Here is a 115,343-nt window from a genome sequence, read left to right as displayed (position 1 = left end):
TGAGGGACTCACTGGAGGCGAAGGCGCGCGAGGCGCTCTCGCCGGACATCGTCATGCCGGGGGATGACCGCTCGGGCGTGTACGACGTGCTGGTGCAGGCCCGCTCGGAGGCGAAGGACGAGGCCGGGGCGAAGGCACTCGCCGGGCAGTGGCTCACCTTCCTCGAGGGCGAGGCGGCCAGGGCTCCGACGCCCGAGCAGCGCACGGTGTTCGACTCGCACCGCATCGGCGCCGCGATGGTGCTGGGAGACCTGATGCGGGTGGTGCCGGCCATCGAGCAGAGTGAGAAGGACCTGCCGGACGACTACAACCCGCCCGCGCGGCTGGCCAACCTCTACCGGCGGCTGGGACGGCTGGACGATGCACTGGCCGCGAGCACCCGGGCGCTGTCGAAGGTGCGGGGCAGCCGGCGGTTGCGCGTCCCCTCGGAGCGGGCGGACATCTACGTCGCCCGGGGGGAGAAGGACGAGGCAGTGCGCACCCTGGAGGAGGCGATCGCCTATGCGAAGACGCTCTCCGGGGCCCAGGCCTCGCCGCGCATGGTGGACGCCCTGGAGAAGAAGCTGGCGGCCACGAAGGCGAAGTGAGGGGACGGGCCCGTGCTCAGGGCCCGTCCTCGTCGAACAGGTCGCCCGGGTCGTTCTGCCACCGGGCGAGCTGTTCCCGGGTGGGGAAGCCCTTCACCTGGTAGCGCTCGGGGTAGAGCCCCTCCACCGGCGCGAGCAGCTGTCCGGCCACCCGCGACACATCTTCCCATCGGGCAATGCCCACCGGTGGGGCCTCGGGGCCGAGCGCCGGATCCATGAAGAAGATGACCTCGGCGCGAGGAAGCACGGCGTCCACGCCCTTGAGCCAGACGGCGTAGCTGAGGCTGCGCCCGCGCTCGTCCTGGTACGGGGTGTAGGCGGCCACGAAGAGGTCCACGCCCTTCTCCTCGTAGAACTTCTCCAACTGCTGCGTCTGCTCGTCGTAGTCGCGCGCCCGGGTGAAGAGCTCCAGCTTGCGGAAGTCCCTCCAGGCGTTGCTGAGCCGCTCGGGCATGAAGGGCACCCAGCCCTCGGGCGCGAGGCGCATGGCCCGGCCGTCCAGCGCGCGCGGCGCCATCATCGCCCCCAGGGCCCGGGTGGCCACCTGATTCAGCCCGTCCTCGTCCTCGGAGCCGGTGATGAGGAGCAGGTCGCGATGGGGCACGAGCACCACTGGCGTCCCCTTCACCTCGCAGCGCCGCACCACCTCGTCGAGCAGCATGCGTGAGGCCGCGTAGCTGTCCTCCCAGGGGGCCTTGCAGGTGCCGGGGGCGAGCTGCTCGAGGGGCTCGGTGCTGCGCGGGCGCAGGTTCTCCACCGCCATGCCGAGCGCCTGCTCGAAGGAGACGCCCCAGCGCGTCAGCTCCTCGGGCCCGAGGTAGCGCAGCGTGTCCGGCCCGTCGAAGGCCAGGCCCACGCCGAGGAAACCTCCCAGGGGCTTCCATGCGATGGGCAGCGGCTTGCCCGGCGGGCCCTTCATCACCAGCCGGAGCTGCTCGAAGAAGGTGCGGCTGCGCACCACCGGCAGCAGGTTCGGCCGGGCCTCGGCGAGCGTCGCCGGCAGGTCTGGCAGGTTCTGCACGCGGGCGAGCCGGGCGAGGACCTCGTCCCGTTTCTCCGGTGGCACGGCGTGGTACTCGTCGAAGAAGTTGGCCAGGAACACCAGCGTCCCATCCGGGCCCCCGAGCCGCAGCACGAAGCCCTCTTCGTCGTAGTGGATGGGGCGAGTCTCGCCCGAAGCACGCAAGGCCTCCATGGCTCGCCGGGCGAAGGCATCCCGCTCCGCCTGCTCCTGCTCGGGGGACGTCTCCTCCTGGCCCTCGGAATGCTCCGAGAGCTGCGCCTCCGTGGCCCGCGCCTCCCGGGTGGTCGCGCGCAGGGGGGCCGCACACCCGCCCAGTCCCATGCTGCCCACGAGCGCCAGCCCCACGAGTCTCCGTGTCGTGCTCATCATCCCTGTCCTTCCTGGTGCCCGTTGAGGTCGAAGAGCTCGAAAGCCTCCACGGGCGACTCGCGCATGCCGCCGTCGGTGAAGATGAGCACCGCCTCGCCGGGGCCGGTGGGCGGAGGGGTGCCGAGGCTGTACTGGAGCGTGGTGCCGTCGGTGACGAGGTAGCGCAGCACGCCGTCCCGGTAGCCCTCGCGCGGCATCGCGAGCAGCTCACGGGTGCGCTTGTCGCGCGTGTGGCCCACCACCTGGGTGAGGCCGGGCGGGAGCCGGTGCGGGTCGAAGCGGCGCCGGGGCGTGGCGGCGCGGTGGGCGGCGTCCTGGGGGAGCAGGCTGGGGCGGTGGTAGAAGATGCCGCGGCCCTCGCCGTACGTGGCGCTGCCGGGTTGGTGCAGCCCGGGCATGGAGAAGGGCCCCTCCTTCCAGTGGGCCACCGCGGTGGCGAGCGCCTGGTTCAGCGCGTCCGCCACCGTGGGCGCGTGGGCCTGGTGGGACTCGGGCAGGCCCACCACGCGCAGGTCCTCTCGCGTGACACCCGCGTGCAGCACGAGCAGGTGCTCCGCCGCGGCGTGGGCCACCCGGAAGCGCCCGGCGCGCAGCAGGTACGCCACCCAGTCCCGCTGCACCTCGCGGAAGTTGCCGAAGTCACGGGCCGCCAGCTCCACGTTGGGCAGCTCCGGGTAGCGGGTGAGGAAGTCGCGCTCGCGGGCCTCGTCGGTGTCCTCTCCCCGGTAGATGCCATCCGCCTCCGCCTGGGCGGCGGCGAAGCGCGCGTCGGTGAAGCCGGCGAGCTCTCCCACGCGGCCGAGGTCGTGGTTGCCCAGCAGCAGCACCGCCTGGTCCGCCGGGTGCGCGGCCATCCACGCCACCAGGTGCAGCGCGCTCGTGGCCGCCTCCTCGCGCTCGGCGGGCCTGCCCCAGTCGAAGTGGTCCCCCACCGAGAGCAGCTGTACCTCGGGCCGCAGCCACCCGTCCGGGCCGAGCAGGCCCTGGTGGTCGAGGATGGCGAGGAAGCGGGTGAAGTCCGCCTGCGGGTCGCCAATGGCGAGGCGCCGGGTGCGGCGCTGGCCGTCGGGCGGGGTGGAGTGGGGGCCACGGCGGACGGCGTCGGCGGCGCGGGCGAGGGCGGACGGGAGACGGGAGGAGCTCACGAGGCCCCATCCTAGTCCCGCCCGCGAGCCGGTGCCCGGTTGCCCGCCCCGCTCAGGAGGCCAGGAAGCACTTGGCGATGAGCGCCGAGCGGCTCTCCACCTGCGCCTTGGCGAGGATGCGGGTGACGTGCACCTCCACGGTGCGCTCCGCGCAGCCCAGGTGCAGGGCAATGGCCTTGTTGGACTCCCCGCGCACGAGCCGGCCGAGCACCTCCATCTCCCGGGCGGTGAGCCCCCAGCCGGAGCTGAGCGTGTGCACACGGGCGAGGGCCTGCTGGGGCTCGCCCTGGACGATGGCCAGGTAGTGCGCGGGCGCGCCGTTGAGGCGCAGGGGGGTGAAGGTCAGCTCCGCGCCTGGCGGTTCGCCCTTCAGGTGCTTCTTCAGGGCCTCCGCCACCAGTCCGGCGTCCTGCTCGAGCCGGGCCCGCCCCATGCTGTTGGCGAACGCCACCCGGCCGGTGGACGTCACCACGTACGCCGCGTGGCCGAGCGACTCCAGCGACGCCTCCAGGGCCGCCTGGAGCATCCCCGCCTCGCGCAGGCGCGCCTCCAGCGCCAGCCTGCGCTGCATCGAGGGGATGAGCTCGCGCAGCAGTTGCACCTCCCGCGGATTGAAGGGCTCCGAGCGCATCGCGCCCACCCACCCCAGCAGGGCCGGGCCGTCGCAGACGAGCACACGCAGGAACGTCATCCGCTCCAGTCCGCACTCCTGGAGGAAGCCGCCGATGGAGGCGCGCACCTGCGTCTGGATCCGCGCCTGCTCCTCCGAGGGGATTCCGAGCGACTTCCAGAGGGTGAACCGGTCATCCCGTGGCGCGGCCGGGTGCGCGGAATCCGGCCCGGGCGCCTGGAACTGCAGCTCCCGGTTACGCTGGGAGGGTTGGGGGTTGGCGGGGTTGAAGTACCCCCAGGGGTCGCGCCGGGTGCCCACGAAGCCGTCCAGGGACGCGTAGGCCGCCTCCGGCGTGATGGGGAAGCCGGAGAAGTGCAGGTAGCTCACCTGGTAGCGCTCGGGCCCCACGTCCACGCCATACGCGAGGCTACGCTCCGCGCGCAGGGCTTCCCGCAGGGCTTCCACCAGGGCGGGCAGGACATTCACTCCCGGCTCCACGAGGTCGAGCCGGGCCCGCAGGTCCTCCAACAGTCGTTGATCCTGCGAATCCAATGGTTCCAAGCTAAATCCGACTATCTATAGGCGTGTTGACGGTATTGCCAAGGAGCACCTTCAAGGATGCGAAGGACTGACACCCACGGTGGAGTGTCTAAGTATTTCCCCGCATGGAATGAGGACATGCAGTCGCAGGCCGCGTGACCCGGTTCCCAGGAGTGCCCGGGCCGGGTCACATGACGCAATTGGCTAACCCGCGGTGATTTCGCGCTGGATGAAGCGCCGCCGGTCCGCCTCGGGGCGCGAGTACACGCCCGACGCCGCGCCAATGAACATGCCGAGCACGTGGAGCGCGGTCCACCGCCAGAAGCCAAGGCCATACATGAAATAGAGCAGGTCCGGCGTGTCGAAGCCGTAGAAGAAGGCGATGGTCGCCGGCACCGCCACGGAGGCGAGGGCCGCGGCCACGAACGCGCGCTTCCACCGCCGGGCGAAGAATCCGCCGAAGACGCCGCCCAGCATGCCGTTGAGGAACGGCATCCAGAAGGTGATGAGGCTCACGAACACCATGGTGAGGGTGCCGATGACGAGGCCCCGGTTGTGGAACACGAGGCCCTCGGTGGGCACCTCGCGCACGAGCACCTCGTGGTAGCCGCTTTCCTCGATGTCGGGCATGGGCTCGGAGGCGGTGGTGCGCACCTCGCGGCCTCCCAGCAGGCCCCGCTGGCACTGGCCGTCCTCGAGGACCTCGCGGCGCGTCTTCGGTTTGGGATTCTGGGGATCGATGAAGTCGGACATGCGTGCTCTCCCGGTGGGTGGAGGCGGAAGGCTCCGCCGCTGGTGATGCCGTTGAAGATGCGACATCCCGGTGCGGGCGACAGGGGGGGCCGCCCCAGGGGAGGGCAGGCGTGGGGGCGGGCGTCACGGGGCTTGGCGGCCGGGTGCTGGCCGGTATGCTGCGCCTCCCTCGTGCCCTTGTCTGGCCGGATGGAGTCCCCCATGCGTTCGATGCGTCCCCTGCTGTGCGTTGCCCTGATGTCCCTCGGCGTGCTGTCGGCCTGCGCGCTGCGCCCGTACTACCGGCAGGTCCTGCCGCCCGACATGTCCGCGATGAAGCCCGCGGCGGCCCAGGGCAAGGGCGAGACGGTGCTGCTGCGGGTGGTGGAGCCGGGGACGGGGCGGCCCATTCCGGGCGCGCGCATCCTGCTGAGCATGCACCTGGGACGCGTGTCGCTGGTGAGTGACCAGGAGGGCCTGGTGCGGATGCCGGTGACGCCGGAGCTGCTCGCGGAGAATCCCCTGGTGGAGGTGGTGCTGCCCGCGGGCGTACAGGGCTACACGTTCCAGCCGGTGAAGCAGGAGCCCGAGGCCGCACCGGCCGGCGAGTTGGCGCCGCAGCAGTCCCAGGATTGAGGTAGGCTCCGCGTCCATGCGTCACGCATGGATTGCCGGATGCCTGCTGCTGCTCACCGCCTGTTCGAACAAGGTGACGGACAGCGCGGTGGCCCTCACGGTCAAGTACCCGGGCTACACCCCCCTGTGCCTTCGAGTGACCGCCTCGGATGCGGCGGCCTCGGAGCGCCGGAGCGAGGAGCTCATCTCCCAGTCCAAACTGGCCACGGACGAGGACCGGACGCTCATCCTCGCCGTGTACCGGGAGAAGAGCTGGAGCCAGCAGTTGCAGGTGGCGGTGGCCTCCTACGCCACGGCGGACTGCACGGGCTCGGCCATCGAGACGCGCCAGCTGGACACGGCGGTGACGCTGCCCGAGAAGGGCTCCGTGCCGGCGGAGCTCGCGCTGCTGGCCCAGGACGCGGACAAGGACGGCCATGCCGCCCGCGCTCCGGGGGTCGAGGGCACGGACTGCGACGATTCCCGGGACACCGTGCACCCTGGCGCCACGGCGGTGTGTGACGGGCCGGCCAACCTCGGCACGGACTTCAACTGCGACGGCAAGCTGGACTGCAACGGCGGGACCTGCACGAGCGCGGCCATGTGCGGCTCGGGTTTCTGCGTGGGAGGCGTCTGCTGCGACAGTGCCTGCGATGAGCCGGCGTCGCAGTGCCGGGGCGCGGGGACGTGTGGTACGGGCACCTGTTCCTACCCGGTCAATGCCGGCGCCTCCTGTGACGACGGGAGCAAGTGCACCAGCGGCGATACGTGCAACGCCAGCGGGACGTGCACGGGCTCGACGACGAAGACGTGCAACACGCCGCCGGGCCAGTGCTTCGATGCGGCGGGCACCTGCGAGCCCTCGACGGGCGATTGCAAGTACGCGCCCCGCCCCACCACGGCGTCCTGTGACGATGGGAAGAAGTGCACCGTCGATGACAGGTGCGATGGCAGCGGGGCGTGCGTGGCGGGCTCGCCGAAGACGTGCAACACGCCGCCGAACACGTGCCGCGAGGCGACGGGCACCTGCGAGGAGGCGACAGGCGATTGCACGTACGCTGCCCGCGCCACCACGGAGTCGTGCGACGACAAGAACAAGTGCACCGACAACGACAAGTGCGATGGCCTCGGAACGTGCATGGGCACGGAGAAGACGTGCGATTCGCCGCCGAGTCAGTGTCACGCGGGCACGTGCGATCCCTCCTCGGGCTCGTGCAACTACGCGCCCAAGCCTGTGGCTGCGACGTGTAACGACGGCCAGGTCTGCACGAAGTCGGACCAGTGCGATGGCGCGGGGAACTGCGGCGGCACGCTCGACTGCTCTCCGCCGAGCACCTGCGAGAAGGCCCGCGCGCTCTGTGCCGCCGATGGCACGTGCCAGTTCGAGGTGGACTCCGCGCAGGTGGGGAAGATCTGCAGCCGCCTGGATGGGAAGAAGGGGACGTGCCAGGTGGATGGGGAGTGCAAGCCGTTCCAGTTCAGCTACACCGTCACGAGCAACTTCGATCCGGTGGCCATCGCGTCCGAGACCATCAATGACCTGGACATCTCGTGTGGTGCCACCTTCGACTCCTCGGGCACGCCGGCGTGGACGTTCGCGCCGGGCTGCAGCTTCACGCCGCCCACGCACGTGGTGACGGCGGACGACGTCGTGGTGATTGCGGTCCGGAACCTCACCGTGAATCAACCCCTGCGGGTGGTGGGCTCGCGGCCGGTCGTCCTGGCGGTGTATGGCGATGCCACGCTGAACGACGAGATCCTGGCCCACTCGGCGCGTGCGGAGTCGCGGGGCGGCGCCGGGAGCGGCGTGGGGTGCACGGGACGGACGGGGGGGGCCGGCAATGTCAGCGGGAATGATGGAAGTGGTGGTGGAGGAGGTGGCCTCGCGACGGAGAGTGGCACCGGTGGCGCCAATGATGACGGCTCCGCGGCAGGAGGTTCGAAGGGGGGCGCCCTGCTGACGAGCGGTTTCTCTCCGCTGGTGGGCGGCTGCCAGGGGGGCGCGGGAGGCGGCATCACGGGCACGACTCCGGGGGCGGGAGGCCGGGGAGGTGGGTCGCTGCAGCTCTCCGTGGCGGGCACGCTGACGCTGGCGAGCGTGGTGAGCGTGAGTGGCGCCGGAGGCGGAGGGGGTGATTCCACCGTCAACAACGCGGCGGGAGGTGGCGGAGGCGGTAGCGGCGGAATGCTGGTGCTCGAGGCCAGGAATCTCGTGGTCGAGGCCTCCGCCCGGGTCACCGCGAATGGCGGCGCGGGCGGTGAAGGCTCCGACGCGCAGGGCGGGACGCAATCCCCGGGAGTCGCGGGAGCGGATGGAAGTCTCGTGACCGCCACTCCGGTGGCGGGAGCTGACGGCGGTGCGGTGAATGGAGGCGCGGGAGGCGCGGGTGCGGCGGGGAGCGCCGGTCCTGGCGATGGTCTCGCGGGAACGGGCTCGGGTGGCGTCCATGGTGCTGGAGGCGGTGGAGGTGGTGCCGCCGGTCGCATCCTCCTGCGAGGCGCGTCGAGCTGCTCCGCCATTCCCGCGGGGGCCGTCATCAGCCCGGATACTTCGCCCAACTGCCCTTGAGCGGCATATGGTGTGGAGCGTCTCCCCAGGGAACGGAACGCTCCACATGAAGAAGTTTCTCCTCTCCGCGTTGTTGGTGGTGCCCGGCGTGGCGTCGGCGCAGTTCGACGAGGCCTCGCTCGCGAAGGTGCAGGTGAAGTCCACGCCGGTGGCGGGCAACGTGCACATCGTCGAGGGCGCGGGCGGCAACATCGGCGTCTCGGCGGGTCCGGACGGCATCCTCATCGTGGATGACCAGTTCGCCCCGCTCGTGCCGAAGATTCGCGTGGCGCTCGGCAAGCTGACCAAGGGCAAGGCCAAGGCGCCCGAGTACGTGCTGAACACGCACTGGCACTTCGACCACACGGGCGGCAACGCCCTCTTCGGCCGCGAGGGCACCATCGTGGCGCACAAGCACGTGCGCACGCGGCTGATGAACGGGCTGGAGAGCGCGGCCATGGGCATCAAGATTCCGCCCGCGCCCAAGGAGGCACTGCCGGTCATCACCTACGACCAGGGCATCTCCCTCTTCTTCAACGGCGAGGAGATCCAGGTGACGCACCTGCCCACGGGCCACACGGATGGCGACAGCATCGTGTACTTCACCCACTCCAACGTGCTGCACATGGGAGACCAGTTCACCGGGGACAAGTACCCGTTCATCGACCTGGAGAGTGGCGGCTCGATGGAGGGCTACCTGCGCAACGTGGAGCGGGTGCTGCAGACGCTGCCGGCCGGGGTGAAGATCATCCCGGGGCACGGTGCGGTGTCGGGGCGGCAGGAGCTCGAGACCTTCGCGCAGATGCTGCGCGACACGGTGGACCTGGTGAAGGGCAAGCTGGCCGCGGGCAAGACGCTCGAGCAGGTGAAGGCCGAGGGCATGCCCGAGAAGTACAAGAGCTGGGGGGACGGCTTCCTGAAGCCGGAGCAGTGGCTCACGATCGCGTACCAGGGCCTGAGCGGGCAGAAGCCGGAGTCGGCGAAGAAGCCGGAGGAGCCGAAGAAGTAGGGCGTCCCTCGCGCCGGGCACGTCCGGGCCCCGGATTGAATCAATCGGGAGGGGCCCCGTCTGAAGGAGCAGGAACGATTGGGAGGATAAGACGATGATGCTCCGGCACGGACTCTTCACCCTGGCTCTCTCCACACTGCTCCTGGCTCCGGTGGCCGCTCGGGCCGATGACTGGGGCCGGCACGACGCCTCGCCGGTGGGCCAGCCCGGGCAACGGATGCACACCGGAGGCCACTACCGCCCGGCGCCCCCGCCTCCTCCGGTCCAGCCTCCGCGCTCGCACCGGCCGCGCCAGTCGGGCCGCTATGAGCTCCAAACGGTCCAGAAGTTCGTGCCGGGCCACTACGAGCAGGTCTGGGTCGAGCAGAACTGCAGGTACCGCCCGCGCCGCCACGTGACGAAGTGCGAGGGGGGCCATTACGAGCAGCGCTGGGTGGAGGGCTACTACCAGTCCGTGCAGGAGTGGGTCTGGGTCCCCGTGTACCGGGGCCCCTATGGCCGCGGCTGAGACGCACGCCCGGTGGAAAAGCCACCGGGTTGCGAAGACGCGGCGGACGCGCGGTCCGGCACCGGACAGGGAAGTCCGGGTCACGGACTGCCCCTGAGGCCGGAGCCGGGTTAGACTCGGGGCGTGTCTTCCCACGAGCCATCCCTCGGCGTCGTCCTGGTGCCCGCGGCCTCGGCCGCACGCGAGCCACTCGCTCGCGCCGCGGCGCAGGCCGGCCTGCGGGTGGTGGAGACGCCCGAGCAGGCCACGCTCGGCCTGGTGGACCTCACCACACCGGAGGGCGCCTCCGCCCTCTCCACGCTGCTCGCCACGCCCGCGGGAGCCCGGCTCTCGCTGGTGGCCCTGGTGGAGCCGGGAGAGGCGTCCTTCACCTTCCTGGAAACGCTCAAGCCCGCGGAGGTGATGTCCGCGGGGGGCCTGCCCCACGAGCTCGCCTGGAGGCTGCGGCGCGTGGCCGAGCGTCACCGCGAGCGCCAGGAGCTCATGCGGCGGCAGCAGGACCTGTCCCTGCTGGTCGAGCTCACCGCGGACTACGCCGAGAGCTTCGACGTGGAGGCGCTGCTCCATGACGTGACGCGCCGGCTCGCTGATCGGCTCGGGGTCAGCCGCGCGGCGCTGGTGATGCTGGACAAGAACGGGGAGGGGGCGCGCGTGGTGGCCGCCAGTGATGCTCCCAACCTGGAGGACATGCGCATCGACCTGGACCGCTACCCGGAGGTGCGCGAGGCGGGGCGCACGGGCAAGCCCGTCGTCGTGGAGGATGCCTCGCACCACCCGCTGCTGGAGGGCGTGCAGAACGAGGTGGCCGCGCGGGGCATCCAGGCGCTCGCGGCGCTGCCCCTGCACATCCGGGGCGAGGTGCGCGGGGTGCTGTTGCTGCGGGCCTCGGGGGGGAGCCGGCGCACCTTCGCGCCGGATGAGATCGACTTCCTCAACACGGTGGCGCACGCCACGGCGGTGGCCCTGCGCAACGCCTCGCTGCTGCTGACGGTGCGCGGGCAGACCGAGCGCGAGATGTCGGCGCGCATCGCCGCGGAGGCCAAGGCCGCCTCGCTCGAGACGTACCACCTCTTCTTCGCCAACGTGCGCGAGGGCGTGGCCATCCTCGACGACAAGGCGTGCGTGCTCAGCCTCAACCCCGCGGGCGAGGCCATCCTGGCGACGCCCTCCGAGAGCGCGTATGGCCGCCACCTGGTGGACGTGACGCAGCCGCTGGACGAGTCGGTGCTGATGGAGCTGGTGACGGCGGCCCGTCGCGGCGAGTCCCGCTCGGACGTGGACCTGATGGTGCGCGCGCCCAATGGCCAGCGCCTGACGCTGAGCTTCTCGGCGGCGCCGCTGGAGGACGGCCGCCGGGCCATCATCCTGTCCTTCCGGGACGTGACGCAGGCGCGCCAGCTGGCGGACGAGCTGCGCCACACCAAGGACTTCCTGGAGCGGCTCATCGACTCCTCGGTGGACGCCATCGTCGCCGCGGACATGCAGGGCCGCATCATCCTGTTCAACAAGGGGGCCGAGGCCCTCTTCGGCTACGGCGCTCCCCAGGCGCTCAGCGGCATGCACGTCAACCAGCTCTACCCGAACGGGGTGGCCCAGCGCATCATGACGCAGCTGCGCAGCCCGGAGTACGGCGGGCGGGGCCGGCTGTCGGTGTGCCGCCAGGACGTCGTCAACCGCACCGGGCATCTGGTGCCGGTGAACATGACGGCCTCCATCGTCTACGAGGGCGGCCGCGAGGTGGCCAGCGTGGGCATCTTCACGGACCTGCGCGACCGGATGGAGCTGGAGCGCAAGCTGTCGGACGTGGAGACGCGCCTGGAGGAGAGCGAGAAGAACGCGGTCATCGTCGCCCTGGCCGGCACCGCCGCCCACGAGCTCAACCAGCCCCTCACCTCGGTGATGGGCTACGCGGAGCTGCTCAAGCGCCGGCTGAAGGAGGAGGACACCTCCTACAAGCCGGTGGACATCATCTACCGCGAGGCCGAGCGCATGGCGGAGATCGTCCGGAAGATTGGCCGCATCACCCGTTACGAGACGAAAGCCTACATGGGGTCCCAGCAGATACTGGACCTCGACAAAGCCAGCTCCCATGACGACTGAGTCGCGTCGCCTGCCCGTGCCGGAGGGCCCCTCCGCCGAGGCCTTTCGAGCCTTCTTCGAGACGGTGGAGCTGCCCGCGGCGCTCTGCGACCCGCGGTTGCGCCTGAAGCTGTGCAACAACGCGTTCGCGCGCTTCTGCTTCGACCATGGGCTGACGGTGGAGCAGATGATGGAGGGCCTGGCGGAGGCGCGGGTGCCCGAGGACGGGGCGGCGTGCGTGGTGGAGGTGCCGCTGCCGCAGGGGGGCGTGGTGGTGATGGAGCTGGCGCGGCGGGGCGAGTCCGTGTCGGTGGTGGGGCGGCGCGAGTCGGAGCTGATGCGGGGCCAGCTGGTGGTGGTGGAGCAGGCGCTGCTGGAGCAGGCGCGCACGGAGGGGGTGCTGCTGGACCTGGGGCGCAGCGTGGCCGAGGCGGGCAGCGAGGAGGAGCTGGTGGCCTCGGTGGCGCGCGGGGTGAAGGAGCTGTTCCCCGGGCGCACCTTCTGCATCCGCATCATCGACGCGCGCACCGGTGGGCTGACGAGCCTGTACGCCGAGGGCCGGTTGAAGGAGGGCTCCCGCGAGCCGCTGGTGCTCAAGCGCACGGCGGTGGAGAAGATGCACCTGACGGCGGAGTCCATGCCGGTGGGCAAGGTGGTGGTGGCCGCGCTGGTGCCGTTGCTCTTCGAGAGCAGCACGGGTGGGGTGAGCGCGCCGCTGGTGGCCAGCGGGCAGCTCTACGGCGTCATCAACCTGGAGTACCCGTCCTCGCTGCGCGAGGAGCCGGATCCGCCGCAGGACGAGCGGGTGCTGGTGCAGCTGGCCAACCAGGTGGCGGTGGCGGTGAAGAACGCCAAGCTCATCGACGAGCTGACGTTCGTGCGCAAGTACCTGGAGGAGCTGCTGGAGAAGGCGAACGCGCTCATCCTGGTGGCCAACCGGGACAAGAAGGTGGTCGTCTTCAACCAGGCCATCAGCCGGCTCACGGGCTTCAGCAAGGAGGAGGTGCTGGGGCAGGACGTCTTCGCGCTGGTGCCGGAGGACGAGCACCTGCGGCTGGCCTCGGTGCTGGCGGCGGCGATGCGGGGCGAGGCGGTGCCCAACTTCGAGCTGCGGTTGCGCACGCGCACGGGGGAGGCACGGGCCTCGTTCGCGACGTCCTCGGCGCTCACCTCCCAGGGCGAGGTGGAGGGGGTGATGGCCATCGGTCAGGACGTGACGGTGGTGGCGCAGCTGGAGCAGCGGGTCATCCACGCGGAGAAGCTGGCGTCCATGGGGCAGCTGGCCGCGAGCGTGGCGCATGAAATCAACAACCCGATGACGGCGGTGGTGGCGTACTCGGAGTCGCTGCTGCAGCGGTCGATGATGATGGGGAGCGCGGGGGCGGCGGACTCGGAGAAGCTGCGGAAGATATTGGAGAGCGGGCAGCGGATTCTGCGCTTCACGAAGGACCTGACGTCGTACGCGAGGCCGGCGAAGGACAAGGTGGAGCGGGTGCAGCTCAACGCGCTGTTGGACAAGGCGGTGGGCTACTGCGAGCACGTGGTGGCGCAGGCGAGGGTGAAGGTGGAGCGCGACTATGGGGAGCTGCCGCCGTTGCATGCGGTGCCGGCGAACCTGGAGCAGGTGTTCGTGAACCTCATCACGAACGCGTGCCACGCGATGGAGGCGGGGGGGCAGGTGTGGCTGCGGACGAGGCGGGAGGGGCGCGAGGCGGTGGTCTGGGTGAAGGACACGGGAAGCGGCATCGCGCCGGGGAACCTGTCGCGCATCTTCGACCCCTTCTTCACGACGAAGACGGAGGGGAACGGGACGGGGCTGGGGCTGTCCATCGTGCAGCGCATCGTGGAGAAGCACGGGGGCAAGCTGAGCGTGGACAGCGAGCTGGGGCAGGGCACCACCTTCACCGTGCGCCTGCCGCTCGCGGATTGACCCCTACCACCCCAACAACCCCCGCCGCCCAAGAACCCCCGCCGCCCAACAACCCCTCTCCCCTCGGGCTCATACTTACCCAAAAAATAGGGCAGGGGATAGGACGGGAGAAGTAGGCTGTTGGGCCATGATGGAGAGTGGACAGCAGCTGGAGGGAGTACTGGAGAGGGAGCTGGCAGGCTCCGGCCTGGGCCACAAGGCACGGCATAAGAGGCTACTGCGGATAGGACAGGCCATGAGCAGGGCCGCGTCGGCGAGCTTTCCGCGACAGTTCGCCAAGGATGAGGCGGGGTTGAAGGGGGCCTATCGGTTCTTCGCCAACCCGGAAGTGACGCCGGAGGCAATCCTGCAGGGGCACGTCGCGGCGACGCGAGAGCGGTGTAGGGCCAGGGGCAAAGTGCTGTGCATCCAGGACACCACCGACCTCATTTTCAAGCATCAGGTGGAGGGCGCGGGCCGAATCAATCAGCTGCCCAGGGTACGAGGCTTGTGGGTGCACACGACGTTGGCGGTGGATGCGGGGACGCATGAGGTAATGGGCGTGCTGGGGCAGATGGTGTGGGCGCGCCCGGACAAGCCCAAGAGGAAGAAGAGGAAGAAGGAGGAGACGGCCGCCCAGCGCAAGAAGCGCCCCCGGGAAAGCCAGCGCTGGGGCGAGGCGGCCTACCGGGTGTCGGATGTGCTGGAGCCGTTGCCCGCCCAGGAGCGTCCCTGCGTGGTGCACGTGCTGGATGCCGAGGGCGACGTCTTCGAGACGCTGGAGGTGATAGAGGCGCTGGGAGATTCCTTCGTCATCCGAGTCACGCGCAACCGGTTGTTGGCCTCCGGCCAGAGGCAGCAAGCAGAGGAGGCAGAGCGCGAATACCTGCTGGACAAAGTGGCCCAAGCGCCGGTGCTCGGGCACAAGGTGGTACAGGTGCCTGGGCGCCCCGGCCAGCAGGAGCGCCAGGCCGAGCTGGAGATTCGCGCCTGCCGCGTGAGCGTGAGACCACCGCGCAACCGAGGACGTGCCGGCCAGCCGCTCGAGCTCAACGTGGTGCTGGCGCGTGAAACCCGGCCCCCCGAGGGGCAGAAGCCTCTGTACTGGTGCCTGGTAACGGGCGAGCCCATCGAGACGCTGCAGCAATGCCTGCAGGTAGTAGAGGCCTACGAGGGCCGCTGGTTGGTGGAGGAGTTGCACATGGGCTTCAAGAGCGGCTGCGGCACCGAGACACGCCGTCTCCAGCACGGCGCGCGCCTGAGCAACTTCCTGGCCCTGGCTACTGTCGTGGCCTTCAGCATGCTCTCGCTACGCGATGCCGCACGCCGCCCTGAGCCTCCCCCAGCCTCTGAGCACCTGTCCGAGATTCAGCTCCAACTGCTGGGCGACCTGTGTCCCGAACTGCCGCCCAACCCCAACGCCTATGACGCGTTGCGCGCCATGGCGATGCTGGGCGGCTTCATCGGCCGTAAGGGCGACGGCGAGCCCGGTTGGCGCACGCTCTGGCGTGGCTGGGAGAAGCTTCAGCATGCGGAAACCATCTACCGCATGCATCTCCACCGCCTCTCCTCTCCCAAGGCTGATTCTGGGTAAGTATGAGCCCCTCGGGAGAGGGACGGGGTGAGGGTGCCAGGACCCCGGGTTCCCCCCCGTGGCTCCACTCAGCTCCCGTCCTCGTCATCCAGCTCGCGGGTGAACTCCTCGTTGGTCAGGAGACCCTTGCGGGCCATGATGCGCATGAGGGCCCAGAACTTGCGTTCCAGCTCCTCCACGCGGTCCACGGGCTCGGAGGGAGCCGACTCCCCGAAGAGCGAGTCCAGCGCGGCGCTGACGTCCCCGGTGGAGGGCCTGGCGGCGGTGGCCTTGCTCTGACCGCGCTTGAGCCGGCGCTGCTGTTCGCGCTCCTGGATGAGCTGCTCGAGCGAGACGCGGCGTGTCGTCTCCCCGGGAGGGAGCTCCTCGCCGACGATGATCTCCTCGACGTCGTCCTCCAGCGCATCGGGGATGGGCTCTGGAGCCTGGGTGGGCTCCGGAGCGGTGGCGGGAGGGGGCCGGTGGTAGTAGCGCTGGATGGCGGTGCGCACGGCGGACAGGGGCGCGACGCGGGGGCTCACCTTGAGGCCGGTGGTGAACTCCAGCTCCTGGAGGCCGGCGGTGTCGAGCGGGTCGGCCATGGCCACCACCAGCAGCCGGCGCCCGCCCACGTTCTCCAGGGCCACGGGGAACAGGTCATGCTGCTCGCAGAAGCGCGAGCGCAGCAGGTGGATGGCGCCCCAGTCCGGGGGCCGGTTGGCCAGGTCGATGACGGGCACGCCCAGGGCCTCGCTCAGCGCGTGGGCCAGGGTCTTCTCGGTGATGGCGCCCAGGGACACGAGCGCGGCCCCCAGCCGCTGCCGGGTCCGCTGTTGCGCCTGGAGCGCCGCTTCCAATTGGGCCGAGGTGATGGCCCCCCTCTCCAGGAGCAGCTCGCCGATCCGCTTTCGGGCCATGATCGGCCGCCCTTAGCCCCACCCCCCTGGCCCGTCAAGCAGGCGACGCAGCGCGACAAACACCGTCCGTCCGCCACCAGACCAGCCGTCCTGCCGGTGTCCGATCGCAAAATTCCCGTGGGATTTCAGCAACTAAGAGCACGGGGCGTGCCTTGACACTCCAGGACCGCCGTTCCTAAAGTCCGGCTCCAATTCCATGCCATTCCCGGTAAGGGACCCGTGTGGGTGTCCGTACGGGAACCAACCGGCTGGCTAGGCCCGCCATGTCGGGCAGCCCCTCTCTGGAGGCCATAAGCGATGAACCTGGGGTTTTTGACGAATCTGACCATCCTCGCCAACGCCGGCGGTCACGGTGCCGAGCGCAGCCTGTTCGAGGAGATCGCCAAGCGCTGGGAGGCGGGTCAGTGGGGTATGTATCCCATCGCCGTCTGCCTGGTGTTCGCGCTGGCCATCATGATCGAGCGCGGCATCATGCTGTTCGGCAAGGCCTCCATCAACAAGGACGCCTTCCTGCGTGGGCTCAAGAAGCACATCTACGCCGGTGACCTGGACAAGGCCATCAACTACGTGGCCGGCCAGAAGCAGACGCCGCTCACCCAGGTCATCAAGGCCGGCCTGATGAACGTTCCCAAGGGCGAGGAGGAGGTCCAGGCCGCCCTCGACGAGGCCAGCCTGCGCGAGACGCCGAAGATCGAGGCCCGCACCGGTTACCTCGCCATGCTCGGCAACGCGGCGATGCTCGCGGGTCTGCTCGGGACGGTGTCCGGTCTGATCGCCTGCTTCGAGGCCGTGGCCAACGTGAACCCGGCCGACAAGGCGACCATTCTCGCCAACGGTATTTCCGAAGCCATGAACTGCACCGGCTTCGGTCTGCTCACGGCCATCCCGGCCGTCGTGGCCTTCTCCATCCTCTCGGGCCGCGCCACCTCCATCGTCAACGACATCAACGAGACCAGCGTGGCCGTGCTGAACCTGATCGTGAACAACCGCGACAAGTTCAAGAACGCCACCGTGTCGGCCTCCGCGCGGGATTCCGAGGAGTAGAAGTTCACTCCTGCGGGGAACCTGGAATCCGGGCGCGTTGTCGGTGGGGATGACGCGCGCCCTTCATCGTTGAACGTCGTAGCGCGGGCGGAAGGAGAGTGCCATGGCCGGTGGAATGGATCTCGGGGGAGGTAAAGGCAAGAAGTCACTCGACGTTGCCATCAACCTCACCCCCTTCATCGACCTGATGGCGGTGACCATCAGCTTCCTCATCATGACGGCCGTCTGGACCCAGATTGGCCGTCTGCAGGTGGCGCAGGCCGGAGGGCCCGCCACCGAGGAAGAGCAGAAGCAGGAAGAGCAGACCAAGACGGTCCAGCTCACGCTGTTCGTCACGCCCACCGAGCTGCGGCTCGCGGCGGACCAGAGCGAGTTCCCGCCCATCGAGGCCAAGCGTGGTGAGAACGGCAAGCTGGACCTGGCGCCGTTGATCGCCCGCTTCAAGGAGCTCAAGGCGCAGTTCCCGGATCAGTCGGCCATCACGCTGCAGACCGAGGACAAGGTCCGGTACGAGGACCTGGTGCGCATCATCGATCAGTGCATCGGCGCCGGCCTGCCCCAGGTCTCGGTGTCCGCCATCATGGGTTAGGGAAGGCAGCCACCATGGCCATCAAGGTTCCCGGCAAGCGTTACGGCAAGCGGCTGCAACACTCCAAGGTGTTCGGCCACGGTGCCCACCACGGCAAGCACGGCGGCAACGCGGACGTGCTGATCACGCCGCTGGTCGACATGTTCGTCATCATCGTGCTCTTCCTCATCGCCAACTTCTCGGCGACGGGCGAGGTGCTGATGATGACCAAGGACATCCAGCTGCCCGAGGCGGTCAACGTCAAGGAAGTGGAGATGCACCCGGTGGTGATGGTCTCCGGCGAGGAGGTCTCCATCTCCGGCAACGTGGTGGGCCGGGTGCAGGACCTGGTCAAGGAGGAGTACCTCAACATTCCCGCGCTCGAGGAGAAGCTGCGGGACATGAAGAAGCAGTTCGAGGATCTCCACGCCATGGCCGAGGGCAACACCAACGCCTTCAAGGGTGACGTGAACATCCAGGCCCACAAGGACGTGGAGTTCTCCATCATCAAGCGGGTGATGTTCAGCTGCGCCAGCGCCGGCTACAACAACATCAACTTCGCCACCCTGCAGAAGGGCGAGGCCGGCGCCGAGCCGCCCACGGCCGCCGCCACCCCGTAATCGGCCCTCGCGCCCGAAGTGACCACGCCCCGCGCTCCGGACTTGTCCGGGCCGGGGCGTTGGTGTTTCCAGGGGGCATGCCCATGTACCCGCGCGCCGCGCTCTTCGACCTGGATGGCACCCTGCTGGACTCGCTGCATGACATCGGCGCGGCGATGAACCACGCGCTCGTCACCCACGGCCTGCCCGTCCACCCGCTGGCCGACTACCGCCGCTTCGTGGGCGAGGGCGTCCGGGTGCTGGTGGCCCGCGCCGTCCCCCCGGGCCATGAAGACATCCACGAGGCGGTGATGGCCGCCTACAAGGCCTTCTACGCCGAGCACCTCCTGGACCACACCCGGCCCTACCCCGGGGTGCGTGAGGTGCTCGCCCGGCTGCGGGGCGAGGGGGTGAAGCTGGCGGTGTTGAGCAACAAGCCCGACGCGGCCACCCGTCAGCTGGTCGCGGCCCTGCTGCCGGACGTGCGCTTCGGCGCCATCTACGGCGAGCGGGTGGGCGTGCCGCGGAAGCCGGACCCCACGTCGGCGCTCGGGATTGCCTCCGAGCTGGGCGTGGCGCCCGGGGACTGCGCCTTCATCGGCGACACGGCGGTGGACATGGAGACCGCGCGCGCCGCCGGCATGTACAGCGTGGGCGTGACGTGGGGCTTCCGCGGCGTGGAGGAGCTCCAGGCCCACGGGGCCCGGGCGCTCGCCCACTCGGCGGACGAGCTGCTCCAGGCCCTCGCGAGCGTGCCCCGCGCCGCTACACGACCTTGACGCGGTGGGGGAAGCCGCTGGACAACTCGGCCCGCTGCTTCTCCTCGGCGCGGCTGTGCGCCGTGGCCGCGGCGATGAAGTGGCACACCCAGCCGAGCAATCCACCGGTGCCCAGCCAGAAGCCGGGGGTGATGATGAGCCAGAAGAGACCCCGGAAGATGTCCCCGTTGTAGAGCTGACCCAGTCCGGGGATGAAGAACGACAGCACGGCGGCGATACCAGGGCGGGACATGTGGCGTGTTGCCTCCTTGTCCTTCCCTACGAAGGCCGCGCCCATCCATTGCACCCCACTGCTTGCACCCCCCTGCTTGCACCCCCAATGACAGGCGGTGAACTCCGCCCGCTCATTTGTCGGGTAGGCAAGGAGACGAGCAGGGGGACCGTTTTCCCCCACGTGCCCGGCGGGGTAGCATGACGCGTCAACACCGCTGGCGGGCCAGCGCGTGTACGGGGGGCATCGCCATCCAGTCGCATCCACAGCGCCTCGACCGCTCATCGCCGTCCGGCATGCGGGGTATCGCGGAGATGCTCGCGCTGGGAGTCGTGTACCTCGCCGCCTGCTGGCTGGGGCTGACGCAGGCCACCATCGCTGGGGCCGCGAGCCCGGTGTGGCCCGCCACCGGCGTGGCGCTCGCGGGCCTGCTCCTCCTGGGCGTGTCCCGCTGGCCGGCCATCTTCGTGGGCGCGTGCGTCGCCATCCTGTGGTTCGGCTCCGGGGGGCCTTCCGCCTCGACGCTGGCCATGGGCGTGGGCAACACCCTGGAAGCGGTGCTGGGGGTGCTGTTGCTCAGGCGCCTGGGTTTCTCTCCCTCGCTCGCGCGGACGCAGGACGTGCTGGCGCTCACCGCCACGTCCGCCACGTGCTCGCTGGCCAGTGCCCTGGTGGGGGCGCTGAGCCTGGTGTTGACGGGCGGGGTCGCCTGGGGGGGCTTCCTCCTCACCGCGTGGGTGTGGTGGCTGGGCAACGCCATGGGCGCCCTGGTGGTGGCGCCGGTGCTGCTGCTGCTCTCCCGGCCGCGCCCGGAGCCGCGCCGCCGCGAGGCGCTGGTGCTCGCGGGGCTCACCCTGGTGGCGGCCCTGTGGTCCTTCAGTGGCGGCCGCGGCGGCTCCCCGCTGGCCTACGCCCAGGTGTTCCTCCTCTTTCCCCTGGGGGTGTGGGCGGCGCTGCGCTTCGGCTCGCAGGGGGCGGCGCTCTCCACGCTCTTCATCGCGGCGGCGTCCATCTGGGGCACCGTCACCGGCCATGGCGCGTTCATCTCGCGCGAGGACGGGCGGACGGTGGACCTGCTGGAGCTGCAGCTCTTCCTGGCCGTCATCGCCTTCACCGGGCTGCTGCTGGCCGCGTCCCGGGCCGAGCGCAAGAGCGCCAGGGCCCAGATGGAGCTGCTGGCCACCGCCGTGCGCAGCGTGCAGGAGGGCGTGCTCATCTGCGAGCTGCGCCCGGGCGAGGAACTCCAGCTGGTGTACGCCAACGAGTCCTTCCGCGCCATGGTGGGCTGCTCCCACCAGGAGCTGGCGGGCCGCTCGCCCCGGGAGCTGTGTGGAACCGGTGTGGAGCCGGAGGTGCACCAGCGGCTGGAGGAGGCCCTGCGCGAGCGCGACTTCTTCCGCGGCGAGGTGGTGCTGGCGCACAAGGACGGCTCGCGGGTGTACAGCGAGGTGCAGCTGTCCCCGGTGCGCAACGCGGACGGCCAGGTGCTCTACTTCGTGGCCACCTACCGCGACATGACGACGCAGAAGCAGCTCCAGGCGAAGCTGGTGTCCGCCGAGCGCATCGCCGCCGTGGGCACCCTGGCCGCGGGCGTGGGTCATGAGATCAACAATCCACTCGCCTACCTGATGCTGAACCTGGAGGGAGTGGCACAGAGTCTGGCCCGGGGGCCCGAGGGGCTCGCCGAGGCGCGGGCCAGCCTGGAGAGTGCCCGCGAGGGCGCCGAGCGCATCCGCGTCATCGTGCGCGATTTGAAGGTGTTCAGCCGGCAGCAGGGGGAGGAGCGGGCGATGCTGGACGTCAACGAGGTGGTGGTGCCGGCGCTGCGCATGGCGGCCCATGCGGTGCGGCCCCGGGCCCGGCTGGTGGAGGACTTCGGCCAGCCTCCCAAGGTGCTGGGCAGCGAGGCGCGGCTCGGACAGGTGATGCTCAACCTGCTCGTCAACGCGCTGCAGGCCATCCCCGAGGGAGACCCGGAGCACCACGAGGTGCGCGTGCGCACCGGCCGCGACGACTCGGGCCGCGCCCTGGTGGAGGTGTCCGACACCGGCTGTGGCATGCCCGCGCCCGTGCTGGCGCGCATCTTCGACCCGTTCTTCACCACCAAGCCCTGCGGGGAGGGGACCGGATTGGGACTCGCCATCTGTCAGCAGATCGTCCAGGCCCACGGCGGCGAGCTGCGCGTGAGCAGCGAGGAGGGCAAGGGCTCGCGCTTCACCGTCCTGCTGCCCTCCGCCGAGAGCCGGCCCGCGAAGACGCCCCTGCCCGCGGCGCCCACGCCCGCGCCCGTGCTCCCGCCGCGCCGGCGCATCCTCATCATCGACGACGAGCCGCGCCTGGCCCAGTCCATGCGCATGCTCATCGAGCCCTCGCACGACGTGTTCGTCACCACGCGCGGCGCCGAGGCCCTCGCGTGGGTGAACGAGGGTCAGCGCTTCGACCTGGTGCTGTGTGATTTGCAGATGCCGGGGACCACGGGCATGGACGTCTACTCGCACCTGCGCGCGCACGTGCCGGAGCTGGCCGAGCGGCTCGTCTTCATCTCCGGCGGGGCCTACACCCAGGCCACGCGCGACTTCGTGCGCTCGGTGCGCAACCGGATATTGGAGAAGCCGGTGCGGCCCGACGAGCTGCTGGCCACCATCGACGAGGCGCTGGCCACCACCTCGCCGGCGGCCTGACTCAGACGCGCAGCCACTTGCGGGCGGTGGGCCCGAAGTACCGCATCACGCCGGACACCAGGAAGAAGCGCACCGAGCGGCCCAGCACCGCCGCCAGGAAGAAGCGGTCCAGCGGCACGCCCACCATGCCGCTGCCGATGGCCACCACCTTGAAGGGGGTGGGCAGCACCGAGCACAGCAGCGCGAGCGCCCAGAAGTTCTGCCCCAGCAGCTCGCCCAGCGTCGCGTCGATGCCGAAGCGCGTGATGCGCATGTTCAGGTCGATGTTCAGGAAGCTGGCGGCGCCCTCGTGGACCAGGTGTCCCAGGTAGTACCCGATGAAGCCGCCGAAGAGGCTGGCCACCGTCCCCAGCAGCGCGTAGCGCAGCCACTTCTGGGGCTGGGCGAGCACCATGGGTACCAGCAGCGCGAAGGGCGGAATGGGGAACACCGAGCCGTCCACCACGGACACCAGCAGCATGGCGGCCACGGCGTGCTTCGTGGAGGACAGCGCCTCCACGCGCAGGTAGAGACGGCGGTACCAGGAGAGCTTCTCGGGGGCGGCGGCCACGGGGGTCGAATCGGACATCGCGGCCGCGCACCCTAGCGGAATGGGGGGACTTTACCAGCCTTCCGTCCCAGGGCTGACGCCTGCCTGTCAGGTGGGGATGCGCCGCGTTCTCCCGGGCGCTATAGGGGGGGAGAACGGTGTCCATGCCATGACCACGGCCCTCGAACGCATCGCCCTGACCACCCACGCGGTGAAGGTCTTCCCCCTCCCCTCGGCGGTCCTCTTTCCGCACGCGGCCCTGCCCCTCCACATCTTCGAGCCGCGCTACCGCGCCCTGGTGCGCGACGCGCTCGCCGGGGACAAGGTGATGGCGCTCGCCCAGCTGCAGCCCGGCTGGGAGGGCCAGTACGGCGAGCGGCCTCCCATGCAGCCCATGATGTGTGCCGGACTCATCATCTGGCACGAGGAGCTGCAGGACGGGCGCTACAACATCCTCCTGCAGGGCGTCAGCCGCGCCCGCCTGCTCGAGGAGCTGCCGGCCGGTGAGCAGCTCTACCGGCAGGTGCGGGTGCAACTGCTGCCGGACGGCGACTACCAGGGGCCCGAGGAGGAGAGGCTGCGCCAGGCCGTCTTCGAGCTGGCCGGGCGGGTGCCGGCCTCGTTCGCGGAGAACCTGCTGCCGGTGGTGGCGCGCTCGCACGGGGGCGCCCTGGCGGATGTGGTGGCCGCCGCCGTCGTCCCGGAGCCGGAGCGGCGCCAGGAGCTGCTGTGCGAGCTGGACGTGCGCACCCGGTTGAAGTCCGTGCTGGACGACGTGGGCGAGCTCATCGCGCGCCTCAGCCCGGTGAAGCCGGTGGGACCGCTGAACTGAGTCCTTGCATGCCGCCCCTCGGGAGCGTCTGCTAGCGCTCCACCAACTCGAGAGGGAGGAGCACGTTCCATGCGGCTCGTGAAGATGGGGCTCGCCAGCGTCAACACCACCGTGGGGGCCTTCGGGCGCAACGTGGACAAGGCGCTCGACCTGGCGCGCCGGATGGCCGCCGAGGACGTCACCGTGGGCGTCTTCCAGGAGCAGCTCGTGGGCGGCTACCCGCCCGAGGACCTGGTCCAGTGGCAGGGCTTCGTCGACAACCAGTGGCCGCAGCTCGAGCGCTTCGCCCGCGAGACGGGGGCGCTGTCCACCGTGTTCCTCGTGGGCGTCGCCGTCAACCACCAGGGCCTGCGCTACAACTGCGCCGCGCTCGTGGCGGGCGGGAAGATTCTCGGCCTGGTGCCCAAGGAGAAGCTGCCCACCTACAACATCTTCTACGAGGGGCGGACGTTCTCCCGCGGCTACCCGGGCATGCGCGAGGAGTTCCGCGGCGTCCCCTTCGGTGACTTCCTCTTCCGCTTCGACTTCGGACTGGTGGCCCCCGAGGTCTGCGAGGACATCTGGAGCCCCGAGGCCCCCATGCGCCGGCGCACCTACTCGGGCGCCGAGCTGGTGGTGAACCTGTCCGCCTCGCCCTTCCGCGTGGGCCAGGGGGACACCCGGCGCGAGATGCTCGCCACCCGCGCGGCGGACCACCAGTGCACCGTCGCCTACTCCAACGCGCTGGGCAGCAACGACGGCATCATCTTCGACGGCGGTGGCTGCATCAACCAGAACGGCAAGCCCGTGCTGGAGGAGCCGCGCTTCCAGGAGGGCTTCGCCGCGGCCGTGGTGGACCTGGACCGCACGTTGCGCCTGCGCGCGGAGAACACCACCTGGCGCAGCGACCGGGAGGCGTGGCTGCGCGAGGGCGGCAAGCTGGTGCCCACCATCGACTGCACCGCGGCCTTCACCAGCCGGCGCGAGAAGCTGCGCTACCCGGTGCCCGCGCACCGCAGCTTCTTCCTCCCGGGCCCCGACACGCGCCGCTCGCCCCGCGAGGTCCTGTGCGAGGACATCCTCGACGCGCTCTCCCTGGGCATCGGCGACTACTTCGAGAAGACGCGCGCCTTCAAGGTCATCGGCATCGCGCTCTCGGGTGGGCGTGACTCGCTGCTCACCCTGCTCATCGCCCACCGCTACGCCAAGCGCGTGCGGCCGGACAATCCCGGCAGCCTGCTGCGCGCCTTCTACATGCCCAGCCGCTACTCCAGCGACGCCACCCGCGAGGCCGCGGAGACGATCGCCCGGGAGCTGGGGGTGCCCTTCCTGGTGGTCCCCATCGAGGAGGCCTTCGAGCGCGAGCTGAACATCGCGCGCACCATGCTCGCGGGTGGAGAGGTGACGCCCATCACCGAGCAGAACATCCAGGCGCGCCTGCGTGCCCAGCGCATGTGGAACTGGTCCAACTCCAGCGGCGGCCTCTTCCTGCAGACGGGCAACATGAGCGAGCGCGCGGTGGGCTACACCACCACGGGTGGAGACCTGATGGGCGCGCTGGCCGTCATCGCCAACGTGCCGAAGACGGTCGTCATGTACCTGCTGGACTACCTGCTGGAGCAGACGGGCTCCGAGGGCATCCGCAAGGTGCTGGCCAGGCCGGCCGGGCCGGAGCTGGCGCACAACCAGGTGGGCGAGGAGGAGCTGATGCCCTTCCCCATCCTCGATGCCTGCTTCTACCTCTTCGCGGGAGAGAAGCTGGTGCCCTCGGAGATGCAGCCCGCGCTGGAGGCCATGTTCCCCGAGGTGGAGAGCGCGCGGCTGCGCGGCTACGTGGAGAAGTTCATCCGGCTCTTCCTCCAGTCCATCTACAAGTGGGTGCAGGCGCCGCTGTCGCTGCACATCGGCAACCTGGACCTGGACCGCGAGCGCGCGCTGCAACTGCCCGTCGTCACCAGCAGCGACTGGACGAAGGGGTAGCAGCGCCACCCCCTAATCTGTTCACGCTCCGCGTCCCCGCCATCCCCACCTCGCCCGGCTGGATGCTTCCCGGTCGAGGTCCCGGCGCACGCCGCGTCCGGATTCAAGCCTTGCCGCGAATCTTCCCGGTAATGAAGTTCCCGTCAGCCACCCGACGGACGGAGGTTCCGGATGAAACTGAAGATTCTGGCTGGGCTCGTGACGGCGCTTTTCTACGGCAACGCTGCCATGGCCCAGGACGTGAGCGACACCGACATCAACAAGGACCAGGGACAGACGTCCCCGGACAACATCGGCGGCGCGGGCCAGGATGACACCCTCATCCTCGACCAGGAGGACGTCGCTCCCGTGCCCGACACCGGGGTGCAGGACGAGGGCGTGGGCGGCGCCGGACTCGAGGGCCAGGACGCCTACGGCGGCTCGGGCCAAGCCAACCAGCAGAACGTGCAGCCCAAGAGCAGCACCATCCCCATGCAGGGCCAGAACGGCATGACCCTCTTCTGCACCCCGGTGCAGCAGGGCCAGGCCACCGGCGGCAGCGGCACCACCCCGCAGGGCAACGAGCAGTCCTCGCTGCAGCGTGACTACGATGTCCAGGTCGGCCAGGTCGACGACATCAACAACGATGCCTTCGGCGGCTCCGGCTACGACATGAAGGAGAAGGACGAGGGCCAGCAGAAGGCCGACATGCGCGGCCTGTCCGTGCTCGTCGGCGCCGGCGTCGAGGGCTACACCGGTGGCCTCGCCCCGGAGATCAACCCCGGCCCCACCGTGGGCGTGATGGCCGGCCTGCGGCCCAGCAAGGTGTTCGGCCTGGAGCTCGGCTACAGCGGCTCCGTGAACAACCTGGATGCCGACGTGGGCGGCAGCGGCCCGGACATCGTGCGCAACGGCGCCGTGGCCAACGTCACCCTCGGCCTCACCGCCGCTCCCGTGCAGCCCTACGTGCTCGGTGGCTTCGGCATGAACTGGTACAACATCCGCAACGGCCAGGCGCTCGGCTTCACGGATGACACCAGCTCGCGCGTCCCGGTGGGAGTGGGTCTCCGGACCCACATCGGTGACTTCACCGCCGATGCCCGCGTCAACTACAACATCCTCCTCAACGAGGACTTCGCCCCGGCCGTGACCGACCGCTTCACCACCGGTAGCTACCAGGGCACCCTCAACCTCGGCGGCACCTTCTGAGCCGAGCGTGTGATGGCGGCATGACAGTCCAGCGGCGCGGTGCCTCCACGAATGGGCACCGCGCCGTTTTTCCTTCCGAGAGAGCAGCGAACGTGCCACCCCCGCGTTAAGGTGGGGGCTTTCACGGGAGACAAGTGCATGAGCTTGCAGGTGGATGATGTGAAGGTGGGCACGGGCGCCGAGGCGACTCCGGGCAAGACGGTGACGGTCCACTACGTGGGGACCCTCACCAATGGCTCGAAGTTCGACAGCAGCCGGGATCGCAACCAGGGCTTCACCTTCCGGCTCGGCGCGGGCCAGGTCATCCAGGGCTGGGACAAGGGCGTGGCCGGCATGAAGGTCGGCGGCGTGCGCAAGCTCACCATCCCCCCCGACATGGGCTACGGCGCCCGCGGCTTCCCGCCCGTCATCCCGCCCAACTCGACCCTCGTTTTCGAAGTGGAACTGCTGGACGTCCGCTAGGAGGCCACCATGGCCACGTTGGAGATTGGCAAGGAGAACTTCGAGGCCACGGTGTCCAAGCAGGGCATCGTCATGCTCGACTGGTGGGCGGCGTGGTGCGGTCCCTGCCGCGCCTTCGCTCCCGTCTACGAGAAGGCCTCCGAGAAGCACCAGGACGTCACCTTCGGGAAGATCGACACGGACGCGCAGCCGGAGCTCTCCGGCATGTTTCAAATCCGCTCCATCCCCACGTTGATGATCTTCCGCGACGGCATCCTGCTCTTCGAGCAGGCCGGAGCCCTGCCCGCCGCCGCCCTGGAGGAGCTGCTCACCAAGGTGCGCGAGCTGGACATGGACGAGGTGCGCCGGGAGATCGAGAAGCGCAAGAAGGAGCAGGAGCCGCGGGCCTGAGATGGTTCCCAGCGCCGTCTTGTTCGACATGGATGGTGTCCTCATCCGCAGCGAGGAGGCCTGGCTGCGGGTGCTGGAGGACGCGGGACGGCGCTTCCGGGGCAGTCCGGTGACGCGCGAGGAGTTCGCGCCCACCTTCGGGCAGGGCACGGCCGAGGACGTGCGCGTCTTCGGTCTGCGCTGTACCCCCGCCGAGCTGGATGCCTTCTACGTGGAGCACCTGCCCGCCCATGCCGGCGGCGTCTGGGTCAACCCGGACGCGCGCACGCTGCTGGAGTCCCTGGCCGCGCGGGGCCTGCGCCGGGCGGTGGTGACCAACACGGTGTCCCCGCTCGCCCGGACGTTGCTCGGCGCCGCGCGCCTGCTCGACTTCTTCGAGGTGCTGGCGTGCGCGGACCTCGTGGCCCAGGCGAAGCCGGCGCCGGACCTGGTGCTGTACGCGCTCGGCCGGCTGGGCCTGCCCGCCGGGTCGGCGGTGATGGTGGGCGACTCGCGCTTCGACCGGGGCGCCGCCGGGGCCGCGGGCGTGCGCTTCGTGGGACTCGGCCTGGACGGCGATGCCCGCATCGAGCGGCTGGGAGAGCTGCTGCCCCTCCTGCCTCTCACAAGGGGCCCGGCGTCTCCTGGAGCGCGTTGAGGTAGTCGACGATGGCGTCCACCTCCGCGTCGCCGAGCATCTGCTCGGTGAAGGCGGGCATGGCGCCCACGCCCTTGCGAATCTGCGTGCGCATGGCGAAGCCCGGCAGCGGCTTGTTGGCGATGCCCGGGCCCAGGCCGCCCGCTCCACCCGGGTGGCAGCCGTTGCACTCGCGCATGAAGAGCACCTGTCCCTGCTTCTGCCGCTCGGTGAGCTGAAGGGGGGGACCGAAGGGCACTCCCCGGCGCGCGGGGCCGCATCCGCCGGAGGCCAGGGCCGCCAGGGTGGTGAGTGCGAGCAGACAACCGGTGGCCTTCATGGGCCCTCCTTCTTCGCCGTGGGGGTGATGCGCCAGAGCACACCCGTCTCCCGGTAGGGCTTGATGTCCTTGCCGAGCACCGTCATCACCCCGAAGTCGACGACGTAGAGCGCGCCGTTGTCCGGGTTGAAGCGCACGGCGATGGGGCGCTCGAGCCCCCCGGTGCCCAGGTGCGAGCCCGGGCCGCCATTGCCCTTGTCCTTGTTGGCCGCGAAGTCCTGGATGACGCCATTGCCGACGTCCACCCGCACCACCTTGTAGCCCACCGGCGACATCACCTTGCCCGTGTCGGGCGCCTGGTCGCCGAACTGCGCGACGAAGGCCAGCCCCCGGTGGCCAAAGGCGCCTCCCCGCGAGAAGTCCACCCCGTTCGAGGACGAGTGCACGCCGAAGAAGGCCACCGGTTGCGGCGGTGGGGCGGGGTGCTCGGCGAGGAGGAACTGGGGCGGGTGCTCCTGGCCGGACGGCTTGAACCACTCCTGGTTGATGGGGCGGCCTCCCACGAAGTCCGGGAAGCCGTACCAGCGTCCGGGCTCCACCGCCCAGAGGTAGTCCCCGGCGCCGAAGACGGGGCGGCTGCCGCGCTCGTCGTGGCCGTTCTCCGTCACGTAGAGCTGGCCCTCCGGAGAGAAGGCGAGGCCGTACGGATTGCGGAAGCCCCACGCCACCAGCTCCGGCGAGGTGGCACCGGGCGCGAGCCGGAAGACGGCGCCGGAGCAGGGCACCTGGCCGCGGATGACCTGGTCCGGCTTCGTGGCCGTGCCGAAGGGGACGAAGGCGCCCGTGGTGGCCTTGTCACTCGGGTCGGGCGTGCGCGGGTCGTCGCTGGTGAAGTTGATGCCGCGCAGGATGATGTCGCGGCAGGGGATGTCGTGGAACCCGGCGTCGCGCGACATCCAGTTGATGCTCTCCGCGTTCGCGCTGTCCGGCCCCACCACGCCCGCGTTCGTCGCGGTGCCCACGGAGAAGTAGATGGCCCCGTCCGGACCGGCCGCCGGCCCGTTGGTGTGGTGATCTCCCAGGCTGGGCAGGTTGGAGACGATGGGCGTGAGCTTTCCGTCCGGGGTGATGCGGACGATGCGGCCACCGCCCTCGGTGCCGCCCTCGGCGACGTAGAAGGCGCCCTGGTGGAAGGCCACGCCCGTCCACGGCGGGTGCTCGCCCGTGGCCACCACCGTGTGGCCGCCGTCCGGGTTGATGCGCAACAGGCGCGGCTCGGTGAAGTCCTCGCCGTAGGAGTAGCCCGCCTCGATGACGTAGGGCGTGCCCTGGTCGTCGAAGGTGACCGACGTGGGGTAGGTGAGGCCGGTGGCGATGGGCTCGATGCGGTAGCCCTCGGGCACCGCGATGGCGGCCGGGTCGATGCGGCGGGGCGGCTTGAACTCCTCCCGCGTCTTGTCTCCCGCGGTGAGGTGGAAGCAGCCGCCGAGCAGCAGCGCACTGGTCACGAGGGCCGAACGTCGGAGGAGGTCGGAGCGCATGATCGGCGCTCGACGGTAGGGAACCCCGTCCGGCCCGGACAGCGCATTCCGGAGCCAGGGTCACGTGCGGAACATTGCCGGGGCGCGGCGGGCCTACGCCGGTGGGGTGGCTCGCCTCGGGGCCCCGCGGCGCTCGAGGAGCACGGCGAGCCCGAGCAGGCCCAGCGTCCCCAGGGAGATGAGGGCCCCGAGCCGCTGGCCGGGCGTGTGGTACGTGAAGGTGACCCGGTGGACGCCCGCCGGGACGAGCACCCCGCGCACCAGCACATTGGCCGGAAGGATGGGCGTGGGTTGTCCGTCCAGCGTCGCGCTCCACCCGCTGTACCAGGCGTCGTTGAGCACCAGCGCCGCCGGTGCGCGCGCGTCCACCTCGAGCTCCACGGACTCCGGCGCGTACTGGAGGAAGCGCACCTGTCCGAGCCCCCCGGTACCGGGTGCTGACTCGGTGGGCCGTGGTGTTTCCGGCGTGCACTCGAGGAGCGCCTGCTGGCCGGGCTGGAAGGCGCGTGAGCCGAGCTGCGTGCGCGCGGCGCTCTCGTCCGTCACGCACACGGGCGTGGCCAGGTAGGCGCGCGGCAGCACGCGGGGATTGCCGATGAGCAGCGCCTCCATCCGGGGATCCTCGGCGACGACGACGTCCGGGTTGCCGCGCATGCTCGCGAAGTCCTTCGCCTCCAGGGAGATGTAGCGCACGTTGTAGAGGCCGAAGAGGCGTCCCATCCAGGTGGAGAACGAGTCGAACGTGGTGATCAACCCTCCGAGCCGCCGGGAGTGCGCGGGCAGGTAGCTGTTGCCGCTCTCCAGCTTCCAGAGCGCGGTCGTGTTCGGCGCGAGCGTCGACACGAGGCCGAGCGCGGTGACATCAAGGAGACTGAGTCCGGGAGGGAGCCGGCTCGGCAGCGGATTGTTCACCGCGCTGAAGACCCGGGGCCGGACCGTGCCCGCGTCCTTCTCCCGCTGCAGGACGACGTCCACCAGTCCCGAGGGCTGCTCCAGCAGGTCCGTGTAGGTCACCTGGTACGTGCCCTCGTTGGCCAGGTAGAGGACGACGAACTGGAGCGTGAGCAGGGCTCCCGTGCGCAGCGTGAGCCGGTGCTCCTGGAGCAGCATCAGGCCCATCAAGCCGAGCGAGCCCACCGCCACCAGGGATGCCTGGAGGAAGTTGTCATGGAGGATGCGCAGGGTGCGCGCGTCGCCGTTCTTCCAGAGCGCGCCCACCACGCCTTCCGAGAAGACGTGCCACTGCCACTCGCCCAGCGCGAGCAGGCCGCATACCCCCGCGAGCCCGAAGCCGACGAGGGCGAGCCGCCGCGCCAGGGCGGGCTCCCGGAGGACGCTCTCCAGTCCGGCTCCGGCGCCCAGCGCGCACGCGAACAGGAAGTAAGGGAGCAGCTTCTCCGGGTAGCGGAAGGAGCTCCAGAAGGGCACCCACCGGTAGAACCAGCCATAGAGCGGCAGGTGCAGCGCCAACGACAGCGCCAGGACGAGCAGCGCGAGCCCGGTCACCTTCCACGTCAGCGGGTGGCGCCGCCACGTCCACAGCGCGCCCGCGAGCAGCAGCAGCGCCGGAAGCCCCAGGTGCACCGAGGGCACCCAGAAGGTGCCCATGCCCGACTGGAACAGCTCATTCGCCAGGGGAGAGGAGGCGGCCCGGGCCAGCTCCGGATCGATGAAGAGCGGCCCGAAGGCCAGCTCGAGCAGCCGCAGGGGATGGAACGAGAAGAGGGTGGCCTGGGCGAACGTGCCCGCCGTGGGCTGGGCGTCCTTCAGGATGCCGAGCACCGGGAGGATCTGCACCGCGGACAGCAGCGCGCCGAGCACGATGAGCACTCCGGCCCGGGGCGCCATGCGCAGCACGTCCGCGCGGCTCGGGCGCAGCAGCACGAGCCCCAGCAGCATGCCGTTGCACAGCGCGAAGCTCTGCGGGTCGCCCGCGAGGAGCACCAGGCACAAGGGGAGCGCGGTGGCGGTGGCACGGCTCGCGGAGGGCTGGCGCAGGAAGCGCTCGGCGCCCCAGAGGGCCCAGGGGAACGTGGCGGCCGCCATGAGGTAGAGCAGGTTGTTGCTGATGCCCACCATGTAGCCGCTCAGCGCGTAGGTGAGCCCCGAGAGCAGCGCGGCGCCCCGGCTCATGCCCCACAGCCGGGCGAACAGGTACGTGCCTCCCAGGGCCGCCACGTAGGACAGCAGGGTGATGAGCTTGAGCGCCGAACCCAGCGGCAGCAGCAGGTAGAGCAGGTTGGCCGGGTGGAACGCTCCGGAGATGAGCATGCCCGTGTAGGGCTGCCCCATGCCGTCGTAGGGGTACCAGCCCGGGAACTGGAACTGCGAGACGCGCTCGGCCCAGTACTGCTTGAGCGGGTAGTACACCCGGAGGATGTCTCGCGCGATGAAGACCTCGTCGGTGAGGCTCGCCCGGTGGAAGTAGAGCAGCGGCAGCACGACGATGGCTGCCACCACCGCGAGACGGATTCTGGCCTGCTGGGTGAGGGGCATGGGCTCGGGGCCGCACCTTACACTTCCCTTCGCCAGCGGGCTGGTATCGTCCGGCCCTCCATGTCACGCGACACCCGGGCCAATGCCCTCGCCTTCGCCGCTCTCGGGCTCCTGCTCGTCCTCCACACGCTGCTCTTCTTCCCGATGCGCGTGGACGATGCCTTCATCCTGTTGCGCTACGCGGAGAACCTCGCGGCGGGCCACGGCCCCGTCTTCAACGTGGGCGAGCGCGTGGAGGGTTTCACCAGCCCCGCCATGGTGGTGCTCGAGGCGGCCTTCCTGCGCCTGGGCCTGGAGCCGCTCCTGACGGTGAAGGTGCTCGGTGTCGTGTGCGGGCTCGTGCTGGTGGGCGTCAGCATGGCCCTCGCCCGGGAGCTGAGTGGTTCGCGGGCGGCCGGGGTGCTCGCGGGGCTCCTGGTGGCGCTGCACACGGGCGTCGCGGTGGCGTGCGTCAATGGACTCGAGACCGCTCCCTTCGCCGCCTTCGTCGCGCTCGGACTGTTCTTCCATGTGCGGGCCCGCTCGGCTCGCGATGAGGGGCTGGCCGGTCTGGCGCTCGCCCTGGCCATCCTCTTCCGTCCCGAGGGCGCTCTGCCGCTCGCGTTCATCGGCGTGAGCGCGCTGTGGCGCTGGCGCCGCGAGCCCGATCGCTGGCGCCGCTGGGTGGCCCTCGCCCTGCCCACCCTGGTGCTCGTCGTGCCCGTCTCCGCCTACAAGGCCGCCTGGTTCGGCTCGCTCACCCCCAACACGTTGCTGGCCAAGGTGCCGCTCGACTCCACGGGCCGCCTCGCCTCCGGCCTGGACTACCTCGCCGGCTACGGCGTGGAGCACTCCGGGTACCTCGCGTTGCTCGGCTTGTGGGTGCTCGCGTTCAAGGGGGACTCGCGCTTCCGGATGCTCGCCCTCCTGTTCACCGTGTGGGCCGCGTACATCGCCTCCGTGGGCGGGGACTGGATTCCCCACTTCCGCTTCCTCGTCCCGCTGGTGCCCATCGCCGCCGTCGCGACCGCCACCGCCCTCGTGCTGCTCTGGAGATTGCTCGGCGAGCGGATGCGCGAGGGCGCTCGGACTCCGGCCCGGGCGGGGCTCGTGTTGCTCGTGGCCGCGGCCCTGATTCCTCCCGCGGTGGTTCAGGCCCAGGAGGTGTTCATGCAGGTGCGCGTCGACACCGGGGCCTCGGTCCTGGCGCGCGAGCCGCTCGGCGCATGGCTCTCGTCCGTGGGCGGGCCGGGTGCCTCGGTGGCGATGCTCGACGTGGGCGCCGTGGCCTATGGCACCGGGCTGCGCGTCATCGACACGGGCGGCCTGACGGATGCGCGCATCGCCCGCGTCATCCACGCCAGCAAGGGGACCTACCAGGGCCACCTCTTCTTCCCGGACAACGCGGGCTCGCGGGAGATCGCCCGGGTGGTGCTCGGCGACAAGCCCTCGTTCGTGGTGCTGCGTCTCAATGGCGAGCTGCCCTGGATCCTCGACGAGCGGCTGCGGGGCGAGGACGGCCGGCCTCTGCCCCTGCGCGCGGCCTACCAGCAGGACCGGGCCATCTTCGAGGCCCCGAGCTTCGCCGAGGAGTACGAGTTCCTCTGCAGCCAACCCTCGGATCCCAGCACCGAGGGCTGGGTCTGGCACTACAACGTCTTCGTCCGGAAGGGCCTCTCGCTCGCCCGGCGGCCCCGCCCCGATGCGCAGGGCGCCACGCGCTGCTTCTGAGCCCTCCTGCCTCCGAGCCGTGCCGGGATGGGGGCCTGACTTGACCCGAGCGGTCATCGGTTGCGATGATACCGCTGAAGTCGAGTGGGGCGGCGTTGCCCGGAGCGGGAGGAGTGGAGATGGGGAAGGGGAAGAAGCCAGCGACCTATGAGGACATTGAGGCGCTGCCGGTGGGGTGGGTGGGGGAGATCATTGAGGAGGAGCTGGTGGCCTCGCCGAGGCCCGCGATGGGCCATGCGCGGGTCTCCTCAGTGCTGGGGACGGTGCTGGGCGGCCCGTTCGACCTGGGGCAGGGCGGGCCCGGTGGGTGGTGGATCTTCGATGAACCAGAGATCCACTTTGGCCGGAACGTGCTGGTGCCGGACCTGGCGGGCTGGCGCCGTGAGCGCTTGCCGAAGCCGCCTGCTCCCAACGAGCCCTTCATGACGGTGGCACCGGACTGGCTGTGCGAAGTGCTCTCTCCGTCCACCGGGGCCATGGATCGCGCGCGCAAGCTGCCGCTCTACCACCGCGAAGGCGTGGGTCACGTGTGGCTGGTGGATCCGCTCGCGCGCACCCTGGAGGTGCTCCGCCGCGAGGCCAGGGGCTGGCTGCTCGTGGCGACGCACACGGGCAACGAGCGGGTACGCGCCGAGCCCTTCGGGGCGGTGGAGCTCGGGTTGGAGCTGCTCTGGCTCCCCGAGGGACCGGCCGGGCGGTGAACAGTCGGAAGCCCCCAGCGTTTCATGCGGGGGCCATTCTGGTGCAGGCTTGTGTCCATGGCGTTGGAACGGGTCCGGTCCTGGTGGCGGGGCGAGACGGCACAGCCCCTGCGTCCCGTGGTGGAGTGGCTGGGCCGCTACCCGCTGCTGGTGGTGCTCCAGTTGCTGCCCGTCTGCATCGTCTGGGGTGGGTTCGAGTCGCTCGGGTTGCCGCGCCTCTTCCTGCATGACGTGCCCCGGGTGACGTTCGTCGCGGGCTTCATGGCGGCGATGTTGTTGGGGCAGTTGTGCTTCGTGGGCTACCTGCTGGACGCGGACGAGAAGTGGGCCCTGGCGCCCCGGCGGGGCAAGCCGGGTGGGGTGCCGCCCTCCGTCCGTTGGTACTTCTTCCGCACCGGGACCTATCCCGCCTGGCTGGTGGTGCTCAGCATCCCGAGCCTCATCGACCGGCAATTCGCCTTCCTCTTCGGCATCCTGTCCGCGCTGTGCGTCACGCTGCTGCTCACGCGCGGCGCCGAGTGGTTGCAGCGCTGGTGTGAGTCGGACCGGCAGCGCCACGGGTGGCTGCGGTGGATAGAAGCGACGTTCTTCCGCAGGCGCTCGACGCTCATCGTGGTGCTGCACGTGCTGCAGGGCGGGCTGCTCGCCATCTTCCTGCTGGGCTACCTGCTGGTGGCCGCGCACGTGGCCTTCACGGGCAACCACGGGTGGGTGTCACCGGCCGTGGTCATCTGCGTGGCGATCGGCCTGGTCGGCGCCCTCTACGGCGCCATCCGCTTCTTCTTCCCCGAGCGGCACATGGGCGCGCTCCTCGTCTCGGGCGTCCTGGTGGTGTTCACCGGGCGGGGCTGCGCGGACATCTCCTATTACGACGAGCTGGCCCTGTCCCAGCCGCCCGCGTACGCGGGAACGAGCCTCGCGCCTCCCCGTGACGCGGGGCTGCTGGGGGACGAGGCCGTGCTGGACGCGTGGCTCGCGCGCATGCGGGCCGAGCCCCCTCCCGGCGCGGCGTGGCCCACGCAGGGCGAGGTGCAACCCGCCTCGGGGCAGGCGGTGCCTCGCTGCGAGCCGGGGCCGAGGCCTCGGCTGGCCCTGGTGTCGACGAGTGGCGGCGGCATCCGCGCCGCGGCGTGGACGGCGCACGTGCTCTCCAGGCTTCAGGGCCCGGACGGGGTGCCGGGCTTCCACCGCTACGTGCGCCTCGTCACCGGGGCCTCGGGCGGCATGGTGGGGGCGGGCACCTGGGTGACGGGGCTCTACCCCCAGGGCATGGCGGCTCCGGACGCGCTGCCCATGATGATGCAGAAGGACAGCCTGTCGTCGGCGGCCATCGCGCTGATGCTGCCCTTCGGCGAGGGCCGCGGCCGGGCGCTGGAGAACGCCTGGGTGCGGCACACGGACGGCCTGCTGGGGCGCACCTTCGGGGACCTGCGCCAGGGCGAGGCGGAGGGCTGGCTGCCCTCGCTGGTGTACTCGCCGATGCTGGTGGAGGACGGACGGCGGCTGCTGGTGAGCAACCTGGACCTGTCGGCGCTGACGTCCTCGGAGGCGAGCTCGCTGGTGGTGGAGCGCAACGGCGACGGGCCCCAGGAGAAGGCGCTGTCCCGCCTGTCCCTCTCCGGGGTGCAGCTCTTCCAGCTCTTCCCCCTCAAGCAGCGGGCCTTCCCGGTGGCGGCCGCGGCGCGCATGAGCGCGTCGTTCCCCTATGTCAGCCCGGCCAGCTCGCTGCCCACCTCGCCGCGCGTGCGCGTGGTGGACGCGGGCTACTACGACAACTACGGCGTGGACCTGGCGGTGCAGTGGCTGCACGCCCATCGCCAGTGGGTGCGCGAGTGCACCTCGGGCGTGGTGCTCATCCAGATTCGGGATCATCTCGGCAACGGCCGGCGCACGAAGCTGCAGGTGGCTCCGGCGGACGGGCTGCTGGGCGGGCTGACGTCACCGCTGGAGGCGGTGCTGCGGGCGCGCGAGTCCAGCATGTCCTTCCGCAACGATGAGCTGCTGAGCCTGGTGCAGGACGAGCTCAACGCGAGCGAGCCGTGCTTCTTCACCACCGCCATCTTCGAGCTCGGCGAGACGGCCCCGCTGAGCTGGGCGCTGACGAATCATGACGTGGCGCGGTTGGAGCACGCGGCGTCCAGCTCCGCGCTGCGCGAGCGGGTGGCCGCGGTGCGCGAGTGGCTCACCGCGGGCCCGGATGCACAGCAGCGGGCCCGCGAACGCGGCTTGTGTCCCGGAGGACGCGAGCTGTAACCCCTCAGACGCCGGGGATGACGGGGCGCAGCGCCGCGGCGAACTCCTCCTCGCCCTCGTAGACGGGGTGCCGCACCCACGTACGCGCTTCCACTCCCCCGCGCAGCAGTTGCGTGCCCGTCTCGTGCTCCAGCGTCCACTCCGGCACGTCTCCCACCAGGTACTCCACGCCCCACGGCGAGGCGCACTCCTCCCAGTCCTCCTGGGGAAGGTTGCCCCACGGGTAACGCCGCCCGTCCGTTCCGCGTGCCGACATCTCCCACTCGTCCGCACTTGGGAGGCGGATGTGCGCATTCTCGATCTTCGAGAACTCCTCGCACAGGCGCTCGGCCTCCTTGAAGGAGCCGAGCCACACCTGCTCGTGGTCAAGCTCGACACGGGTGGGTTGTGGGTTACCCACCCACTTGGCCAGACGCCTGTCCACAGGCACCTGGGCCACGAAGAAGCCGGGGGAGGTGACGCGGCGCACGGGGTTGGCGCCCAGCAGGTGCTCCACGGGGGCGATCCACCGCAGGGGCAGCCCGGAGCGCTCCAGGAAGAAGCGGCCGTCCTGCTGCACCACGCCCCGCGGCAGCTGCCGGGGCATCTTGCCCATGGTGAGGGCCGTGGTGAGCGAGTACAGCAGCATGGACGCCGGGTCCGTCACCTCCAGCTCGCCCCTCAGCAGCTTCCACAGCGGCTTGAGCGGATCCCTCCCCGGCACACTGTCCCCTGGGTGACGGCGCTCCTGGAGGTATCGGATGACCCCCTGCCAGAGGGCCTCGAGGAAACGGCGCTCGCGCGGCTCGTCCACCTCCTGCAGCAGGGTGGGCAGGTCCGAGGACTGGAGGGCGGGCAGAAGGTCACGGGCCCGCAACTTCGCTGCCGCCAGCACCGCCGTCATGCGGACTTCCAGGTCCGAGTCCTTCAGGGCCGCGCGCAGCACCTCGTCGAAACGGGGGTTGGGACCCTGCTCCAACATCAGCCAGCGCAGCGCCTGCCGCCGCTCCTCGAGCGTGGACAGACCCCGGGACACCACCGTGTTCTCCCGGGATTCTCCGGGCTCCTGCGTGGGCCCTGGGTATGGACGGACCCCCAGCTCCTGGGGCGCGGCGGACAGCCCGCGGCCCACCAGGGATTGCACCCGCAGGACGTACGGGCCAATGACCAACTCGTCCTCGAACTTCAGCACGCTGGGGTGGGCCACTGGCCTCCCATTGAGCCACGTTCCGTTCTTCGAGCCTTCGTCCAACACGATGGCGGCTCCCTCGATGGCGACCAGTCTGCAGTGGGTGCGCGAGACGCTCCCGTTATCGAGCACGAGATCGTTCGTCGGATCCCTCCCGATGGCGATCTCTCGCGAAGCCAGGGTGCCCGTCTTCATGCTGCTCTCTCCGATGAGCCCGACAGTGATGTTGAACACGCGTGCTCCTCTGGGTGGAGGGTGGGGGAAGGCCGGTCCAGCTCTCCGGCTGCCTCCGAAACTCCAAGCACGATGCGTGCCAACTACTAGGCTTTACGGACTACCCCGTACATCCGGACCTTTCCGGGCCCGGCGGGGCCCCCTATACCCCGAGTCGCCGACAGGTGCCTGTCAAAACTGCTATCAATCGTGACAGTGGCGCAGCAGGCGGGAGGGCCGATGACGACCGGAGATGGTGAGTCACCCCCCACCCCGGGCGGGCCCTCGCGCAGCAGGACCTGGCAGGCGCTCCCGTCGACGCGCCGGGAGGACGAGGCGTCCGCCGGCGACACCCGCAACGAGCGGTTGCAGCGCGAGCCCCGGGAGGCCAGCGCGGAGCAGCCCCGGGGCTGGGAGGTGCCCTACCGGGAGCCCCGGGCCCTGCTCGTGCAGCGCGAGGGCATTGAAGACCTGACGGTGCCGCTGTACCCGGACCGTTCGTACGTCTTCGGGCGGGCCCCCGAGTCCACCGTCGTCTTCCCCAATGACGCGGTGTCGCGGCAGCACGGGCGGCTGTCCTTCCGCGAGGATCAGCGCTGGGTGTACCGGGAGCTCAACTCGAAGAACGGGAGTTTCCTCGGGCGCCAGGAGGAGCAGAGCGTGGTGGACGCCCGCCTGCACTTCCAGCGGGTGGGCCCCTCTCGCGACCAGGTGCTGGAGGCCGGGGACGTGGTGCTGCTGGGCAACGGCAAGAGCCGCATCACCCTGCTGGCGGAGGTGCCGCCGGGCGTGGAGGCCGGCCCGCGCCCGGGGAAACAGGTCTCCTCCGCCACGATGGAGTTGGAGCGCTCCATCGAGCGCTGTGCCCGCCACCACCTGCCGGTGTTCCTGTTGGGGAAGTCGGGCACGGGCAAGACGTTCATCGCGCGGGAGATCCACCGCCGCAGCGGCGTGGAGGGCAACTTCGTCATCCTCAACTGCGGACGGCTGCCCCAGGACATCAACGCGCTCACCAGTGAGCTGCTCGGACACGTGAAGGGCGCGTTCACCGGGGCGTCGCTCGCGCGGGTGGGCAAGCTCTACAGCGCCAACGGGGGCACGCTCTTCCTGGACGAGGTGGAGTTCCTCTCCAGCGTGGCGCAGGACTTCCTGGTGGACGTGCTGGAGGGCACGGGCGGACTCGCGCCGCTGGGCGCCCCCGCGGACTTCCGCGAGCCCCCGCCGCGCTTCCGGCTCATCTCCGCCTCCAAGGTGCCCCTGCGGCAGACGGCGCTGCGGCAGGATCTCACGCAGCGGCTCGCCACGGGGGACTTCATCATCCTGCCCACGCTCGAGGAGCGGCACGAGGACATCCCCCACCTGGTGGAGAGCTTCCTGCACCAGCTGAGGGTGGAGCAGCAGTACGACGCCGAGCTCACCCGCGAGGCCATCGCCTTCCTGCAGAAGGCGAGCTGGCCGGGACAGATTCGCGAGCTGGAGTCGACGGTGCGCACGGTGGTGGCCCGCGAGGCGGCACAGCAGGAGCTGGAGGGACTCGCGCGCCACCGCACGCTCGTCACGCTGGAGTCGGTGCGGACCTACCTGCGGCAACGGGAGCTGGGCTTCGGCGGCCCCGTCTCCGAGTCCGTGCAGCAGGTGACGCGGCCCTCGAAGGAAGGGCTCGCGTCCGTGCGCAAGCGCCCGAGCGACCTGACGGGCGAGGACATCCGGCGTGCCCTGGAGAAGCACGAGGGCAACAAGACGCGGGCCTCGGTGGAGCTGCGCGTCGCGCTCAACACCCTCAAGGCGCGGATGAAGGCGCTCGGCATCGAGTGACGAAGCGGGGCAGCGGCACCGGCAGCCGCTGGAGGTGGGCCCAGTCGAGGAAGGGCTCGCGGTGCGCGGGCCGGGCCGGCGGGAGTGGCTCCGCGTGCAGGTGCGTCCGCCCGGTGGTGCAGCGGCCCACGAGCGACTGCACCCGCAGCACGCAGTGGCCCACGACGAGCTCATCGTGGAAGGCGAGGAACGTGGGATGGGTGAGGGGCTCGCCATTGAGCCAGGTGCCGTTGCTCGAGCCCTCGTCCATCACCACGGCTCCGCCCTCGACGGCCACCAGCCGGCAGTGCACGCGCGAGACGAGCTCGTCCTCGAGCACCAGGTCGTTCTCCGCCGCCCGGCCGATGCTGACCTCGCGCGATGCCAGGGTCCCCGTCTTCCGCTCACTCGTTCCGAGCCGCCCGACAGTGATGACGAACATGGTGTGCCCTCCTGGTGGATGGACCCTGCTGGAGCACGGTCCGTGCCGGGCGTGACGCGAGGGAGAATCCCGAGTTGTTTCAAGGACTTGTGATAGGTCGCAGCGGGGTGACAGGGGGACCTGTCAGCATGGACTCGTCAAAGCTGCTATCAACTCTGATGGCAATCAGCCGAAGGGGGGCGCCGCATGACGACCCGGGAGAGGCGTGGCGAGGAGCAGGGCGGGCAGGAGCAGGCGGAGGAGGGCGGAGCGCTGAACGGCCCCTCGCTGGAGAAGACCAGCATCTCCATCCAGGCCATCACGGACCCCGCGCTGGAGGAGACGCCGGAGGACGGCCTGTCCAGCACGAGTGATGGCCGGCTGAGGACGTTGGGCGCGCCGGCCCCCGCGCAGGAGGTGGAGGCGGCGCCGTACCGCGAGCCCCGGGCGCTGCGCGTCCAGCGGGAGGGCATCGAGGATCTGATCGTCGCGCTGTATCCGGACCGCTCGTACGTGTTCGGACGGGCGCCCGAGTCCACCGTCGTCTTCCCGCACGACGCGGTGTCGCGGCAGCACGGGCGGCTGTCCTTCCGCGAGGACCACCGCTGGGTGTACCGGGATCTCAACTCACGCAACCACAGCTTCCTGGGCCGCAGCGACGTCCAGGTGGAGGGCGACGAGCGCAGGCACTTCCAGGAGATCCGCGCCTCGAGGGACCAGGTGCTGGAGGCCGGAGACGTGGTGCTGCTGGGCAATGGCAGGAGCCGCATCACCCTCCTGGAGGAGGTGCCGCACGGACTGGTGGCGGGCTCGCGCTCGCAGCAGGGGAAGTCGCCCGAGACGGTCCGGCTCGAGCGCGCCATCAACGTCTGTGCCCGGCACCAGCTCCCGGTGTTCCTGCTGGGGAAGTCGGGCACGGGGAAGACGTACATCGCGCGGGAGATCCACAGCCGCGGCCGGCTCGAGGGCAACTTCGTCATCCTCAACTGCGGCCGGCTGCCCCAGGACATCAACGCGCTGACGAGCGAGCTGCTCGGACACGTGAAGGGCGCGTTCACGGATGCGTCCTACGCGCGAGTGGGCAAGCTCTACAGCGCCAACCGGGGCACGCTCTTCCTGGACGAGGTGGAGTTCCTGCCGCGCATCGCCCAGGACTTCCTGGTGGACGTGTTGGAGGGCACCGGCAACTTCGCGCCGCTGGGGGCTCCCGCGGACTTCCGCGAGCCGCCACCTCGCTTCCGGCTCATCTCCGCCTCCAAGGTGGCGCTCCAGCAGACCGGGCTGCGGCCGGACCTCACGCAGCGGCTCGCGACGGGGGACGTCATCATCCTCCCCACGCTCGAGGAGCGGCGCGACGACATCCCGAGTCTGGTGGAGACCTTCCTGCACCGGCTCAAGGTGGAGCAGCAGTACGACGCCGAGCTCACCAGCGATGCCATCGCCTACCTGCAGAAGGCGAGCTGGCCGGGGCAGATTCGCGAGCTGGAGTCGACGGTGCGCACGGTGGTGGCCCGCGAGGTGGCGCTCCAGTCGCTCGAGGGAATCGAGCACCGGCGGACCGTCATCACGCTGGAGGCGGTGAAGACGTATCTGGGCCAGAGGCAGATGGGCTTCGAGGGCGAGGGTTCCGCATCCATGGCTCGGGTGACCCTGGAGGTGCCCGTGACCGCGTTGCGCAAGCGGCCCGTGGACCTGACCGCGGAGGACCTCCGGGAGGCACTGGCGAAGCACCAGGGCAACAAGACCCGCGCCGCGCAGGAGCTGGGCATCGCGGTCAATACGCTCAAGGCCCGGATGAAGGCGTTCAGTATCGAGTGAGTGAACACGGTGGGCCGCCGGGCACATGCCCTGACTCGCGCCCATTTCCCCTCGCCCGGAGGGCGAGGGAGTCATCAGCGCACCACCACCCGGTTCCGCCCCGCCTGCTTCGCCTGGACGCACGAGGCCTCCGCTGCCTCCAGCAGGTTGCCGTAGGGCTCTCCGGGCCTCAGCCCCGCGATTCCCACCGACACCGTGAGCTGGAAGCCACCCGTCTGCGAACGGAACCGCCGGTCCGCGAGCCGCCGGCGCAGCCCCTCCGCCAGCCTCACGCTCATGTGCGGCGCCACCGCGTACAGGCTCGCCGCGAAGGCATCTCCCTCCATCCGGCCAATCGGCCCCCGCCCGTCCAGCTCCGCCGCGAGCTCGTCCACCAGCCCGCTCAACGCCGCGTCCATCGCCTCGCGGCCGTGCGCGTCGTTGCCTTCCTGCGTCTCGTCCACGTCCACCCAGAGCACCGTCAGCGGCATCCGCGCCAGCGTCGCGTCCGACACGGCTTTCGCCAGCAACGACTCGAAGTAGGGGCGCAGGTAGGCCCCCGTGCTCGGACAGACTTGTGGGGCGCGTTCAGTCATCGGCGAGTGGACTCAGCCCGCCTTGCGCGAGGCCGCCTTCGTCTTCGCGTGCGCCTTGTCGAAACCCTCGTAGAAGCGCACCGCGTGGTCTCCCACCTTCTGGATGTGCTGGTTGTTCAGGTACGCCGTCACCGGCGCCGCCACGAACGGCATCGCCCGCCCCAACGTCTGCAGGCCTCCCTTCGTCAGCAACACCTCCGCCACCTTCCCCAACACCCTCGGCCCCGAACGCTGAATCGGCCCCACGCCCGTCGTGTACCCGTACAGGTCCAACAGCTCGTTGCGCGCCCGCTCGCTCTTCAGGTTCACCTTGTACAGCGTCGCCACGTCCACCAGCAGCGTCAGCTGCAGCCACGCCATCACCGTCAGGTCCGCCGGCAACCCCAACAGCCCGAACGCCCCGAACACCCCTCCCGTCATGCTCGCCACGTGCTTCTTCTCGTCGATCATCCGCTGCGCCCGCTCGCGCAGCCCCGCCGACGGATAGCGCTGCTCCAGCTCCAACACCCGCTTGCGCGCCTTCGGCACTTCCTGCTGCACCAGATCCGACAGCTTCGTGTCCGCCAGCTTCTTCAGCTCCGCGGGCGTCAGCTGCTTCACCTTGTCCGCGATGGGCTCATAGAAGGCCATTCGTCTCTCCCTCCCTCAGTAACCCCGCTCGGCGAGGTAAAGGTCCACCAGCGCGCCCTCTTCGTACCAGGCGTGACGCATCTCCGCGTTGAACCAGCGCGAGTCCGGCTTCGCCGTCCGCACTTCCAGCTTCACCCGGTTGGGCGCCGTGTCGATGACCGCCGCCCGCGCCTTGCACGCCCCGCCCGGCTCGTCACCATAGCCCCCCTCCAGGCACACCTCGTCCCCCACCGACAGCCGGCGCGTGTACTCGGTGGCCAGGTACTTCGCCTCGTCACAGTTGCCCCGCACCGACGAGCGCCCATGCTGCGCGCACCGGTCCTTCTGTGGCGAGCGCACCAGCGGCACCGCCCCCACGAGCGGATCCTCATCGTTGGGGTTGGGCCGGAAGGCCTCTTTGTCGGTGAGACAGCCCGCCAGCACCCACAGCAGGCCCGCGCAGGCCCAGGTCCACTTCATCGCTCGCTCGCCTCCGGGGCGGAGGACCGCCCTTCATGGACGCACGAGCATGGCAAGCCCGCGCCGGAGCGTAAAGCGGTGGGACGCACCGAGCGTCCAGCGCCGTTCAGGCGATGCGGCGCGCCGGACCCGGAATCTCCTCCGTCCGGCCGGGCACGATGCGGTTCTTCTCGTCCACGAACACCACCGTGGGCTTCCAGTTGAGCGCCTCGTGCTCCTCCACCTCGGCGAAGGTGGCCAGGATGACCAGGTCCCCCGGCTTGTTGAGGTGCGCCGCGGCGCCGTTGATGCAGATGACGCCGCTGCCCGCCTCGCCCTCCAGCGCGTACGTCTCCAGCCGCGTGCCGCGCGTCACGTTCCACACCGCCACCTTCTCGAAGGGCAGGATGTCGGCGGCGCGCAGCAGGTGGCTGTCGATGGTGACCGAGCCCTCGTAATCCAGGTCGGCCTGGGTGACGGTCGCACGGTGGATCTTCGACTTGAAGAGGATTCGGCGCATGGGGGGACCCGGAAAGATGCGGCGCAACCGTAACGGCTGAGGCGCCGGGGGACAACCTTCAATGACTCGTCCGCCCGGCTGCCCCCTCGCCCTCCCCGCTAACGCCGGAAATTCAGGAGTTGAGAAACGTCCAGGGGCACGTTCTGCCCGCCCGACACCAGCTTGCCGTCCCACTTCACCTGTGCGCTGCCGCCCGAGCGCAGGGCGCTGGCCGCGCTCGCCGCGCTCAGGAAGTTGATGGTCAGCGGCAGGGTGACCTGCTTCGTGCCACCGGGCTCCAGCAGGCCCAGGTCACCCGTGTTGAGGTTGCCCACACTGGCGCCGGCCACCTTCAGGCCACCGCTGATGCCGGCCACCGGCAGCGGGAAGCTGTTGCGGTTCTTCACCACGAGGGGGAACTCCACCGTGGCGCCCTGCAGCGTGACGTTTGTGATGCGCGGGGCCTCGAACTGCACCTGCGGAATCTTGGGGACCTCGAAGACGCCCTCGTGCTCCAGGGGGAACTTGAGCACGCCGATGGGCGTCTGGATGCCCAGGCTGCCCTGTGCCTTGTAGCGGGCGCTGTCCTTGGTGAGGAACGTCGTCACCACGGGGGCGATGTCCGCGAACTTCACGTTGGCCGGGAAGGTGAGCTCCGACTTGCCCCGGGCCGCGATGTTGAGGCCCTTGGGCGGCGTGCCGGCCACCACCTGCTTGTCCTCGACGAAGAAGGCGTAGTCGATGGAGGCCAGCGACAGCCCCAGCGGGTTGGGGTTTTCAATCTGGTAGACGAGGTCCACCGTGGCGTCGGAGAGCGAGGCCTGGGACAGCCGCGCCGTCTTGAAGGTGAGGCGGGGCTTCTGGAAGGCGTTCTTCAGCATCTTCTGCATCGAGGCGCAGCCAGCGAGCAGGACGAGGCCGAGGGTGGCGACGAGGAGGAGGGGTCGGTTCTTCAGGTTCATGGTCATGGGCATGTCAGCGGACGGATGAGCCGCCGGGCCATTCAAACCGGCTCGTGGAGCGGACCGCCACTCTCCGTGTGACAACATGCATGGGGCCGGGGAGCGGTGGTAAGTCTGGTGCCGTGAGAAAGCTCGACTCCGGTTCCCGGCTCCTCCTCGCCGCCCTGTGTGCCCTGCTGTCGCTGCCCGCCTGTACACGGAGTGCGGGTGCGGAGACCTCGCGCAAGATGGCCCTCGAGCCCTGCCGGCTGGAGGGCGTGGGACGCCAGGCCCTGTGTGGCACCCACGAGGTGTGGGAGGACCGCGCGGCGAAGAAGGGCCGCAAGGTGCCGCTCAAGGTGGTGGTGGTGCCGGCGCTCGCGGCCTCGCCCGCGCCGGACCCGCTCGTGCTGCTGGCCGGTGGCCCCGGACAGGGCGCCGCGAAGCTCGCCGGACACATGGTGCCCGTGCTCGAGCGCATCCAGCGCAACCGCGACCTCGTCTTCGTGGACCAGCGCGGCACCGGAGACTCGCGGCCGCTCGCGTGCGACCCCGTGCCTCCCGATGCGCCGCTGGCCAAACAGTTCGACTCCAACTTCTATGAAGAGGAGTTCCGCAAGTGCCTGGCGGGCTACGACGCGGACGTGCGCCTGTACACCACGCCCGTCGCCATGGACGACCTGGACGAGGTGCGCGAGGCGCTCGGCTACCAGAAGCTGAACCTGTACGGCGTCTCCTACGGCACGCGCGCGGCGCTGGTGTACATGCGCCAGCACCCGGAGCACGTGCGCACGGCCATCCTCGAGGGCGTGGCGCCCATGTCGCTGCTGCTGCCCCTCTACGTCGCGCGCGACAGCCAGCGCGCCCTGGAGCTCCTCTTCACCCATTGCGAGCAGGACGCCGAGTGCAAGAAGCGCTACCCGGACCTGCGGGGCCGCTTCGAGGCGCTGCTCGCGCAGCTGCAACAGGCTCCGGTGCACACGAAGGTGGAGCACCCTCTCACCGGCGTGCCCGAGGAGCTCACCCTCACCCGGGAGGGCTTCACCGGCGTGCTGCGCGGACTGCTCTACATGCCCGAGGCGGCGTCGCTGGTGCCGCTGGTGCTGGACAGGGCCACGCAGGGGGACTGGCGGCCGCTCGTCGCCATCCACCACAGCATGAGCAGCGGCATCAACGGCAACATGAGCCAGGGCATGTTCCTCTCCGTGGTGTGCGCGGAGGACGCGCCCCACATCACCCCCGAGGCCATCGAGCGCGAGACGAAGGGTACGTGGCTGGGCTCGGCCGGGGTGAGCAACCTGCTGCTGCCCTGCGCCTTCTGGCCGAAGGGCGAGCTGCCCAAGGACTACCGCGAGCCCGTGAAGTCCGACGCGCCGGTGCTGCTGCTCTCCGGAGAGTTGGATCCCGTGACGCCGCCCTCGTGGGGCGACGACGCGAAGAAGACGCTGACGCACAGCCTGCACGTGACGCTGCCCGGCGTGGGCCATGGGACGAGCTCCATCGGGTGCGCCCGCGCGCTGATGGAGGACTTCGTGAACCGCGGCAGCGTGGAGGGCCTCGCGTCGAAGTGTGGCGAGGGCCTCAAGCGTCCTCCCTTCTTCACCTCCTTCGCTGGCCCGGTGCCCTGACATGATCGAAGTGACGAACCTGCACAAGCGCTTCGGCGCGGTGACGGCGGTGGAGGACGTGAGCTTCCGCGCCGAGGACGGCGTGGTGACGGGACTGCTCGGGCCCAACGGCGCGGGCAAGACGACCACGCTGCGGATGCTCTACACGCTCATCCGGCCCGACAGGGGCAGCGCGAAGGTGGACGGGCTGGAGGTGGCGGACAAGCCGCTGGAGGTGCGCCGCTCCATCGGCGTGCTGCCGGACGCGCGCGGCCTCTACCCGCGCCTGACGGCCCACGAGCACATCCACTACGCGGGCGAGCTGCACGGCCTGTCGGGCGCCACGCTGGACAAGCGCATCGCCGAGCTGGTGGAGCTGCTGGACATGAAGGAGATCGAGCACCGGCGCACCGAGGGCTTCAGCCAGGGCGAGCGCATGAAGGTGGCGCTGGCGCGGGCGCTGGTGCACGGGCCTCGCAACGTGCTGCTGGACGAGCCCACCAACGGGCTGGACGTGATGAGCACGCGCGCGGTGCGCACGCTCATCCGCCGGCTCAAGGAGCAGGGGCACTGCGTGGTGTTCTCCAGTCACGTGATGCAGGAAGTGGCGGCGCTGTGCGACCGCATCGTGGTGGTGGCGAAGGGGCGGGTGGTGGCGGACGGCACTCCGGACGAGCTGCGCACGCGGACGGGGAAGGACAGCCTGGAGGAGGCTTTCGTGACGGTCATCGGCAGTGACCAGGGGTTGATGCAGTGAGGGCGCTCCTGACGGCGGTCTTCCGCAAGGAGATGAGGGACCATCTGCGCGACCGGCGCTCGGTGTCGAGCGTGCTGGGCGGCTCGTTGATGGGGCCCGTGCTCTTCGCGGTGATGTTCTCGGTGCTGGCCTCGTGGAACCGGCAGGACAAGCCGCTGGAGCTGCCCGTGGTGGGGCGGGCCCACGCGCCGAGCCTGATGGCCTTCCTGGAGCGCTACGGCGTCCAGCTGTCCGACGCTCCGCCCGACTACGAGTCGCGCATCCAGGCCGGCACGCTGGACGCGGTGCTCATCGTCCCCGAGGACTACGGGAAGGACTTCGCGGCGGGACGCTCGGCGAAGGTGCAGCTGGTGATGGACAACTCGCGCAACAAGGCGCGCTTCACCATCCGGCGGACCCAGGCGCTGCTGAGCCAGTACGCGGGAGTGCTCGGCACCCAGCGGCTGATGGCGCGCGGCGTGGCGCCCGAGCTGGCCTCGCCGGTGCGGGTGGAAGAGGTGGACCTGGCCACACCGGAGCGGCTGGCGGCGAGCATCCTCAACATGATTCCGCTCTTCCTCGTCATCTCCTGCTTCATGGGCGGGTTGAACGTGGCCATCGACACCATGGCGGGCGAGCGGGAGCGTGGCTCGCTGGAGCCGCTGCTGCTCAACCCGGTGCAGCGCGGGACGCTGGTGGTGGGCAAGTGGCTGGCCACCACGGTGTTCTCCTGCACCATGGTGGTGGTGGTGGCGGTGGCCTTCATGCTGGTGGCCAGGCGGGTGCCGCTGCAGGACCTGGGCGTGAAGGTGAGCCTGGACGCGGTGGCCGCCGCGGCCATGGTGGGCTCGGTGCTGCCCCTGGCGCTGCTCGCGTCGGCGATGCAGATGCTCGTGGCCACGTTCGCGCGCTCGTTCAAGGAGGCGCAGACGTACCTCCAGCTGCTCATGATGCTGCCCATGATTCCGGGCATGATGCTGGCGCTCTCTCCCATCCAGAGCCAGACGTGGATGTTCGTGGTGCCGGTGCTGGGCCAGGAGCTGCTGGTGTCGGAGCTGATGCGCGGCGAGCCGCTGGGCGCGCTGCCCTTCGTGCTGAGCACGGTGGGCTGCGTGGCGCTGGCCGCGGTGTGCCTGGCGGCCATCTCCCGGCTGCTGAGCGACGAGAAGATCGTCTTCGGCCGCTCCTGAGCCGCTCCCGAAGACACGGTCGCCAGCGGGCGGGGGCCCACCCACTGGCGGCTGGAGTCGAGCGCGTCTGTCCGGGGACTACTTCACCACGGTGGTTTTCTTCGGGAGGGTGGGGAAGCCTCCTCCAGGCAAGCAGCCGCGGCCGATGATGGAACCCGTCTGGATGGTGGACAACAGCCCGCCACGAATCGTCGTCTTGATCTTCATGTGTTCGCTCCCTGTGATGAGACCTTCACATGGATGGAGAGGCGAAACGGCGTTTGTGACTTCAATTCCCGGCGATGGAGCAGTGCGTGGTGTCCTCCGTGGTCTCGAGGGCGATGCCCACCTCGTCCCGGAGCACGTCCATCAGATGGGGCAGCACGCCGAAGGTGCCCACGCGCAAGCGGTGCTGGAGCGCGAGATCCTCGCTGGTGAGCTTGCGCTCCGGATGGGGCCGCTGGAGCAGCGCATTGACCTGACGCTGGACACCGTCCAGGGCCCGGAGCACCGGACGCTCGATGGCCAGGAAATCGGCGATGGCATCCGCCACCGTGTCGAGGACGTCCCTCCGGGTCCCCGAGGGTGAGCCCGCTCGCGCGTGGAGCAGCTCCCGGAGCAGCGTGCGGGTCCGCGCATCCATCTCGTCCCTCGCGGGCGTGAACACGTCCCGCAGGTGGAGCAGCGTGTCCTCCCGGAAGCCCCGCATGCCGCGCTGCGCCCGGTCGAACATCTCGATGTAACGGGCCTCGGCCCAGTCCCGCTGCGCCGCCTGCTCCATGCGGGTGGGCAGGATGAGCTCCCAGTCCCGCTCGACATGCTCCCGCAGCCGGCCCAGGACGCTGCCTGGCGCGTCCTCCACCGGGAGCAGGGCCTCGCGAATCACCTCGTAGGCGCGGGCCATGTAGCTCCAGAGGTTGAACTGGAGCGCGTAGAGCTGGAGCCCGAGCTGCCCGTAATCCACCGCCGCGGGGATGTCGGCGTTCCACTCCGGCACCGCGGGCGGCGCCCCCGTCACGGGCTTGCCCTCCATCAACGTCGCGAAGAGCTCCTCCACCATGGGCTGTGGACCCGCGCAGACGCCCCGGCCCGAGATGAAGAAGTTCCCGTACTCGACGAAGCGGTACAGCTCGGCCGGCGTGATGGGGGTGTCGTACGGCATCGGCCGCTCCGGGAGGAACATCAGGTAGGCCAGCACCATCCGCACGCCGTCCGTCACCCGGAAGATGGAGGACAGCACCGGCTCCAGCGTGCCGTTGGGCACGGGCGCGTTCCCTCGCATCAGCAACAGGGTCGGCAGCGCCAGCACGTCGCAGGCCAGGGCGTGCAGGTCCCCCATCCGCCAGCGCCCGTCCGGGAGCAGGGGGTAGCGCCGCAGGAACTCCTCGCGGACCCGGAGCAGTCCCTGCATCATCGGCTTCCAGTAGCGCGTCATCGCCTTGAGCGCCGTCACGTTCATCTGCGCCTCGTTGCGATAGCGGCTGCCCGGGTACTGGCACATGCGCCACTCCGTTGGAATCTTCATCCGCATGGCGTTGGGGAAGACGTTCATCTCCCCCACGTGCCGCCCCTCCGCATCCAGCGCCGGGTGGGCGATGCGATGCACCGGCATCACCGTCTCCAGATGGCCCAGCTCCAACGGCCGCCCCGTCAATCGCTCCATGACCCGGGCACAGTCCGGGTTCCACCACAGCGGCTCGGTGGGCGCTTCCCGCCGCGCCTCGTCCTCCATCAACTTCCGGTGGAACTCGCTCTCGGTGGGCGGCTTCCCCGGGGGCTCGCGCGTGAGGAACCCCTCGGCCAACAGGGCCTCGAGCAGCCGTTTCACCCGCTCCCAGGCGTAGGGCTCTCCCGTGCTCCACGCCGTGGCGCTGCCCGCCATGAACTGGTCCTGTTGCATCAGCGTCTCCCCGAAGGCGAACAGGTCCGGCTCATCGAAGGACACCTCGTCGTAGCCGAAGTGGATGAGCAGCTCCGGGTGGCCCTCCTCGTTCGTCACGTACTCGCTCGTGAAGCGGCGCCGCAGGGGCACGTACAACACCTCGTGCGGATCCAACGGCACGGCTTCCCGAGCGGATTCCTGCTCCACCTGGGGCTCCTGCGACACGGCTTCCTGATTCATGCGAGCGCTCCTGGGAGCGGGCCCGGGATGGTCACGCGCGCACGGGCCGCTCCAGACGAGGGTGGACCTCGAGGGGACTGAGCACCGGACAGGGCCTTTGTGATGCTCATTCCCGTGGGTCCGGCCTGCCTGGAGGGCGAGCGGGCTGAGCCTCACGAGCGGGGGCGTCCCTCACGAAGCCAGCGGGTGCCCTCCATCCCCGCGGTGCCGATCGGATGGGACAGTGCAATCACGCACGAGGGTGGGGGGGGGCTCATGAGGGTCCTCCGTGGGGTTCTCCATGAAGGTTGAAGGCTTGTTCCCACGCACATGGCGCGCGCTGCTGCGACGGCGGGGCCGGCCGGTGCTCTGGCTGCTGCCGGTGGGATTGATCGCCATCTGGGGCCTCTGGTTCCTCCAGGCCCGTGTCACCGTCTACGAGCGCAGCGCACAGGCCCGGCTGGAGCTCCATCGCGAGGTGTATGCGATCGATGCTCCCGTGGATGGGCAGGTGGTGGCCACGCAGGTGGAGCTCCACCGCTCCGTGCACACGGGAGATGTCCTCGTCGAGCTGGGGCATGACGAGCAGGCGCGCCAGGTGGCGGAGGCGGAGGCCTCGCTTCAGGGATTGGGCCCCCAGTTGGACGCCGCTCGCGCGGAGCTGGCGGCGGAGCAACTGGCACTGGTGGAGCAGAAGGGGCAGGGGACCGCGGGAGTGGAGGAGGCGCGGGCCCGGCTCACCGATGCCGAGGCGGTGGCGCGCCGCGCCCAGAAGGAGGCGGCCAGCTTCGAGCAGCTCTTCCAGCGGGGCGTGGTGAGCGAGATGGAGTGGAGCCGGGTCCGCACGGAGTGGGAGCGCTCCCAGGCCGCCGAGCAGGCCGCCCGGGCTTCCCTGATGCGGGTGAGATCGGAAGGGAGCCTGCAGTCCTCCGACCGGCTCACCCGCCTCGCCTCGTTGCGCGGGGAGATCGCCCGGCTCGAGTCGGAGGAGCGTGTCGCGCGCGCCACCCTGGAGCGTCTGCGCGACGAGCTGGAGGGCCGGATCGTTCGAGCGCCAGCGGACGGAGTCCTCGGCGAGACGAGCTCCGTGCGAGTGGGCGCGCAGCTGAAAGCGGGGGATCCCATCGCGACGGTCGTGGCGGGCGGGCCCGTGCGCATCGTCGCGCAGTTCACCCCGGAGGCCCTGGGGCGGATCCGCGAGGGCCAACGGGCGCGCATGCGGTTGGAGGGCTTCTCCTGGACGGAGTTCGGAATGATCGAGGCCTCCGTCGTCGCGGTGGCCAGTGAGGCGCGCGACGGCCTGGTGCGGGTCGAGCTGTCGGTGGACGAGCTGCCACGAGGCATCCCGCTCGAGCATGGTCTGCCAGGCACCATCGAGGTCGCGGTGGGCGATTCCACGCCGATGCGGCTCGTGCTCCGCACCATGGGGCAGGGACTCGATGGCCCGGCTCGGGCCTCGGCTCCGGCGCAGGCGCGGGTCCAGCAGCCGAAGGGCGGGAGCTGAGTCCATGGCGGGTAGACCACGTCTCCTCATTCCGGAGGTCATCCAGACCTCGGCCATGGACTGCGGCCCCGCGGCCCTCAAGTCCCTGCTCGATGGCTTCGGCGTCCCCGTCAGCTATGGCCGGCTCCGCGAGGCCTGCCAGACCGATGTGGACGGCACCTCCATCGACGTCATCGAGGAGCTGGCCGTCACGCTGGGGCTGGAGGCGGAGCAGTCCATGCTCCCCCGGGACTATCTGTTCCTCGACGAGACCCGGGCCCTGCCGGCCATCGTCGTGGTGAGCCTCCCGAACGGCAGCCTGCATTTCCTGGTGGTCTGGAAGAAGTGGGGCCCCTTCGTCCAGGTCATGGATCCCGCACGCGGGCGGCGGTGGATGTCCGTGACCGAGCTGATGGACCAGCTCTTCATCCACGCGATGCCCGTCTCCGCCGAGGGGTTCCGCGAGTGGGCCGCCACGGATGAGTTTCTCGGAGGTCTGCGCCGGGGGCTGTCCTCCGTCGTCGGTGGGCCCCGCTCGGAGCGGCTGATTGCCCAGGCGCTCGAGGACCCCACCTGGAAGGGCATCGCCTGCCTGGATGCGACGGCGCGGCTGGTGCGGACGCTCGTGGAGGGCGGCGGCGTGCAGTGGGGTGAGACCGCGGTGGCGTTCCTCGAACAACTCCTGCGCGAGGTGCGCACCGCCCTGGACGAGGGCCGTGCCCAGCAGCTCATCCCCTTCACCTACTGGACGGCGTTGGGACGGCCGGACGCCGAGCAGCTCTCCCTGCGCGGCGCCGTGTGCGTCAAGGTCAGTGGGCTGCGCGGCGAGCGCGGCGCGGATGAACCACCGCTGCCCCCCGAGCTCGATGCCGCCTTGCGCGAGGCTCCCACCCACCCGCTGCGTGAGCTGGTGGCCCTGCTGCGCCGGGATGGGGTGCTCGCGCCCGCGGTGCTCGCCGCCATCGGTGTGTCCGCGGCCGTGGGTGGCTTCCTGGAGGCCCTGCTCCTGCGCGGGGTCATCGACGCGGGGCGGTACCTCACCACCTCGGGACAGCGCCTCGCCGGAGTCGTGACGCTGATCGCCCTGCTGGGCGTGCTGCTCATGCTCGAGTTGCCCCTGTCGCTCGGCACGCTCCACCTGGGGCGGCGGCTGGAGCTGCGTCTGCGGCTCGCCTTCCTCGACAAGATTCCGCGCCTGGGCGACCGCTACTTCCGCAGCCGGCTCGTCTCGGACATGGCGCAGCGCTGCCATGGCATCCACCAGGTGCGCACCGTGCCAACCCTCGCCGTCACCCTGTTGCGCGCCTCCGCCGAGCTGCTCGTGACGCTCGCGGGGTTGATGTGGCTGTCCCCACGCAGCGCCCTGTTGATCCTCCTCTCGGGTGGAATGTCGGTGGCCGTCCCCGTGCTCGCGCAGCGCTCGTTGCTCGATGCCGATCGCCGGATGCGGGACTTCGATGGCGTGCTTTCGGGCTTCTACCTGGACGCCTTGCGCGGGTCCGTGGCCCTGCGCGCCCACCGGGCCGGGCCCACGCTGCGCCGCGCCCAGGAGGAGCCGCTGCACGAGTTCATCTCCGCCGCCCGCACCCTGCTGCGCCGGAGCACCACCGCCGAGACGCTCGCCTCGCTCGTCGCCACCGGGGGCTCGGTGGCCATCGTCGTGCACGCGCTCTCGCGAGGGCTTCCTCCCGGCGCGATCCTGCTGCTCGTCTACTGGGCGCTCGCCCTGGTGACGCTGGGCCGGCAGATCGCCGAGGGCTTGCGCCAGTACCCCGCCGCGTCGTCGCTCACCGGCCGCCTCATGGAGCCGCTGCTCGCTCCGGACGAGGTGGACACGTCCGTCGCGCTGGCCACACAGCCCCGGACGGAGCGGCCCGTGGAGGCGGCTCGGGGCGTGGGCTTCTCGCTGCGTCAGGTGGACGTGAAGGCCGCGGGCCACACCCTCCTGCACGGAATCGACCTCTCGGTCCGGCCCGGTGAGCACGTCGCCATCGTGGGGCCCTCGGGGGCGGGGAAGTCGTCGCTGGTGGGCCTCCTGCTGGGCTGGCACCGGCCCTCCGCTGGACACGTGGAGGTGGAGGGCGAGCCGCTGGAGGGCGAGGCCCTGTGGCGGCTGCGGCGGGAGACGGCGTGGTTGGAGCCGGAGGTGTCGCTCTGGAACGAGCCGCTGGTGGACAACCTCACCTATGGCACCGACCCGGCCGAGGTGCTGCCTCGGGTGGGGCGGGCCCTGCACCAGGCCGACCTCGTCGAGCTGCTCGACACGCTGCCCGAGGGACTCCAGACGCGGCTGGGCGAGGGCGGTGGCCTGCTGTCGGGGGGCGAGGGGCAGCGGGTGCGTCTGGGCCGCGCGTTGCTCCGTCCCGGGGTGCGGCTGGCCATCTTCGACGAGCCCTTCCGGGGGCTGGAGCGGGACCGGCGCACGGCGCTGCTGGAGCGGGCGCGGCGGGAATTCGAGGGGGCCACGCTGCTGTGCATCATGCACGACATCGCCGAGACGCTCTCGTTCGACCGCGTGCTGGTCATCCAGGACGGGCAGCTCGTGGAGGACGACGCACCCCGGACGCTCGCGGCGCGCGCGGACTCGCACTACCGCGCCCTGCTGGACGAGGAGGCGTCGATCCAGCGCGAGCTGTCCGCGCGGGACGGGTGGAGGCGGCTCGTCCTGGAGCAGGGCGTGCTCACCGAGCGACGTGGGGAGGAGCGGGCGAATGCGCAGGGTGAGTGACGTGGAGGCGGTGGTCTGGCCGCTGGAGCGCGCGGGTGATGCGATGGAGGCGTTGGCGAGAGCGGCTCGGATGCCGCTGCCCAACCCGTTGCCCACCCTCTCGCGCGCGGTGCCCGCGGAGCATAGCCGCGTGGGCGAGTGGATGGACGGCGTGGCCCAGGCGTTGGGGCTCGAGCTGCTGCCGCACTACACGCGCCACGGTGAGGTCGAACAGGTGTTGAGCCGTGCGGCCCCGGCGCTCGTGGAGCTGACGGGCGCCCGGGTGATCGCGCTGCTCCGGCTGCCGTCCTCGGGACGGACCGCGCGCGTCATCGCGCCGGATGAGACGGTGCACGAGGTTCCGCTCTCCTCGCTGACCGCCGCCGCGCAGGCGCGCGTCGAGCACATCCAGGGACCCTTGGTCGATCACGTCCTGGCGCAGACCGCTCTGGAAGAGCCCCATCGGACCCTGGCCCGGAAGGCGCTGCTGGGGGCACAGCTCGCGAACATCTACCTCTTCGCCGCACGCACGCTCCGGCTGCCTCCGGGAGCCCGCATGCGCCATCACCTGCGGGCACTGAAGGCCGGACGGCGGCTGGTGCTGCTCTTCGTGCTGGCGGCCATCGTCCAGGTGTGTGTGCTCTCCAGTTGGTGGTTGATTGGCCGGGGCGCGTTCGAGGGGCAGTTGGATCCGGGGTGGCTCTGGGCCTGGGCGCTCATGGGGCTGACGCTGGTGCCGCTCCAGGCGGCGCTGACCTGGGTGCAGGGCTCGCTGGCGATGCAACTCTCCGCGCTGATGCGCAGGCAGTTGCTGGCGGGGGCGCTCGCGCTGCCCGTGGACGAGTCCCGGCGCGGAGGGATTGGCGAGTTCGTCGGGAGGACCTTCGAGAGCGCGGGCATGGAGCAGCTGGTGCTGACGGGCGGCTTCGCGAGCCTCCTGGCGGTGGTGGACCTGGTGCTGGCCGCGAGCGTGATGGTGACGGGCCCCGCGGGCTGGTACGGGCTGGTGGCGCTGGGCGGCTTCTGCGGCGTGCTGGCGGTGCTCGTCATGCGCCAGGCGGTGCGCTTCCGCGCGTGGACGGATGCGCGGATCGCCATGACGCATGCCCTCATCGAGCGCATGCTCGGCCACCGGACGCGGCTCGCGCAGGAGCGGCCGGAGCGGTGGCACGACGCGGAGGACCAGGAGCTGGCCCACTACGCCGAGGCCTCCGAGCAGTTGGATGCAGCCACGGCCCGGGTATCGGCACTCGCCAGGAGGGGGCTGCTCCCGGTGGCGATCATCGCGACGCTCCCCGCCGTGCTCTCGGGGGCCTCGACGGCGAGGATCGCGGTGGGCGTGGGCGCCGCGCTGCTGGCGGCGCGAGCCGTGGGCTCCCTGTCCGTGGGTGTCCTGGCCATCTCGGGTGCGCGCGTGCTGTTCCGCAGCATCCGTCCCATCCTGGAGGCCGCCCGGCGCTCCAGTGCCAGCACCACGGGGGGCGCGGCCGCTCCCCTGCCTCCCGAGGTGGCTCCTCCGGAGACCCAGGCCCTGCTCGAGGTGCGCGACCTCGTCTTCAAGCACACGGGGGCTCCCCGGGCGGTGATCGAACGGGCCTCGCTGACGGTGCGTGCCGGTGAGCGCGTGCTGCTCGAGGGACCCTCCGGCTCCGGCAAGTCCACGTTCGCCTCCATCCTGACGGGACTGCGGGGACAGGGCTCGGGGCTGCTGCTGCTGGGCGGCCTGGACATGGCGACCTGGACGCGGGACGGGTGGGGCGCGCAGATAGCAGGGGCTCCCCAGTTCCACGAGAACCACGTGGTGTCCGGCACGCTGGCGATGAACCTGTTGCTGGGGCGCACGTGGCCTCCCACCCCCGATGACCTGAGCACCGCGAAGGCGCTCTGCGAGGAGCTCGGCCTGGGGGAGTTGCTGGCACGCATGCCCTCCGGATTGATGGAGCTGGTGGGCGAGCGCGGCTGGCAGCTCTCGCACGGGGAGCAGAGCCGTGTCTTCGTGGCGCGGGCGCTGCTGCAGCGGGCCCGGGTCGTGGTGCTCGATGAGGCCTTTGGCGCGTTGGATCCCGTGACCATGCGCAAGGTGATGGCGTGCGTGGAAGCCCGTGCCTCCACGCTCATCGTCATCGCGCATCCCTGAGGGAGGCGCTACGCCTGCCGAGGGCCGTCACCAGGCGGTGTGGCGGTAGTCCTTGAAGAAGTTGCCCCACACGAACTGGCGGGTGTTCTCCGACGTCATGACGGGGTCCACCACGCGGGCCGCGCCGTCGACGATGTCCAGCGGCGGGTGGAAGTCGAGCTCGTTCTGCTTGCGCTCGGAGTGCTGCGCCGGGTCCTCGTCGGTGACCCAGCCGGTGTCCACCGCGTTCATGTAGATGTTGTCCTTCGCGTAGTCGGGCGCGGAGGTCAGCGTCATCATGTTCAGCGCGGCCTTGGCCATGTTCGTGTGGGGATGTTTGTCCGTCTTCGTCCCACGCGAGAAGCTGCCCTCCATCGCCGACACGTTCACGATGTGGCCGGGCGAGGCGCGGTCGCGCATCATCAGCGGCTTGAGCTTGCCGCAGAGGATGAAGGGCGCCACCGCGTTCACCAGGTGGACCTCCAGCATCTCGGCCGTCGACACGTCCGCGAGCTTCATCCGCCAGGAGTTCATCTCCCGCAGGTCCACCTGCTGCAGGTCCGCGTCCAGCTTCCCCTTCGGGAAGAGGGCGCTCGTGTCGCCCTCCTGCTCGAGCGCATACGGCAGCAGCGACAGCGCGGCGGACGAGTGGATGCCGATGGCCGGGTCCGTGCTGCGCCACGTGGGCATGAGCGACGACGGGTCCGTGCCACCCGCGCCGAGCGTGGGCTGCACCGCCGCGACGCATTCCACGTGTCCGGCGAGCAGCGGGCGCAGCTCCGGGGGGAGGTCCTCGACGCGGCGCAGCTCGCCCGCCAGCAGGTGCTCGTAGAAGCCGGGCGGCCGGCGCACCGTCTGCGCCGCGTTGTTGATGAGGATGTCCAGGCGGTGGTGCGTCTGCTCGAGGTGCCGCGCGAAGAGCTCCACGCTGGGGGCGTGCCGCAGGTCGAGCCCGTGGATGTGCAGCCGGTGCGACCAGTCCGCGAAATCGGGCTCGCGCGCGTAGCGCTCCGCCGAGTCCATGGGGAAGCGGGTGGTGGCGATGACGCGCGCCCCCGAGCGCAGCAGCATCAGCGAGGCCTGATAGCCGATCTTCACGCGCGCGCCGGTGATGAGCGCGACCTTGCCGGTCAGCGGCGCCCGCTGGGTCCGCTTCGCGTAGTTGAAGTCCCCGCACTCGCGGCACATGGTGTCGTAGAAGAAGTGCAGCTTGCGGTACTCGGCCTTGCACACGTAGCAGCGGCGGGGCACCTCCAGGATGCGCTCCGGACCCTCCTCGGAGGGCGGGGGCGGAGGCAGCTGCGGCACGTTGAAGACGGGGGAGCGGCGCAGGGCGCGGATCTCCGTGGTCGCGCGGACGTTGCGGTCGTGCTCGCGCTTCGTCTCCTTGCGCTCGCGCCGCATCGCCTTGTGGAGCCGGGAGAGGGTGGTGCGCTCCGGGTTCAACACGCGGCCGGCCGCCTCCAGCATGGCCTTGCGGTCCGCCTCGGGGATGCCGTTGAGCAGCATGCGGTTCTCGGCGATGGCTCCGAGGATGCGCGTGACCTGGTGCACCTCCTCCAGCGACAGGGCGGACGAGGTCTCCGTGGACGGGGGCAGCTGGGCTTGCTCGGCGTTCTTCATCGCACCGGTGCATACCTGCCGGGGCGCCGGGAGAAAAGGGTCATGGAGGGGCCGGGCCTGGTGGGTGGGAGGGGGGCCCTGCGGCCGGGCGCCGCTCAGGGGCGGGTGGAGGACTCCGGCTCGGGGGGGAGGAAGGAGCGGTGAGCCTCTCCGCGCGTTCTCGAAAGCTTGCTCGCCGGGAGAGAAGCCCCGCCGCCCGGATCGGCGGGTTCCTTAGCCAAATGAGTGTGCGCTGCGCGCGACTTGGGGCGACGTTCGCCACCTTCGAGCACTTCTTTACCGCGGAGAGCATCAAGGAAGGCCCTTGCCTGCTCGTGCGTGAGCTGCGGCTGCTTCCCACTCTCCTTCAATGAAGATCTCCAACTTGGAGCCGTGGTTCGCGCCGCTCTCCTGCACCCTTACTCGTGCCTCTTGGTCGCTTCCGGACTCGAAGGCGATGTGCGTGTACGGGCTGTTCCCGTCCCAGACCGTCCCAACGATGGCCAGTCGGACAACTGCCCCATCGTCAGGCCGGCTTCGGGAGGAATGTCTCCATGCCCCCCACCGGTTTTGAAGCCCTACCGCCTGCTCCCTCCCCAATGAGAAGCACCACGGGAGTACTCCCCGCGCCTATCCCCGGGAGAGAGGCGGGTCGTACAGCTCGTACGTCCCCTGGCCGGTGTTGCTGATGCCTCCCACGATCAGCAATCGGCCGTCGTTCAACAGGGCCGCGTCATGGTGCTCACGATCCACTTGCAGGGAGGCGACGCGGTTCCAGGACGCCAGGTGCGGATCGTACAACTCGGCCCCCGTGAGGATGCCGACGGCCTCGTGGTAGCCTCCGGTGACGAGGACATGTCCGGTGTCCAGCAGGGTCGCGGTGTGATCGCGGCGGGGTTGTTCCATGCGGCTGGTGGCCTGCCAGGTGCCGGTGGCCGGATCGTACAACTCGGCCGAGCCGCTGGTGTCCTCGATGCGGTTTCCTCCGGCGACCAATACGCGTCCGTCCTTCAACAGCGTGGCCGAATGATCGTACCGGAGGGTGCCCATGACTCCCGTGAACCGCCAGGTACCCGTGGTTGGATCGTACACCTCGGCGGAGGCGAGCCTCTGGGTGGAGGTGTTCTCGCCCCCTGCCACCAGCACCCGCCCATCCTTCAGCAGCGTGGCAGTGTGCGCGCCCCGGGCGGTATTCAGGTTGCCGGTGGTGGTCCAGGTGTTCGTGGCCGGGTCATACACCTCGGCCGAGGCATGCCGCGTGCCCGAGGCATTCTCGCCCCCTGCCACCAGCACCCGCCCATTCGGTAGCAGCGTGGCCGTGTGTTTGATTCTACCCTCGCGTATGGGGGCCGCGGCCCGCCAGGTTCCGGTGGCCGGGTCATACAGCTCTGCGGTGGATGGTTTGTCCTCGCCCCCCATCACCAGGACGCGGCCATCCGGCAGCAACGTGGCCGTGTAGGTGCGGCGGTTGGCGGAGGTATCGCCGGTGGGCACCCAGGTATCGGTGCGCGGATCGAAGATGTCGACCAGGGGAACCCAGTCTCCGAGTGCGAGCACCCGGCCATCCAGCAGCCGCACGATGCGAGCCTTGGCCTTCTGGCTCCGGCCCGCCGGCTTCGGGATGCTGAGCGAGCCCTTGCGCATCCGGAAGACGTGCCGGCCCAGGAGCGAACTGTTGTGGCTGGTGCGGGTCAGTCCCGTCGCCGCGTTGCCGTCGAGCAGCGCACCGGGGAGCCGCGAGCCGGGAAAGCCGAAGAATGTGTCCGGTTTGCCCGTGCCCGCGGAGAAGCCCGCCGCCGCGGACTGGCCTCCCAGGCCGCCGTTCCCTCCGCTGGCGGCCCCGGACTCCCACTCGAGGCGGTCGTAATTCATGACGATGTCGAAGTTGCCCAGCCCCGAGTCGTTCCTGTCCACCAGCAGGAGTTGGAAGCTGTTGAGCTTGTCGGTGCGCTCCCGGCTGTAGCCGACGGAAATCCAATTCACGCAGAAGGCCAGGTGGCCATCGAAGCGCACGGTGCCGTATCTGACACGTCCGGAGCCCGCCGCCCGCGTATCCACGTCCGCCAGGAAGGGGGCGATGATGGGAATGCTTCCGGCCGTCACCTCGAAGGGGATGTATTTGTAGAGCGGCGCCTGGAATGTGACGCTGCCATTCGTGTTGATGTGGAGCCGGGTGTAGAAGGTTCCGAAGAAATTGATGGGAAATCCCAGCTCGATCGGACCCACCGAGCCATCATCACTGGCTGGCAGTACGTAGGCGTTGGAGCCCTCGTCCATGAGGATGGGTTTCGGGGGGGAGCCACTGGCTTCGTTCGAGATGTCTGGCATTGGCATTGCCTCCAGTCTTCAGTTTCCAGCCGGGCGTAGCTCCGCGGGGACATGGCGCCCGAGTTTCTTGTACTCGCTCGCGAAGCCTCTCAAGAGGTCTGTGTACTCAATGGGACGCGCTTCCTGGCGCGCGAGCACCGCCGCGAGCAGCACGGCATTGCGGATGTGGCCACCACTCAGCTCCGCCATCGCGGCCAGCCGGTTCAGGTCCTTGGGCGCCACCCGGTGCCCCTCCCCGAGGTGCGCCTGCCAGAGGGAGCGCCGCTCCTCGGGTCCGGGCATCGGGAACTCGATGATGGAGTCCAGCCGCCGCATGAAGGCCGGATCGAACCGGCCCTTGCTGTTGCTCGTCAGGAGGGCCACCCCATCGAAGGACTCGATGCGCTGGAGGAGGTAGTTGGTCTGCGCGTTGGCGAAGCGGTCGTTCGAATCGCGGATGTCCGTGCGGCGGCCGAAGAGCGAGTCCGCCTCGTCGAACAGGAGCATCACCTCGGCATGCTCGGCCCGCGCGAAGAGCTGCGCGAGGTTCTTCTCCGTCTCTCCAATGTACTTGCTCGACACGCTGGCGAGGTCCACCCGGTACAGCGGCATTCCCAGACGTGTGGCGAGCCAACCCGCCGCCAGCGTCTTGCCCGTGCCGGAGGGGCCCACCAGGAGCGCCGTCACGCCCGTGCGGTAGCGCGTGGTGGCGGAGGCACCGAGCCCCTGGGCCAATCCCTCGCGCGAACGGCAGCGCAGCAGCAGCGCCTGGAGCTCGGCGGTGAGGGGCGGGTTGGCCACCAGGGCCTCGTCGCTGATCGGCTCGGGCAGCGCCTGGGCCAGCGAGCCCAGCCCGGCGCCCTCGGCCGACCACGCCGCGGCCACCAGGTCCCGTGCCTCCGGTGCCGCGCGGCCCGCCACGGCGGCGTGACGCCGCGCCAGGCGGCTCAATTGGGAGATCCTCCCCGCGCGGTGGCGGTGGGCGCTCGCGAGGTGTTCGGCCAACGGGGCGTCTCCCAGCGCCGCCTCCCAGAGTGCCCGGCGCTCCTGCTGACCGGGGACGGGCAGCGTCCAGGTGAGAAGGTTTCCCTCGGGCCATTCGAGGTTCCCCTCCGGCCCGCTGGTGAGCAGGACAGGGCCTTCGTAGAGGGGCGGGGAGGGGACGAGCTTGCGCTCTCCGGGGCCGAGGTCGAAGCAGAACACGGGCAGCAGCGAGCGCAGGTGGAGATAGGGGCCGAGCGCCTCGGTCCGGTCGGTTTCGAGGAAGAGGGGTCGCCGGCCCATGGCGGTGGCCAGCGCGGCCGCCACGGTGCGGAGCTCCGCCGTGGAGCCGCCGCGCAGCAGGAGCGCGCTGCGCGGATGGGCGGCGAGGGTGTCCGCATGCCGGCGCACCTGGCCGAGGAGGGAGGCGGGGAGGAGGAACTCGGGGTAGGGGCCGGGCCCGAGCGTCGTTCCGGGCCACGAGGCTTCCTGGCCGCGCAGCGCGAAGTAGAGGGGCAGGGGCAGCGCGAGCGTCTGCTCGGCGAGGGGGGCCTCGGTGCCGGAGCGGGAGAGCAGCCCGCCGCGCACGGCGGTGCCATGGGCGAGGCCATGCAGTGGAAACAGTCCCGGGGGAGCCGCCTCGGCGAAGGCCGAGGAGACGAGGCCCAGCGAGGGACGGGAGGTGCTGGCGGGGTGCTGGAGGAAGGCGAGGGCACGGCCCACCAGGGGCTCCTCCTCCACGGCCGCCGCGAGGGCCACGGTGAGCAGCTCCAGGAGGGAGAGGTTCAGCTCCCGGGCGAGCCGCACGAGGGGCGCGTCGCCGGGGGTGGGCGTTTCGAGGCAGGCCCGCGCGGCCGTGAGCCAGCCGGGGTGCGAGGCTTCGACGCCCTGCCGGGCGCGGAGCAGGACCCGGAGCTCGTCCGGGGTGTCGTCCTCCGAGGGGTCGAGCTTCCGCGCCAGGGCCGCCAGGGCGCAGTCGCGCAGGGTGAGGAGCGTTGCTGAGGGAATACCCATGGGGATTCTCCTGCTCGAGATATTTTTGTCATTCCCAACTGCGGAACGACCAGTCCGCAAGAAGGTCGTCGATACCGCGATACTGTGTTTCGCGCATGGTGTTACCCCAGTACTCGGCGGAGACGAGAAGATCATCCCAGCGGCGAGTACCGGGCTGCCTTGTCAGGCAGGTCATCAGGTCGTATGTCGATTCGACGATTACAAGGCATTCCAGGCGCCGCCCCGCCTGCCATCTGTCTTCCTTCGCCGGAAGCAATTCGGGTGTATGGGAAAACAACTGCTGGGCCGGGTCGACGGACTTGAGAAACTCATCGCTCTTGAGGCGCACGAAGCCGTGCAACTCCCACAGGGTTCTCAACGACCGCGGAATTTCACCCATCTCTCCTTCGAATCGATCGATGCACGATGGCGGCGTGGGCTTTCCAGCCATCATGAATCCATCTTCGTAACCATTGATTCTGTTTTCATCCCAATCCTTGAGCTGATAGACCAGGATGTGGCCCGTCCCGCAGACTCCGATCTTCGCGTCGAGAATGCTCCTGGACAGGTAATCGACGAAGCGTGGCAGGACCTCCGATGCAGGAGCCCAGAGCTCACGGACATGGACCGCGTCGGGGCTCTTGACGAGCGCGAGCCAGGCTTCGGGCACCTCGCCGCTCAACCTGTCGAGCTCCTGTTCTTGGCCAATCAGTCGTGGGCACCAGTGCCCGCATTTGCCTAGAAAATCATCCCAATTCAATGTTCACTCCCCTCGCTCATCTTGCCGCGGCGAGCACGTCCGCTCGCAGTGTCTGCAAAAATGCATCGATTTTGCTGCCACCAGGCGGGTTGATGATGTTCGTGTAGACTTGGCTTGTCAGTGGTCGATCTTGAGTTCCCGCCGGCTGCTCCAGGGTTTTTTTGATGCCGAATAGCTTGTCGTGGATGATGTCCTCGATCTTGTCCTTGGTGAATTGCTCCAATTGTGCCTGGGTGGCCTTGGCATATTGGTTGCCTACTGGAACGCTGGCTGGGGCGTGTCCGGCGTGACGCTTCAGGAGCGTCCAGGGACCCTGTGCGTTGTCACAGGTTTTACACTGCGCGTCCTCTGTCACTGCGGGGCCTTTTGTGCTGGTTCCCGCGGAAATGATTTTCTTGACCCAGCGATCCTGTGTCGTGACTCCGAATTTGTGAAACACTCCTTCGATTGCTTTTTCCCAGACGCTTTGGGAGATGACGCTGTGCGGACGAGTGTCGCCAACCCGGCCAGAGAAAGCTCCTCCCGAGCCGATGGTTTCGGTGACGGTGCCGCAAGCGGGGCAGACATCATCCTTGTAGATCTGAACGATCTCGGCATCGAAGGTCTCGCCGCTGACCCCATGCTTGAAATGAGCCGTGGTCTTGTATGCTGGCCATGCTGGTTCGTCGAAGGTGACGGTTGCTCCGTGCCGGTCCGCGGCTTCCCGGCAGATGGAGCGGAAGAATTGCTGCGAGGGAAGTAGGTTCTGGGCGTGCTTCTCGATCTCCTTGATCAAAGGATCCAGGTTCTTCAGTGCGCCTGAATACGTCGCAAGACCCACGACCGTGGGATTGATGTTGCCATCGAAGCTGATCCCCCTATCGGAGCGGGTCACCATCACCTTCGAAACTCCCGTCTGCTGGGCGATCTTTGCTCCCACCTCTGCTACGGACTCCGACCTCTCGAGGGGGTCGTGCTTGACTGGCGGAAGCGTGAGCTGCCCGCTCGGCCTGTCGTATCGAGCATCTTGGTGCTCCGCGAGCAGTTTCTTCGTTACCTGCCTGGGATCGCCTCCGGCCTTGTAGACAACAGACCCCGATTTGATCGTGGCCAACTCCCTGGCCAGGGCGGGCGACACCTTGTTCATGGTGGCCGAATGCGGTTCGACAAGCGTCTTGGGGACCGTCTCTCCACCCTCCTCGCCAACCCTCTCGCCCTCGTCCTTGCCCGGCTTGCCTTTCCCTGGCTTCCCCTTGCTGTCTTTGCCAGGTCTGATCTTGTCCTCTGCGGGTTTCGTACTCGCGCTCTTCTTGCTTCCCTTCTTCCCACCTGGGGCGGGCGCCTTCGCGGGAGCGGAGGCACTCTTGCCACCCGCGCCTTTCTTGCCACCGGCGGGTGCGGCCGCCGCTCCTCCCTCGTCCCACTTCGCCGGCTGGTGGTCCTCGCCGCCCTTGCTCTTGCCCGGCACGCTCTGGCTGAGCAGGTCGCTCATGAATTTGCCGCCGTCGAACTCCACCTCCGTGAACTTCACCGCCGGCCACTGCTTGGAGCCCAGCACGTGCTCCACGTCCGCCCCGATTCCGAACTCCCCCGGCAGCGGGTACTCCAGGCTCCCCAGCGGCCACGTCCACTTGTCGTCCGGCAGCGGCGACCACCACGGGCTGTCCACCTCGAAGAACAGGTCTCCCCCCAGCCCCAGGAAGGGCTGCGCCGCCAGCTCCATGTGGCCCTGAATGTAGAACTCCCCCGCCGCACCCGCCTTCTGCCGGTAGCCGATGATGGGCGTGGCCTCCACGTAGCCTCTCACTCCCGTCAGCGCCCACACTCCCACGCCCGCCTTGATGTCGTGGCCGAGCAGCTCGACGCCCACGCCACCCTCGGCCCGCAGCCGCAGGCCCGCGAACGCCGAGATGTTCAGCGTCGCCTGCAGGTTCAGCTCCTTGTCCACCCGCTTGTCCGTCGAGTACTGCCCCGACAGCTTGATGTTGTAGAGCTTGCCGGGTCCGATGGTGGCCAGTGCCTCCAGCCCGACGTTGGCGAACACGAACACGTTGCCCACCACCGGCAACCCATAGGCCGCTCGCGCCTCCAGCTTCAGCAGGCTCTTCGTCCACTCCTTCTGCTCGAAGAGGATGATCTCCTTGGGCGGGGCGATCTCCCCTCGCACGGTGGCCTCACCCGTGCTGCCCACCACCACCTTCGCCTTGCCGGTGAGCCACTCCGTCAGCGAGAAGTCCAGCTCGCCCCAGCCGCAGAAGGCGCGCGGTCCTGGTTTCGCCTGCGCTCCGGCCGCGCCCGGGCTCGCGGCTCCTGGGGCCGCGCTTGGAGCACCCTCGCCACCCGGCGTGGGAAGTCCGCCGGCCTGTGGGTCCTTCGTCGTGATGTCGCGCGCGGTGGCCGCATCCGTGGCGAGCAGTGTGATGCTGCCCTTGAGCCGGTCGCCCGCGTAGCTGGCCGTTCCCTGGATGTCGAGCACCCCCTGGTTCAGCCGCGCGTCGGCCCCACCGGACACCTTGCCGATGGACACCTCCAGGTGCGTCTCGCCGGACAGGCCCGTCTCGGGGCTGTAGCTCACCTGGAGCTTGCCGCCCGAGCCACCGGGGAGCTTGACCTCAGCCTGGCCGCCGAAGCTCACCTGGCCATTCTCGAAGCCGAGCTGTCCGCTGCCGGTGACGAAGCCGCTCAAGGTGAAGTCCACCGACTCGGCGCCCAGCTTCAGGACTCCGTTCTCCAGCGTGTTGTGGATCGACTTGATGCCCAGCTTCGACAGGCCCTGGAGGCCCAGGGCTTCAGGCTCCTTGCCGAGCATCCCCAGCAAGGACGAGTCGTTCCGGGGCACCGCGCGTCCGGGTTTGCCGAGGGCGGCATGGCCGGTGATCACGTTGTTCTCGATGCTCACCACCAGCACCAGCCTCCCGCCGAGGATGCCGTCGAGCGGGGGCAGGGAGAGCGGCAGTGCCGCGCCCTGGCCCGTGGTGCTGTAGCCGCCCTCGCCCTCAACGAGCTCGAGCTCACCCGCGGCGAGATTCCCGAGCCGGGCCATGGCCCTCCCGTTCTCGTCGAGCCGCACGGTGGAGGCGTCCAGCATCCCCTTGCTCAAGTCGATCTCGCCCGGCTGGGCCTTCGGGTTCGTCTTGGGCGCCTGTTGGAGCTCGTCCCGCAGGTAGCGCGGGAGGGTGCTCTCGCGGCTCCGGGCCGTGGAGACGTTCCCCTGGGGTTGCTTCCGGCGCCCCTCCTGCACGGAGGCCGGCGAGGAACTGGCGGACGGCTTGCGAACGGGTTCAAAGGCCATGCGCGTTCCTCACGACTCTCCGTAAAGGTAATGGAAGCGCACCACCCGCCCGAGCCAGGGAACCCATCCTGGATCCACATCGAGCCCCGCGCTGCGTACGCGGATGTCCACCTGCTGGATGTCGAACAGGATGTCGACATGGGTGCGTGTCGCGGTGATGCGCGCGGGACGGCGGATGAGGGTGTGGAGCCCGAGCCGTGCCTGGAGGCGGCACCATCGCCGGGCCTCCGTCAGCAGGCCCCGGAGCCTCGGGCCGAGCTCCTGCTCTTCATGCGGTGTGAGCGGGCTCGCCGCTTGAGGGGCGAAAACCACGCGCGAGGGATCCGCCGCGGGCGCGCCGAGCCGCCCGGCGATGAGTGTGAGGAAGCGGTCGGGCAGATCGAGCTCGGCGAGAGACGGGTGCTGCTCGAGCAGTGTGGCGATCCCGAGCCGCTCGAGAACGGGCACGAGGAAGAGGAGCCCGCCGACCACGGTGGGACGAGGGTGCTCCGGCCACTCGGCGGGTGACACCGTCGCTGGCGCGAAGGAGGGGTCCGGCGGCTCCGAACCGCGCTCGAGGGAAGGTGGCTGCGGACGGAGGGTGGGCTCGTGCGACACGGGGCGCGTGCGCGGCGCGGCGAGGCGGGAGGCTTCCTCCGAGCTCATCTCCCTCGCGGCAGCCTTCCGAGCGGAGCTTCCGGGCGTCGGGAGTGCGGTGTTGCCGGCGGGCAGCCGCGAGGCCGCGGGCGTGGGCGTGAGCGTGAGCGTGGGTTCCTCCTCGGGGCGGGATGGCACTGCGCTGGAACCCTCTCCGGGTGGAAGTGCCTTCGCGAGCGCAGCGCTCTCGGTGGAGGCGGGCACGGTTTCTTCGTGTCCGCCGTTTCGCTGCGTCACCAATGCCGGTGGGGACACGAGCCTGGCGGCGAGGTGCGCCGCACGTTCGAGCAGCCGCGCGTCGGCGAGCCGCCCCCGCCGTTCGATGACGAGAGCCGCCGCTACAAGCCAGATGGAGCGAGCATCCGTGGCGCTCCACGTCTCCACCCATCGTGTCACCGCGGCACGCAGGGCGGGGGAGCGCGGTTCTTCCACTGGCGCACGGGAGGCCATTTCCCCGGGACGAAGCACCGGGGCCGATGGTGCTCCTCCGAAGGACCGGACCAGTTCCGGGCCCTCCTGCCAACGCAGGGACTGGAGCAGGACGTCGAGGAGCCCCTGGGCATGCAGCGTCTCGACGAGCCGTACCGCGGCGGCCGGTCCCGCGCTCGTGCGCAGGGCGGTGGAGAGCGTCAGGCGCAAGGCCTCGTCGCGCGGCTGGGTGGGGTGGAATCCTGGCACGGCGAGGGGCCAGAACCAGGCGGCCACGGATGAGCCACGTGCCAGCCGCCCCGCGAGCAGCGTGGAGGGCTCCGCGTCGTCCCGGAAGAAGACGGCCCCCCGGCGCGCGGCGGATGAATCCTCGGCGTGGACCGCGGACCGGGACAGCTCGCGCACCCGTTGCTCCAGGGTGAGCGCGAGGCTCGAAGGCGGAAGGTGGCCGTGGATGACCCCCACCGGGAGTGAGCGGATGAGGAGGACCCGGCCAGGGCCCGCTTCGGGGAACGAGGCGGTGCGCAGGGCGTCCTCGAGCAGCAGCGCGCCGTGGCGCACGAGGGCCTCGTTCCTCGCCGATAACCGGAGGGTGTCCACGCGTCGCATCGGTTCACCACTCGGCGCCCATATAGGGGAGCAGCGCGCCCGTGCCGCGGGCGGGATCGGCGAAGCGTGCCGACGTCTTCTCCGGCAGGTGCACCGTCGTCGACGAGGCGGACAGCACGCGCGCCTTCACCACGCTGGAGGAGAGGTCTTCCACCACGGCCTGGACGGTCTGCTCGCCGGAGCGGATGAGCACGTGCATGCCGATGCGCACGCGGGCGGGATCCACGGCGAGCTCGAGGGTGCCGCCCACCCTGGCCACGGATGGCTTGGAGACGTGGCCGGAGAGCAACTCGTCGACAGGGGCGTGGCTGGCCAGCAGCAGGCAGATGCGCACCAGGTCGTTCATCAGCGACATGGCCTCGGGCTCGGTGGTGACCACGCGCTGGAAGAGCCAGTCCACCAGCGTCTGCATCTCCCTCCGCTCCGTGACCTCCAGCTCATCCCACCGCGGAAGCCGCGACAGATCATGCAGGTCCACGGGAGCGTCGTACTGGCTGAGCTGCTCGGCCCATTCCAAGCGGATGACGGGCAGCACCTCGCCGAAGCGCTGATAGAGGCCGGTGGCCACCTTGGAGATGTGCTCCAGCTCGGTGGCCGTGTTCCGGGCCACGTCCGAGCGGCCATGGGCCATGTCGATGAGGTCGCCGAGGGAGAGCTGCGCGTGGGCGCTCTGCTGCAGTTCCAGCCACGTCTGCGTGTAGAGGACGGCGGGCTCGAAGCGGATGAAGGCGCCACGCTGGCGGGCGATGAAGTCCTCCCGGGCCGACATCAGCCGCGAGAGTCCCAGCGCGAGGCGCGTGGGCGTGCGTCCGGAGATGATGGGCAGCGAGATGGGCATTCGCTGGAGGGCGCGCACCTGCGCCCGGGCGAAGGTGCGGTGGATCAGCTCGGTGCGGTCCAGCCCGCGCAGCAACTGGGGCGCGAGGGTGAACCACTTGAGGGACGAGTCGCGGACGAACTCGACGTAGGCCAGCAGCTCGGGCGGCGCGGCGTCGGTGCTGGCGAACACCTCGGGGAGGATGTCCTTCACGAGCCCCGGATCCAAAAGCCGCGAGGGTGTGTCACGGGTGAGCTCGCGGTGGCGGGATCGTTGGAAGACGAGGAAGGGCACGTGCTGCTCAAGGATCTGCGCGCGGCGCTGGTTGACGGCGTCGATGCGGGCCATCTCCTCGGCGAGCAGGGCGCGGGCCACGGTGACGTCCTGGCGGCCCTCGGCCACCTCTCCGTCCACGAGCCGCATGCGCTTGTCGAGCTCGGACCAGAAGGCCTCGATGCGGTCGAGGGTCGCCTTGTAGTTGCTCACGGAGCCCACGCGCGTCGTCATGCGCAGCTCCAGCGTCCGTAGCAGGGCGAGCGTGTGCTCCAGGTGCCGGAGCGCCGTGGAGAAGTAGTCGGACTCCGTCCACTTCAACCGGGCCTGGGCGAGTGCCCGCCGCACGTTCTCCGGTTCCTCATCGAGCCGGCGGAGGGCATCCTCGAGCAGCGCCGCGTTGTTCACCAGGTCGCGGAGGGACAGGTCCTCCCGGACGACGGTCTTCGTGTCGATCGTCGTTCTGCCCGGCCAGGTGACGGGAAGGAGCTCCACCCTCCGGGGCGAACTGCCGGGGACAATCTTCGAAATCCCCAGCAGGAACATGTTCGTGAGGTCGAGCCCGATCTCCTTCACCCGGACGATCTTCTTCACCAGTTCGACGAGCTGCGCGGTCAGCTCCCTCCGGACCGTGCTGGCCTGCTCCAGCGCTTCCATGGCATCCGACAGGCGGATGCGCGCCAGCCCCACGCGCGGATGGAAGCGCGTGAGGAAGTCGCCGTTGCTGTTCTGGGTCACCAGCGGACTGCCCACCAGGGTGCTGCCGAAGGTGGCGGACACGGCGAGCCGGCTGGCCTCCGTGCTGCTGGTGAGCATCAGCTCGCGGACGTGTTGGAGCTCGTCCTGGATTCGCGCGCTACTGGTGCGTACGAAGTCCAGGGCCTGTTTGTGTAGGCCCTCGATGTTGCCGATGAGCCCTCGCAGTCCCTGCTGCCTCACTGTCACCCGCGTGCTGTCGGCCACCTTCTTCAGGTGCAACAGCCCGTTATTGGAGGCCATGAGGACATCGATGGGGTTGGTGCCATCGAGCACGACGCTGAAGGACTGGCGGCTGGTGCTCACGGAGAGGAACTGCCGGGTCAGCAGCTCGGCGGTCTGCCAGCGGCCCTCGTCGAACAGCCGGTACGTGAGGGGCCCCGGCATGGGGAACGTGTCATCCCACCAGAACGCGTGGATCCTCCCGTCCCCCTTGGAGACGACCTCGAGTGCATCGGCGTTCGTCTTGCTCACCATCTGCATGCCGAACTTCCAGCTCCCGGCGTCGTACCAGCCGTGCCGGATTCCCTGCGTCGCGCCATTGCTCAGCACGAGCACGTCGAGCCGCGGAGACCTGTCGTCCGCCTTGGAGATACAGGCCGCGAGCTGGAAGCCCTTGAGGCTCTTCACCTCCACCACGTCGAGCGTCGCGTCTCCGTCCGCCTGGCGCAGATCGGGACCATCGCCCTCGTGGAAGCACGAGAGGTGGTGGAGCCAGTACTCGGCGTAGCTGGGGTCCGATGGGGATCGGCCCAGATAGAGCAGCTCGAGCCGTCCCGCCGACGGGCTGAGCGCCACGATCTGGTTCACGGTCCTGCTGACGCTGGTGTTCAGCACCTGCACGTCCTGGGGCGCGCCGTCGAGCCAGGAGACCTTCAGGATGCTGCTGGTCGTGCCCACGAACGCGTCGATACGCCCGGGACCCCAGGAGACGGCGGTGAAGTGCAGGATCGAGCGGGGGGAGATGCCCGCGCCCAGGTACTTGGGCACGCTCGTCACCCAGCCCGTGGGCGTGCGCCGCATGAAGGCGACGCGGGGAAATCCGGGGGTGGGTCTGTCCTTGAGCAATGGGTTGTAGGCGAGGATGACGATCACCAGCTCGCCGCCGCTCCAGACCGCTTTGAAGTCCAGCCAGGCCGCCGGGTAGTAGAGGAAGTCGCGCGCCACCGGCGAGTCCTTGGTGAAGCGGCGCACGGACAGGTACGAACTGGAGAAGGACGAGTAGTACCGGGTGACCACCGCGAAGGTGCCCTTCGTCGGCGAGACCGCGGTGGACACCGCGCCGGAGTCCCATCCCAGTTGCTCGGGCTGGGCCCAGGTGCCATTGAGCCACAGGGCCTCCTCGAGCACGGGCACGGTCTTGCCCTCGGTGCCGTAGGTCGCCTCCTCCGGTCCGTACTGGCTCGGATCGAGTGGCACCTCGCCCTCGTATTCCCCGGGGATCCACGCGGGATCCTCCGTAGGGTAGCGGTTCGACCGTTCACCCTCGAGCGCGTTGAGCAGCAGCGTGGCCTTGCCGCGCAGGTCCGTGCGCCGCCGCAGCCATTCTCCGAGCCGCTCGAGTCCGGAGGTGATGGCCTTGGGGAAGGCGGGGTCGAGCAGCTCGCTCTGGAGCAGGCGGGGCTCGAAGTGGGCCTCGGGCACGGGGACGAGCACGCGCACGCGCTCCTGCGCCGAGGTGTCCAGCGGCGCGAGCGAAGCACTGGCGAGCGCCACCGCGTCGAGCTGCTCCAGCGGCATGGGGGCCGCGTCGATGATGAAGGGCGCGGGGAAGAAGCGGTGCGTCCACTGGCGGAAGTCGACGGCCTGCTTGGGCAGGCGGCCCACCGGAGGCAGGAAGGCGAAGGACTGGATGGCGGTGCCATCGGCGAGCTGCTCGGACGAGAAGGTGTCGAGGTGCTCGGAGAACTGCTGGAGGCGGGCCTGCCAGAGCAGGGGATTGCCGTGTGCCTCGAGGAGCGGCGGGCGGCTCCGGGGCGCTCCACCCGTGCGCACCACGCTGGCGCTGTCCGCGAAGAGCGGCGTGGCGGGCGCATCCACGTGCATGGGGGGCGTGAATCCGATGAGGGCCAGGGGCACGCCCACCTCCTCCCAGGGCGCGTACGTCTGGTGGGGGCGCTGGCGCTCGGCCTCGAAGAGGGTCCAGGCCAGGCGGTTGCGCCAGGCGAGCGCCTCCGGGTCGGGCATGGGCCAGCTGTCGGGCCAGGCGAAGAGCACCAGCGCGTAGCCATCCACCAGCCGCTGGTCCTCGAGCGCATGCCGCTCCGGATCGAGCTCGGCCGGGTCGTTGGGAGCCGGCGGGTCTTCCCGCTTCGACACCACGGGCACCAGCACGAGCACGGCGGCCCGCAGGCCCTGGTGTGTCTGGGTTGCCTTCACGCTGGCCAGCACGTCGAGGTCGAAGCTCGAGGTGTCCTGGCCCTCCCGCAGCCGGAAGACCGGCACCTGGTCCACGCGGACACGGGTGGCGCGGGGCTGCAGCACGTCCTCGCCACTGACGGTCAGTCCCAGGCCGGGGCCGACCTCGAAGACGTGGAGGTCTTCCTTTCCATCCGCTCCGGGTTCGCGATCCAGGCGGACCTCGAGGCCGGCCACCACGCCAGGGGCCACGAGCTGGCCGCGCAGCGCGAGCCGGCCCGAGCGCTCATGCTGCTCGCGGGAGAGGGATTCCGCCGAGAGCGCGCGGTCCGTGTAGAGATGGGGGCGGACGCGCCAGCCGGCGTTGACGAAGGTCCGCGGTGGAGGCTCCACCTGGAGGATGTGCTCGTCGGGGAGAGGCGCCTTCAGTGGTTTCGTGCTCATGGGCTACCTGTTCACCGCTTGAGGCCTACGTAGGGAAGGAGGGCGCCCGTGCCGCGGGCGGGATCCGAGAAATACGCGGAGGTCTTCACCGGCAGGTTCACCGAGGGCGCCGTGGCCGACAGCACGCGCGCCTTCACCACGCTGGAGGAGAGGTCCTCCACCACGGCCTGGACGGTCTGCTCGCCGGAGCGGATGAGTACGTGCATGCCGATGCGCACGCGGGCCGGGTCCACGGCGAGCTCGAGGGTGCCGCCCACCCTGGCCACGGACGGCTTGGAGACGTGGCCGGAGAGCAACTCATTGACCGGAGCATGGCTGGCCAACAACAGGCAGACGCGCACCAGGTCGTTCATCAGCGACACGGCCTCGGGCTCGGTGGCGACCACACGCTGGAAGAGCCAGTCCACCAGTGTCTGCAATTCCCGCCGCCGGGTGACCTCCAACTGGTGCCACTGGGGCAGCCGTGAGAGGTCATGCAGGTCCACGGGAGCGTCGTACTGGCTGAGCTGCTCGGCCCATTCCAGGCGGATGGCGGGGAGCACCTCGCCGAAACGCTCGTAGAGGCCGGTGGCCACCTTGGAGATGTGCTCCAGCTCGGTGGTCGCGCGTCCGCCCACGTCCGAGCGGCCATGGGCCATGTCGATGAGGTCGCCGAGGGAGAGCTGCGCGTGGGCGCTCTGCTGCAGCTCGAGCCACGTCTGCGTGTGGAGGATGGCGGGCTCGAAGCGGATGAAGGCGCCGCGCTGGCGGGCGATGAGCTCCTCCCGGGCGGACATCAGCTTGGAGAGTCCCTGCGCGAAGCGCACCGAGGTGCGGCCGGCGATGAGGGGCATCTTGACGGGCACCCGCTGGGTGGCGCGCACCTGTGCCCATTCGAAGGTGCGGTGGATGAGCTCGGTGCGGTCCAGTCCGCGCAGCAGCTGGGGCGCGAGGGTGAACCCCTTGAGGGACGAATCACGGATGAGCTCGACGTAGGCCAGCAGCTCGGGAGGCGCGGCGGCGGTGCTGGCGAACACCTCGGGGAGGATGTTCTCCACGAGGCCCGCATCCAGCTGCCGCGAGGGCGTGTCGTGGGTGAGCTCGCGCTGGCGGGGGCGGTGGAAGACGAGGAAGGGAACATGGTCCGCGAAGACCTGCCTGCGGCGCTCGTTGATGGCGTCGATGCGGACCGTCTCCTCGGCGAGCAGGGCGCGGGCCACGGTGACGTCCTGGCGGCTCTCGGCCACCTCGCCGTCCACGAAGCGCAGACGCTTGTCGAGCTGGGACCAGAAGGCCTCGAGCTGGGCGAGGACCTCCTTGTAGCTCTCCATGGCGCTCGCCTGGGGAATCGTGCGCCGCTCCAGCTCCCGCAGCAGGACGAGCATGTCCTCCAGGTGTTGCACCGCGGTGGAGAAGTAGTCGGTCTTCTCCCACCGGAGGGGTTTGTGGTTGAGCAGGGCCCGGTCGACGGCCTCCAGCTCGTTCCCGATGCGCTCGAGCACGGCGTTGAGCGTGCTCGTGTTGGTCACCAGGCTGGACAGCAGGATGCTCTCCCGCTCGACGGCCTTGCTCCGCGTGCCGTCCACATTGGGGATGAGGATGGCCTCGATGCGCGTGCTCATGTCGTAGACCTTCACGACCCCGGCCACCGTCATGCCCGTCACGTCGATTCCGAGCTCCTTCACCAGAGCCACGAGGCGGGCCATCAGCTGACGCCGGGTCGCGGTCGCCTGCTCCATCGTTTCCCGGGCGTCCTGCTCGCTGGTGGGATCCTCGTACTCCGGCTCGTAGCGCTTCCGGAGGAAGCGCGTGAAGTAGCTCTCGATGTCGGACCGGGCCGCCAGCGGGCTCTGCACCATGGTGGCGCCGAGGATCGGCGACACCACGAGCCGGCTGGCTTCCGTGTGGCCGCTGATCATGAGCTGGCGCACGTTCTGCGTGTCCGCCTGCAGCTGGGTGGAGCCGGCGCGGATGAACTCGTCCACGCGGCCCAGCAGGCTGTCCGTCTGGGTGAGGAGCCCCCGGAGCCCTTCCTTCTCCACCAGGGCGCGCGTGCTGTCGGGCAGCATCTTCAGGTGCTGGAGTCCCTGGGTCGAGGCCAGGAAGAGATCGATCTGGCTGGTGCCGTCGAGGATGACACCGACAGGCTGCGCGCTGTTGTGGAGCTGCACCTGCGTCAGCGCGACGGGCGTGGTCCAGCGGGTGCCGTCGAACCAGCCGTACATCAGTGGCGAGGCCGCGGTGGTCTCCCGCTTCCACCAGAAGGCGTGGACCCGGCCATCGAGCCGTGACGCGGCCACGAGCACATCGCCCGCGGTCGTGCTCACCGGCTCCGTGTCGAACTTCCAGTCCGTGGCGTACCGCCCGTGGAAGAGTTTGCCTTCACCCATCACCAGGGCATCGAGCTGGGCAAGGCCCGTGAGGCAGACCGACAGGACGTTGCCCTTGGCGTCGGTCGTCTCGACCATTTCGAACTGGCTCAGCTCCTCGCTGCCCTCCGTGTGGAAGCCGGAGATGTGGTGGAGCCAGGGGTTGTTCTCGGAATCCGGCTCGCGCCCCAGGAAGAGCAGCTCGACACGCCCATCCTTGGGCCGCTGGAGCGACACCATGGCACTCACCTGCCTGCCCGCGGCCTCCGGGAGGGGAACTACCGCGGGTTGCTCATCCTTGCCATGCATCCAGGTGCACTTCAGGAGCTGGTAGTTCGTGACGGAGCCCGTGTCCGTCACCGTGGTGCGCTCCACGGCCATGAACGTGTCGAGCCGCCCCGCTGCCCAGGACACGGTGGCGAAGTGCGGGACGCGTGTTGCCGTCACGTGCTCCAACTCCACCCCCTCCCGGCCCGTGGCTTCCAGGTGATGGTAGATGCGCAGGAAGAACGTGCGGTCCGACCCGGTCGTCGTGACGGTCCCCAGGGGAGCGGGGGGCGGGATGGCCTGGCTGATGAGCGCAACGAGCACGAGCCCGTCCCCGCTCCAGACCGTCCTGAATCCCTCGAGGCGTTGATCCGCGCCGAGCGGCACCTTGGGGATGCTCTCCCAGGGCTGCCAGGTTTCGTTGTAGCGGGTGTGCATCAGGGTGGCGTCACCCTGACGGGAGACGAGCGCGAACTGGCCGGCCCTCGAATCCGCGGTGGCCACCTCGTTGGTTTCGATTCCCAGCAGCGCGGGCACGTCCCAGGTTCCGCCCTGTCCCCATTGCAGCAGGGCCTCCTCGAGCGCGGGGACGGAGTTGCCCTCGGTCCCGTAGGCCTCCTCCTCTGGCCCGTACTGGGCCTCATCGAGCGGAGCCGTGCCCGGTACCTCTCCCGGAATGGAGGAGGGATCCGGCTCCGGGAAGCGGTTCCGCTTCTTGCCCTCGAGCACGTTGAGCAACAGCGTGGCCTTGCCGCGCAGGTTCTTGCGGCGCCTCAGCCACTCGCCGAGCCGTGCGAGCCCGGAGGTGATCGTCTCGGAGAAGGCGGGGTCGATGGCCTCGCCCCGCAGGAGGTTCGGATCGAAGTGGGCCTCGGGCACGGGGACGAGCACGCGCACGTGCTCCTGCCGCGAAGTATCCAGCGGCGCGAGCGAGGCGCTGGCGAGCGTCACCGCGTCGAGCTGCTCCAGGGGCACGGGGGCCGCGTCGATGATGAAGGGCGCGGGGAAGAAGTGGTTCTTCCACTCGAAGAGGTCGACGGCGCGCTTGGGCAGCACCCCCACCGGAGGCAGCCGGGAGAAGAAGCGGACGGAGGTGGTGAGCTGCTGGGGCGGGATGGAGGCGAGGTGCTCGGAGAACTGCTGGATGCGGGCCTGCCAGAGCAGGGGATTGCCGTACGCATCGAGGAGCGGAGGCCGGGTGCGAGGCGCTCCACCCGCGCGCACCACGGAGGCCCGGTCGGCGAACAGCGGCGTGGCGAGGTCATCGATGGAGGCGGGTGGCGTGAAGCCGATGAGGGCCAGGGGCACGCCGACCTCTTCCCAGGGCGCGTACGTCTGGTGGGGGCGCTGGCGCTCGGCCTCGAAGAGGGTCCAGGCCAGGCGGTTGCGCCAGTCGAGCGCCTCCGGGTCGGGCATGTGCCAGCCCCGGGGCCAGGCGAAGAGGACCGGCGCGCAGCCGTCCACCCAGCGCTGGTCCTCGAAGGAGTAGGCCTCCGGGTCGGTGGGATCGGAGGGGTCGTCCTTCCGGGACACCACGGGCACCAGCACGAGCACGGCGGCTCGCAGCCCCTTGTGCGTGGCGGCCACGTCACTGTTGGACAGGATGCTGATGTCGAAGCTCGAGGGATCCTGCCCCTCGTCCAGCCAGAAGGCCGGCACCTGGTCCACGCGGACGCGGGTGATGCGAGGCAGCAGCACGTCCTCGCCACTCGCGGTCAATCCCAGACCGGAGCCGAGCTGGAAGAAATGGACGTCCCGCTTCTCGAGCTCGTCGTACCGGGTCTCCAGGCGGACCTCGAGGCCGGCCACCACGCCGGGGGCCACGAGCTGGCCGCGCAGCGCGAGCCGGCCGGAGCGCTCGCGCTGCTCGGTGGAGAGGGACTCGGCGGAGAGGGCGCGGCCCGTGTGGAGATGGGGGCGGCTGCGCCAGCCGGCGTCGACGGTCGGTCTCGGCCGGGGCTCCACCTGGAGGATGTGCTCGTCGGGGAGCGACTCCTTCAGCGGTTTCGTGTTCATGGGCTGCCTTCCCTCGTGTCCGGGACTAGTAGGGTGGGTGCTCGTAGTTCTTCCTGAACGCGGCGACGGCATCGTCCAGCGTCTTGCCCGAGCTCAGCGACTCGTAGACGGTCTCCTGGAGGAGCCCGCTCTTGCCGTCCGTGATGGCCAGGAACGCGTACTTGTCCAGCTCGGCCACGGAGCTGGCCCGCGCGAAGTGGGGCAGCGCGATGACGTACCGGTATCTCTCGGCGACGGCGTTGATGAGCTGCGAGAGCCCCATGCCCCGGTTCGCGTAGGTGTAACGTTGTTGCACCCCCTGCACCGTTCCGGAGTTGATCCACTTCTGGCGCAGGATCTCCCCGCCAACGCCCGCCAAGAGCGGCTTGCCCGACGCGGAGTCTCCCTCCAGGAAGGAGCCCCTCATCAGGGTGTAGGCCCGGGCGATCGCGAGCGCCGTGGCGCGCTTCGGGAGCGAGCCGAACTCGTCGTAGAGCTCCGCTTCCCGGAGGACCTTCGTGAAGTCGTCCTCGAGATCATCCGGCTCCTCCACGGTCTGGCCGATGGCCGCTGGCTTGTAGGGGAAGTTCCGGCGGCGCGCGTACCAGAGCGTGGTCGCGCTGGAGAGGAGGTTGCTCCAGGCGGCGTCGGCCAGGCTGGGCCCGGTGGCCGAGGTGGAGGTGGTGGTGTCGGCCGCGAGCGCCGTCCTCCGCAGCGTCAGGGCCCGGAGCGCCTCGCCCGGCTGGCGTCTGGCCACGAGCCCCGAGGCGGTGGCGCGCAACTGCACCGTCGCGCTCCGCTCCGCGGGGAAGAGCGTGGAGAGGGCCTGGTCCATGGATTGGCGGGGCACCGGGACCAGTACCAGCACCGAGGTCGACGACAGCTCCTCGCCCGTGCGCGTGAGGTCGATGGGCGAGAGGAAGAGGCTCTCCTCCAGCAGCGCGCCCAGCTCATCCTCGGGGACGACCGAGAGCTCCACGTCCACCTCGGGCGGGAAGAAGACCTCGGTGAGACTCTTCGGGTCCACGGCCGCCACCGGGAGCGGGCCGGCCGGGGGCAGGGTGAAGAAGTGCTCGCTCGCCGCGAAGCGCTCGCCGCGGTTGGATTTCTTCCGGTCCGCGAGGACCTCCTTCAGGTGCTGCTGGTACTGCAGCAGGTGGGCCTCCCTCAGCGCGCGGGGCGCCTGGCTGAAGCCGAGGAAGTCCGTCTGCTCCGAGCCCACCTCGCGCCGCACCAAGTACTTGTCGATCCACCGGATGACGCCATGGTCGAGCGCGATCATCGCGATGGGCAGCGCGTCCACGGGAGGCCTCATCCCTCCGTTGCGCACGAAGGTCTCGTGGGCCACCCGCGAGCGCCGGGACTCGTAGCCCGCCCCCGCCTGGCTGTCCGGGTAGGGGATGAGGGTGACGGCGGTGGCTTCGATGATGTCGCCATCCTGCGCGGTGCGCGTGCCGCCCGCCGAGCTGGGGTAGGAGGCTACCGGGTTCGCCGTGTACTCCACCGGCCTCAGCGCCACGATGTAGAGCCCGGAGCGGTTGCGCGCTGTCTCGCGCGGAATCTGCGCGAGCCCGAAGGCCGCATCGAGCCGTTGGATCTCCGGGATGTCGTCCAGCCGGACGTTCGCCAGGTCGCGCGGGATGACCACTGCTTCACCCGAGTGCGTGACGCCGTGTCCGGCCGTGATGCGCAGCGCGCGCGGATCCGGTCCGTTCTCCACGTGGAGCCCCGCCACGACGCCGATCCCTCCTCCGCGGCCGAGGTCCGCCTGCCGCGTGAGGAAATAGGTCTGCTCGCGTGTCAGGTCCCTGGCCGTCAGGAAACGGCCATCGAAGAAGAAGGAGCGCAGCCTCCGGTCGTCATGGACCAGGGTCCCCGCCGTTTCGAGCTTCTTGACCACGTTCGGCTCGAGCTGCTCGCGGGCCGGTCCTCTTGTCGTATCGAACATCGCACCCAACCTCTCTGGTTTCTTGATGTCTAGATGCCCAGCCAGCGCGTCAGCGCCGCCACCGTGACGGCGAACGGACGCAGCTCGTTGTCCACGATCACGGTCCCCGTCCGGACGGGCCGGTTGCCGCTATCGGTACTGCCGGAGACGCCGATCACCACCCGCGCGAGGAACACCCAGGCGGGATCCGACTCCTTGCCCTCCGGCTGGCTCTTGTCGAAGCGCAGCTCGTCCGGAAGGAAGGCGCTGCCCCAGAGCTTGTCCAGCAGCGCCGGGCGCCCCGGGTGCCACGAGTCGAGGATCGCGTTCTTCAGCGCGCTGCGCCGCGCCGCCATGTCCCCGGGAGCCGAGGGAGCCGGCCAGGGCTTGCCGCCCGTGGGCAGGGGCCAGGGGCTGTCGGGGACGTTCGGAGGATGGAGCTCCGTGCGAGGCACGAGCCGCAACTCGTAGCCGTCCCGCAGGCGCGCGGGCGACACCGCGTCCGTTGCGTCGTAGAGGCCCGAGGCCATCGCCGGCGTCCAGCCGCGCTCGTACACGCGGAAGCGCAGGAAGAGATCGGCCACCACGCCCTGGTCGGGCAGGCCACTGACGGCCGGTCCGACGTTGAAGTCGGTCTTGGTCCGCCGCAGCAGCTTGCCGGGCTCATACCCCTCGAACCAGCGCTTCACCCGGATGCAGGACTTGGAGGACACCTCCACCTGCCGGCCCAATGGATCGAGCGCCAGGCCCGGGTAGACGGCGAGCTCTCCCTCCTGGATGGGGTCCAGGGCGTTCGTCTCATGGGCCACGCGCAGCCCGGACGCGGTGCCCACCCCATGCAGGGTCGCGAGCGCCCGCGCCAGCCGGCCCCGGTGGTACGTCTGTTCCGTCACGAAGTCCGCGGTGTCGAGGAGGACGCCAGTCGCGTAGTAATTCCGATCTGGCGCCTCGTTCTCGAGCAGCGGATCCTTGGGCGTGCTCATCGGTCAACCTCCTGCGTGAAGTCGAGGGTCGAGGCTGGGCGGGCGCTCGATCAGGTTCTTGCTTCCGAGCGCGCTCCGCCCCACGCGCATGGGTTGTGGCCTGGGCTTCGGGCCCAGATACGTGTCGATGCCGACGAGCGAGGCCACTCCCACCATCAGGGGCTGGCTCGCCAGCTTCACCGCGAGGCTCACGTGCGCGGGGGCTTCCTGCTCGGCCACGCGCTGGATGAGGCCGAACTCCTGGGCATCGAAGTCCTGGTGCACCAGCACCGTGACGCGATGGGCCTGCTGGTTGAAGAACTCCTCCACCGCGGCCTCCTCGGCCGCCGTCTTGGGAAGGTCCTCCCCGAAGAGCGCGAGGAACTCCTTGCGCCGCTCGTCACCCAGCAAGAGCGTGTCTCCCACGAATGAGTTGCCGCTCTGGTGCAGGCCGGGCAGGAGTGGATCCTCGTCGTCCGACAGGTCGATGCCGAGGAGGGTGGAGAAGGTGCGACGCAGCCGGAACTCCTCCACGATGACCAGGCCCCCCCGCGACACGGCACCGCCCGTGAGCGCATCCAGGGCCCATGACAGGCCGCGCAGCGTTCCCCGCCAGGGCCGGATCGCCGGGGCCGCCTCCAGCATCTGGCGCCGCCGCTCGCGCGAGAGCGCGGGATCGAAGGAGACACCGAGCCAGGCCGCCAGCCACTCGAGCGACTCCTCCGGCACCGTGCGGGGATCCGTGAGCAGCGAGGCGCTCGCGATCCGGTCCTCGAGCGGGGTGAGGATGCCCTCGGCGAGACCGAGGAAGCGCTCGAGGAAGTCGGCGGGGGTGCTCGTGCCCTTCGCATCGGCGTCCGGGCCGAAGAGCTGCTCGCGGTAGAGCTCCGGCAGGTAGTGCTCCGCGTAGGAGAAGCGAGGGCCATGGGCCCGGAGCGCGAAGAGCTCGGGAGTGGAGCGGCCGTCACCGACGAGCTGGACGCGCACCCACAGGTAACGCCCCTGGAGCGTCCGGACGTGCAGGCCCGCACGCTGGACGAGGACGGTGAAGAGCCCCCGGTGCTCCGGCTCGGGCGCTTCGGTCATCAGTCCGGGGTGGAAGGGCAGCTCCGAGGGCGTGGGCAGCCATACGCCTCGGGGCACATGGAGCGCGGTGCTCGCCGGAGCCACGTCGCCGAAGACGTGCTCGTGCCAGGCGGACGGATCGTCCTCCAGGGGACGCTGGGGCGTGCTCGTCGCGGCGAGGAATACGCGGATGCCGCAGCGGGGCGGAATGCAGGCCTCCAGGTAGAGCCGGTGCCAGATGGCGCGGGCGCTGCCTCCATCGATCAGGGGCGTGCCGGCGCCCGTCTGGTTCCGCATGGCGCCCGTCGGCGCGAAGGACGGCAGGGAAATGGGGTGCAGGGGCGCGGGCGCGCCGTCCTGCGTGGGGTAGTGCGGGGGCGCCGTCAGTCCATGCAGCAGGGGGCCCGCCGCGTACGAGGTGAGGGGGTAGTAGTCCCCGAGCGGGGCGGCGCTCGGGACATCCTCCTCGAGCGCGTAGGCCACGGCGATGATGGACGGGGTGGACGTGCGCAGGAGCACGACGATGCGATCGGCCGACAGCCACGCGAAGCTGAAGGGCCGGCGGGCACGCAGGAGGGTGATGGGCGCCGTCAACTCATTGCCCGTGAAGAAGCGGATGCGCGCATCGTTCCCGGAAGCGCCGGCGCTGGCGGCGTCGTACACCCAGCTGAGCAGGGCGAGCCGGCCCTCGGGGCTGGTCGCGAGCCCCACCAGCACCTCGCCCGGCAGCGGGGGTGCATCCAGCACGAGCGACATCCTCGGGGGCTCCGTGTCCTCTTCCTGTGGCCGGAAGACCGTGGGAGCGCGCTCGCGCAACACGTCCCGGTACAGCGGAAGGCCCGAGACCCGGGCGAGCCGCACCCGCGCGGGACTCGCGGGCGAGAAGGACGTGGGACGTGGAATCGCGAAGACGCCTCCCTTCGGAGCGGGGGCGAGCCGCCACGCCTGGAAGTCCGCCACCGAGACGGTCGCCGGAGCCCAGCGGTCGCGCAGGTCCTTCAAGAGAACCTTGCCACCGCCATCGGCTACGTACAGGACGTCATCGTTCCCGAGTACCAGGTCCGAGGGTTGGCTGAGCGGATTGCCCGGGTCGAAGGAGAGCAGCCCGAGGGGCTCGGCGTCCGCTCCCGCGGCCATGATGGCGCCCTGCTGCGCGTCGAGGTACGCCCATGTCCCGAAGGCGTCGAACGTGCCCGGCGTCTGCTGGACGAGCAGCTCGGACTCGGCCTGGCCCGCGGCGTCCGAGGGCTCGTCCCAGTGGAAGTCCCCGGGCGCGCTCGCCAGCCGGACAGTGCGGCGGCTCGCGTCCCGGTGGACGTTGGAGTGCCCGTCCTTGTCCAGGAGCGGCTCCCAGTGGCGGAGGGGCTCCGCCAGCATCCAGAATCGCAGTTGGTTCGCGTCCATGTCAGCAGACCTCGGGGACGACGGGCACGGCGACTCCGGAGGTGCTCTCGCCCGCGAACGGATCCGGCGCTCCGCGCAGCGTGTCCGGCAGGCCACCGTCCGCGTCGACGACCACGGCCAGCAGCTCGGGGAGCTGCCACGGACGGAGGATGAGCTCGACGGGCGTGCTCGGATCCGGGCCGCGCAAGGGCTGCCAGCCCGGGGTGCTCTGACTGGAGCTGGCGGGAAGCGCGGCGCTGGAGGCGCCCTGGGATGCTCCCGACGAGACGGCGTCCCCCATGAAGCGGGCCGAGGTCAGCCCACCTGCGTACCCCTTCGTGGTCTGGTTGACGGGCTTCACCCAGCTGGCGCTGAACAGGCGCACGCCGGTGATGGAGTCGACGCCGGGCACCTGTGCGATCGCCACCTCCAGCTCCCGGTCGCGCACGGCCCTCGCGAGCGGCCAGCCCTCGCCCTGCGGCCCGCCCGGAGGCAGCGGCCACAGCCAGCGGAAGAGGGCCTCGCGCACGGCGTTCACCACCGTCTCCCGGCCGAAGCCCTCGCGCACGGTGATACCGGTGGCCAGGCCGAGCGGCACGTACTCGCAGCCAATGACATACAGCTCGGTGGCCAGCGGACGGCGCGCGTCCAGGTTCGTGTGCACGGCCTCCAGGAAGGGACGATCCGGGCGCGGGTTGGGCGCGCGGAAGGTGTTGGACGGTGGCAGCACCATGACGCTGACCACGCCCGGCACGTTCTCGCGGCGCTGGTGCGGCTTGAAGCGGGGCAGCACCTCCACGCGGCCCGGGGACGCGCCGGGACTGCCGGCCGCGAGCCACCGGAAGTCCTCGGCGGTGACCGCGCGCTGGCCATGGCGCAGGGTGGCCGGGATGCGCCGCTCGGCCTCGGCGAGCGTCTCCGCGTCCTGCCCGCCCAGCGTGGGCAGGCTCTGCACCACCTTCAGCGTCCCCGTGGGCGCCGTCCCGTCGAGCAGGGTGGCGTTGAGGGCCTTGAGGGTCCCCGCGGAGAGGTTGCCGGCCACGCCGCCACCCGTCCTCATCCGCGCCACGCGCACGCGCATCCCGGCGGACGGAATCCGTCCCCGCACTCCATCCCCGAAGCGGACGGTGCCCGCCTCCGCGTCGAGCTGGAACACGGCCTCGTCCCGTCCCGCCAGGGACAGGTCGTCCACGGCGGCCCAGGGCCGGTAGCCCATGCCCGGCTCCTCTACCTCGAGCTGGAGCGTCTCGCGTTCGACGGAGCCCGTGGGCAGACGCAGCTCTTGATCCGCGGTGCCGTCGCTCTGGCCGATGACGAGGGCGGTGTACGTGCGCCGCTGTTCGATCTCCACCGCGTTGATGCCCACCCAGCTCAGCGCGAGGTGGGAGAGCTTCACGGTTGGCCGCAGCCGCAGCCACGCGACGAGCCGCTCCGCGCGCTTCGGGTCATCCAGCCGCGGGGGACGGTCTCCGACGCCCGCCTTCAGGTTGTCGCGCACGTCGTTGGAGGGCACGCCGATGTCGCTGCCGGGCATGAGGAGATGGAGGACGCCGCGGCGGGTGAGGCCGAGCGTCGAGTCGTGGGCCACCGAGAGCGGGTGGTAGGTGGGGTTGCCCTGCGCGTCGGGCGTGCCGGTGAGCTCCCACTGGTGGGGGATGCGCGCGCGCGGGCCGATGTCCTCCACGAGCGCGGGCACCTCGATGGCGGGCATGACGCCCACGCTGAGCATTCGCGGGGCCCCGTTGGAGCCCGTCTTCAGCTCCGTGCGCACGGCCTCCACGCTCTGTCCCTCCGGCGCGAGCAGGGCGAGCCACAGGCCGCGGTCCACCGTGCGCTCGATGAGATCGAACCCGGCCGGCTCGCTGGTGTCGTGGGGGAAGAGCGCCGTGGTGACGTAGTACGAGGCCTGGGCGCCGGGGGCGAGCCCGTAGACGCGCGAGAGGCCGGGGAGCAGCTCGCCCAGCTGCTTGCGCTCGGCGCTGGTGATGGGCCGCTTGTAGTAGGCCTCGGCCGTCAGGTTCAGCACGGTGAGCTCGGTCCGGGTCTCGAAGGGCACGGGCCCCTTGAGCTCGGCGGACGCGCGCAACACCTGGGTAGGCTGCGGGGTCGGGCCGTCCTGGAACACGCTCACCACGCCCGTGGCGGCGGTGGCCGGCCGGAGCTGGATGCCGAGCAGCCGCAAGAAGGCGAGCCGCTGCCGCTCGGGAATGAGATTGGCCCGGTAGAGAAGCGTGTCCGCCAGCCAGGCGAACAGCTCGAGCATCGTGCGGCCCGGGTCTCCCACGCGGGCGTGGGTCCACTCGGGCGTGTGGGCCGGGATACGGGCCAGGAGCTCCTCGACGAGATCCTCGAAGCTCCGGTCATCGAGTCGGGGCGGGACGATGGGCATCCTAGGCTCCGAGGTCCAGGGTGAGGCCGAGTGCCTGCACCGCGCCATTGCGGCGGAGGCGGTAGACGAGCTCGACACGGACATGCGAGGGCGCGTCATCGACCTCCAGCACGTCGATGCGCTCCACGTCGATGCGCGGCTCCCAGCGCGCCAGCGATTCCGCGACCAGATCGCGGATGCGGCGGCGCGTGGTGAGCACGTTGGGCTCTCCGACGAGCTCCTCCAGCCCCGCGCCGAACTCCGGACGCATGAGCTGCTCACCGGGGCGGGTGCGCAGGATGACCTCGATGGCCTGGCGCACGCTGGTGTCGAGCGAGGGGAAGTGGAGCTCCCCGCGCTCGTCGGGGACGGGCAGGAGCGGGAAGCTCACCGGGGGTCGTGCAGGGGTCGTCATCACGTACTTCTCCAGTCAGCCTCACGGGAACGAGGGCGGGCGCGCCGCGGCTCGGCGCGGCAGGGGGATGCAGATCTTGATGAAGGGCAACCACCAGAAGAGGAGGTTGAACAGTGCGAGGAAGATGCTCAGCACGATGAAGGCGCAGAGGGTGATGATCGGGATGTTGAATCCGCAGATCCAATCCAGCCCGCCCGAGCCTTGTCTGGCTTTCTGCTCGAGGAAGTCCTTGGGCTTGTTGCTCGCGAGCAGGTTGAAGATGTTGCCCGGGACCTGGAAGGCCACATTGGGCAGGAACTTCTTCACGTTGTCCGGGGTGATGGGCGGAAGGGCGACCTGGACGGGTGGCAGCTTGCCGTTCTCGTACCAGGCGGCGATCTCGAAGGGCTGGCTGGGCGCGCTCCAGACGAGCGCGGGAGGACAACCGTCATCACGCCGGACGCGGATGAATCCGCGTACCTCGTAGCGGTCGCTGGAGGGATCGAACCGCCTGCGCCGCGGCAGGAGGCTTCCGAGCCGCGCGGCGGAAGCGTCCGAGGCGGCACGCACGAGGGTGGAGACATCGCTGGCCGACAGGCGCGGCCAGTTCCTGGGCATGAGGAACGTCTTGTCCGGCTTCTCGAGGACGAAGACATCGACGGCCTCCGCGAGCACGTCTCCCAGCGGGCGCTTCTGGGGCGCGGTGCCGTGCTCGCACGGGATGCGGTTGAGCGCCGCGTGCAGGCCCGCGTGCTCGAAGGCGTTGAAGACGCTCACCAGCTTGCGCAGCATCTGGGCGAACTGCTCGAGCCGTTGCTCGGCCTGCGAGACCGCGCCTCCGGAGAGCGCCGGATCCGCGCGCAGCTCGTCGGCGTACCGGATGGAGTAGCGCTTGTTCGCGATGCCCTCCAGGCTCACGCCAGTGTTGGCGGCGAAGTAGGGCGCGAGCATCAGGCGCAGCTCGTCCTCCTCGTAGCGCATCGCCTGGGCGACCTCGCCGGAGATGGCCTCGGAGCTGGAGACGGGCACCAGCCCGTAGAGGATGGTGCGGCGCGCGGCGGCGCACACGTGCGGGGGCGCCACGAAGAGCAGGGAGACGCTCTCCTCCAGGGGCTCGGGGGCGCCGAGCGTGTTCTCCAGCAAGGCCTCGAGCTCGGGATGGCCGGCGGGGTACGCGGCCCCCCGGCGCGCTGGATCGGGATCCCTGTCCTGCTCGCGTGCATCCGCCAGGGGCACCCAGCCGCGCACCTCACCCCCGCGCTTCATCCACGCCTCGCTCCGGCCCGCGCTGGAGCCGAGCCGCCGGACCACGAGTCCGCAGCTCTCGATGCGCGAGGGCTCCAACCGGGGCTCACCGAAGGTGTCGCACGCGGCTTCGAAGACGGCCAGGTGGAAGGAGTGGTGGACGGGCTGGTGCAGCTTGAGCCCCTGGGCCCGCTCACCCGCGTTGCGAACCGTCCTGGCCAGCCGCTTGCGGCCCTCGTCGCTGGCCAACTCCTCGAGGAACGCCTGGACGAAGTCCTCGTCGGTGCGCTCCACGAGCACCGGACGGTTGTCCGTCGCGGGCATCGGGCGGCCGCTCCCGGCGTCGAAGGTGAGGCCGCGGAAGATGATGGGGTGATCGCCTACCATACGTTTCCAGCTCCGGGCGTGTAGGTCGCGGCCACGACGGTGGTGGCCTGGAGGACGTCGCATTTGACGATGCCGGAGAAGGTGGACATGGCCGCGTCCACCTGGACCTGGGCGGCGCTCACCTGGACGCGGCTGGCGGAGACCTTGACCGTGAGGGGCGTCTCGATGCTGACGCCCTTCGTGTCCAGGGTGACCTTGTTGCCGGCCGCCTCGAGCGTGAGCTGCCCGCCACTCGTCTGCGTGAGGGTGACGCGCTGCCCACCGGGCGTGGAGAGCGTCACGGTGGCCTGTCCGTCCGTCTCCTCGACGATGGCGATGCGGCTGCCGCGCCGGCCCGTGAGGGTGTAGCGGTCCACTCGCTGCTTGTTTCCGCCGAGCTGCTCGGGAGCGCGGTCGGTGCCGTTCCAGAGCCCGCCGATGACGAGCGGCTGGCGGGGATCTCCGTTGACGAAGACGACGGCGACCTCGTCCCCCACGTCCGGCAGGAGGAAGGCACCCCGGCCGCCTCCGGCGATGGGGACGGAGACGCGGGCCCAGAGGGCGGCGTCGGCATCTCCCACGGCTTCGGGTGTGCTCACCAGGCGGACCTGGACGCGGGCGAGCTCCTCGCGATCTTCCACCGAGATGACGCGCCCCAGATAGGTGCCGTGCAGTGCGCCGAGGTTCGGCGCCGAGGGAGGAGTGGGCAGGGGTTGCATCAGGGGGCTCCCAGGAAGGCGCACTCGGCCTCGAAGTCGGTTTCGTACCCGTGCGTCAGGGCGTAGCGATGGCAGGCGCGGACGACGTAGTAGGTGTTGTCGAAGCGGCGGCCCAATCCCCGGAGGGTGACGTGGGTGCCCACGCGCAGGGAGGGATGGCCCTCGGAGGTGCCCTCCACGCAGACGAAGCGGCGGGCGCGTTGATCGAAGGCCGCGGAGGCGATGGCCCGCGCTTCCTCGTCCGTCATCGCGGGGATGTTCCCGAGGTGCTCCGAGCGAGCCCCGAGCGTCTCGCGCAGCAGGTCCGCGCCACGCCGGCCCGCACCGGGCCCGAGGCTCGTTCCGGTGCCCTGGCCCGAGACGCGCTGGCCCGCGCGCGCGTCCCAGCCGGAGGCGGTGATCTCGGTCACCTGGTGGGCCAGGTCCACGGTGACGCGCGCGCGCCGCAACTGGCTGTACAGCTCCAGCTCGACCGCGCCCCGGCGCACGTCCTGGCGCGGGGAGACGTGGAGCTCCTCTCCCACCACCTGCAGATCCCCATCGCGGGCGGAGAGCAGGCGCCGCAGGAAGGCGAGGTCGCTCTCGTTGAGCTGCACCTGGGTGCCGATGCGTTCGGAGAAGCCGGTGATGACGGGGCGCATGCCCAGCCGGGTGGCCAGCTCCCGGGCCAGACTGTCGATGCCGACGTCCTCGTGCACCTGGGTGCGCCGCGCGAGCCGCGCCCGCTGCAGCGCGTCCTCCGCCAGCACGAGCAGCTCGGGTCCCTCCGTTCCCTCGAAGCTCGCCTCCAGCCCGGTGACGAGCCCGCGGAAGATCTCCCGCGGCGCGTTCTCGTCACCGGCGTAGATGGCGATCGACGCGCCCAGCCGGAGGATCGCCTCGTCCTCGAAGGCCAGGCCGACCTGGCCATCCTCGAAGCGCGCCGTGTTCTCCAGACGCAGCTCGAGCGAGGACATGCCGCCCTCGGACTCCGTGAGGCGCATGGAGTTGAGGAGCTCCTTCACCTTGTCGGAGGCGCGGCCGTTGATCCGCACCGTGGGTTGGGCGGAGTAGATGCGCGAATGGCTCAGTTTGCTCTCGGGCATGGGCTTCCGTCCTCAGTCCGCGTGAAGCCTCGTCCGGCGCCACGCCCTCATCCGCAACTCCCGCTGCACGTCCTCGGCATGGGGGGGCCGCGACGTGGCGGCCTGCTGCTCCGGGGGCGCTTGTTCCATGGAGGGCTGCTCCGGCTCTCCGGGCTCCCCCTGCACGCTGCCAACCACCTCGCCAATCGAGACGATGCCCATCGCTCATTCCTCCTCGAACCGGATGCGCGCCCGGGTGCTCCCACCGAGGCGCGAGCCCCGTGTCCTCATCCGCCCGCCCAGTTCGAAGAGGGCACCGTCATCCGTGGCGTGGGTGTGGGTCTCCACGCGGTTCGCGAGCCGGCGGGGATCGAGCCGCTGGGTGAGCGTGGCGGAAGGCGTCCTCAACCCCGCGAAGGCGGAGAGGGCCGCGGGGGCGCCGCCCGGAGAAGCGCCGCCGCCGGGCGTGACGCCGAAGCCCGCGGGAGGGGCGAGCGCCGCCGGCGCATCGACGGTGAGCGTCGGCGAGCGTGGAAAGCGCATGCTCTCCTCGCCGTTCTGGGCCGCGATGGCGCGCCCGGCCTCGGGAGCTCCTCCCCGAGTGGCCGTCGTGGTGGTGGAGCCTCCCAGCTGCGGGGCGCTGACCTCGGCGGGGCCCGTGGTGTCTCCGGTGTCACTCCAGCCGGCGGCCTTCGTGTTGGCCTCTCCGCGGGAGAAGATGTCCTCGTCCTTCGTCATGCCGAGCGACACCGTGGAGCGCAGCGGCACGCCGTCCACCGAGAAGAACTCGAGGGTCTCCTTGTAGGAGTCCACGATGCCGGTGAAGCTGAAGGCGCCCCAGTCGAACGTGACCTGCGGGGGCGGCTGGTTCTTCTCGCCCAGCAGGCGCGCGATCTCCACCGTCTTGTCGCACACGTTCTCGAGCGTGTCCGTCGTGTCGAAGACGAGGTCCACCGAGAGCTTCGCCGAGCCCTCGTTGACGACCTGCGAGCCCCCGTTCTTCTTGCTCTTGCCCTTGCTCTCTCCGAGCCGGGTGGACAGGGTGAGCGAGAGCGTGGCCGGGTTGAAGTGCGCCGGGATGATCTTGTTCGTGCGCTTGATCCGGAACTCGGCGGTCTTCTTGGGCGCGGTCATCGTGTCATCCTCCCTTCGTGTTCAGGGTTTCGAGGAAGAGCCCCTCGTGGGCCAGGTGCAGCTCCTCGATGCCCACGTCGGTGGCCCTGGCGTTGAAATCCGCGGCCTTGAACTTGATGGGCAGGGCCCGCTCCAACCTCCACGCGAGCACCACGGTCTGCTCCGTCCCGGGCGGCTCGGGCAGTGCCTTGAGCTGGATGCTCACCGTGCAGCGGTGGCCGTAGTCCCCGCTGGCGACGCGCTCGAACCACTTGAAGAGCCTGCCGTCGCGGGAGATGCCGCGCTTGAGCACCACCGTCGCGAACGTCACGGGGCCGGCCCGTTGGATGGCGCCGAGGTTCAGCCCACCGGCCTTGATGACCTTGGGCTCCATGGTGGCTTCCAGGCCCGTGCACTCGGAGAAGGCGCCCGCGAGTGGAGGATTCAGCGTCCCTCCGACGCCCTTGGGCAGGGGCGCCTCCTGGAAGTAGACCTCGAAGCGGAACGCGAACAGGGGATCCATCGGCGGGGTGCCGGGCTGGTTCATGGTGAGCCCTCCGTGCGCAACGAGATGGCGCCTTCCTCGGCCACGGTGAGGATCACGTGGAGGCGTTCGATCGCCGCCGCGGCGTCGAACTCCACCTCCGCCACCAGCCGTCCCGCATCGATGTCGTCCTGGGTCATGGTGGTCCGGTCGCAGCGGACCTGGAACGCCTCGCGCGCGTTCGTGCCGCGCAGGGCGCCCACCTCCCAGAGCCGGACGAGCACGGCCTCGAGCCGGTACACCAGCGCGAGCCAGGTGCGCGCCTGGGAGGGCTCGAACACCACGTCCTGGCCCACCCGCCGGGCGGCGCGCAGGAGCACGGACAGGAGCCGGTTCACCCCGGCCTGCCGCCAGGTCTCGCTCGGGCTCGTGGTGACGTCGGAGAGGACGCGAAGGCCACCGGGCGACGGCCCGAGCATGGACACCCGCTCCAGCAAAGGGCGCACCGTCCCCCCGGCGAGCACCACCGGGGGCGGCGTGGAGAGCGTGCCCCGGGCCATGAGGGGGAATAGGTCCTGGACGTCCGCCAGCTCCAGGTTCATCGCGTTGCGGAAGGTGCCGCGCAGGAGCGCGTTGCGGGCGAGCACGCCCGTGAGCAGGCCCTCGGGGCTCTCGAGTCCCTCGGGCAACGCACCGGAGCCGGGCGTGCGGGCCCACGGATAGACGAGCTGCACGAAGGCGCTCTGGAAACGTTGGAGATGGCCCCTCTCGAGCAGGAAGCGGTAGGGCGTCTCCTCGAATATGCCCGGCAGGGGGATGGCCGCCACGAGCTGCACCTCGCGGACGTGGCGGCTCAGCAGTGTCTTCAGCCGCACGAGGAAGCGCGACCAGCGTTCGTAGCCGGCCTCGTCGCAGCGGGGCGCGGCCCGCGTGGAGGTGAGCGCCTCCCCCGGCCGCGGGGGCTGCTCGGTGCAGTCGACGAACACCTCCGGGCTGGCCGGGACCTGGACGGGAGGCGGCAGGGGCTCGGCGTCCACCGCGAGCGCGGCGGCGAGGTCCGGCACGCAGAGGAACGACACGTCCGGCAGCCCGAAGAGGTGCGCCGCTCCCTTCCAGGTGGTGCGATCCCGGGGCGAGGCCTCGAATTGCTCCCCGGTGCCGGGGAGCAGCTTGTCCGGCCAGGTGGCCCGGAGGTCACGGCTGGCCTTCGTGGGCCAGGGCTCGGCGGCGCGTACGACGTAGCACTTGCGTCCGCCCTGCGCGAAGAAGGAGCGGACGGCGGCGCCCAGGTACGTGCCCTCCGAGTCGAAGAGCCGCGCGAAGTCGCTCCAGCGCTCGATGGGCACCGGGACGTTGTCCAGGGCGAGGGGTTTGCCCCAACCCTGCTCGAGGAGCCACTGCTGGATCTCCGGCGGAAGGGGCGCGCCGGAGCGGCGGACGAAGCCCACGAAACAGGCGACATCCGCGCGCTCGGGTGCGCTCACCGGAGCGCGGGCATTGGCTTCGAAGACGAGGCCGTTCATCCCAGTTCCCTCTCGTGTGCGTGCGAAGCGCCAGGTCAGGCCACGTTCGGGAAGCCGGCCAGGATGTCCTCGGCGGAGAGCACCAGCTCCTCCATCGCGACATCACCGCCACCCTTGGCCGCCAGCGTGGGCCCCGTGTACTTCATGGGCGTCACGTTGAGCAGCTTCCACGACTGCACCGGGGTGCGCGTCTCGTCCAGGAGCGTGATGAGGACGTAATCCTTGCGGCCCTGCACGCCCGTGCTGCGCACGGCTTCGATCCAACTCCAGACGACCTGGGAGTTGATGACACCGCGCTTGAGCGTGACATCGCCCGTCTTGTAGATGCCGGGCACCTTGCGCACGTGGTTCTTCGTGTCCGTTCCCTCCCGGTACTCGGCCATGGCGAACTCGGTGTTCAACCCCGAGACGTCGGAGAAGCCGCCGAAGGAGTCACCGCCAAAACTGATCTCGAAATTGAATGCGCCGTACGGCGTGGGACGCGTGCTCATGTGTGTATTCCTTTCCCCTAATTGCGAGCGTCAGCCGTCTTCTGGCCGATCCGGAAGATGACGAACTCGGCGGGCTTCACCACGGCCACGCCTACCAGGCAGACGAGGCGGCCATTGTCGAGGTCGTCCTGGGTCATGGTGCTGCGGTCGCAGCGGACGAAGAAGGCCTGCTTCGGGTCGCTGCCGAGCAGGGCTCCCGAGCGCCACTGCGTCTCCAGGAAGCTGGCGACCATCTCCCGGATGTTGGACCACAGCCGCTCGCCATTGGGCTCGAAGACGGCCCACTGCGTGCTCACGTCGATGGAGCGCTCCAGGAAGTTGAAGTAGCGCCGGACGTTCACGTACTTCCACTCGGGATCCGAGCTCGCGGTGCGCGCGCCCCAGACGCGGTAGCCGCGGCCCGGGAAGAAGCGCAGGCAGTTGATGCCCAGCGGGTTGAGCACCTCCTGCTGCGCGAAGTGGATGTCCGTCTCGAAGCGCAGGGCGCCGCGGACCACTTCGTTGGCCGGGGCCTTGAAGACGCCGCGCTCCGCGTCATTGCGCGCGTAGATGCCGCAGATGAAGCCGGAGGGCGGCAGGGCGATCTCCTTGGGGATGCGCTCGTCGCCCGGCCGGGCCAGCGGATTGGCCACCACCACCCACGGGTAGTAGAGCGCCGCGTGCTTCGAGTCGATCTCCCCTCGCCAGGCACGGGCCTGGGTGGCGCCCTGTTCCGGAGGCGTGTCCAGCACCGCCACGCGGTACGCGCGCCGCTTCTCGGCGTGGGAGATGAGCGCGTTGCGCACGCCCCGCGCCGTGGTGTCGCCATGGGCCGAGGAGCCCGGCGCGGCGATGATGGAGATGTCCTCGACGCCGGACAGCACGGCGAGCGCGGCCTCGTACTCGGCCGCCGTCGGGGCGCTCCCGTCGCCGCCGTCCTCGAGGGTGAAGGTACGGGGCTGGCCCAGGTCCAACAGGGCGCCGTACATGGCCAGACCGTCCGCCGGGGTGCCGTCGAACTGGATGGCGTACAGCCGCTGGAGCGCCTCGGACTGACGGCTCGGCTCCTCCGAGAGCACGCCGCCGATCCACCGGGGGTGCTGGGGATCCAACCCCACGCCCTCGTAGCTCGCCTCGCGGCCGGCGCCGTCGCGGGTGCGCACCAGCAGCGTGACGAAGTTGCCCACGGGCGCGTCCTTGTCGAGCGGCAGCCCGCTGGCGGCGGCGTGGCTCTCGTCGATCCACCCCGAGGCCGTCTTGAGGTAGGTGCGAGCGCTGCCCGCGCCGATGGCGGGTTGGGCGCCCAGGCCCATGGGGTCCGTCCCGCCCCCCCACGTGAGCCGGGCCGTCTCGCCCATGCGCGTGGTGCGCAGGGCCACCTTGCCGTTGACGGACGTGGCCCGGATGCCCGCGCCGCGGAGCGCCTGGTCCAGCTCCTCCACCGACACCGAGGTGAGGCTGGTGACGTTGGCGGCGCCCACCGTGCCGGTGACGCCCAGCGCCTCGTTCTTCTTCACCACCACGGAGACGCGCGCCCCCGCCGAGGGCACATAGGCCCCGAGGATCAGCGCGGCCGCGTCCAGCCGGGCGTAGCCGCCGTGGAGCTGGCTGTTGAGGGCGTCGACGACCTGCTGGGCCGACAGGTTGGCGGCCAGCTCGATGGCGGGCTGCGCGATGCCGCTGAGGACGAGCTCCACCTGGGTGGGGCTCGAGCCCGTTCCCGAGAAGGAGCCGATGACGGTGGCCTCGGCCTTGCCCACGGCCAGCTTGATGGAGACGGACTCGTCGGACGGGGCCTCGCCCAGCGTGAGCTGGAGCGTGTCACTGGCCGAGAGGTTGAAGGGGGCCGCCCCGCTGCCCTGGAGCAGTGCGGGCGCCGCGTCCCCGAGCAGCACCGAGCCGAGCGGGGCGCTGTCCATGCCCCGGATGGTCGCGGGGCTCAGCACGGGCTCGAGGGTGATGGTGCCGTTGCCCACCTTGCCGGCAAAGCGCGCGGTGAAGCGCGCCGCGCCGTTGATCTCCGCCACCGCCTTCGCCGCGCCCAGGGGCACCGCGCGCGACACGTAGAGACGTGAGCCGCCCTCGTTGAAGTAGGCCCGGACCGCGTGCGCCAGGTAGTTGGTGGCGCGGCCGCCGGGACCGAAGTCCAGGTCGTCCAGCCCTCCGTAGATGCGCTCGAAGTCCGCGAAGCTCGTGATGAGCTCCGGCGTGGCTCCGTGTGGACCGGTGAGCGTCGGTCCCGCGAAGCCGGTGGTGCTGGTGCTCACCCCTTCGATGGACCTGGCGCGGAAACTCTGCTCTTCGACGTAGACAGCGGGTGCGAGGTATTCGGGCACGTGAACCCCCTCTATGAGGTCGGGATCTGGATCCGACGGTGGATCTCCAGGCCGGAGGCGACCTGGAGGGTTTGAGGCAGCGGCGTGAAGCTCGGGGCCGGCATGTCCGGGGCCGGCAGACCCGCGACACTCGGAGCGATGGCGGACTCCAACGTCGCGGGGAACGTGGTGTGGATCAGCGCGTCGCCCTCTTGCTGGCCCCACCGGATGATGGGGATACGCGGGACGAGCAGCAGCACCTCCCCCCGCTCATCCGAGAGACCCAGCCCCTCGACGGCGGGCTTGTCCGGGATGGCGACCCGGAGGCGGATGACCACACGGGCGAGCGGGTTGTCCTGGCCATCCCTGAGGGACAGTCGCACCACGGCGCTGCCCGGCGCGCGCCGGGCCGTGGGCGCGAGGTACATCCGCACGTCCACCGGTGCGAACACGGACTGCTCGGGGTGCTCGGGCCCCAGTGACGCGTCACGCGGCAGCTCGAGCGTGAACCCGCGCGGGAGGTGACGCCCGCTGGGATCCACGACGGTCACGGGAAGGGTGGCCGGGGCTGGCTCGGGCGGCGCCTCGAACCGGGCGGTGTAGCTTTCGAAGCCGGGGGCCGCCGTAAAGGCATACAGGCCCGACGGGTTGCGCACCACCCGGATGCCATTGCCGGAGACGTGGAGGGGGCCGGTGAGGGGCTGACCGGTCTCCCCGTCGAGGAAACGGATGGCGGCCAGGGCCCGGCTGTCGAGTCGTTCCAGGCTCATGCGCCACTTCCCGTGCCGGAGAAGGAGAGCCGCCGCGCCACCACCGGCCTGCCGCTCGGGGTGCTGGGAGGAACGTCGATCCGGACCACTCGCGCGATGTACGAGATGCTGAGGGTATAGGGGCGCTGGAAGGCATCCCAGATGCGCATCAGGTCCTCGTTGCTCAGCTCCGCCGGAATGAGTTGGATCATCTCTCCCGAGCTCCACCCTCCGTCCTCGTTGAGATCCGACGCGCTGAGCGTCTGATGGGTATGGAGTTGGTGCATGGCCCAGCCGAGCAGGCGGTGCTCGTCCCGGGCGTTGTCCGCCCAGACGGTCAGCAGGTAGTGCAGATCGAGCGCGAGCGGTGGGGGCTCACCCGAGGTGCTGCCCGTGTATGGCTGATTCCGCAGGTGCTCATTCATCATCACACGATAGAGAGAGAGCGTCAGCGCCGGACGGCTGGCGGTGGGCTCGGAGGCGGTGGGCCCGCCCCCCAACTCCCGGCTCGACACGAGCGAGAAGACCGGGTCCGCGCCGGAGAGCAGCGTGTCCTTCTGCTCCTGGGGCAGCGCCTGCCAGGCGTGCGCGAAATAGGAGACGAGGGATTCGCCTATGGAATGAATTGCAAGGAGATTCGCCATGATGTCCCCCCGGCCACGGAATGAGCAAACCCAACCGTGCCGGGTCTTCTCCCGACGAAAGCGAAAACACCGTACGTGAGTCTTCATTGGATTTCAATACGTGGAATCATTATCACCTTGGGAGTCATTGGGAGTTCGAGACCCCGGGCGTTGGAGATCCCATGTCTGGGGTTGGGCATGGCGTTTGACTTCTGGGGGAGCCGGTCCCCTCGCGTGGGCCCCCATGTCAGACCCGGGGTGTACGCTCGTGGGTCTCGGGCGGGGAGTGGGCAATGACAGGCATTGCAAGAGTCTTCATGAGGAGTGGAGATGAGCTTCAAGGCTGTCAATAGACCCGAGCCGGCGGGGGCCAGGTCTTCGGAGACCAAGGCCCGGAGCAAGGCGTCCGTGGGCGCGGGTCCGGCGCGGCGCCCGGGCGAGCAGCCGCGGCTCCCCCTCTATCTGAGGAGCGAGGCGGCGGGAGAGATCGATCTGGGCAAGGGGCGGGTGGATCCGGCGGCGATCGCTCCGGATTCCGAGGGGAAGGTGACGGCGCGCCTGCCCGGGCTCGCGGTGGGCGAGCTGGAGCTGGAAGAGACCGCGGACGGATACAAGACGCGGGGGGAGGGTGCAGCCCTGCCCCTGGCCGTGGGCCCGCTGGCGGGCGTGCTCGGCGACTCGCTGGTGTTGGTGGTGCGCATCGAGAACAACGTCATCACCGGCCGCGCCGCGGTGGGAGCGCCCGGGCGTGCCGTCCCCAAGGGGGACTCGGCCCTCTTCCGCGCCATCGAGAAGAGTCCCGAGGCCCTGGGCTGGGCGGGGCTGTCGAAGGTGTCGGTGGGGACCAAGGTGAATGCCCTCGAGGGGGGCTCGCTGACGCTCGGGGCGGAGTCACTGCGCTTCACGCTCGGCGGCTTCGTGGAGGGCTCGGGCAGCTTCAGCGTGGAGGGAGATCACGTCTCCTTCAGTGGCTCCGCCGAGGTGAAGCTCCCGGGCGCCTCGACCGGCAAGCTCGAGGTCAACTACAGCCCCGAGACCGGCCTGTCCGGCGAGGCGCACCTGGAAGTGGGGGTGGGCAAGGTGTCGGGTGGAGTGGATGCCCGGTTGCGGCGGGGCGTGTTGGACATCCAGGGCACCGCCGGGTACGCGGGCGATCGGCTCAAGGGCTCCATCACGCTGGTGGCCACGGACGCGCAAACGGCGCGGGAAATCACCCGCAAGCCTCCGCGGGCGGGGGAGTTGCCGGGGCAGGACGGCGCGGGTGTCGCGGGAGGGTCGGAGGCGGGGGGGGGGTCCGGCGGCCACGCCCATCGCGGCGAAGCCCGGGCCCCGGGCCCTCTGCGGCTGGGGTGAGCTGGACTTCTCGCTGACGGAGTGGCTCACGGGGAAGGCGAAGGTGGTCGTCAACAGCCAGGGCGAGGCCACCGTCCAGGGCGAGATTGCTCCGCCCAAGGAGATCATCCTCTTCGAGCAGAAGGAGTGGACGAAGAGCCTGCTGAAGGTGGAGGCGCGAGCGGCCTACGGGTTGCCGGTGGTGGGCAACGTGTTCGTGTTCGCCAACGTCGGACTGGAGGCGCTGGCCACCATCGGGCCGGGCAAGCTCTACAACATCAAGTTGTCGGGGCAGTACTCGACGGACAAGCAGGTGGACAAGGAGCTCAACCTGCAGGCGACGCTGAACATCTCGGCGTTCGCGGGCCTGCGGCTGCGGGCCGAGGGGGGCGTGGGCGTCGAGCTGCTCGGCCACGACATCAAGGCGGGCGTGGGAGTGTGGGCGCTGGCGGGAGTGAGAGGCTACGTGGAGGCCACGCCCATCATCGGCTACCGGCAGAAGGCGGGAGCGGCGGGAGAGTTCTACATCCAGGGCCACATGGAGCTGGCGGCGCAGCCCTTCCTGGGGCTGGGGGGCGACTTGTTCGTCGAGGTGGACAGCCCCTGGTGGTCGCCGCTGCCGGACGACAAGTGGACGTGGCCGCTGGGGAGCCTGGAGTACCCGCTGCCGGGAGAGTTCGGAATCGGGGCGGACGTGGAGCACGTGCTGGGCTCCAAGCAGTGGCCCGAGGTGAAGTTCACGGAGGTGGAGTTCGACGGCGGCAGGTTCATGAGCGACCTGCTCAGCCAGAGCGCGCCGGGCAAGAGCAAGGGCGGCGAGGACCACAAGCCGGCGAAGTGGAACGAAGGCGGAGCGGCGGGAGCTCCGGCCGGTGGCAAGCCGGGGGGCAAGAAGGACGCGGCCCCCGCGAAGGCGCCCGCCCCAGGTGGCAAGAAGGGGGGCAAGGCGGGTAAGGAGAAGCCCGGTAGGGACAAGCCGGTCAAGGGCAAGCCGGGCAAGGATGATGCAACGGGAACTCCCGGGCAGGTGGGCGAGCCCGTCCGCTTCGACGCGAAGGGCGAGTCGTACCGGCTCTGGATTCAGGTGAAGGGCAAGAGCGCGACCCTCCTGATCGCGGCTCCGCAACAGGGCGCCGCCTCCTGGATTGCCTCCCAGGAGCGCAAGGTGGGCGGCAACCACCCGAAGCAGGAGCAGCAGAAAGCCCATGGGCTCGGAGGCGAGGCCCGGGCGCTGGCCTCGGCGATCGATCAGCACGCCGATCGCGTGGCCTCGGGCAAGGGGGACAAGGCGGCGCTCCAGCAGGCCGATGCCCAGCTCAAGAAGGACGAGCACAGGCTGGTGGGGATGCTGCGGCAGCTCGCGGAGCTCTCCGGCGGCGAGAAGGGCGAGCTCTCCGTCGGCGAGCCCGTCTCCTTCACCGGGGGCAGGGAGGCGCACCGGATGTACTTCGTCGTCAAGGGCGGCGATGCCGTCCTGATGGTCGCGTCCACTCCGACTCCCCTCGGAACCCGGCTCGACGACTTCGCCCAAAGGCTCGAGGGCAGTCACGCGGGAGGCGAGGGCGTGGGGTACTTCTCGGACTACCACACCCGCAACCGGGCCCGGGAGCTGCTCAGCAAGGCGAGGGTGCTCAGCACGGGATTGAACGGAGACGCGGACGCGCTCGTGCGCGAGCACCGCGAGAAGATGGACAAGGCGAGTGCCGCGGAGACGGCGAAGATCCTCGCCGAGGAGCGCTCGCTGGCGTCGATCCTCTCCGAGCTCTACGAGATGTTCGGTGAGCACGTCGGTGACGCCGAGCTCACCATCCGCGCGCGTTATGCCGGAGCGGCGGGCGCGGGCGAGCTCTCGGTGAAGCGCTCATCGCAGGGCAAGACGGCCTATGTGATGGGCAGCGGCCCCATCTTCGGGCTCGTGCCGGGGGCCAGCCGCGGACTCGTGACGGAGGAGATGGCCGCCCTGCGGAAGCAGTTCGAGGCGCAGGGAGACGCTCAGACGATCCTTCCTCCGCCCAAGGGCGTGGAAGACCAGATGGCCGTGTTGAGCCAGAAGGCGAAAGCCGCGGAGGACACCCTCAGCGGCCATCTGCAGGGCCGCTCCAAGAACACCCGGGAAGCGGCGGTCTCGGAGACGACCGGGCACCTCCAGGAGGCCGCCGCGGCCGCTGGCCAGGTGGCGAGCGTCAAGCGGGTGGGCGCGGGCGAGCTCGTCGAGCGGGCCGTCTCCCTGCTGGCGGACGAGAAGAGGGCCGAGGTCGAGAAGCTGGGGTGGAAGGGCAAGACCGTCTTCGACATCTCCACGGAGATCCGCCATCAGATCGAGAAGGATGCCGCGGCCGTCGAACTGCGAGATGCCGAGCACGAGGCGAAGCTGGCGCAGCAGCAGGCCTCGGTGACCCAACAGCCGGAGGTGGAGAAGGACAAGCGTCCGTCCAGGTCGAAGCGCTCGTCGCGTCTCTCGGCGAGCCAAGGGCCCTTCGAGGCCGCGAGGAACACGCCGTCCCGCACCCCGGTGAAGAAGGAGTACACCCCTGCTTTCGTTTCCTCCTTCCGAGGCACGCTCGTGAGCGCGCTGGGGACCTACGAGGAGATCCGCGCGACCCTCCCGAAGGCCAAGGACTCCTTCGCCGCCGAGCTGCTCCAGGCGCTCCACCAGAATCAGGTGCTGCTGAGGTTGCCCAGCAAGGAGCGCAAGGAGAACGAGTTCCTTCTCTCGGAGGAACGGGACGAGGCGGGCAGGGTGAAGAAGCGTTACAAGGACCAGAACCAGCTCGTCGCCGAGTGCCGGCTGCTCTTCCAGGTGGAGATGACACGTGCGGCCGCGGCCTGGGCATTCGGTGTCTCCGGTCTCTTGAATGCAACCAATGCCCAACAAGCCGCCGACGCCTTCAAGACCGACGTGTACCCCCATGCCATCGAGGGCTTCATGGAGGCCTACCGCAAGCACGGCGCGGCGCTCTTCGATGGTGCGGCGAAGAAGCTCTTCGAGGAGCTCGGGGTGAAGTTCCAGAAGGAGTCCCAGCTCGACAAGGGCAAGCACGTCTTCCTGGCACCTGCTCAGCTTCATACGGCCGTGAAGGTCATCGAGGACAAGCTGGCCGAGATGTACGAGAGTTCCCACTCCAGGAAGGGAGCGACATGATGGAGATGGAGAAGCAGCTCTGGCCCTCGCTGCGCCTGGCCTTCACATACCAGGGCGAGCTGGATGAACCCGAATTCGAGGAGCGGCTGCGGGTGGGGAATCTGACGCTCGAGAACCGCCGGGAGAAGGGCGATCTGGAAGTCCTCGAGTGTGAGTCGCGCGACCCGGGCTTCGTGAGTTCGGTGACCCTGACGCGCTCGCGTGAGCTGGCGGATATGGGGTGCGCGTACTTCTCGGGGCCGGATCGCATCGACGTGGCGATGAGTCTCGTCACGGTCCTCCAGTTCATCCCGGCCGGGCTGCTCCACCTCGGGGCCCGTGCGGGCCCGGACAGGCAGGTCCGTGTGAACTCGCTCCAGGTTCTCTCGCAGCTCTACCTGGCGGAGGAGGGCGGCGCCTGTCGTGACTCCCACGTCGAGCACACCACCCGCCTCGTCCGGGGTGATGCCGACCGGGAACTGCGGTGGCGTGCCCTGTTCATCGAACTGGTGGGGAAGCTCCCGGGAGCCCGGCGGCACATCCGTGAGTTGCTCGAGGCCGAGACGGAGGCAAGGGAGCGCCAGGTGCTCGAGGACTTCCTCGCGCGGGCCGAGCGGCAGGAGGGCACGTCCGAGGCGGTGGAGCCCGCGGAAGCCGCCCCCGAGCCCGAGTTGCGCCTGGCGCTTCCGTTCATGCAGCGCAGCCCGCCGCTCGATGCGCTCCTGGAGCACCTCGAGTCCGTCTGTGAGCGGGTCCAGGAGATTCGCGAGGGAGACACGCGGTGGGTGGAGCTGCGGGCTCGCGAGCTCGATGGGCGGATGACCTTCCTCTCTCCCGAGGGCTCGGACGTGGGCTGTCTCTACTTCTCGGGCGCGGATGCCGCGGAAATGGCCATTGGGACAGGCTCCATGCTCGCCTATCTGCCGCCGGAGCTGGCCCGTCTGGCCCTGCGTTCCAGCCGGTTCGATGAGTACCGGGTGCAGGCGCTCCACGCGCTCGCGCTGTCCGCCTCGACGCGGATCCTCCCTGGCGGGGGAGTGGATGCGGAGCTGCGGGCTCTGCTCCAGGCGGCCATGGTGGACCCGGTGCCCGAGGTGAAGGGTGCGGCCATGAACATGAGCTTCTTCTTGCGCGAGGAGTTGTCCCGAGCCGGGTAGCTGGGGCGCTCGCGCCCGGTGTAGAGGCAGACGGAGTGCTGTTCGTCACGAGGGGGAATCGTGAAATTCTTCAAGGATTTCGTCGTCGTGGTGTTGTTGTTGGGCTGTGTGTCCGGCTGCGGCAATCCCGATCCCGGGGACGGGCCCGCGGACTCCTGTCAGCAGAATCCCGGGGCCTGTGCCGATTCCGGTACGCCCGGAGGCGATGATGGGGGCACGCAGACGGGGCTCCCGCCGGAGCTCCGGGAGGCCTCCCAATCCGCGTTCCAGTCCACCGTGGGCGAGCCCGTCACCTTCCGCGTGTCGGCGAGCGATTCCCAGGGCGGTGTCCTGGGCTTCTCCTGGTCGGCCAATGCCGGCCACCTCGGTACGCCGGAGAGTGACGCGGCCTCCAGCGCCGTCACCTGGACGTCGCCCACCTGCGCGTCCGCGGGCGTGCCGGTGCCCACCGTCACCGTCGTCGTGACCAATACCCGCGGGCGTTCCTTCTCCAAGGACTTCCAGATGACCATCCGCTGCACCCAGTGGTCCGCCACGGGCAGCATGGTCTCGGCGCGGAGTGGTCACTCCGTCACCCTGCTGCCCGATGGCAAGGTGCTGGTGGCGGGTGGCAGCGTGGGCGGCGCTCCTCTGGACTCCTCGGAGCTGTACGATCCGGCCACGGGCTCCTGGAAGGAGAGCGGACGGATGGCCTCGGCCCGCCAGTTCCACACCGCCACCCTGTTGCCCAATGGCAAGGTGCTGGTGGCGGGCGGTACGAGCAGCGGTGGCGTGCTCTCCCTGTCGGAGCTGTATGACCCGGCCTCTGGCACCTGGAGCTCCGCGGGGGTCATGTCCGAGACCCGTACGCATCACTCCGCCATCCTGTTGTCCACGGGCACCGTGCTGGTGATGGGCGGCTCGAATGGCACCAGCGCCTCGTCCACCGCGGAGCTGTACACGCCGGCGACCAACTCCTGGGCGTCCACCGCGAGCATGTCCGCGGCGCGCATGGACGCGTCCATCACCGGGCTGCCCTCGGGCAAGGTGTTGGTGGCGGGAGGCTCGGGCCCCGGCGGCCCTCTCGCCAGTGCCGAGGTGTTCGACCCCAGCACCCGCACCTGGGCGGCCACCGGTTCCATGTCCACGTCCCGCTCGGGTCATGCCGCCGTGCTGCTGATTGCCTCGGCGCGGGTCCTGGTGGGGGGCGGGACGGATGGCGCCGGGAAGGCCACGGCCAGCGCGGAAGTGTATGACCCGGGGAACGGCACCTGGTCAGCCACCGGTGTCATGTCCCAGGCCCGCGCGGGTTCCACCCTGACACTGCTGCCCTCGGGCCGGCTGTTGGCGATGGGCGGCTCCAATGGCACTGGCACGCTGTCCAGCGCGGAGGTGTACGAGCCGGGGACTGGAATCTGGACGCCCACCGCCACCACCGCCGGAGCTCACTCGGGCCACGTGTCCGTCATGCTGCCCTCGGGCCGGGTGCTGGTGGCGGGCGGCCTCGGTGCTGATGGCAACGCCTCCGCCGGCGTGGAGGTGTTCGAGCCCATCGCTGGGACCTGGTCGCGCACCGGGAGCCTGGCCGCGGCCCGTCACAATCACACGACCACGCGGCTGCCCTCGGGAAAGGTGCTGGTGGCGGGTGGCTCCAATGGCTCGGGAGCGCTCGCCACGGCGGAGCTGTATGACCCCGCGGCCGGTATCTGGACGGCCACCGGGAGCCTGGCCGGGGTCCACCAGCGCCACACCGCCACCGTGTTGCCCTCGGGAAAGGTGCTGGTGGTGGGCGGCTACAACGGCAGTGGGGGCGTGGTCGCCACGGCGGAGCTGTATGACTCCGCGGCCGGCACCTGGTCGGCCACCGGCAGCCTGGGCACGGCTCGCTATGCGCACACTGCCACCGTGTTGCCCTCGGGCAAGGTGTTGGTGGCGGGCGGCTACGACAACAATGGCGGCGTGCTCTCCACGGCGGAGCTGTACGAGCCCGCGACCGGCTCCTGGTCGGCGACCGGCTCCCTGTCCAAACCCCGTGGCGAGCAGGTCGCCGTGCTGCTGTCCTCGGGGAAGGTCCTGGTGGTGGGAGGCGCCAACGGCAGTGGTGTCCCGGTGGTTACGGCGGAGCTGTATGACCCCGCGGCCGGCACCTGGTCGGCCACCGGCAGCTTGAAGACCTCGCGCATCGCGCACTCGGCGATCGTGTTGCCCTCGGGCCGGGTGCTGGTGATGGGCGGGCAGGATTCGGGAGGCACCGTGCTCGCCTCGTCGGAGCTGTACGACCCCGTGGCTGGCACCTGGGCGACCACGGGCAGTATGAACCTGCGCCGGATGTCGCATCAGGCCGTCCTGTTGCCCTCGGGCAGGGTGGTGGTGATGGGGGGCTCCAGGGTGGTGGGCTCGAGCCAGGTGAACCTGGGCTCCGCGGAGTTGTACGACCCGGCGACGGGCAACTGGTGGAGCACCGGGGACATGGCCACGGCCCGTAGCACCCACACGGCCACGTTGTTGTCATCGGGCCAGGTGCTGATTACGGGGGGCGGTGACCCCGACCTTCAGAGCGAAATCTACACCCCGTGATGAGCAGGTGACGCAATCGCCAGGGACGTAAAAGGGACGTAATCGAACGGACGCCCCCGAACGCCGGCGAACACTTGCGTCCGATGGCTCACTTGCCTCAAACGCCCTTTTTCAGAGGGGAAATGGGTCGGTAGGACAGAGGAATCGAACCTCCCAGGGACATGTCTCCATGCCCCCCACCGGTTTTGAAGCCCGGAGGGGGCTCGACTCCATCGCGAAAGGTCCACCTCCGTACACTCCCGGCGGCGTTCTGTGCGCGAGTGATCCGTCGTACCCGGGGGCCGGGTGGCAGATGGGAAGGAGAAGGCCCACCCTGGGCATGAAATGACACCGGAGCGAGAATTGGATCTCCTTCCCGCGCCCGCCTCCGTGGCCACGGCGTCGGGTGAACCGCGGTTCGGTACCTATCAGGGCGAGCTGCCCGAGGTGGATCTCTCCCGGCTCAAGGGCCGGTGGGCTCCCGCCGCGGCTCCCGCCCGGTTGCTCAAACGCAAGCGCTGGCATTACACCCTCGCCGCCACGCCCGAGGTGCTCGCCCTCTTCGCCGTGGTGGACGTGGGCTACTCCGCCAACGCCTTCGCCGTCGCCCTCGACCTCAAGGAGCAGCGGCCCCTCTGTGACGTGAGCTTCCTCGGTGCCCCCGGCCCGCTCGCCGAGGTCGGCGACAAGCCCGGCGCGGGGCTCACGGCCTCGTTCCGCACCCTCGGCGGCCGGCTCACGGCGCGCCGCGGCGAGGACGACGAGCGCTACCACCTCCAGGTCGACGTGAGCCGGTTGCGCACCGGCAGCCTCCAGTCCTTCCAGTGGAATGGAGACCTCCTCGTGGCCGGTGGCCCTCCCGCCCTCACGGTGATTGCCCCCGTGGAGGGCGATGGCTTCGTCAACGTCACCCAGAAGCGCTGCGGCATGCTGGCCTTCGGCAGCCTCGAGGCCGGGGGCAAGCGCTTCCGGCTCGACGGCGGCGTGGGCGGCACCGACTACACCCAGGGCTACCTCGCGCGGCATACCGCCTGGCGGTGGGCCTTCCTGGCGGGCAGGCTGGCGGATGGCACGCCGGTGGGCATCAACCTCGTCGAGGGCTTCAACGAGAGCTCCGGCATCAACGAGAACGCCCTCTGGCTGGGCTCCCGGCTCTACCCGCTCGGCCGCGCGCACTTCGAGTACGACCGGCGCGAGCTGATGAGCCCCTGGCGCATCCGGACCGGGGACGGCGCGGTGGACCTGCGCTTCCAGCCCCTCTACGTCCACCGGGAAGACCACGACTTCAAGGTGGTGGTGAGCCACTTCGCCCAGCCGCTCGGCCTCTTCGAGGGCACCGTCCGGGTGGGCGGCCAGACGCACCGGCTGTCCGGGGTGCCCGGCGTCACCGAGGATCAAGACATGCTGTGGTGATAGGCTCGGGGGGCCTTGTCCTCCATCGAGCCTGGGACCACCGTTGGCCGTTACCGCGTCATCCGCCTCCTCGCCCAGGGCGGCATGGCCGAGGTCTATCGCGCCGAGCAGGCCCTCACCGGGGGCATCGTCCGCCCCGTCGCGCTGAAGGTCATCCGCCCCGAGTACTCCGAGTCCGAGGACTTCCGCGAGATGTTCCTCGACGAGGCGCGCACCGCCTGCACCCTCAGCCACCCCAACATCGTCCACATCTACGAGGTGGGCGAGGTGGACGGGCTGCTCTACATGGCCATGGAGCTGGTGCCCGGCGTGTCGCTCACGGAAGTGGAGCGCGTGCTGCGCCAGCGTGGCGAGCGCTTCACCGACGAGGCGCTGCTGGCCGTGGGCATCGCCACCTGCGCCGCGCTCGAGGCCGTGCACGAGCGGCCCAACCTGGTGCACCGGGACGTGTCGCCGCAGAACCTGATGCTCTCGGCTGGCGGCACGCTCAAGCTCATCGACTTCGGCATCGCCAAGGCGGCCACCAACCGCAACCTCACCCGCGCCGGCACCACCAAGGGCAAGGCGGGCTTCTTCTCGCCGGAGCAGGCCCAGGGCAAGGTGCTCGACGGGCGGAGCGATCTGTTCTCGTTGGGCGTCACCCTGTACCAGCTCGCCGCGGGCGTGGGCCCGCTGGATGCGTACCCCACCCTCATCTCGCGCAACACCGCGCTGGTGCGGGGGGAGTGGGAGCCGCTCTCGCGCGCGTGCCCGGAGCTGCCGCGCGGCCTCGTCTCCGTGGTGGAGCGCGCCATGCGCGTGAAGCCCGAGGAGCGCTACCCCGACGCGCGCACCATGCGCGAGGAGCTGGAGTCCGTCGCCTTCGCGGCCGGCCTGCCCGTGGGCCCCGGCTCGCTCACGGGCTACGTGCGCGCCGAGGGCGAGTCCGTCTCCGTCTCGAAGTCGAGCCCCCGCCGGAACCGGCCCGGTGGCACCGGACCCGCGGCGCCCTCGGTCGCCACGGCCTCGCGTGCGCCGGCGGCGCGGAGTCTCCCGGGGGGCCGCAAGGTGTGGGCACCCGTGGCGGGCGTGGTGGTGGGGCTGGTGCTCTCGCTCGCGGGAGGTGCCTTCGTTCTCACGCGCCAGGCGCCCGCGCCGGTGACTCCGCCCGCGCCTGTGCCTCCTCCCGTGGCCACGCGCGCGCCCGCGCCTGCTCCCGAGCCCGTCCCCACCACGGCCGTGGCCGAGGCGCCCGCTCCGGCTCCCGAGCCCGCGTCCGAGCCTGTTTCCGAGCCCGCGCCCGTTCCCAAGCCTCCTCCCTCCGCGGCGGTGGTGTCCGCCTCCTCGAAGCGGGTGTCCAAGCGTTCCCGGGAGCAGGCCCACGCGGCGGCGGCTCCCGCTCCCGCGCCCGCCCCCGCCGAGGAGGAGCTGTCCGGCGAGGGGGTCTTGCGCATCGGCCCGGCCCCGGGGGTCAAGGGACAGGTGAAGGTGCCCGGGTACGAGTTCGAAGAGATTCCGTGCGGCCAGGGGCACGTGAAGGCGGGCCGCTACACGCTGCAGTTCATCTCCTCCGGGCGCCCGTCGAGCTGTGAGGTGGTGGTGCGCCCCGGGCGCCGCACGCTCGTCATCTTCGACGGCAAGGGCTGCACCGTGAGCTACTCCGGCTGAGTGGAGCTCCACCCGCGGTCATGCCAGCCACCTCGTCCAGGCCGCCGCCGACGAGGAGGGGGCTGTACCGCCGCGGGCCTCCCCTGGCCTAGACTGGGGGCCCCGTTTCGGATCCCCCATGAACTCCTGCTCGAGCTGTGGCCACCCCTTTGGCGATGAAGTGCAGTACTTCTGCCCCGAGTGTGGCCAGGAGGTCCCGGGCAGCGAGTCCTACGGCGGCGACTACGGCGGAGGCGAGTTCGCGGACGGCGCCTCGTGGGAGCCTCCGCCTCCCTCTCCCTTCGAGCGGCTGGAGGAGGTGCTCTCCAAGGTGTCCGTCCCCGTGCTCGGCGTGGTGGGACAGGTCGGCGCCGCCTTCCGGAGCGTGTTGGATGACCCGCGTCTGCGCTCGCACCTGCCGGGTGGCTCGCTGACGCTGCTCGGTCTGGGGCTCGTGGTGCTGGCCCTGCTGCTCTCGGTGATTCCGTTCGTGCAGGGCATCGGGTTCCTGGGCTCGGTGGTGGTGCTGCCGTGGGCCGCGCTCGTCGCCGTGAACGAGTGGCGCCTCATCAGCTCCCCCGAGGCCCAGGAGCCGGGCTCCCGGCCCGTCCGCCCCCTGCCTCCGGCGCTCGCGAGCCTTCCCCGCGACACGCGCCACCCGGGCATCGCGCAGACCTTCGCCCTGCTCATCTGCACGTCCGCCGTGCTGATGCTGGGCTTCGGCCCCATCTCGCTGGTGTGGATGCTGGCCGGCGCGGTGCTCGGCTACGACCAGGGCTGGCGCTACTTCGCGGACAGGGACGGGGACTCGGACGGCATGGAGGACACCGGTCCCCGGCTGCACCGCTGGGTGGTGGCCGGCGTCGTCCTGTGTACCTTCGCCCTCCTGCTCCCGTGGACCCGGGGCACCCTGCGGGTCCCGGGGCTCTCCGGCGGAGACATGCCGCTGTCGACGCATTCCCTGTTCACGCTGTTGCTGCTCGCGTGCTCCGGCGTGCGTCACCGCGGCCTGTCCGCCTTTCATCCGCTCCTGCTCATCCTCGCCGCCATCTGGCTCGTGATGTGGTTCATGCTCAACATGAGCCCCTACGCCGTCGGACCCTGGTTCTTCCTCCCAGGCCTGCTCGCCGTCGAGGCCGCCATCGTGCGCCACCTCACCCTGCTGCGCGGCGGCGGGGGCACCGTGGAGCAGGGGGACTCGGCTTCCGATCTGGATCTCCAGGGGTAGGAAGCCGGGGTCCGGGTACCCTCACCCCGTCCCTCTCCCGAGGGGAGAGGGGTTGTGACGCGGTGGGGGTTGTGACTCGGATGTCCTGGGGTGGATGAGGCTCTGGCCTACGCCTGACGCTTCAGCCAGGCGCTCACCTCGGGCATGGCGCGCTCTCGCAACGCCACGTCCTGCGCCAGCTTCTCCAACGTCTGCTCCGTGGCCTGCTTCGCCTCCTCCACCGGGCTCCCCGTCAGCAGCTTGCGCACCTCGTCCAGTTGCTTGCGCTCGCGCAGCGCCCCCATCGACTCCACCACCCGACGCAGCAGCATCGGCGCCCGGCCCGTCCTCGCCAGCACGTCCTGCCAGCGCTTCTGCATCTCCGCCCACCACGCCTCCCGCCCCGTCCGGTTGCTCATCAGCCCCGTCACGAAGCTCGCCACGTCCTGCATCTTCACCTTGTCCGTGAAGAAGAGCTTCCGCGCCTCGTCCGCCAGCGCCGGATCCTCGAAGGACGTCAGCGCCATCAGGTAGCGACGCTGTGTCGCCGGATCCGGCTCCCCCGGCATCTTCTCCAGCAGCTTCTCGTAGAGCGCCCGGTCCCCCGAGCGCGCCACCATCGCCACCGCCACGTCCAGCAGGTTCGGCTCCAGCACCCCCTTGTCCCCGTCCAGCATCCGCAGCACCCGCGGCCTCGCCTCGCCCAGCGCCTCCGCGCTGCGCGCCACGCCTCCCACCGCCCTCACCAGCGCCGCGCGCCGCAGCTTCACCCGGTCCGACTCCCCCGGCGCCGCGTTCCAGCCGAGCTTCTTCAGCCCCGCCCCCAATAGCTTCTCCACCCACTGCTGGAAGCGCTTCTGCTCCTCGCCGTCCACCAACCGGCTCTCCACGTACGCCAGCCGGCTCACCAGCTCGTCCAGGACGGCGTCGTCCTCCTCGTTGCCGAAGCGGCTCGCCAGGTCCAGGAAGGCCGCCACCGTCGCCTGCCCGCTGCGCGCCAGCGCCCACTGGTCCGCCAGGAGCGAGATGCGCTCCGCCGGCGCCAGCGCCGTGACGTTCGCCGACATCTTCTCCAGCGCCGGAGCGTCGTACTGCACCCGGTAGAAGCCCGTGGAGCCCGCGTTGGCGCACAGCCACTTCACCTCGCCCGAGCCCTCCAGCGTCACCTTCGTCTGCGCCTCCCGCAGCAGCACCCGCTGCTCGCGCACCCCACCCGCGTCCGCGAAGCGCAGCACCATCGGCACCGGCCAGCGCTCGCCGCTCTTCACCCCGGGCTCCGAGTAGTAGCGCTGCTGCGACAGCGTCACCGTCCGCCCGTTCATCGCCACCGACACCAGCGGGTAGCCGCCCTGGCCGATCCACGCGTTGGCCAGCTCCAGCACCGGCTGCGACGAGGCATTCGCCAGCGCCCGCCACAGGTCATCCGCCACCGCGTTGGAGCGCGCGTGCGTGCGCATGTACTGGCGCATGCCCTCGCGGAAGGGCCCCTCGCCGAGGAAGCCTTCAATCATCCGCAGCACCGCGCCGCCCTTCTCGTAGGTGATGAGATCGAAGCTCTCACCGGCCTCGTTGGCGTTGCGCACCTCGCCGCGCACCGGGTGCGTGGAGCGCAGCGCGTCCAGGTGCAGCGCCGCCGCCTTGCCCGCGTCGAAGTCCAGCCACACGCGCCAGTCCGGCTTCCAGCTGTCGACAATTTTGTACGCCATCCACGTGGCGAAGGCCTCGTTGAGCCAGAGGTCGTCCCACCACACCATCGTCACCCAGTTGCCGAACCACTGGTGCGCCAGCTCGTGCGTCACCACCTCGGCCACGCGCTTCTGCACGGAGAGCGGCGCGGTGGCGGGGTCGAGCAGCAGGGCGATCTCCCGGTAGGTGATGAGGCCCGCGTTCTCCATGGCGCCGGCCTCGAAGTCGGGGATGCCCACCTGGTCCACCTTGCCGAAGGCGTAGGGCAGCCCGAAGTAGTCCTGCAGCCGGGGCAGCGCCGCCAGCGCCGCGTCCTGGCCGAAGCGCGTCAGGTGCGCCTTCTCCGGCAGCGCCCACGTGCGCACCGGAATGCCCTGCACCTTCTCCTCGGGCGTGCCCACCAGCGGGCCGCACACCAGCGCCACCAGGTACGAGCTGAGCACCTCCGTCTCCGCGAAGGTCAGCTTGCGCAGCTTGCCGTCCTCCTCGTCCTCGAGCAGCGCGCCGTTGGCCAGCGTCGTCAGCCCCGGAGGCACCCGCACCGTCAGCGCCCAGCGCGCCTTGAAGGCCGGCTCGTCGAAGCACGGGAAGAGCCGCCGCGCGTCCGCCGCCTCGAACTGCGTGGCCGCCACCTTGCCCGCCGCGTACAGGCCCCGCAGGCCCTCGGTGAAGCGGCCCGTCCACGCCACGTCCAGCGACGCCGCGCCCGCGGGCAGCTGCTCGCCGAAGCGCAGCACCACCGTCTCGCTGACCTGCACGGGCTGGATTTCACGCGGCTTCAGGCTCTTGCCGTTGCCACCGCGGAACGTCACCTCGCCGAGCTGCAGCGCGAGGGCGTGGAGGATGATCTCGTGGGAGGGCTTCTCGAGCTCCAGCTCGATGGTCTGCTGGCCCGTGAAGCTCTTGGCCTCCATGTCGAGCGTCACCGTCGCCGCGTACCGCCGGGGACGGATGGAGAGGGGAAGCCGGAAGTTCTTGTCGTCGGTTGCGTGCGCCATAGGCCGCTGACTCTAGCGGGAGTGCGAGCGGACGCCCGCTGGAGAGTGATGCGTCCGTGCAACAGGCGTCCACCGGGCGACGGCTCGGGCTGGGGGGGGGCGTAGGGGATTCGTTTGCCTCGTGACGGGGGGAGGGGCTGGGGCATCCCCATGGCTGAAGGCCTCTTGGAAAACGGACTGCTCGCCCACTGGCCACTGCCCGTCTTTCCAGAGACACTCCTCCTTATGGACACCCAACTCGCGCGCGCACACTCGCTCTCACTCACCGATGCGCTTGGCTATCCACGCCCTCCGGCCCATTTCCCAGTTCACTCCGGCGGCCCGGTGCGCATGGCGCAGGAGGTGGTTGAGCGGGCGCTCGTGCTCAACATCGTCATAAACTGCGCATTCCAGATGCCCATCCCTCTTGTCAGGTCCTGGTTGAGGCAAGAGGGGCTCGAGGGAGCACTCACGCCAGGGGAGCAACGCTATCTGGAGGCGGTCGAGAAGGGGCTGGCGCCAGAATCGCAGGGCCATCAGCTCCAGGTCGAGGCGCTCTGGGCGTTGGTGTGGGCGCTGGCACTGGTTGCTGTCCTGGACTTCGGAAAGTACTGCGGCGACGAGCTGTCCGGGCTGTTGCCGGATCTGCGCCGGAGCGAAGGAAGCCGCAGCTTCCGGAAGAGAGCACACCTGCGGAGCCCCGAGGAACTCTACCAGGCGCTCGACCTCGCGTACTGCCTGTCATGGGGCATTGCCGAGGCCAACCTCACGCGCTCCGCGGTCCCGGGGCGGGTCGAGCAGTACGTCGTGTGGGAGCGTCGCCGGGCCCTGGAGTGGCTCCATGGTGATGACTGGGACAAGCCCCGCACCGACACCTGAGCCGGGTGGTGCCAGGTGAGGGAATCTTCTTGGGCGGTTGTCGTTTCAAGGGGCAGCCGGCATGGCGGAGGACCACGCACTCGTCGCCCGGAAGCTCCCCGACGGGGACAACCTCGGCACATTCCTCGTGGTGCTGGCGCTCTCTGGCAGCATCAACACCGGCCAGGCGCGGGCCTGGTCGCGGCGCACCTCTGGCCAGCAGTTGTCGGCCACGGCGCCGCCGCAACACGTGCGTGCCCTGAGCTGCTCCTGGCTGGGCTCACGCAGCACGTGTTCCTTTCCAACTCGTACAGGTGCGGAGGTGCAGCATGTCCACCCGTCGTGGTGATGCGTCCACCTCGTGCGCACTGCCGCCCCCAGCGCTGGCGGCATTCCTTCCGGCGCATGCGTACATGCACCGGGTCGAATCGCGCCCCGGAGCACCGGCGCCGCGGCCGGCACGTACTGGCACGGGGCCGGAGGTTTTGGCACTCGCCCCAGGGAAGTCGAAGGCGGGAAGCGGAGGGAATAGGGGCCTGTCCCCTTGGGTCAAGGGGCTACGGGCCCTCCTGCTCGCAAGCGGCCTCGTGGCCAGCCCCAGCGTGGCCGGCGAAGAGCTGAGACGAGCGCGGGTGAAGCTCTCGGCCCAAGCGCATGCGCGAGCCCAGGCCCCTGGTCCCCGCGTGGAAGAATGGAAGGGGGACGTGCTCTCCCTCCGGGTGATGGACCCGGGCACCCTCGTGGTGGAGGCAGGTGATGAAGTCATCGCCGCGGGCGAGCTGCTCTGGGGCGAGGGCACGCGGCTGCGGGTGGAGCAGCGCAGGGGCCACCCGCCCGCGCCGCTGCCCCGGCTGGTGAGTCCCGAGCCGGGCCGGGAAGAGGTGGAGGTGGACGTCCCGGAGGGAGTGGGCGCCGGAGGGGTGCTCACGCTCACCTATGAGTGGGGCCGCCAGGACACGCCTGCCCTGGAGCGCACCTGGCGCCTCCCGCCCCTGGAGGACCTTCCGCCAGAGTGGCTCGAGGACGAGCTGGTGGAGACGGAGCAGGAGGGCACGCCGGAGGACGGGGAGGACGGCGTGCTCACCTTCCTCTCGGCCCGGGAGGCTTCCTTCCCCGTGCAGGTGGACGCGGAGCGGCCCGAGCTGCTCTGGGTGCCCGGGTACGCCTCGCGGGAGGAGATTGCCTCGCGCCTCTTCGGGGATGCCGCGGCGGCGGGTGCTTTCGACATTGTGCCCCGTGCGCCTCCCGCCAGCGCCGCCGAGGGCCTCCAGGTCTGCGTGCGCGTACGCCACCCGCCAGCGCTCGTGCCGCAGGTGCTCGCCACCCTGCGCAGTGCCCTGGAGGCGCAACTGGAGGCGGATGTCGCCTGGAGCCGCTCCCAGCTCCCGGCGGGCGCCCGGGACAGGGCCGCGGCCGCCGCGCTGGTGGAACGCGGCCTGCGCTGGGCCCAGCGCTCGGACATTCCGGACGGGGCCGGGCGGAGCTACTTCGACCGCTACCTCCAGGCGCTCGGCCCCTGGCGGGACGAGGACTGGCTCTCCCTGGGCGACGCCGCCGAGCCCCTGCGCAAGGCCGTCGCCCTGCGCTCCACGCGCTTTCAGACGGGCTACCGTGTCACGGATGGCTCGCCCGTCCTCGCCCCGGGCAGTGTGGTGGGCCGCTTCTACTTTCCCGACGGCTCCAGCGTCCAGGTGCGCACCCAGTTGCTGCTCACCGAGGAGACGTCCCTGGAGCGGGCGGAGCTGCGCGTGCGCACCGCTCCCCGAAGCACGCCGCGCGTCATCCTCCCAGGGAGGGACGGGCGCTGGCGGGGCTACAGCGCCGAATTCAACACCGTTGCCGGAGCTCCCGAGCCGCTCGAGAGTCCCGAGGGCAACGCCTCCTGGTACTACCCGGGCACGCTCCTCATCCGCCCGGGGGACTGGCGGCCGGGGCTGGGGGCCGGTACGGGTGAGGTGGCGGCCTTGCGGCGGGAGCTCCTCCAGACAGCCCTCGCCACGGCGACACCGCAACAGCCCCGGCCTCTGCTCGCCCTCGACCATGACGTGCTCTCCCTGCTCACCCCGGACGAGCGCCTGGGCGTCTTCGACACCCTCCTCACGGGCCCCGCGCTCACCTCGGACATGAGGGAGGACGCGGTGCACCTGCTCACGCGGGTGCTGCTGTCCACGCCGGACGGAGACTTCCCCCCGCTGGAGCGCAAGCTCACTTCGAGCGGGGCGCTGGAGAAGCTGCTCGGCGGCAACGCGCCGGAGGGCAAGGTGTTGCTGGGACAGGCCTTCACCCAGAAGGCGCTCGCCTCCTTTCCCCTCACGCTGGACGTCCTCGAGTCCCTGCCTGGCTTCCACCTGGGACGGGAGGGCGAGACGACGCACCTGCTCAACGTCCCCCA

The 115,343-nt window shown here is 70.1% G+C and carries 84 protein-coding genes (1 of these 84 running past the window's edge); 40 read left to right on the top strand and 44 right to left on the bottom strand.

Features of this window, described 5'->3' with window-relative positions:
- Positions 1-587: the 3' portion of a thiol reductase thioredoxin gene (locus tag AC16DP_RS01635; RefSeq protein WP_329725959.1), read on the top strand. 550 nt of this gene lie to the left of the window's left edge; 587 of the gene's 1,137 nt are visible here — the last part of the coding sequence; its start codon lies beyond the left edge, outside the window; the stop codon is at positions 585-587.
- Between the two features lie 16 nt (positions 588-603).
- On the opposite strand, the gene AC16DP_RS01630 is transcribed toward AC16DP_RS01635, so the two are convergent.
- The 4 genes from AC16DP_RS01630 to AC16DP_RS01615 form a co-directional block, all read right to left on the bottom strand.
- Positions 604-1,980 carry a DUF1444 domain-containing protein gene (locus tag AC16DP_RS01630; RefSeq protein ID WP_329725960.1) on the bottom strand — a complete coding sequence of 459 codons (1,377 nt, stop codon included), beginning with the start codon at positions 1,978-1,980 and terminating at the stop codon, positions 604-606.
- Positions 1,977-3,125, bottom strand: a complete 1,149-nt coding sequence (locus AC16DP_RS01625) for a metallophosphoesterase (protein ID WP_329725961.1) — start codon at positions 3,123-3,125, stop codon at positions 1,977-1,979. The genes AC16DP_RS01630 and AC16DP_RS01625 overlap by 4 nt, the downstream gene beginning before the upstream one ends.
- 52 nt (positions 3,126-3,177) lie before the next feature.
- Positions 3,178-4,299 carry a helix-turn-helix transcriptional regulator gene (locus AC16DP_RS01620; RefSeq protein ID WP_329725962.1) on the bottom strand — a complete coding sequence of 374 codons (1,122 nt, stop codon included), beginning with the start codon at positions 4,297-4,299 and terminating at the stop codon, positions 3,178-3,180.
- 183 nt (positions 4,300-4,482) lie between these two features.
- A complete protein-coding gene (locus AC16DP_RS01615) occupies positions 4,483-5,031 on the bottom strand; it encodes a hypothetical protein (RefSeq protein WP_329725963.1) in 549 nt (182 codons plus the stop codon).
- Positions 5,032-5,232: 201 nt separating this feature from the next.
- Between AC16DP_RS01615 and AC16DP_RS01610 the strand changes: the two genes are divergently transcribed.
- The 7 genes from AC16DP_RS01610 to AC16DP_RS01580 all read left to right on the top strand — a co-directional run bounded on the left by AC16DP_RS01610 (position 5,233) and on the right by AC16DP_RS01580 (position 15,272).
- Positions 5,233-5,646, top strand: a complete 414-nt coding sequence (locus AC16DP_RS01610) for a hypothetical protein (protein ID WP_329725964.1) — start codon at positions 5,233-5,235, stop codon at positions 5,644-5,646.
- Positions 5,647-5,662: 16 nt separating this feature from the next.
- The gene (locus tag AC16DP_RS01605) at positions 5,663-8,194 is read left to right on the top strand and encodes a putative metal-binding motif-containing protein (protein ID WP_329725965.1); all 2,532 of its coding nucleotides are present in this window, start codon (positions 5,663-5,665) and stop codon (positions 8,192-8,194) included.
- 46 nt (positions 8,195-8,240) lie between these two features.
- On the top strand, positions 8,241-9,182 hold the full coding sequence (locus AC16DP_RS01600; protein WP_329725966.1) for an MBL fold metallo-hydrolase: 942 nt from the start codon (positions 8,241-8,243) through the stop codon (positions 9,180-9,182).
- Between the two features lie 94 nt (positions 9,183-9,276).
- Positions 9,277-9,690: a hypothetical protein gene (locus AC16DP_RS01595; RefSeq protein WP_329725967.1), complete on the top strand. Its 414-nt coding sequence runs from the start codon at positions 9,277-9,279 to the stop codon at positions 9,688-9,690.
- Positions 9,691-9,813: 123 nt separating this feature from the next.
- Positions 9,814-11,790, top strand: a complete 1,977-nt coding sequence (locus tag AC16DP_RS01590) for a PAS domain S-box protein (protein ID WP_329725968.1) — start codon at positions 9,814-9,816, stop codon at positions 11,788-11,790.
- Positions 11,780-13,699, top strand: a complete 1,920-nt coding sequence (locus tag AC16DP_RS01585; protein ID WP_329725969.1) for an ATP-binding protein — start codon at positions 11,780-11,782, stop codon at positions 13,697-13,699. Before AC16DP_RS01590 ends, AC16DP_RS01585 begins: the two co-directional genes overlap by 11 nt.
- Positions 13,700-13,826: 127 nt before the next feature.
- On the top strand, positions 13,827-15,272 hold the full coding sequence (locus AC16DP_RS01580) for an IS4 family transposase (protein ID WP_483956602.1): 1,446 nt from the start codon (positions 13,827-13,829) through the stop codon (positions 15,270-15,272).
- Between the two features lie 68 nt (positions 15,273-15,340).
- Here AC16DP_RS01580 and AC16DP_RS01575 read toward each other — a convergent pair whose 3' ends face one another.
- Positions 15,341-16,168 carry a GspE/PulE/PilB domain-containing protein gene (locus tag AC16DP_RS01575; protein ID WP_329725970.1) on the bottom strand — a complete coding sequence of 276 codons (828 nt, stop codon included), beginning with the start codon at positions 16,166-16,168 and terminating at the stop codon, positions 15,341-15,343.
- A 297-nt stretch (positions 16,169-16,465) separates the two neighbouring features.
- On the opposite strand from AC16DP_RS01575, the gene AC16DP_RS01570 reads away from it, so the two are divergent.
- The 4 genes from AC16DP_RS01570 (at position 16,466) to AC16DP_RS01555 (ending at position 19,158) form a co-directional block, all read left to right on the top strand.
- Positions 16,466-17,212, top strand: a complete 747-nt coding sequence (locus AC16DP_RS01570) for a MotA/TolQ/ExbB proton channel family protein (protein WP_329725971.1) — start codon at positions 16,466-16,468, stop codon at positions 17,210-17,212.
- Positions 17,213-17,315: 103 nt separating this feature from the next.
- Positions 17,316-17,801 (top strand): biopolymer transporter ExbD, encoded by a 486-nt coding sequence (locus tag AC16DP_RS01565; RefSeq protein ID WP_329725972.1) that lies wholly within the window; start codon positions 17,316-17,318, stop codon positions 17,799-17,801.
- A 14-nt stretch (positions 17,802-17,815) separates the two neighbouring features.
- Entirely contained in the window at positions 17,816-18,400 is a 585-nt protein-coding gene (locus AC16DP_RS01560) for an ExbD/TolR family protein (protein WP_329725973.1), read from the top strand.
- A gap of 83 nt (positions 18,401-18,483) precedes the next feature.
- Positions 18,484-19,158 carry an HAD family hydrolase gene (locus AC16DP_RS01555; protein ID WP_329725974.1) on the top strand — a complete coding sequence of 225 codons (675 nt, stop codon included), beginning with the start codon at positions 18,484-18,486 and terminating at the stop codon, positions 19,156-19,158.
- Here the strand turns inward: AC16DP_RS01555 and AC16DP_RS01550 are convergent.
- Entirely contained in the window at positions 19,145-19,390 is a 246-nt protein-coding gene (locus AC16DP_RS01550; protein ID WP_329725975.1) for a hypothetical protein, read from the bottom strand. The two genes, AC16DP_RS01555 and AC16DP_RS01550, sit on opposite strands and share 14 nt — an antisense overlap.
- A 179-nt stretch (positions 19,391-19,569) precedes the next feature.
- Between AC16DP_RS01550 and espC the strand changes: the two genes are divergently transcribed.
- On the top strand, positions 19,570-22,050 hold the full coding sequence (gene espC / locus AC16DP_RS01545; RefSeq protein WP_329725976.1) for a serine histidine kinase EspC: 2,481 nt from the start codon (positions 19,570-19,572) through the stop codon (positions 22,048-22,050).
- A 1-nt stretch (position 22,051) separates the two neighbouring features.
- Here espC and AC16DP_RS01540 read toward each other — a convergent pair whose 3' ends face one another.
- A complete protein-coding gene (locus AC16DP_RS01540; RefSeq protein WP_329725977.1) occupies positions 22,052-22,618 on the bottom strand; it encodes a YqaA family protein in 567 nt (188 codons plus the stop codon).
- Between the two features lie 130 nt (positions 22,619-22,748).
- Between AC16DP_RS01540 and AC16DP_RS01535 the strand changes: the two genes are divergently transcribed.
- The 6 genes from AC16DP_RS01535 (at position 22,749) to AC16DP_RS01510 (ending at position 28,047) form a co-directional block, all read left to right on the top strand.
- Positions 22,749-23,411, top strand: a complete 663-nt coding sequence (locus tag AC16DP_RS01535) for an LON peptidase substrate-binding domain-containing protein (protein WP_329725978.1) — start codon at positions 22,749-22,751, stop codon at positions 23,409-23,411.
- Positions 23,412-23,480: 69 nt separating this feature from the next.
- Positions 23,481-25,370 carry an NAD(+) synthase gene (nadE, locus tag AC16DP_RS01530; RefSeq protein ID WP_329725979.1) on the top strand — a complete coding sequence of 630 codons (1,890 nt, stop codon included), beginning with the start codon at positions 23,481-23,483 and terminating at the stop codon, positions 25,368-25,370.
- Positions 25,371-25,541: 171 nt separating this feature from the next.
- Positions 25,542-26,558, top strand: a complete 1,017-nt coding sequence (locus AC16DP_RS01525) for a hypothetical protein (protein ID WP_329725980.1) — start codon at positions 25,542-25,544, stop codon at positions 26,556-26,558.
- 138 nt (positions 26,559-26,696) lie between these two features.
- Complete coding sequence (locus AC16DP_RS01520; protein ID WP_329725981.1) at positions 26,697-27,020, top strand: FKBP-type peptidyl-prolyl cis-trans isomerase; 324 nt, start codon at positions 26,697-26,699, stop codon at positions 27,018-27,020.
- Between the two features lie 9 nt (positions 27,021-27,029).
- Positions 27,030-27,410, top strand: coding sequence for a thioredoxin (gene trxA / locus AC16DP_RS01515; RefSeq protein ID WP_329725982.1), 381 nt, complete (start codon positions 27,030-27,032; stop codon positions 27,408-27,410).
- Between the two features lies 1 nt (position 27,411).
- A complete protein-coding gene (locus tag AC16DP_RS01510) occupies positions 27,412-28,047 on the top strand; it encodes an HAD family hydrolase (RefSeq protein ID WP_329725983.1) in 636 nt (211 codons plus the stop codon).
- On the opposite strand, the gene AC16DP_RS01505 is transcribed toward AC16DP_RS01510, so the two are convergent.
- The 3 genes from AC16DP_RS01505 to AC16DP_RS01495 all read right to left on the bottom strand — a co-directional run bounded on the left by AC16DP_RS01505 (position 28,013) and on the right by AC16DP_RS01495 (position 32,343).
- Positions 28,013-28,366 carry a c-type cytochrome gene (locus AC16DP_RS01505; protein WP_329725984.1) on the bottom strand — a complete coding sequence of 118 codons (354 nt, stop codon included), beginning with the start codon at positions 28,364-28,366 and terminating at the stop codon, positions 28,013-28,015. The genes AC16DP_RS01510 and AC16DP_RS01505 overlap by 35 nt on opposite strands.
- Positions 28,363-29,847: a PQQ-dependent sugar dehydrogenase gene (locus tag AC16DP_RS01500; protein WP_329725985.1), complete on the bottom strand. Its 1,485-nt coding sequence runs from the start codon at positions 29,845-29,847 to the stop codon at positions 28,363-28,365. The genes AC16DP_RS01505 and AC16DP_RS01500 overlap by 4 nt, the downstream gene beginning before the upstream one ends.
- A 93-nt stretch (positions 29,848-29,940) precedes the next feature.
- Positions 29,941-32,343, bottom strand: a complete 2,403-nt coding sequence (locus tag AC16DP_RS01495) for a YfhO family protein (protein WP_329725986.1) — start codon at positions 32,341-32,343, stop codon at positions 29,941-29,943.
- 60 nt (positions 32,344-32,403) lie between these two features.
- Here AC16DP_RS01495 and AC16DP_RS01490 point away from each other — a divergent pair, with 60 nt between their 5' ends.
- The 3 genes from AC16DP_RS01490 (at position 32,404) to AC16DP_RS01480 (ending at position 37,007) form a co-directional block, all read left to right on the top strand.
- The gene (locus AC16DP_RS01490) at positions 32,404-34,053 is read left to right on the top strand and encodes a glycosyltransferase family 39 protein (RefSeq protein WP_329725987.1); all 1,650 of its coding nucleotides are present in this window, start codon (positions 32,404-32,406) and stop codon (positions 34,051-34,053) included.
- 119 nt (positions 34,054-34,172) lie between these two features.
- Positions 34,173-34,754, top strand: a complete 582-nt coding sequence (locus AC16DP_RS01485; RefSeq protein WP_329725988.1) for a Uma2 family endonuclease — start codon at positions 34,173-34,175, stop codon at positions 34,752-34,754.
- A gap of 57 nt (positions 34,755-34,811) precedes the next feature.
- The gene (locus AC16DP_RS01480; RefSeq protein ID WP_329725989.1) at positions 34,812-37,007 is read left to right on the top strand and encodes a patatin-like phospholipase domain-containing protein; all 2,196 of its coding nucleotides are present in this window, start codon (positions 34,812-34,814) and stop codon (positions 37,005-37,007) included.
- A gap of 4 nt (positions 37,008-37,011) precedes the next feature.
- Here AC16DP_RS01480 and AC16DP_RS01475 read toward each other — a convergent pair whose 3' ends face one another.
- Positions 37,012-38,409 (bottom strand): FHA domain-containing protein, encoded by a 1,398-nt coding sequence (locus AC16DP_RS01475; protein WP_329725990.1) that lies wholly within the window; start codon positions 38,407-38,409, stop codon positions 37,012-37,014.
- Between the two features lie 219 nt (positions 38,410-38,628).
- On the opposite strand from AC16DP_RS01475, the gene AC16DP_RS01470 reads away from it, so the two are divergent.
- Positions 38,629-40,203, top strand: coding sequence for a sigma-54-dependent Fis family transcriptional regulator (locus AC16DP_RS01470; protein WP_329725991.1), 1,575 nt, complete (start codon positions 38,629-38,631; stop codon positions 40,201-40,203).
- Here AC16DP_RS01470 and AC16DP_RS01465 read toward each other — a convergent pair.
- On the bottom strand, positions 40,169-40,624 hold the full coding sequence (locus tag AC16DP_RS01465; RefSeq protein WP_329725992.1) for an FHA domain-containing protein: 456 nt from the start codon (positions 40,622-40,624) through the stop codon (positions 40,169-40,171). The genes AC16DP_RS01470 and AC16DP_RS01465 overlap by 35 nt on opposite strands.
- Positions 40,625-40,810: 186 nt before the next feature.
- On the opposite strand from AC16DP_RS01465, the gene AC16DP_RS01460 reads away from it, so the two are divergent.
- A complete protein-coding gene (locus AC16DP_RS01460) occupies positions 40,811-42,421 on the top strand; it encodes a sigma-54-dependent Fis family transcriptional regulator (protein ID WP_329725993.1) in 1,611 nt (536 codons plus the stop codon).
- Positions 42,422-42,495: 74 nt separating this feature from the next.
- On the opposite strand, the gene AC16DP_RS01455 is transcribed toward AC16DP_RS01460, so the two are convergent.
- The 5 genes from AC16DP_RS01455 to AC16DP_RS01435 all read right to left on the bottom strand — a co-directional run bounded on the left by AC16DP_RS01455 (position 42,496) and on the right by AC16DP_RS01435 (position 45,525).
- Positions 42,496-42,996 carry a GGDEF domain-containing protein gene (locus AC16DP_RS01455; protein ID WP_329725994.1) on the bottom strand — a complete coding sequence of 167 codons (501 nt, stop codon included), beginning with the start codon at positions 42,994-42,996 and terminating at the stop codon, positions 42,496-42,498.
- A gap of 12 nt (positions 42,997-43,008) precedes the next feature.
- Positions 43,009-43,626, bottom strand: a complete 618-nt coding sequence (locus tag AC16DP_RS01450) for an EcsC family protein (RefSeq protein ID WP_329725995.1) — start codon at positions 43,624-43,626, stop codon at positions 43,009-43,011.
- Positions 43,627-43,641: 15 nt separating this feature from the next.
- Complete coding sequence (locus tag AC16DP_RS01445; protein ID WP_329725996.1) at positions 43,642-44,085, bottom strand: hypothetical protein; 444 nt, start codon at positions 44,083-44,085, stop codon at positions 43,642-43,644.
- Between the two features lie 106 nt (positions 44,086-44,191).
- On the bottom strand, positions 44,192-44,584 hold the full coding sequence (gene panD, locus AC16DP_RS01440; protein WP_329725997.1) for an aspartate 1-decarboxylase: 393 nt from the start codon (positions 44,582-44,584) through the stop codon (positions 44,192-44,194).
- A gap of 98 nt (positions 44,585-44,682) precedes the next feature.
- Positions 44,683-45,525, bottom strand: a complete 843-nt coding sequence (locus tag AC16DP_RS01435) for an LEA/WHy family protein (RefSeq protein ID WP_329725998.1) — start codon at positions 45,523-45,525, stop codon at positions 44,683-44,685.
- 89 nt (positions 45,526-45,614) lie between these two features.
- On the opposite strand from AC16DP_RS01435, the gene AC16DP_RS01430 reads away from it, so the two are divergent.
- Genes AC16DP_RS01430 through AC16DP_RS01420 form a run of 3 tightly spaced genes read left to right on the top strand, consistent with a single transcriptional unit; the run spans position 45,615 to position 49,037 of the window.
- Entirely contained in the window at positions 45,615-47,132 is a 1,518-nt protein-coding gene (locus AC16DP_RS01430; RefSeq protein WP_414640668.1) for an alpha/beta hydrolase, read from the top strand.
- Between the two features lies 1 nt (position 47,133).
- Positions 47,134-47,868 (top strand): ABC transporter ATP-binding protein, encoded by a 735-nt coding sequence (locus AC16DP_RS01425; RefSeq protein WP_329726000.1) that lies wholly within the window; start codon positions 47,134-47,136, stop codon positions 47,866-47,868.
- Positions 47,865-49,037: an ABC transporter permease gene (locus AC16DP_RS01420; RefSeq protein WP_329726001.1), complete on the top strand. Its 1,173-nt coding sequence runs from the start codon at positions 47,865-47,867 to the stop codon at positions 49,035-49,037. Before AC16DP_RS01425 ends, AC16DP_RS01420 begins: the two co-directional genes overlap by 4 nt.
- 78 nt (positions 49,038-49,115) lie before the next feature.
- Here the strand turns inward: AC16DP_RS01420 and AC16DP_RS01415 are convergent, their stop codons facing one another.
- Positions 49,116-49,244: a hypothetical protein gene (locus tag AC16DP_RS01415; protein ID WP_329726002.1), complete on the bottom strand. Its 129-nt coding sequence runs from the start codon at positions 49,242-49,244 to the stop codon at positions 49,116-49,118.
- Between the two features lie 61 nt (positions 49,245-49,305).
- Positions 49,306-51,138 (bottom strand): hypothetical protein, encoded by a 1,833-nt coding sequence (locus AC16DP_RS01410; RefSeq protein WP_329726003.1) that lies wholly within the window; start codon positions 51,136-51,138, stop codon positions 49,306-49,308.
- Positions 51,139-51,433: 295 nt separating this feature from the next.
- Between AC16DP_RS01410 and AC16DP_RS01405 the strand changes: the two genes are divergently transcribed.
- From AC16DP_RS01405 to AC16DP_RS01395, 3 genes are read left to right on the top strand one after another with little or no spacing between them, the layout of a single operon-like run.
- A complete protein-coding gene (locus tag AC16DP_RS01405) occupies positions 51,434-52,621 on the top strand; it encodes an HlyD family secretion protein (protein ID WP_329726004.1) in 1,188 nt (395 codons plus the stop codon).
- A gap of 4 nt (positions 52,622-52,625) precedes the next feature.
- Positions 52,626-55,328 (top strand): ATP-binding cassette domain-containing protein, encoded by a 2,703-nt coding sequence (locus AC16DP_RS01400; RefSeq protein ID WP_329726005.1) that lies wholly within the window; start codon positions 52,626-52,628, stop codon positions 55,326-55,328.
- Complete coding sequence (locus tag AC16DP_RS01395) at positions 55,312-57,444, top strand: ABC transporter ATP-binding protein (protein WP_329726006.1); 2,133 nt, start codon at positions 55,312-55,314, stop codon at positions 57,442-57,444. The genes AC16DP_RS01400 and AC16DP_RS01395 overlap by 17 nt, the downstream gene beginning before the upstream one ends.
- Positions 57,445-57,471: 27 nt before the next feature.
- On the opposite strand, the gene AC16DP_RS01390 is transcribed toward AC16DP_RS01395, so the two are convergent.
- The 24 genes from AC16DP_RS01390 to AC16DP_RS01275 form a co-directional block, all read right to left on the bottom strand.
- Positions 57,472-59,046 (bottom strand): SDR family NAD(P)-dependent oxidoreductase, encoded by a 1,575-nt coding sequence (locus AC16DP_RS01390; protein WP_329726007.1) that lies wholly within the window; start codon positions 59,044-59,046, stop codon positions 57,472-57,474.
- A 609-nt stretch (positions 59,047-59,655) separates the two neighbouring features.
- The gene (locus AC16DP_RS01385; RefSeq protein WP_329726008.1) at positions 59,656-61,353 is read right to left on the bottom strand and encodes a nidogen-like domain-containing protein; all 1,698 of its coding nucleotides are present in this window, start codon (positions 61,351-61,353) and stop codon (positions 59,656-59,658) included.
- Positions 61,354-61,371: 18 nt separating this feature from the next.
- A complete protein-coding gene (locus tag AC16DP_RS01380; protein ID WP_329726009.1) occupies positions 61,372-63,327 on the bottom strand; it encodes an ATP-binding protein in 1,956 nt (651 codons plus the stop codon).
- A 28-nt stretch (positions 63,328-63,355) separates the two neighbouring features.
- A complete protein-coding gene (locus AC16DP_RS01375) occupies positions 63,356-63,988 on the bottom strand; it encodes a hypothetical protein (protein ID WP_329726010.1) in 633 nt (210 codons plus the stop codon).
- A 94-nt stretch (positions 63,989-64,082) separates the two neighbouring features.
- Positions 64,083-67,337, bottom strand: a complete 3,255-nt coding sequence (locus tag AC16DP_RS01370; protein WP_329726011.1) for a hypothetical protein — start codon at positions 67,335-67,337, stop codon at positions 64,083-64,085.
- A 9-nt stretch (positions 67,338-67,346) separates the two neighbouring features.
- A complete protein-coding gene (locus AC16DP_RS01365) occupies positions 67,347-69,011 on the bottom strand; it encodes a hypothetical protein (protein ID WP_329726012.1) in 1,665 nt (554 codons plus the stop codon).
- A 4-nt stretch (positions 69,012-69,015) separates the two neighbouring features.
- Positions 69,016-73,659, bottom strand: a complete 4,644-nt coding sequence (locus tag AC16DP_RS01360) for a hypothetical protein (RefSeq protein ID WP_329726013.1) — start codon at positions 73,657-73,659, stop codon at positions 69,016-69,018.
- A gap of 11 nt (positions 73,660-73,670) precedes the next feature.
- On the bottom strand, positions 73,671-78,290 hold the full coding sequence (locus AC16DP_RS01355) for a hypothetical protein (protein WP_329726014.1): 4,620 nt from the start codon (positions 78,288-78,290) through the stop codon (positions 73,671-73,673).
- A gap of 25 nt (positions 78,291-78,315) precedes the next feature.
- Positions 78,316-80,217, bottom strand: a complete 1,902-nt coding sequence (locus AC16DP_RS01350; RefSeq protein WP_329726015.1) for a hypothetical protein — start codon at positions 80,215-80,217, stop codon at positions 78,316-78,318.
- 29 nt (positions 80,218-80,246) lie between these two features.
- Positions 80,247-81,179 carry a hypothetical protein gene (locus AC16DP_RS01345; protein WP_329726016.1) on the bottom strand — a complete coding sequence of 311 codons (933 nt, stop codon included), beginning with the start codon at positions 81,177-81,179 and terminating at the stop codon, positions 80,247-80,249.
- Between the two features lie 3 nt (positions 81,180-81,182).
- Complete coding sequence (locus tag AC16DP_RS01340; RefSeq protein ID WP_329726017.1) at positions 81,183-83,627, bottom strand: phage tail protein; 2,445 nt, start codon at positions 83,625-83,627, stop codon at positions 81,183-81,185.
- Position 83,628: 1 nt separating this feature from the next.
- On the bottom strand, positions 83,629-85,995 hold the full coding sequence (locus AC16DP_RS01335) for a putative baseplate assembly protein (RefSeq protein WP_329726018.1): 2,367 nt from the start codon (positions 85,993-85,995) through the stop codon (positions 83,629-83,631).
- Position 85,996: 1 nt separating this feature from the next.
- Positions 85,997-86,389: a GPW/gp25 family protein gene (locus AC16DP_RS01330; protein WP_329726044.1), complete on the bottom strand. Its 393-nt coding sequence runs from the start codon at positions 86,387-86,389 to the stop codon at positions 85,997-85,999.
- Between the two features lie 21 nt (positions 86,390-86,410).
- Positions 86,411-88,000, bottom strand: a complete 1,590-nt coding sequence (locus AC16DP_RS01325; protein WP_329726019.1) for a hypothetical protein — start codon at positions 87,998-88,000, stop codon at positions 86,411-86,413.
- The gene (locus AC16DP_RS01320; RefSeq protein WP_329726020.1) at positions 87,994-88,698 is read right to left on the bottom strand and encodes a phage baseplate assembly protein V; all 705 of its coding nucleotides are present in this window, start codon (positions 88,696-88,698) and stop codon (positions 87,994-87,996) included. Before AC16DP_RS01320 ends, AC16DP_RS01325 begins: the two co-directional genes overlap by 7 nt.
- The gene (locus tag AC16DP_RS01315) at positions 88,698-89,783 is read right to left on the bottom strand and encodes a phage late control D family protein (RefSeq protein ID WP_329726021.1); all 1,086 of its coding nucleotides are present in this window, start codon (positions 89,781-89,783) and stop codon (positions 88,698-88,700) included. Before AC16DP_RS01315 ends, AC16DP_RS01320 begins: the two co-directional genes overlap by 1 nt.
- 12 nt (positions 89,784-89,795) lie before the next feature.
- The gene (locus AC16DP_RS01310; RefSeq protein ID WP_329726022.1) at positions 89,796-89,984 is read right to left on the bottom strand and encodes a hypothetical protein; all 189 of its coding nucleotides are present in this window, start codon (positions 89,982-89,984) and stop codon (positions 89,796-89,798) included.
- A gap of 3 nt (positions 89,985-89,987) precedes the next feature.
- Positions 89,988-90,896, bottom strand: a complete 909-nt coding sequence (locus AC16DP_RS01305; protein ID WP_329726023.1) for a CIS tube protein — start codon at positions 90,894-90,896, stop codon at positions 89,988-89,990.
- Between the two features lie 4 nt (positions 90,897-90,900).
- Positions 90,901-91,422, bottom strand: a complete 522-nt coding sequence (locus AC16DP_RS01300; RefSeq protein ID WP_329726024.1) for a phage tail protein — start codon at positions 91,420-91,422, stop codon at positions 90,901-90,903.
- Complete coding sequence (locus tag AC16DP_RS01295) at positions 91,419-92,882, bottom strand: phage tail sheath protein (protein ID WP_329726025.1); 1,464 nt, start codon at positions 92,880-92,882, stop codon at positions 91,419-91,421. The genes AC16DP_RS01300 and AC16DP_RS01295 overlap by 4 nt, the downstream gene beginning before the upstream one ends.
- A 35-nt stretch (positions 92,883-92,917) precedes the next feature.
- Positions 92,918-93,373, bottom strand: a complete 456-nt coding sequence (locus AC16DP_RS01290; protein WP_329726026.1) for a phage tail protein — start codon at positions 93,371-93,373, stop codon at positions 92,918-92,920.
- A 17-nt stretch (positions 93,374-93,390) separates the two neighbouring features.
- The gene (locus tag AC16DP_RS01285; RefSeq protein WP_329726027.1) at positions 93,391-95,688 is read right to left on the bottom strand and encodes a phage tail sheath family protein; all 2,298 of its coding nucleotides are present in this window, start codon (positions 95,686-95,688) and stop codon (positions 93,391-93,393) included.
- A gap of 11 nt (positions 95,689-95,699) precedes the next feature.
- Positions 95,700-96,437 carry a hypothetical protein gene (locus AC16DP_RS01280; RefSeq protein ID WP_329726028.1) on the bottom strand — a complete coding sequence of 246 codons (738 nt, stop codon included), beginning with the start codon at positions 96,435-96,437 and terminating at the stop codon, positions 95,700-95,702.
- The gene (locus AC16DP_RS01275; RefSeq protein WP_329726029.1) at positions 96,434-97,060 is read right to left on the bottom strand and encodes a Pvc16 family protein; all 627 of its coding nucleotides are present in this window, start codon (positions 97,058-97,060) and stop codon (positions 96,434-96,436) included. The genes AC16DP_RS01280 and AC16DP_RS01275 overlap by 4 nt, the downstream gene beginning before the upstream one ends.
- Before the next feature lie 309 nt (positions 97,061-97,369).
- Here AC16DP_RS01275 and AC16DP_RS01270 point away from each other — a divergent pair, with 309 nt between their 5' ends.
- The 7 genes from AC16DP_RS01270 to AC16DP_RS01240 all read left to right on the top strand — a co-directional run bounded on the left by AC16DP_RS01270 (position 97,370) and on the right by AC16DP_RS01240 (position 109,451).
- Positions 97,370-98,392 (top strand): hypothetical protein, encoded by a 1,023-nt coding sequence (locus AC16DP_RS01270; protein ID WP_329726030.1) that lies wholly within the window; start codon positions 97,370-97,372, stop codon positions 98,390-98,392.
- A complete protein-coding gene (locus AC16DP_RS01265; protein ID WP_329726031.1) occupies positions 98,301-101,513 on the top strand; it encodes a hypothetical protein in 3,213 nt (1,070 codons plus the stop codon). The genes AC16DP_RS01270 and AC16DP_RS01265 overlap by 92 nt, the downstream gene beginning before the upstream one ends.
- Positions 101,510-102,649 (top strand): hypothetical protein, encoded by a 1,140-nt coding sequence (locus AC16DP_RS01260; protein WP_329726032.1) that lies wholly within the window; start codon positions 101,510-101,512, stop codon positions 102,647-102,649. Before AC16DP_RS01265 ends, AC16DP_RS01260 begins: the two co-directional genes overlap by 4 nt.
- 60 nt (positions 102,650-102,709) lie before the next feature.
- Entirely contained in the window at positions 102,710-105,205 is a 2,496-nt protein-coding gene (locus tag AC16DP_RS01255) for a Kelch repeat-containing protein (protein ID WP_329726033.1), read from the top strand.
- 324 nt (positions 105,206-105,529) lie between these two features.
- Positions 105,530-106,597: a DUF2804 domain-containing protein gene (locus tag AC16DP_RS01250; protein ID WP_329726034.1), complete on the top strand. Its 1,068-nt coding sequence runs from the start codon at positions 105,530-105,532 to the stop codon at positions 106,595-106,597.
- A gap of 15 nt (positions 106,598-106,612) precedes the next feature.
- Positions 106,613-108,244, top strand: coding sequence for a serine/threonine-protein kinase (locus AC16DP_RS01245; protein WP_329726035.1), 1,632 nt, complete (start codon positions 106,613-106,615; stop codon positions 108,242-108,244).
- Positions 108,245-108,362: 118 nt separating this feature from the next.
- The gene (locus AC16DP_RS01240; protein ID WP_329726036.1) at positions 108,363-109,451 is read left to right on the top strand and encodes an FmdB family zinc ribbon protein; all 1,089 of its coding nucleotides are present in this window, start codon (positions 108,363-108,365) and stop codon (positions 109,449-109,451) included.
- 107 nt (positions 109,452-109,558) lie between these two features.
- Here AC16DP_RS01240 and AC16DP_RS01235 read toward each other — a convergent pair whose 3' ends face one another.
- Positions 109,559-112,114: a M1 family metallopeptidase gene (locus tag AC16DP_RS01235; RefSeq protein WP_329726037.1), complete on the bottom strand. Its 2,556-nt coding sequence runs from the start codon at positions 112,112-112,114 to the stop codon at positions 109,559-109,561.
- 150 nt (positions 112,115-112,264) lie between these two features.
- On the opposite strand from AC16DP_RS01235, the gene AC16DP_RS01230 reads away from it, so the two are divergent.
- The 3 genes from AC16DP_RS01230 to AC16DP_RS01220 all read left to right on the top strand — a co-directional run.
- The gene (locus AC16DP_RS01230; RefSeq protein ID WP_329726038.1) at positions 112,265-112,972 is read left to right on the top strand and encodes a DUF4272 domain-containing protein; all 708 of its coding nucleotides are present in this window, start codon (positions 112,265-112,267) and stop codon (positions 112,970-112,972) included.
- A gap of 61 nt (positions 112,973-113,033) precedes the next feature.
- Positions 113,034-113,300, top strand: a complete 267-nt coding sequence (locus tag AC16DP_RS01225; RefSeq protein ID WP_329726039.1) for a hypothetical protein — start codon at positions 113,034-113,036, stop codon at positions 113,298-113,300.
- 355 nt (positions 113,301-113,655) lie between these two features.
- The coding region (locus tag AC16DP_RS01220; RefSeq protein WP_483956601.1) for a hypothetical protein at positions 113,656-115,343 on the top strand (1,688 nt) is incomplete at its 3' end.

It is taken from the genome of Archangium sp. (assembly GCF_057119385.1).
This window is presented reverse-complemented; position numbering and strand designations above follow the sequence as displayed.

Excerpts from the sequence above, each read along its gene's own strand:
- AC16DP_RS01630 (WP_329725960.1), bottom strand. The coding sequence starts at position 1,980 with ATGATGAGCACGACACGGAGACTCGTGGGGCTGGCGCTCGTGGGCAGC.
- AC16DP_RS01615 (WP_329725963.1), bottom strand. The coding sequence starts at position 5,031 with ATGTCCGACTTCATCGATCCCCAGAATCCCAAACCGAAGACGCGCCGC.
- AC16DP_RS01610 (WP_329725964.1), top strand. The coding sequence starts at position 5,233 with ATGCGTTCGATGCGTCCCCTGCTGTGCGTTGCCCTGATGTCCCTCGGC.
- AC16DP_RS01605 (WP_329725965.1), top strand. The coding sequence starts at position 5,663 with ATGCGTCACGCATGGATTGCCGGATGCCTGCTGCTGCTCACCGCCTGT.
- AC16DP_RS01600 (WP_329725966.1), top strand. The coding sequence starts at position 8,241 with ATGAAGAAGTTTCTCCTCTCCGCGTTGTTGGTGGTGCCCGGCGTGGCG.
- AC16DP_RS01595 (WP_329725967.1), top strand. The coding sequence starts at position 9,277 with ATGATGCTCCGGCACGGACTCTTCACCCTGGCTCTCTCCACACTGCTC.
- AC16DP_RS01585 (WP_329725969.1), top strand. The coding sequence starts at position 11,780 with ATGACGACTGAGTCGCGTCGCCTGCCCGTGCCGGAGGGCCCCTCCGCC.
- AC16DP_RS01580 (WP_483956602.1), top strand. The coding sequence starts at position 13,827 with ATGATGGAGAGTGGACAGCAGCTGGAGGGAGTACTGGAGAGGGAGCTG.
- AC16DP_RS01575 (WP_329725970.1), bottom strand. The coding sequence starts at position 16,168 with ATGGCCCGAAAGCGGATCGGCGAGCTGCTCCTGGAGAGGGGGGCCATC.
- AC16DP_RS01570 (WP_329725971.1), top strand. The coding sequence starts at position 16,466 with ATGAACCTGGGGTTTTTGACGAATCTGACCATCCTCGCCAACGCCGGC.
- AC16DP_RS01565 (WP_329725972.1), top strand. The coding sequence starts at position 17,316 with ATGGCCGGTGGAATGGATCTCGGGGGAGGTAAAGGCAAGAAGTCACTC.
- AC16DP_RS01560 (WP_329725973.1), top strand. The coding sequence starts at position 17,816 with ATGGCCATCAAGGTTCCCGGCAAGCGTTACGGCAAGCGGCTGCAACAC.
- AC16DP_RS01555 (WP_329725974.1), top strand. The coding sequence starts at position 18,484 with ATGTACCCGCGCGCCGCGCTCTTCGACCTGGATGGCACCCTGCTGGAC.
- AC16DP_RS01550 (WP_329725975.1), bottom strand. The coding sequence starts at position 19,390 with ATGTCCCGCCCTGGTATCGCCGCCGTGCTGTCGTTCTTCATCCCCGGA.
- espC (WP_329725976.1), top strand. The coding sequence starts at position 19,570 with ATGACGCGTCAACACCGCTGGCGGGCCAGCGCGTGTACGGGGGGCATC.
- AC16DP_RS01540 (WP_329725977.1), bottom strand. The coding sequence starts at position 22,618 with ATGTCCGATTCGACCCCCGTGGCCGCCGCCCCCGAGAAGCTCTCCTGG.
- AC16DP_RS01535 (WP_329725978.1), top strand. The coding sequence starts at position 22,749 with ATGACCACGGCCCTCGAACGCATCGCCCTGACCACCCACGCGGTGAAG.
- nadE (WP_329725979.1), top strand. The coding sequence starts at position 23,481 with ATGCGGCTCGTGAAGATGGGGCTCGCCAGCGTCAACACCACCGTGGGG.
- AC16DP_RS01525 (WP_329725980.1), top strand. The coding sequence starts at position 25,542 with ATGAAACTGAAGATTCTGGCTGGGCTCGTGACGGCGCTTTTCTACGGC.
- AC16DP_RS01520 (WP_329725981.1), top strand. The coding sequence starts at position 26,697 with ATGAGCTTGCAGGTGGATGATGTGAAGGTGGGCACGGGCGCCGAGGCG.
- trxA (WP_329725982.1), top strand. The coding sequence starts at position 27,030 with ATGGCCACGTTGGAGATTGGCAAGGAGAACTTCGAGGCCACGGTGTCC.
- AC16DP_RS01510 (WP_329725983.1), top strand. The coding sequence starts at position 27,412 with ATGGTTCCCAGCGCCGTCTTGTTCGACATGGATGGTGTCCTCATCCGC.
- AC16DP_RS01505 (WP_329725984.1), bottom strand. The coding sequence starts at position 28,366 with ATGAAGGCCACCGGTTGTCTGCTCGCACTCACCACCCTGGCGGCCCTG.
- AC16DP_RS01500 (WP_329725985.1), bottom strand. The coding sequence starts at position 29,847 with ATGCGCTCCGACCTCCTCCGACGTTCGGCCCTCGTGACCAGTGCGCTG.
- AC16DP_RS01495 (WP_329725986.1), bottom strand. The coding sequence starts at position 32,343 with ATGCCCCTCACCCAGCAGGCCAGAATCCGTCTCGCGGTGGTGGCAGCC.
- AC16DP_RS01490 (WP_329725987.1), top strand. The coding sequence starts at position 32,404 with ATGTCACGCGACACCCGGGCCAATGCCCTCGCCTTCGCCGCTCTCGGG.
- AC16DP_RS01485 (WP_329725988.1), top strand. The coding sequence starts at position 34,173 with ATGGGGAAGGGGAAGAAGCCAGCGACCTATGAGGACATTGAGGCGCTG.
- AC16DP_RS01480 (WP_329725989.1), top strand. The coding sequence starts at position 34,812 with ATGGCGTTGGAACGGGTCCGGTCCTGGTGGCGGGGCGAGACGGCACAG.
- AC16DP_RS01470 (WP_329725991.1), top strand. The coding sequence starts at position 38,629 with ATGACGACCGGAGATGGTGAGTCACCCCCCACCCCGGGCGGGCCCTCG.
- AC16DP_RS01465 (WP_329725992.1), bottom strand. The coding sequence starts at position 40,624 with ATGTTCGTCATCACTGTCGGGCGGCTCGGAACGAGTGAGCGGAAGACG.
- AC16DP_RS01460 (WP_329725993.1), top strand. The coding sequence starts at position 40,811 with ATGACGACCCGGGAGAGGCGTGGCGAGGAGCAGGGCGGGCAGGAGCAG.
- AC16DP_RS01455 (WP_329725994.1), bottom strand. The coding sequence starts at position 42,996 with ATGACTGAACGCGCCCCACAAGTCTGTCCGAGCACGGGGGCCTACCTG.
- AC16DP_RS01450 (WP_329725995.1), bottom strand. The coding sequence starts at position 43,626 with ATGGCCTTCTATGAGCCCATCGCGGACAAGGTGAAGCAGCTGACGCCC.
- AC16DP_RS01445 (WP_329725996.1), bottom strand. The coding sequence starts at position 44,085 with ATGAAGTGGACCTGGGCCTGCGCGGGCCTGCTGTGGGTGCTGGCGGGC.
- panD (WP_329725997.1), bottom strand. The coding sequence starts at position 44,584 with ATGCGCCGAATCCTCTTCAAGTCGAAGATCCACCGTGCGACCGTCACC.
- AC16DP_RS01435 (WP_329725998.1), bottom strand. The coding sequence starts at position 45,525 with ATGAACCTGAAGAACCGACCCCTCCTCCTCGTCGCCACCCTCGGCCTC.
- AC16DP_RS01430 (WP_414640668.1), top strand. The coding sequence starts at position 45,615 with ATGGGGCCGGGGAGCGGTGGTAAGTCTGGTGCCGTGAGAAAGCTCGAC.
- AC16DP_RS01425 (WP_329726000.1), top strand. The coding sequence starts at position 47,134 with ATGATCGAAGTGACGAACCTGCACAAGCGCTTCGGCGCGGTGACGGCG.
- AC16DP_RS01415 (WP_329726002.1), bottom strand. The coding sequence starts at position 49,244 with ATGAAGATCAAGACGACGATTCGTGGCGGGCTGTTGTCCACCATCCAG.
- AC16DP_RS01410 (WP_329726003.1), bottom strand. The coding sequence starts at position 51,138 with ATGAATCAGGAAGCCGTGTCGCAGGAGCCCCAGGTGGAGCAGGAATCC.
- AC16DP_RS01400 (WP_329726005.1), top strand. The coding sequence starts at position 52,626 with ATGGCGGGTAGACCACGTCTCCTCATTCCGGAGGTCATCCAGACCTCG.
- AC16DP_RS01395 (WP_329726006.1), top strand. The coding sequence starts at position 55,312 with ATGCGCAGGGTGAGTGACGTGGAGGCGGTGGTCTGGCCGCTGGAGCGC.
- AC16DP_RS01390 (WP_329726007.1), bottom strand. The coding sequence starts at position 59,046 with ATGAAGAACGCCGAGCAAGCCCAGCTGCCCCCGTCCACGGAGACCTCG.
- AC16DP_RS01385 (WP_329726008.1), bottom strand. The coding sequence starts at position 61,353 with ATGCCAGACATCTCGAACGAAGCCAGTGGCTCCCCCCCGAAACCCATC.
- AC16DP_RS01380 (WP_329726009.1), bottom strand. The coding sequence starts at position 63,327 with ATGGGTATTCCCTCAGCAACGCTCCTCACCCTGCGCGACTGCGCCCTG.
- AC16DP_RS01370 (WP_329726011.1), bottom strand. The coding sequence starts at position 67,337 with ATGGCCTTTGAACCCGTTCGCAAGCCGTCCGCCAGTTCCTCGCCGGCC.
- AC16DP_RS01365 (WP_329726012.1), bottom strand. The coding sequence starts at position 69,011 with ATGCGACGCGTGGACACCCTCCGGTTATCGGCGAGGAACGAGGCCCTC.
- AC16DP_RS01360 (WP_329726013.1), bottom strand. The coding sequence starts at position 73,659 with ATGAGCACGAAACCACTGAAGGCGCCTCTCCCCGACGAGCACATCCTC.
- AC16DP_RS01355 (WP_329726014.1), bottom strand. The coding sequence starts at position 78,290 with ATGAACACGAAACCGCTGAAGGAGTCGCTCCCCGACGAGCACATCCTC.
- AC16DP_RS01350 (WP_329726015.1), bottom strand. The coding sequence starts at position 80,217 with ATGTTCGATACGACAAGAGGACCGGCCCGCGAGCAGCTCGAGCCGAAC.
- AC16DP_RS01345 (WP_329726016.1), bottom strand. The coding sequence starts at position 81,179 with ATGAGCACGCCCAAGGATCCGCTGCTCGAGAACGAGGCGCCAGATCGG.
- AC16DP_RS01340 (WP_329726017.1), bottom strand. The coding sequence starts at position 83,627 with ATGGACGCGAACCAACTGCGATTCTGGATGCTGGCGGAGCCCCTCCGC.
- AC16DP_RS01335 (WP_329726018.1), bottom strand. The coding sequence starts at position 85,995 with ATGCCCATCGTCCCGCCCCGACTCGATGACCGGAGCTTCGAGGATCTC.
- AC16DP_RS01330 (WP_329726044.1), bottom strand. The coding sequence starts at position 86,389 with ATGACGACCCCTGCACGACCCCCGGTGAGCTTCCCGCTCCTGCCCGTC.
- AC16DP_RS01325 (WP_329726019.1), bottom strand. The coding sequence starts at position 88,000 with ATGGTAGGCGATCACCCCATCATCTTCCGCGGCCTCACCTTCGACGCC.
- AC16DP_RS01320 (WP_329726020.1), bottom strand. The coding sequence starts at position 88,698 with ATGCAACCCCTGCCCACTCCTCCCTCGGCGCCGAACCTCGGCGCACTG.
- AC16DP_RS01315 (WP_329726021.1), bottom strand. The coding sequence starts at position 89,783 with ATGCCCGAGAGCAAACTGAGCCATTCGCGCATCTACTCCGCCCAACCC.
- AC16DP_RS01310 (WP_329726022.1), bottom strand. The coding sequence starts at position 89,984 with ATGGGCATCGTCTCGATTGGCGAGGTGGTTGGCAGCGTGCAGGGGGAG.
- AC16DP_RS01305 (WP_329726023.1), bottom strand. The coding sequence starts at position 90,896 with ATGACCGCGCCCAAGAAGACCGCCGAGTTCCGGATCAAGCGCACGAAC.
- AC16DP_RS01300 (WP_329726024.1), bottom strand. The coding sequence starts at position 91,422 with ATGAACCAGCCCGGCACCCCGCCGATGGATCCCCTGTTCGCGTTCCGC.
- AC16DP_RS01295 (WP_329726025.1), bottom strand. The coding sequence starts at position 92,882 with ATGAACGGCCTCGTCTTCGAAGCCAATGCCCGCGCTCCGGTGAGCGCA.
- AC16DP_RS01290 (WP_329726026.1), bottom strand. The coding sequence starts at position 93,373 with ATGAGCACGCGTCCCACGCCGTACGGCGCATTCAATTTCGAGATCAGT.
- AC16DP_RS01280 (WP_329726028.1), bottom strand. The coding sequence starts at position 96,437 with ATGAGCCTGGAACGACTCGACAGCCGGGCCCTGGCCGCCATCCGTTTC.
- AC16DP_RS01275 (WP_329726029.1), bottom strand. The coding sequence starts at position 97,060 with ATGGCGAATCTCCTTGCAATTCATTCCATAGGCGAATCCCTCGTCTCC.
- AC16DP_RS01270 (WP_329726030.1), top strand. The coding sequence starts at position 97,370 with ATGAGCTTCAAGGCTGTCAATAGACCCGAGCCGGCGGGGGCCAGGTCT.
- AC16DP_RS01260 (WP_329726032.1), top strand. The coding sequence starts at position 101,510 with ATGATGGAGATGGAGAAGCAGCTCTGGCCCTCGCTGCGCCTGGCCTTC.
- AC16DP_RS01250 (WP_329726034.1), top strand. The coding sequence starts at position 105,530 with ATGACACCGGAGCGAGAATTGGATCTCCTTCCCGCGCCCGCCTCCGTG.
- AC16DP_RS01240 (WP_329726036.1), top strand. The coding sequence starts at position 108,363 with ATGAACTCCTGCTCGAGCTGTGGCCACCCCTTTGGCGATGAAGTGCAG.
- AC16DP_RS01235 (WP_329726037.1), bottom strand. The coding sequence starts at position 112,114 with ATGGCGCACGCAACCGACGACAAGAACTTCCGGCTTCCCCTCTCCATC.
- AC16DP_RS01230 (WP_329726038.1), top strand. The coding sequence starts at position 112,265 with ATGGCTGAAGGCCTCTTGGAAAACGGACTGCTCGCCCACTGGCCACTG.
- AC16DP_RS01225 (WP_329726039.1), top strand. The coding sequence starts at position 113,034 with ATGGCGGAGGACCACGCACTCGTCGCCCGGAAGCTCCCCGACGGGGAC.